The following is a 115,343-nucleotide window of genomic DNA, read 5'->3' on the forward strand; positions in this document are numbered from 1 at the left end:
CGAAGGCGAGGGCCTGCGTCTGGGCGAAGAAGTTGGCCATCAGCAGGTCGTGCTGGGCCCGGAGTTCCTCGCTCAGTTCGGGCAGCGGGCGGGCGAAGCCGATGAAGTCCGCCGGGATGAGCTTGGTGCCCTGGTGGATCAGCTGGTAGTAGGCGTGCTGGCCGTTGGTGCCGGGGGTGCCCCACACGACGGGTCCGGTCTGCCACTCCACCGGCCTGCCGTCACGCTGCACGGACTTGCCGTTGGACTCCATGTCCAGCTGCTGGAGGTAGGCCGTGAACTTCGACAGGTAGTGCGAGTACGGCAGCACCGCGTGGGTCTGGGCGTCGCAGAAGTCGCCGTACCAGATGCCCAGCAGGCCCAGCAGCAGCGGCGCGTTGGCCTCGGCGGGCGCGGTGCGGAAGTGGTCGTCGACGATCCGGAAGCCGTCCAGCATCTCGCGGAAGCGGTCCGGGCCGATGGCGATCATCAGGGACAGGCCGATCGCGGAGTCGTACGAGTACCGGCCGCCGACCCAGTCCCAGAACTCGAACATGTTGTCCGGGTCGATGCCGAACCCGGTGACCTTCTCCGCGTTGGTGGACAGCGCCACGAAGTGCCGGGCGACCGCCTTCTGGTCGCCGTCGAAGGCCTTGAGCAGCCAGGAGCGCGCCGAGGTCGCGTTCGTGATCGTCTCGATCGTGGTGAACGTCTTGGACGCCACGATGAACAGGGTCTCGGCCGGGTCCAGGTCGCGGGTCGCCTCGTGCAGGTCGGAGCCGTCCACGTTCGACACGAACCGGAACGTCAGGTCCCGTGCGCTGTACGGGCGCAGCGCCTCGTAGGCCATCGCGGGGCCGAGGTCGGAGCCGCCGATGCCGATGTTGACGACGTTGCGGATCCGCTTGCCGGTGTGCCCGGTCCACTCGCCCGAGCGGACCCGCTCGGCGAAGCCGGCCATCTTGTCGAGCACGGCGTGCACCTTCGGCACGACGTTCTCGCCGTCGACCTCGACGACCGCGTCCCGTGGGGCGCGCAGCGCGGTGTGCAGGACCGCCCGCCGCTCGGTGACGTTGATCTTCTCGCCGCGGAACATGGCGTCCCGCAGCGCGAACACGTCGGTGGCGGCGGCGAGTTCCTGGAGCAGGGCCAGGGTCTCGTCGGTGATCAGCTGCTTGCTGTAGTCGATGTGCAGGTCGCCGACCCGCACGACGTACCGTTCGGCCCGCCCGGGGTCCGCGGCGAACAGCTCGCGCAGGTGCGGCAGACCCTGGGCGCGGTGGTCGGCGAGGGCCGTCCACTCGGGCCGGTCGGTGAGCTTCGGGAACTCTGCCATGTCAGGCGTTCTCCTTGGTGCCCTCGCCCTGGAGGGCGATGGCGTACATCTCGTCGGCGTCGAGGCGGCGCAGCTCCTCGGCGATGAGTTCGGAGGTGGCGCGGACCTTCAGGGCGAGGGTGCGCGGCGGCTGGCCGGGCAGGGTCAGCGTGGCGAGCGGGCCCTCGGGCCGGTCGACGACGATGTCGCCGCTCGCGGTGCCGAGGCGCACGGTCGTCACGAAGGGGCCGGCGCTGTGCACCCGGTCCACCGGGACCTTCAGGCGGGCCTCCAGCCAGCGGGCGAGGAGCTCGGCGCTGGGGTTGTCGGCCTCGGCCTCGACGGCCGCCGACGTCACCTTCGCGCGGGCCTGGTCCAGGGCCGCGGCCAGCATCGACCGCCACAGGGTCAGCCGGGTCCAGGCGAGGTCGGTGTCGCCGGGCGCGTAGGTGCGGCCGCGGATGTTCAGCACCTCCAGGGGCCGCTCGACGGCGTAGAGGTCGGTGATCCGGCGCTGGGCGAGCGCGCCGAGGGGGTCCTTTGCGGGGGCCTCGGGGGCCTCCACCGGCCACCACACGACCACCGGGGCGTCCGGCAGCAGCAGCGGCAGGACGACCGAGTCGGCGTGGTCGGACACCTCGCCGTAGGTGCGCAGCACCACCGTCTCGCCGGTGCCGGCCTCGGAGCCGACCCGGACCTCGGCGTCGAGCCGCGAGTGGGTGCGGTCGCGCAGGGTGCGGGCGTGCCGCTTGATGACGACCAGGGTGCGCGAGGGGTGCTCGCGCGAGGCGTCCTCGGCGGCCTTGATCGAGTCGTAGGCGTTCTCCTCGTCCGTGACGATGATCATCGTCAGGACCATGCCCACGGCCGGTGTGCCGATGGCGCGGCGGCCCTTCACCAGCGCCTTGTTGATCTTGCTTGCCGTGGTGTCGGTCAGGTCGATCTTCATGGCCTGCGCCAGCTCCGTCCGTCTCGTGCGAGCATCTCGTCGGCTTCCCTCGGTCCCCAGGTGCCGGCCGCGTACTGCGCCGGCCTGCCGTGCGTCGCCCAGTACTCCTCGATCGGGTCGAGGATCTTCCAGGACTCTTCCACTTCCTGGTGACGGGGGAACAAATTGGCGTCGCCGAGCAGTACGTCCAGGATGAGCCGCTCGTACGCCTCCGGGCTCGACTCGGTGAACGACTCGCCGTAGGCGAAGTCCATGGACACGTCCCGGATCTCCATCGAGGTGCCCGGCACCTTCGACCCGAACCGCACCGTCATCCCCTCGTCCGGCTGGACGCGGATGACGATCGCGTTCTGGCCCAGCTCCTCGGTCGCGGTGGCGTCGAACGGCGAGTGCGGGGCCCGCTTGAAGACCACGGCGATCTCGGTGACCCGGCGGCCGAGCCGCTTGCCGGTGCGCAGGTAGAAGGGGACGCCCGCCCAGCGGCGGTTGTCGATGCCCAGCTTGACCGCCGCGTAGGTGTCGGTCTTGGAGCCGGGGTCGATGCCCTCCTCCTCGAGGTAGCCGACGACCTTCTCGCCGCCCTGCCAGCCGGCCGCGTACTGGGCCCGCACGGTGTGGCTGCCGAGGTCCTCGGGGAGCCGTACCGACTTCAGCACCTTGAGCTTCTCGGTGAGCAGCGCCTCGGCGTCGAAGGCGATCGGCTCCTCCATGGCCGTGAGGGCCATCAGCTGGAGCAGGTGGTTCTGGATGACGTCCCGGGCCGACCCGATGCCGTCGTAGTAGCCGGCCCGGCCGCCGATGCCGATGTCCTCCGCCATGGTGATCTGCACGTGGTCGACGTAGGACCGGTTCCAGACCGGCTCGTACATCTGGTTGGCGAAGCGCAGCGCCAGGATGTTCTGGACCGTCTCCTTGCCGAGGTAGTGGTCGATGCGGAACACCTGCTCCGGATCGAACACGTCGTGCACGACCCGGTTCAGGTCCTGCGCCGACTTCAGGTCGTGACCGAACGGCTTTTCGATGACGGCGCGCCGCCAGGAGCCCTGGGGCGGGTTCGCCAGGCCGACCTTCTTCAGCTGCTGCACGACCTTTGGGAAGAACTTCGGCGGCACCGACAGGTAGAAGGCGAAGTTGCCGCCCGTGCCCCGGGAGGCGTCCAGCTCGTCGACGGCGTCCTTCAGCTGCTTGAAGGCGGTGTCGTCGTCGAAGTCGCCGGGGATGAACCGCATGCCCTCGGCGAGCTGCTGCCACACCTCCTCGCGGAACGGGGTGCGCGAGTGCTCGCGGACCGCGTCGTGCACGACCTCGGCGAAGTCCTGGTCCTCCCAGTCCCGGCGGGCGAACCCGACGAGGGAGAAGCCCGGCGGCAGCAGACCGCGGTTGGCCAGGTCGTAGACGGCCGGCATCAGCTTCTTGCGGGACAGGTCACCGGTCACCCCGAAGATGACCAGGCCCGAGGGCCCGGCGATGCGGGGCAGCCGGCGGTCGCGGGGGTCCCGCAGCGGGTTCACCCAGCCGGCGGCCGGGGCCACCGGCACCCGCACCGCCTCCGGTGCGGGTGCCTGGGCGGGGACGTTCTCGGTCATCAGGCGTCAACTCCCTTGTTCCTCAGGGACGTGGCGACGGCGTCCAGCAGGTCCTGCCAGGCCGCCTCGAACTTGGCGACGCCCTCGTCCTCCAGCTGCTGGACGACCTCGTCGTAGGAGATGCCCAGCCGCTCGAGGGCGGCCAGGTCGGCGTGTGCCTGTGCGTAGCCGCCGGTCACCGTGTCGCCGGTGATCTCGCCGTGGTCGGCGACGGCGTTCAGGGTGGCCTCCGGCATGGTGTTGACGGTGCCGGGCGCGACCAGCTCGTCCACGTACAGGGTGTCCTTGTAGGCGGGGTCCTTCACACCGGTGGACGCCCACAGCGGGCGCTGCCTGTTCGCCTTGTCACCGGCGAGCGCGAGCCACCGCCCGGAGGCGAAGACCTCCTCGTACGCCTCGTAGGCGAGACGGGCGTTGGCCAGGGCCGCGCGGCCCTTGAGCGCCAGGGCCTCGTCGGTGCCGAGCGCGGTGAGCCGCTTGTCGATCTCGGAGTCCACACGGGACACGAAGAACGACGCCACGGAGTGGATGCCGGACAGGTCGATCCCGCGCTCGCGGGCCTTCTCCAGACCGGCCAGGTAGGCGGCCATGACCGCCCGGTAGCGCTCCAGGGAGAAGATCAGCGTCACGTTGACGCTGATGCCGAGGCCGATGACCTCGGTGATCGCCGGGAGGCCCGCCTCGGTCGCCGGAATCTTGATCATCACGTTGGGCCGGTCGACCAGCCAGGCCAGCTGCCTGGCCTCGGCGACGGTGGCCTCGGTGGCGTGGGCCAGGCGGGGGTCGACCTCGATGGAGACCCGGCCGTCGCGGCCGCCCGAGGCGTCGTACACCGGGCGCAGGATGTCGGCCGCGTCCCGCACGTCGGCGGTCGTCATCATCCGCACGGCCTCGTCGACCGTGACACCGCGTACGGCGAGGTCGGCGAGCTGCTCCTCGTAACCCTCCCCGGAGCCTATGGCGGCCTGGAAGATGGACGGGTTCGTCGTGACACCGACGGCACTTCCGCTCGCCACCAGCTCGGCGAGGCTGCCCGAGGTGATCCGCTTGCGCGACAGGTCGTCGAGCCAGATCGACACGCCCTCGTCGGCGAGGCGCTTGAGGGCTCCCGGGGTCGCGATTGCTTCGGTCACAGTGATCATTCTTTCTTCTTGCGTCGGTATCGTGCGTCGGTAACGTGCGTCGGGTGGAGCGTCCGTGTCAGGCGCGCGCGGCGGCGAGCGACTCGCGGGCCGCCGCGGCGACGTTCTCGGGGGTGAAGCCGAACTCGGCGAACAGGGTCCCGGCGTCGGCGGAGGCACCGAAGTGTTCGAGCGAGACGATGCGGCCGGCGTCGCCCACGAACCGGTACCAGGTCAGGCCGATGCCGGCCTCCACCGCGACCCGGGCCCGCACGGACGGCGGCAGCACCCGCTCGCGGTACTCGCGGGGCTGCTCCTCGAACCACTCCACGGACGGCATCGACACCACGCGCGTGCCGGTGCCCTCGGCCTCCAGCGCCTCCCGCGCGGCCACGGCCAGGTGCACCTCGGAGCCCGTCGCGATGATGATCACCTCCGGGACCTCCGTCGAGGACTCGCGCAGTACGTAGCCGCCCTTGGCCGCGTCGGCGTTCGGCGCGTAGACCGGCACGCCCTGGCGGGTGAGCGCGAGCCCGTGGGGGGCGGGGTGCGTGGCGTGCCTCTTCAGGATCTCGGCCCAGGCGATCGCGGTCTCGTTGGCGTCCGCCGGGCGGACGACGTTCAGGCCGGGGACGGCGCGCAGCGAGGCCAGGTGCTCGACCGGCTGGTGGGTGGGTCCGTCCTCGCCGAGGCCGATGGAGTCGTGCGTCCACACGTACGTCACCGGCAGCTGCATCAGGGCCGACATCCGCACGGCGTTGCGCATGTAGTCGGAGAAGACGAGGAAGGTGCCGCCGTAGATCCGGGTGTTGCCGTGCAGGGCGATGCCGTTCATCTCCGCGGCCATGGAGAACTCGCGGATCCCGAAGTGCACGGTACGGCCGTACGGGTCGGCTTCGGGCAGCGGGTTGCCCTTCGGCAGGAAGGAGCTGCCCTTGTCGATGGTGGTGTTGTTGGAGCCGGCCAGGTCGGCGGAGCCGCCCCACAGCTCGGGAACGACCGGGCCGAGGGCCTGCAGCACCTTGCCGGAGGCGGCGCGGGTCGCCACCGACCTGCCCTCCTCGAAGACCGGGAGCTTCTCCTCCCACCCCTCGGGCAGCTCGCCCTTGCTGACGCGGTCGAACACCTCGGCCCGCTCCGGCCGGACGGTACGCCACTCGGCGATCCGCTTGTCCCAGGCCGCGTGTGCCTCGGCGCCCCGGTCCAGGGCCCGCCGCGTGTGCTCGATGACCTCGTCGGGGACCTCGAAGGTCTGCCCGGGGTCGAAGCCGAGGAGGCGCTTGGTGGCGGCGATCTCCTCCTCGCCGAGCGCCGAGCCGTGGGACGCCTCGGTGTTGCGCGCGTTCGGTGCGGGCCAGGCGATGATCGTGCGCATCGCGATGATCGACGGCCGCCCGGTCTCGGCCTGGGCGGCCTTCAGCGCCGTGTACAGGGCGGGGACGTCGACGTCGCCGTCGGCGGTGGGCTCGACGCGCTGGGTGTGCCAGCCGTAGGCCTCGTACCGCTTCAGCACGTCCTCGGAGAACGCGGTCGCGGTGTCGCCCTCGATGGAGATGTGGTTGTCGTCGTAGAGGAAGACCAGGTTGCCCAGCTTCTGGTGGCCGGCCATCGAGGACGCCTCTGCGGAGACTCCCTCCTCCAGGTCACCGTCGGAGACGATCGCCCAGATCATGTGGTCGAAGGGGGAGGTGCCCTCGGGGGCCTCCGGGTCGAACAGGCCGCGCTCGTAACGGGCGGCCATCGCCATGCCGACGGCGTTGGCGACGCCCTGGCCGAGCGGGCCGGTGGTGGTCTCCACACCCGCGGTGTGCCCGTACTCGGGGTGGCCCGGCGTCTTCGAGCCGTGCGTGCGGAACGCCTTCAGGTCGTCCAGCTCCAGCTCGTACCCGGCGAGGAAGAGCTGCGTGTAGAGGGTCAGCGAGGTGTGGCCGGGGGAGAGGACGAAGCGGTCCCGGCCGGTCCACTCCGGGTCCGCCGGGTCGTGTCGCATCACCTTCTGAAAGATCGTGTACGCGGCAGGTGCCAGGCTCATCGCGGTACCCGGGTGCCCGTTGCCCACCTTCTGCACCGCGTCGGCCGCCAGAAGTCGGGCGGTGTCCACGGCACGCCGGTCGAGGTCGGTCCACTCGAAGCCGTCGGAAGTCTGCGTGGTCATCTTCAAGAAGTCCTCGTTCAGTGCGGAAAGCTGGCCTGACGCGTTCAAACTTAAAAGTCTGACTTTTTCGGGGAAAGGTCGGGGTGTGTCAGCCTGTGGTGAATCTGGGACAGTGATCACGCGACAGAGACGGCACGAAAAGGACATGACCGACAGAACGCAGCAAGCCGCCGGTGAGGACACCGACGACCGCGCCGCCGACGCCGGTACCGGCGATGACGGCGACGGAAATACGCACGGGAACACGGACCGCGACCGGATCAGAACCTTCCCCTTCCCGGCCGAACTGGCCGTCGGCGGCGTCGGCATGCAGATGGGGCCGATGGGCACCGGCCGCACCTGGCACGCCGACGCCCCTCTGCACCGCGTCCACCGCATCGACTTCCACGTGGTCATGCTCTTCACCGACGGCCCCGTGCGGCACATGGTCGACTTCGCCGAGTACGAGGCCTCCGCCGGTGACGTGCTGTGGATCCGCCCGGGACAGGTCCACCGCTTCTCCCGGGAGTCCGTGTACCGCGGAACCGTCCTCACCATGCAACCCGGCTTCCTGCCCCGCTCCACCGTCGAGGCCACCGGCCTGTACCGCTACGACCTGCCGCCCCTGCTGCACCCCGACCCGGCCCAGCTCGGCGCGCTGCGGTCGGCCCTCGACCAGCTCCACCGCGAGTACGAGGACACCACCACGCTCCCCCTCAGCCTGCACACCGCCGTCCTGCGGCACACGCTGACCGCGTTCCTGCTGCGCCTCGCCCATCTCGCCGCCAGTTCGGCACAGACCTCCCGGCAGCAGACCGACAGCACCTTCACCCGCTTCCGGGACGCCGTCGAGCAGGATTTCGCCACCAACCACAGCGTCAGCGCCTACGCCGACGCCCTCGGCTACTCCCGCCGCACCCTGGTCCGCGCCGTCCGCGCGGCCACCGGCGAGACGCCGAAGGGATTCATCGACAAACGCGTCGTCCTGGAGGCCAAACGCCTCCTCGCCCACACGGATCTGCCGATCGGCCGCGTCGGGGTGGCCGTCGGCTTCCCCGACGCGGCGAACTTCTCCAAGTTCTTCCAGCTGCACACCGGACACACCCCGGTGGCCTTCCGGGCGGAACTGCGCTAGCCGCTCACGATGCGCCTCCGGGCCGTACCCGGATGATCAGCCGTCAGCCGTCAGCCGTCAGCCGTCAGCCGGCCCGGACCCCGGGGAAGCCCTCCGCGTGGCGTCCTCGGCGCGGCCGGTCATCACCAGATCGCCGTCGGGGGTGCGTCGCGCGAGGGCGCCGGTGCGGAAGTAGCCGTCGCCGGTGAAGGAGCGCGCGGTGTGCTCGGGCGCCCGGTAGTAGCCGCGCACCGTGCAGGGGCCACGGACGAGGAGTTCCCCGGTCTCCCCCTCGGGCACCTCCCGGCCGTCGGCGCCGACGACACGGATCTCGTCGTCGGGGAGGAGCGGACGGCCCTGCGCGGTGAGCACCGCCCCGTCCGGACCGGTGGGACGGGTGACGACGAGCAGCCCCTCCGCCCTGTTGAAGACCCGTTGCAGGCGACAGCCCAGCGCGGGGCCCAGCCGTTCGGCGATGGCCCCGGGCACACTCGCGCCGCCGAGCTGCACGAGCCGCAGGCTGCTCAAGTCGGCCCGGACCGTGGGGAGTGCGTCCAGCCAGAGCCGGGCGGCTGCGGGCACCACCGACGCGATGGTGACCCGCTCCCGCTCGACGGCCGCAAGCTGTGCGCCGGGGCCGGGGTCCTCGACCAGCACGACGGTGCCGCCGACGGAGAGGACGCCGATGACGCCGGGGCAGCCGAAGGCGAGGTCCGACTCGGCGGGCGGCGCGGTGAGATACACGTCGTCCCCGGTGAGCGACACCGACTCGGCGGCGGCCCGCACCTGGCAGGCGTAGTCGTCGTGGGTCCGCGCGACGAGCTTGGGCGCCGCCGCGGGGGCGCAGTCGGAGAGCAGGAGGAACGCCACTTGGCCGGCGCCGCGCGCGAGCGGCGCCTCGGGCGGGGCGTCGACGGAGCCCAGCGGGAAGTAGTGGCAGCCCGACGCGTCGGTCGCCAGACCGCCGTACGGGGACGCGGTACCAGGCGGCTCGTAGGTGAACACCCGCCGCAGGAAGGGCCCTTGGGCGGCGATGTCCGCGGCCATGGCCGTGTGGTCGAACCCTTGGTACGCCGAGGGGCCGACATAGCCGACGGCCTCGGTGACCCGCACGAGGGGGGACACCTCGGCGGCGCGGTAGGACAACGGGCAGAACACCGGGACCGCGCCGACCCGTATCAGCGCGAACGCGGTGATGACGCGCTCGGGCACGTTCGGCAGCTGGACGACGACCCGTTGCCCGGGCCGCAGACCGCGCAGCCGGAACCCCGCGGCCACGCGGTCCACGCGCCGGTTCAGGTTCGCGTACGTGAGGCGGGTGCCGCCGTGCACGAGCGCGGTCCGCGCCGCGTACGCCAGGGCCCAGCCGCGCAGCGGGGTGTCCAGCGTGCTGCCACGCCAGTGCCCGGCCGCCCGGTAGCGGTCGGCGAACTCCTGCGGCCAGGGCGTGCAGCCGTCGAGCATGGATGCCATTCGGTTCCTTCGGTACCCGTCTGCGCACCGGGGGCCGGACGCGTCGTGTGCCGGCCATCCAATCCACGGCCCACCCCGCGCACAAGGAGCTGTCCCGACCAGGGACGCGCGGGGACTTCGGCAGAAGCTCCAAGGCGCCCTGCCTGCCTTCCCGGGCCGTGCTCGGTGTCCGCGGCTCAGTGCCCGAAGTCGAACCAGTTCACGTTCACGAAGTCGGCCGGCTGGCCGCTGGTGAAGGTGAGGTAGACGTCGTGGGTGCCGGTCACCGCGCCGATGTTGGCGGGAACCGTCCGCCAGGACTGCCAGCCTCCGGTGTTGCCCACGGCGAAGCTGCCGACGGGCGCGTTGCCCCGGTTGTCCAGACGCACCTCCACCACTCCGCTGACCCCGCCCGCCGCACCGCTCGCCACCCGGGCGTAGAACTGCCGCGCCGCCGTGGACCCGAAGTCCACCCCCCTGTACAGCGCCCAGTCGCCGTTCGCGACGTACCCGATGTCCTGCCCGCCGCCCGTGTCCGTCGTGGTCTCGGTGCCGATCCCGGACTGGCCGTCGTAGGACTCGGCCTGGACGGGGCTGTAGGCGTCCCGGTTGCCGGACGGCGGGGGAGTGGTGCCTCCGCCGGAGGACTGCAGGACCTGTACGTAGTCCACGGCCATCGGGTGGCCCGGCTCGGTCCCGCTGTCCGGGCCGCCGCCGAACGCGGCCGGGAAGCCGCCGCCCATCGCGACGTTGAGGATGAGGAAGTAGCCGTGGTTCGTGGCGTTCGCCCAGGTCGTCGCGTCGACCTGGTTCGCCCGCACGGTGTGGAAGCTGACGCCGTCGAGGTAGAAGCGGATCTCCTCGGGGCTGGTCGAGCGGTCCCACTCCATCGCGTAGGTGTGGAAGCCGGCCTGACAGGTGGCGCCGGTGCAGGCGGTGGAGTTGCCGATGCCGGAGGTCTCGTTGCACGGGCCGCCCGGGTTGGTGCCGCAGTGCATCGTGGCCCAGTCCGTGTTCAGCCCCTGGACGTTCTCCATGATGTCCAGCTCGCCGATGCCCGGCCAGTTCCAGTAGTTGCCGCGGAACGGGGCGCCGAGCATCCAGAACGCCGGCCAGTAGCCCTTGGCGGCGGCGCCGGTGACGTTCGGCATCTGGATCCGGGCCTGCACCCGCAGCTTCCCGCCCGCCGGGGGCTGGAAGTCGGTACGCCTGGTCTCGATCCGGCCCGACGTCCAGTTGCCGGACGCGTCGCGGCGCGGGGTGATGAGCAGGTCGCCGTTCCCGTCCAGGGCGACGTTGGCGGTGCTCGACGTCATGGTCTCCACCTCGCCGGTGCCCCAGTTGGCGGCGCCGCCGGGGTAGGAGGTCCCGGTGTCGTACTGCCAGTCGGACGCGTTGACGCCGGAGCCGGCCGCGCCGTCGAAGTCGTCCGCGAAGACCTGCGTCCAGCCCGAGGGGGGTGCGGGCACGGCGGCGCCGGCGGGCGTGCCGGCGGCCGTGGCGAGGGCCGCGGCCAGGCCGAGCGCGGCGGCGACGGCGACGAGCGCGCGCCGCAGCGGGCGGGGTCTGGAGGTGCCGGAGGATGCGCTCATGGGGGACCTCTCGCTACGGGGATGTGTGCGGGGCCGGGGAGAGCGCTCCCACCGGTGTGAGAGCGCTCTCAACGTGCCGCCAATGTGCTCCCGGCCCCTGCCACCGTCAAGACGTGCAGCAGGGAAAGTCCCTTGCCGCCCGGGGGAGTTCACCCGGTGGAACCGCCGTGCTCCGGTCGGCCCCCAGGGCCACCCCGGGGGCGCGCGGTGCCGGTGTCCCGGCCGCCGTCCGGAGCCGGACCCGGGGCGCGCACAGCTCCGTACCGCGTGGCAGCCCCGGCCGGTCCTCGCCCGCCAGCACGCGCAGCGTCAGCCAGACCTCACCGCCGTCCTGCGGCAGTCGCAGCGGCACCGGCACACCGGATACGGACCGGGTCCGCGGCCTCCCGCCCCGCCCGCTCACCGGAGTCACCGCCGTACGCCCGGCGGCGGCCGGGCCCGGCGACACGGTCGTCGTCCGGCCCCGGGCCCGCGGGGCCGGCCGGTGTTCCGTCGCTCACGCGCCGCACGATTCCGTGGCCGCGGGGCTCCCGGATGAAGCCGCCCTGAAGACCCGGCGTGGAGTCGATGGCCGCCCAGGGGTCCGCGAGCGCGGTGCCGGTCTGCTAGAAGGGTGCGGGAGAGAAGGAAGGTACGGGTGTGAGGCTGACGATTCTGGGCGGCGGCGGTTTCCGGGTGCCGCTGGTGTACGGCGCGCTGCTGGCCGATCGCGCGGAGGGGCGGGTCACCGAGGTCGTACTGCACGATCTGGACGACCGCCGGCTGCGCGCGGTGACCCGGGTGCTGGCCGAGCAGGCCGCGGGGGTCCCCGACGCACCGGAGGTGTCCGCCACGACCGACCTGGACGCGGCCCTGCGCGGCGCCGACTTCGTCTTCTCCGCCATCCGCGTCGGCGGACTCCAGGGCCGGGCGAACGACGAGCGGGTGGCCCTCGCCGAGGGCGTACTCGGCCAGGAGACCGTCGGCGCCGGCGGGATCGCCTACGGCCTGCGCACGGTCCCGGTCGCGGACGACATCGCCCGGCGCGTGGCCCGCCTGGCCCCGGACGCCTGGGTCATCAACTTCACCAACCCGGCGGGCCTGGTCACCGAGGCGATGTCCCGGCACCTGGGCGACCGCGTCATCGGCATCTGCGACTCGCCGGTCGGCCTCGGCCGCCGTATCGCCCGCGTCCTCGGCGCCGACCCGAAGACGGCCTTCGTCGACTACGTCGGCCTCAACCACCTCGGCTGGGTACGCGCGCTGCGTGTCGCCGGACGCGACGAACTGCCCCGCCTGCTCGGAGATCCGGCGCTGCTCGGCTCCTTCGAGGAGGGCCGGCTGTTCGGCGCCGACTGGCTCCGGTCGCTCGGTGCGATCCCCAACGAGTACCTGCACTACTACTACTTCAACCGGGAGACCGTCCGCGCCTACCAGGAGGCCGAGCGGACCCGCGGCGCCTTCCTGCGTGACCAGCAGGCCCGGTTCTACGAGCGGGCGGGCGATCCCGGCGTCTCCGCCCTGCGAGCCTGGGACCGCACGCGCGCGGAGCGCGAGGCGACCTACATGGCCGAGAACCGGGAGAGCGCCGGCGCCGGCGAACGCGAGGCGGACGACCTGTCCGGCGGGTACGAGAAGGTGGCCCTCGCGTTGATGCGGGCCATCGCCCGCGACGAACGCGCCACCCTGATCCTCAACGTCCGCAACCGCTCCACGCTGACCGCCCTCGACGCCGACGCGGTCGTCGAGGTGCCGTGCCTGGTCGACGCGAGCGGTGCCCACCCGCTCGCCGCCGATCCGCTGCCCGGCCATGCCACCGGCCTGGTGTGCTCGGTCAAGGCCGTGGAGCGCGAGGTGCTCGCCGCCGCCGAGTCGGGTTCCCGGGCGGCCGCCGTGACGGCCTTCGCGCTGCATCCGCTGGTCGACTCGGTCACCGTGGCCCGCCGGCTGGTCGAGGGCTACACCGAGGTCCACCCGGGCCTGGCGTACCTGAGATGAGAAACAGAGGCCCGTTCCGCCGACCGGTTCCCCCACCCAGCGGCCCTCGGCTTCGAGCGGTGCTCGGCCCCGAGCGGTGCTTGGCCCCGAGCGGTGCTTGGCCCTGACCGGTGCTTCCACCCAGCGGTGCGCGGCGCCGAGCGGGCCTCCGCCCGGAGCGATGCTCCGCCGAGCGGCCCCCGCCGAGTGGTCCTCCGTCGAGCGGTGGTCCCACCGAGCAGTGCTCCCGCGGAGCGGTCCGACCCCCAGCGGCCCCCGTCGAGCGGTCTTCCGCGTAGCGGCCCCCGGCCGTGTCGGGTCGGTGGTCAGCCGGAGGAGTCGGCCGTGACCGGGCTGAACCGCCGATCGCTCTGGCTGGTCCCGGAGCGGCTGCTCACCACCGCGCCGCCGCCCGCACACGGCTGGTAGCGGTCGACCGCCCGGAAGGCGAGGCCCGCGCTGTGGCGGGAGCCCGGTCGCGGATCCGCGTCCGGACCGCGGGTGTGGCCGCTCCCGGAGGCGGGCTGGAGGGGGAGTTACCTCAGCGGTGGTGGGATCCGCTCCCGGAGGCGGGCTGGAGCGGCAGCAGCCCGGCCGTGGAGGCCGCCTGCGCCGGTGCGGGCACCGCCGGCAGCAGGACCCCGGCCGCCTCCACCCGCTGCCGGGGAAGCACCGCGGGCACCAGCGGGCGCGGCCCCGACACCACCGTGTAGTCCTGGCCCAGGAACGGCGGCTCGATCACTCCCGTGTCCTCGCCCAGCGCCAGCCGCACGGCAGCCCAGGGCGCGTTCACCCCACAGAGCGACAGCTGGTGCAGACCCCCGGCGGGCCTGGTGTTGACGTCCAGCAGCACCGGACGGTCGCCGAGCATCCGGAACTGGATGTTGGACAGGTGGTGCAGCCCGAAGCCCCCCGCGATCAGCCGGGCCGGCGCCAGCCACCGCTCGTCCAGGGTGAAGCCCCGGCGACGGCCGTTCTTGGTGCGGCCCACCGCGAGCCGTACCCGGTTGTCCGGGCCGGTCAGGCAGTCCACGGACACCTCGGGCTGCTCCAGGCGCGGCATCACCAGCCAGTCCACGGGCTCCTCGGTCCGCCGCAGCGCCTCGACGACCAGGTCCAGCTGAACGTGCGGGCCCGGGAAGCCGGTCAGCTGCGTGAGCGAGAAGGGGGCCCGGGTGATCACCCGGAAGCCCACCCCGCCCGCGCCTGCGGCCGGCTTGAAGCAGGCCCGGTGCCCGGCGGCCTCCAACTCCTCGACGGCTTCCACCAGTTCGTCCGCCGTCCGGACCCGCCGCCACGGCGGCACCGGAACGCCCACCGAACGCACCGCCTCGTACGCGGTCGCCTTGTCCTCGAAGACGGCGACCGCCTCGGGCGTCGGCGCCAGCAGCGCCGTACCCGCCGCCGCGAACTCGGCGCGGTGGGCCACGACCGCGGCCTGGTGCAGCCGGGGTACGAACACGTCGATGCCGCGCCGGACGCACTGGTCGAGGGCGTACTCGGCGTACGCCGCAGGGGACAGGCCCTCCGGTTCCAGCTCGGCGGTGTCGGCGGCGGCCAGCACGGGGGAGTCGGGGTCGCCGTGCGTGGCATGGATGTGCACGGCGCGGTCGCTGGGATTTCTCCGCAGCTGATCCATGAAGAACACGTTCTCCGCGTACGTGCGGTTGAGCCAGACGCGTACGCGAGAGGGCATGCAGGGCCGCCTTTCGGGCGTATGCGGGCAGGGCGGAGCGGCCCGTGCCCGGGCAGGAGGGAGGAAGGGTCACCAAACGGCCCTGGGAAAAGGGGAGTCGGGGCGCCGGTGTCGGGGCGATCATACGGCTATCGGGACCCGCTCCGTGCAACGCGGGTGTTACGGATTCCCGTACACCGTGCGCCCGTGGAGGCCGGGTACGCGGCGCTGCGCGGGGCGGCCTGAGAACCCGCCTCCACCGGACACTGACACTCGGCCAGGTGGCTCTTGTCCCGGGCCGGGTGGATGTGTTCTTGTGGTGGCATCGGATGATCGGAAGGGGTGCGCGCGGTGGAGTCGACGGCCGGGGCCGGACAGCTGCTGGCCATCAGCGACCTGCACATCAGCTACCCGGAGAATCGCGCCCTGGTCGAGGGCATGCGCCCGGAGAGCGACGACGACTGGCTGATCGTGGCCGGGGACGTCGCGGAGACCGTCGCCGACATCCGCTGGGCGCTCGGCACGCTCGCGAGCCGCTTCCGCAAGGTGCTGTGGGCACCCGGCAACCACGAGCTGTGGACGCATCCGAGCGATCCGGTCACCCTGCGCGGTGCCGCCCGCTACGAGCACCTGGTCGAGGTGTGCCGGGAGCTGGGCGTCGTCACCCCCGAGGACCCCTACCCGGTGTGGGAGGGAGCCGGCGGCCCGGCCGTCGTCGCCCCCCTCTTCCTGCTGTACGACTACTCGTTCCTGCCGCCCGGCTGCGCCACCAAGGTGGAGGGCCTGGCGTACGCGGAGAGCACGGGCATCGTCTGCAACGACGAGTTCCTGCTGCACCCCGACCCCTATCCGACCCGTGAGGCGTGGTGCCGGGCACGGGTCGCCGAGACCGAGCGCAGGCTCGCCGAGCTGCCCGAGGACCTCCCGACCGTGCTGGCCGGTCACTATCCGCTGGACCGGCACCCCACCGAGATCCTGTGGCACCCTGAGTTCGCCATGTGGTGCGGCACCGGGCTGACCGCCGACTGGCACCGCCGGTTCCGGGTCGCCACGATGGTCTACGGCCATCTGCACATCCCCCGTACCACCTGGCACGACGGAGTCCGCTTCATGGAGGTCTCCGTGGGATACCCGCGCGAGTGGCGCAAGCGTCCGGATGCCCCGGGAAGGCTGCGCCGCATCCTGCCGATGGAGGTCGACGCAGGTGATCGAGGAGCTGCTCCCGGAGTCGGTCGCGGCCGTGGAGGCGCACACTGACGACCCGCTGTGGGACGCCCCGCTCTTTCCGGCGGAGGAAGCGCTGGTCGCGCGCGCGGTGCCCAAGCGGCGCCGCGAGTTCGCCGCCGTCCGCGGGTGTGCCCGGCGCGCCATGGAGAAGCTCGGTGTGCCCCCGCAGGCCGTGATCAGCGGTGAGCGGGGCGCCCCGCAGTGGCCGGCCGGGCTGGTCGGCAGCATGACGCACTGCGCGGGCTACTGCGCCGCCGCGCTGGTCCGCGCCACCGACCTCGTCTCCCTCGGTATCGACGCCGAGCCGCACGGACCGCTTCCGGAGGGCGTCGGCCAGTCCGTCTTCCTGCCCGCCGAGTCCGCGCGCCTGGACCGGCTGGCCGCGCGGTGGCCCACCGTGCACTGGGACCGGCTGCTGTTCAGCGCCAAGGAGTCCGTGTACAAGGCGTGGTTCCCGCTCACCCGCAAGTGGCTGGACTTCTCCGAGGCCGACATCACCCTGCACCCGGACTCCGGCGACGCGTCGCGCGGCACCCTGCGCGCCGGACTCCTCGTGCCCGGCCCCCTGGTAGGGGACCACCGGCTCCAGGTCTTCGAGGGCCGGTGGTCCGTGAGCGACCAAGTGGTGGCAACGTCCGTCGTCATACCGCACACCCCCGCCACCACACCGTTCCCTTGACGGCCCATCCCCACGTTGCCCCCCTGACGGCCGCTCGTCGTGGCGCCGAGTCCTTGACCACCGCCGGCCATGGCGCCGCGTCCCGGTCGGCCCGCCGCCCCGCCGCCGTGCCGATGACGGCGGCGGTGTGGACCCGGCCGGGCCGTTCAGGCGGGCGGGCACCAGTGGTGCAGCAGCCGGAAGAACTCCTCCTCGTTGCCCGCGAGTCCCGCCCGGGCCAGTGCCTGTTCCGCCTCGGCGAGCACGGTGGGCGGGACGACGGCGGGCCGGCCCTCGTCCGGTGGCCCGTCGAAGGCGGCGCGCACCGTGTGCAGCAGCCGCAGGTATGCCTGTACGGCGGTGCGCTCACGGTCGGTCAGTACGGCGGTGGGCATCGGTCGGCTCTCCCCGGGTAGGCGTCACGGTCACGCGCCCTGCGGCGCCGTGCACCGCGTCGTACGGCGCACACCCCCCAGCTTGCCGTCCACCACTGACAACGCCGTCCGGCTCGGTGCCGGTTCGCCCGCTTGGCCGAGACACCGGCGTACCCGGATCCCCTGGTACGGACCGTCCGGTGCGCGGAACAGGGCCCGCTGCCGGGACGGTGCGGGCGGACGGCGGGCCGGTTCAGCCCTGCGGGCCCGGGTAGCCCAGGGACGCCCCGATACGGCCGGCCACGCCCTCCCGCCGCACCGGCGCCCTTCGCGAGGAACAGGCCAGCCACGTCCGGCACTTGCTCGCCAGGAGCAGTCCGAACGCCTCGGCGTCGCGTTCCTCGGCGGGATCGAAGTGGGCACGGGCCGCGACCCGCCGCACCGTCGCCCGCAGCGCAGCCTGGTCGATGACCCCCGGCAGCAGCCGGGTGGCGGCGCCGACTCCGTCCACGGGGAGCCCGCGGTGCCCGGCCCGCACGTGCCACAGTTCGTGGCCGAGGATCACCAACTGGTGGTCGGGGGTGGTGCCTTCCTCCACCACGACGACGTCCCGGTCGACGAGATCCAGCCAGAGGCCGCTGGCCGTGCCGGACGGGAAGGCGGCCGTACGGAAGTGCACCGGACGGCCGCGGCGGCGGCTCATCGCCGCGCACAGTGCCCGGTACAGCTCGTCCGGCGGCGCGGGCACGGGGAGGGTCAGCGCGCCCAGCAGCTCGTTGCACAGCCGGCGCATGTCCCTGCCGGTGCCCACGGCCCTCCCCAGGCTCACGACTCGGGCCGCTTGACGCTCTCCAGGAGCATGTCCAGCCACTCCGCGACCTTGTCCCGGTGCTGGTCGGTGGGCAACTGGGCGGCTCGCCAGGCTATTCCGCGCACGCCGTGGTCCTGCAGCAGCCGCTCCAGCGGATCGTCCGCGCTCTCCACGGCGGCCCGCTCCCGGTCCGCGAGCTTCTGCAGCAGCTCCTGCTCGGTGCGCTGCAGCGCACCCGCCAGCGCCTCGGGGTCCTCCGCGGTGAGGAAGCCGGCGTGCACCCGGAAGAAGCGCTGCAGGGCGTCGCAGTGCTCCATGGTGGGCCGCCGGTCGCCGTTGATGAGGGCGCCGGCCTGCTGCCGGGACATGCCCGCGCCGTCGGCGATCTCCTGCTGGGTGTAACGGCGGCCGCCCGGCTTCAGCCGGGTGCGGCGCAGCAGGTCCAGGCGTTGCAGGAAGCGGGCCTGGACATCCGGCTCGCCCGCCGGCCGGCCGCTGAGCAGGGCCCGGACCACCGGCTCGGGCACACCGCAGGCGGTGGAGAGCCGCCCGACGTCGAAGACCTCGGCATGCGGGACGCCGAGGCGGTCGGCGAGCGCGGTGACGCGGGCGACGACGGCCGGCAGCTGGGCGGTCGCCGAGGCGCCCGGATCCTCGTAGCCATCCGTCACCGACAGAACTCCTACGTCTAGAGAGGGCTTCAGATGTGTCCGTGCTTCTCACGAGCGATCGCCGTGAACTTCCCGGAGAGTAGCCGGTGTCTCGAACCCACATCCAGGTGTCGCCACAACTGTGGCGAATTTCAGCCGTCAACCGGCATGAAATGCCACGATAGTTGACACGACTCTTGCCTGGGCGACAGGATCGCATCGCCGCGTGAAAGGCCGCAGAGGCAAGAGGGGTGACCTCCCGATGGCATATCAGGCAGGAGGGCAGCGGCCGGCACCGCGGCCCGTCCCCGACACTTGCGACACCCAGGCGTACCTCCAGGACTACGGGGCGCTGCTGGAGTACCTGTCCTGCCCGTCCCTGGTCGTGGACCGCCAGTGGAACGTGGTCATGGCGAACCGCGCGTTCGAGGCGCTGTTCTGCGGCGTGCGCCCCCATCCGACGGCCATGCCGGGGGAGAACTTCCTGCGGTTCGTGCTCTTCCACCCCGGCGCGGGGGAGGTCCTCGGCGACCACGAGCCCGGCTGGTGCCTGCCGATGCTGGCCCAGCTCCGGTCCGCGCTGGAGGCCTGCGCGCACGACCAGGAACTCCAGGCGATCCGCCGGGACATCGCCCAGGACCCCCTCATGGAGGCCGCCTACCGGCAGGGCCTGCCGCACTGGATCCGGGCCGTGGGCGAGGCCGCGACCCGCCTCGACGGTGCCGTACGCCTCCTGCACCACCCGGATCCGCGCCGCGGGCGCGTCGAGTGCCGCATCGTCGAGGACTCACCGCAGCCGCTGCGGGAGCTGGGCTACCGGCACCTGACGATGGTGCTGCGTGATCCCCGTCGGCCCGCCGCGGCGGTGCGCCGGCCGCGCCGCTCGCGGGGCGCAAGCTCCCACCTCACGGTCGTCCCGGCGGCCGAGAGCTGACCCGGCACCGTCGGCGTTCAGGTCGCCGACGGCGCCGGGCCGCCCCCCTCCCGCCGGACCCCGTGTCCGCTTATGCAAGTGGCTTGCGTTGATTGCGCTACGCTTGCGGCCATGACGCGACGACTTGCGGAAGTGGCGAAGAAGGTCGGGGTCAGTGAGGCCACGGTCAGCCGGGTGCTCAACGGCAAGCCGGGTGTCTCCGACGCCACCCGGCAGGCGGTCCTGACCGCCCTCGACGTCCTCGGCTACGAGCGCCCCACCCAGCTGCGCGGCGAACGCGCCCGGCTCGTCGGCCTCGTCCTGCCCGAGCTGCAGAACCCCATCTTCCCCGCGTTCGCCGAGGTCATCGGCGGTGCCCTGGCCCAGCTGGGACTGACCCCGGTGCTGTGCACGCAGACCAAGGGCGGGGTGTCGGAGGCGGACTACGTCGAGCTGCTGCTCCATCAGCAGGTCTCCGGTGTCGTCTTCGCCGGCGGCCTGTACGCCCAGACCGACGCGCCGCACGACCACTACCGGCAGCTCGCCGAGCGCAACATCCCGGTCGTGCTGGTCAACGCGGCCATCGAACACCTGGGCTTCCCGGGCGTGTCCTGCGACGACGCCGTCGCCGTCGAGCAGGCCTGGCGGCACCTGGCCTCCCTCGGCCACGAGCGCATCGGCCTGGTCCTCGGCCCCGGCGACCATGTGCCCTCGGCCCGCAAACTGGTGGCCGCCCGGGCCGTCGCCGACGACCTGCCGGAGGAGTTCGTCGCCCGGGCCATGTTCTCCATCGAGGGCGGTCACGCCGCCGCCTCCCGGCTCATCGACCGGGGTGTCACGGGCATCATCTGCGCCTCCGACCCACTGGCGCTGGGCGCGATCCGGGCGGCCCGCCGCAAGGGGTACGACGTCCCGGGCCGGATCTCCGTCGTCGGCTACGACGACTCGGCGTTCATGAACTGCACCGAACCCCCGCTCACCACCGTCCGCCAGCCCATCGAGGCCATGGGACGCGCTGCCGTGGAGCTGCTGAACGCGCAGATCGGCGGCACCGCCGTACCCGCCGAGGAGCTGTTGTTCGAGCCGGAGCTGGTGGTGCGGGGCTCCACCGCGCAAGCCCCGCGCGACTGAACCGCATCGGATACAGCTACCTGTCAAATAATTACAGATTCTGCGCGACATCTTGCGGTCCGATGTCGGCGGTGCTTGAGTGTGCGACGCCCACCGCTCCTGCCATGAGTGCCATGAGGGGTCCACCGATGAGACACACCGGGTACCGCCGTACCGCCGTCGCGATAGGCGTCTGTTCCTCCCTCGCCCTCGCCGTCACCGCCTGCGGGTCCGGTGACGACGGGTCGGCGAGCGGCAAGACGCGTATCACCGTCAACTGCGAGCCGCCCAAGAGCGCCAAGGTCGACCGCAGGTTCTTCGAGGAGGACATCGCCTCCTTCGAGCAGCAGAACCCGGACATCGACGTCGTCGCGCACGACGCTTTCCCCTGCCAGGACCCGAAGACCTTCGACGCCAAGCTCGCCGGCGGCCAGATGGAGGACGTGTTCTACACGTACTTCACGGACGCGAAGCACGTCGTCGACGTCAACCAGGCCGCCGACCTGACGCCGTACCTCAAGGAACTGAAGAGCTACGACACCCTCCAGAAGCAGCTGCGGGACATCTACACCGTGGACGGCAAGGTCTACGGCATCCCGCGCACCGGCTACTCCATGGGGCTGATCTACAACCGCAGCCTCTTCCAGAAGGCCGGCCTGGACCCCGACAAGCCCCCGGCGACCTGGGAGGAGGTCCGCGCGGCCGCCAAGAAGATCGCCGCCCTCGGCGACGGCACGGTCGGCTACGCCGACTACAGCGCGCAGAACCAGGGCGGCTGGCACTTCACCGCCGAGCTGTACTCGCAGGGCGGCGACGTCGTCAGCGCGGACGGCAAGAAGGCCACCATCGACACCCCCGAGGGCCACGCCGTCCTGCAGAACCTGCACGACATGCGGTGGACCGACGACGCGATGGGCAGCAAGCAGCTCCTCGTCATCAACGACGTGCAGCAGCTGATGGGTTCGGGCAAGCTCGGCATGTACCTCAGCGCCCCCGACAACATCCCGATCCTGGTCAAGGAGAAGGGCGGCAACTACAAGGACCTCGCCCTGGCCCCCATGCCGGGCGGCGAGGGCACCCTCATCGGCGGCGACGGTTACATGTTCAACAAGCACGACACGCCCGCCCAGATCCGCGCCGGCCTGAAGTGGCTCGACCACATGTTCCTCACCCCCGGCAAGGGCTTCCTCGGCGACTACGCGCGCGCCAAGAAGAACGACGCCCCCGTCGGCCTGCCCGAGCCGCGCCTGTTCACCGGCGCCGCCGACGCCAAGGACCAGCAGGTCAAGAAGGCAAACGCCAACGTCCCGGTGGAGAACTACCAGGCGTTCCTGGACGGCAACCAGCAGCTGCGGATGAAGATCGAGCCGCCGGACGCGCAGCAGATCTACTCCGTCCTCGACAGCGCCGTCTCCGCCGTCCTCACCAAGAAGGACGCCGACATCGACCAGCTGCTGAAGGACGCGTCCGGAAAGATCGACAGCATTCTGGCCCGGAGCTGACCACGATGACGAAGACGGCCGAGCGGCGGCCCGTGACCGAGGCCGCCGCCCATCCGGTCCCGGCCGCGCCCCCGGCAGGCGACTCCAGACGGCGCCGGCTGGCCGACCAGGCCCGCGCCTACGGCTTCCTCCTCGGCGGCCTGCTCTGCTTCGCCCTGTTCTCCTGGTACCCGGCGATCCGCGCGGTCGTCATCGCCTTCCAGAAGTACACGCCCGGCTCGGACCCGGAGTGGGTCGGCACCGCCAACTTCACCCGGGTCTGGCACGACCCCGAGTTCACCGCCGCCTGGCGCAACACCCTCACCTTCACCCTGCTCGCCCTGCTCATCGGCTTCGCGGTCCCCTTCGTGCTCGCCCTCGTCCTCAACGAGCTGCGGCACGCCAAGGCGTTCTTCCGGGTGGTGGTCTACCTGCCGGTGATGATCCCGCCGGTGGTCAGCGCCCTGCTGTGGAAGTGGTTCTACGACCCGGGGGCCGGCCTCGCCAACGAGGCGCTGCGCTTCCTGCACCTGCCCACGTCCAACTGGTCCAACGGCACCGACACCGCCCTGGTCTCCCTGGTCATCGTCGCCACCTGGGCCAACATGGGCGGCACCGTCCTCATCTACCTCGCCGCGCTCCAGTCCATCCCCGGAGAGCTGTACGAGGCGGCCGAACTGGACGGCGCGAACCTGCTCCAGCGCGTCCGGCACGTCACGGTCCCGCAGACCCGGTTCGTGATCCTGATGCTGATGCTCCTGCAGATCATCGCCACCATGCAGGTGTTCACCGAACCGTTCGTCATCACCGGCGGCGGCCCGGAGAACGCCACCGTCACCGTCCTCTACCTCATCTACAAGTACGCCTTCCTCTACAACGACTTCGGCGGCGCCTGCGCCCTCAGCGTGATGCTCCTGCTCCTGCTCGGCGCCTTCTCCGCGGTCTACCTGCGGCTGACCCGCTCCGAGGGGGACGCATGAGCAGCACCCGCACCCTGGTCTCCCCGGCCGCCCTCGCCCGCCCGCGCGGCAAGGCCGTCTACTGGACGGTGTTCACGGCCGTCGTCGTCCTCTTCACGCTCGCCTTCCTCTTCCCCGTGTACTGGATGGTGACCGGCGCGCTGAAGTCCCCCGACGAGGTGGCCCGGACCCCGCCGACGCTCGTCCCGGAGCACTGGCGCCCCGACGGCTACACCGATGCCTGGGACCTGATGCAGCTCCCGCAGCACCTGGTGAACACGGTCGTCCAGGCGGCCGGCGCCTGGGCCTTCCAGCTGGTCTTCTGCACGGCGGCGGCCTACGCCCTGTCCCGGCTGAAGCCCGCCTTCGGCAAGGTGATCCTCGGCGGCATCCTCGCCACCCTCATGGTCCCGGCCCAGGCACTGGTCGTGCCCAAGTACCTGACCGTCGCCGATCTGCCGCTGATCCACACCAGCCTGCTCAACGACCCCCTCGCCATCTGGCTGCCGGCGGTCGCCAACGCCTTCAACCTCTACCTGCTCAAAAGGTTCTTCGACCAGTTGCCGCGCGATGTGCTGGAGGCCGCCGAGATCGACGGCGCCGGCAAGCTGCGGATCCTGTGGTCCGTCGTCCTGCCCATGTCCCGGCCGGTGCTCGGGGTGGTGTCGATCTTCGCGCTGGTCGCGGTCTGGCAGGACTTCCTGTGGCCGCTGATGGTCTTCTCCGACACCGGGAAACAGCCGATCAGCGTGGCCCTGGTCCAGCTCTCGCAGAACATCCAGCTCACCGTGCTCATCGCCGCGATGGTGATCGCCAGCATCCCGATGGTGGCGCTGTTCCTCGTCTTCCAGCGGCACATCATCGCCGGGATCACCGCGGGCAGCACCAAGGGCTGACGCCGACGCCCCGCCTAGAGAAAGGCAAGCTCCGTGGGACAGCCCACCCCTGCCCAGAAGGACGCCGACTGGTGGCGCTCCGCCGTCATCTACCAGGTGTACGTCCGCAGTTTCGCGGACGGCGACGGCGACGGCACCGGCGACCTCGCGGGCGTCCGCGCCAAGCTGCCGTACCTGGCCGAACTCGGCGTGGACGCCCTGTGGTTCACCCCGTGGTACCTCTCACCGCTGAAGGACGGCGGCTACGACGTCGCCGACTACCGGGCCATCGACCCCGCCTTCGGCACCCTCGCGGAGGCGGAGAAACTCATCGCCGAGGCACGGGAGCTGGGCATCCGCACCATCGTCGACATCGTGCCCAACCACGTCTCCGACCAGCACTCCTGGTTCCGGGCCGCGCTCGCCGCCGGTCCCGGCAGCCCCGAGCGCGAGCTGTTCCACTTCCGGCCCGGACGCGGCCCGGACGGCGGACTCCCGCCGAACGACTGGCCCTCGCAGTTCGTCGGCTCCACCGAACCGGTGTGGACCCGCCTGCCCGACGGCGACTGGTACCTGCACCTGTTCACCCCGGAACAGCCCGACCTCAACTGGGCCCATCCGGCCGTCCGCCAGGAGCACGAGGACATCCTGCGCTTCTGGTTCGAGCGGGGCGTCGCGGGCGTCCGCATCGACTCGGCGGCCCTGCTCGCCAAGGACTCCGCCCTGACCGACCTCGCCGCGCACCCCGAGCCCCACCCGTTCGTCGACCGCGACGAACTGCACGACATCTACCGCGCCTGGCGGCGCGTCGCCGACGAGTACGGCGGTGTCTTCGTCGGCGAGGTCTGGCTCCCCGACGCCGAGCGCTTCGCCCGCTACCTGCGCCCCGACGAACTCCACACCGCCTTCAACTTCTCCTTCCTGACCTGCCCCTGGGACGCCGGCCGGCTGCGCGCCTCGATCGACACCACCCTCGCCGAGCACGCCCCCGTCGGCGCCCCGGCCACCTGGGTGCTGTGCAACCACGACGTCACCCGCACGGTCACCCGGTACGGCCGCGAGGACACCGCCTTCGACTTCGCCACCAAGGCCTTCGGCACCCCGACCGACCTGGCGCTCGGCACCCGCAGGGCCAGGGCCGCCGCCCTGCTGTCACTGGCGCTGCCCGGCGCGGTGTACCTCTACCAGGGGGAGGAACTGGGGCTGCCGGAGGCCGACATCCCGGTCGACCGCATCCAGGACCCGATGTACTTCCGCTCGCAGGGAGCCGACCCCGGCCGCGACGGCTGCCGGGTGCCGCTGCCGTGGGCCGCCGGGCTGCCCCACGCGGGATTCGGCGCCCGGGAGGAACCCTGGCTGCCACAGCCGGCCGGCTGGCCCGCGTACGCCGTCGACCGGCAGCGGCAGGACCCCCACTCCATGCTCACCCTCTACCGCGAGGCCATCGCCCTGCGCCCCGGGTTCGGCGACGGCCCGCTGACCTGGCTGCCCGCCCCCGACGGCGTGCTCGCCTTCTCCCGCGCGGGCGGAGCCCTGTGCGTGGTCAACCTCTCAGCCACCCCCGCCGACCTGCCCGCACACTCCCGGTTCCTGATCGGCAGCGGCCCTCTGGACGAGGCGGGCCGGCTGCCGCGGGACACGGCGGCCTGGCTGCGCGCCTGAGCCGCGCCCGTACGCACCTTGCTGTCCCACGCACCCCCACCACGAAGGGATCAGCACATGCACAGCAGCACCGCCAGACCTGTCAGGCGCATGCCGGCCATCGGGGCGGTCGTCGCCCTCGCCGCCGGCATGCTCGTCACCCTCGCCCCGGCCGCCCACGCGGCGGCGGGTGCCACGCTCCCCTTCACCTCCGTGGAGGCCGAGTCGGCGGCGAGCACCGGGACGCGGATCGGCCCGGACTACACGCAGGGCACCCTCGCCTCGGAGGCGTCCGGCCGGCAGGCCGTCCGGCTGACGTCCGGGCAGCGGGTGGAGTTCACCGTGCCGCGTGCGTCCAACGCCGTGAACGTCTCCTACAGCGTCCCGGACGGCCAGTCCGGTTCGCTCAACGTGTACGTCAACGGCACGAGGATCGCCAGGACCCTCCCGGTGACCTCCAAGTACTCCTACATCGACACCGGCTGGATCGCCGGCGCCAAGACGCACCACTTCTTCGACAACGCCCGGCTGCTGCTCGGTCAGAACGTCCAGGCGGGCGACAAGGTGGCCTTCGAGTCGACGGGCACCCAGGTCACGGTCGACGTCGCGGACTTCGAGCAGGTCGCGGGGGCCGCGGCCCAGCCCGCCGGTTCGGTGTCCGTCGTCTCCAGGGGCGCCGACCCCAGCGGCGGCGGCGACTCCACCCAGGCCTTCCGGGACGCGATCGCCGCGGCCCAGGGCGGCACGGTCTGGATCCCGCCGGGCGACTACCGGATCACCTCCTCCCTGAGCGGCGTGCAGAACGTGACCCTGCGCGGAGCCGGCAGCTGGTACTCGGTCGTGCACACGTCCCGCCTCATCGACCAGTCCGGCTCCGCCGGCAACGTCCACATCCAGGACTTCGCGGTCATCGGCGAGGTCACCGAACGCGTCGACTCCAACCCGGACAACTTCGTCAACGGCTCCCTCGGGCCCGACTCCTCCGTCTCCGGCATGTGGATCCAGCACATGAAGGTCGGCCTGTGGCTCACGGGCAACAACGACAACCTGGTGGTGGAGAACAGCCGGATCCTCGACACCACCGCCGACGGCCTCAACCTCAACGGCACCGCCAAGGGCGTCCGCGTCCGCAACAACTTCCTGCGCAACCAGGGCGACGACTCCCTCGCCATGTGGTCGCTGAACTCGCCCGACACGAACTCCAGCTTCGAGAACAACACCATCTCGCAGCCCAACCTCGCCAACGGCATCGCCATCTACGGCGGCACCGACATCGCCGTGCGGAACAACCTGGTCTCCGACACCAACGCCCTCGGCAGCGGTATCGCCGTCTCCAACCAGAAGTTCCTCGACCCCTTCTCGCCGCTGGCGGGCACCATCACGGTCGACGGCAACACGCTGGTGCGCACCGGCGCGATCAACCCCAACTGGAACCACCCGATGGGCGCCCTGCGCGTCGACTCCTACGACAGTGCCGTCAACGCCACGGTCGACATCACCAACACGACGATCACCGACAGCCCTTACAGCGCCTTCGAGTTCGTCTCCGGCGGCGGTCACGGCTACGCCGTCAGGAACGTGAACGTGACCGGGGCGACCGTGCGGAACACCGGCACGGTGGTGGTCCAGGCCGAGGCGCAGGGCGCGGCGACCTTCCGGAACGTCACCGCCACCCAGGTCGGGGCGTCCGGCGTGTACAACTGCCCCTACCCGGCGAACTCGGGCGCCTTCACCCTCACCGACGGCGGCGGCAACTCCGGCTGGTCCAGTACCTGGCCGGACTGCTCCACCTGGCCCCAGCCCGGCCAGGGCAACCCCGACCCGGACCCCGGCCGCAACCTCGCCAAGGGCCGCCCGGCCACCGCGACCGGCTCCCAGGACGTCTACACGCCGGGCAAGGCGGTCGACGGTGACGCCAACTCCTACTGGGAGTCGTCGAACAACGCCTTCCCGCAGTCCTGGACGGCCGACCTCGGCTCCTCCTACGCCGTGCGCCGCCTGGTGCTGAAACTGCCGCCGTCCTCGGCCTGGGCCGCCCGGACCGAGACCATCACGGTGCTCGGCAGCACCGACGGCTCGAACTACTCCACGGTGGTGGGCCCCCAGGGCTACCGCTTCGACCCGGCGACCGGCAACACCGCGACGGTGTCCCTGCCGGGCGGCACCAACCTGCGTCATCTGCGCCTGACCGTCAGCGCCAACACGGGCTGGCCGGCCGGACAGCTGAGCGAGGTGGAGGCGTACCTGACCCCGTGAGACGGCTTCCCCGTGCCCCGGCCCGGCCGGGCCGGGGCACGGTACCGAAAGCCGTAGGCCGAAATGCTCTGTACATATTTCCAGCAGATCGCCACGATGAGCGACCTCTGTGAAGATTCAGGCGACCATGTCGAGTTTGTCACTCTGCTCCGTCACGCTCGGTAGGCGGTGATCGCGGCGAGCAGCGCATGGAGGCCGAGTTGAGCGAGTCGAACGTGTCCGGTGCGGCTGCGCCGCCGGTCCTCACGGGCTCCGCCCGGGAGATCCCCAAGGCGACCCTGGTGCAGCTGCGGCTTCCCGTGCCGCCGACCGGCCAGGCGCTGATCAAGTCGGCCTACGTCCGTCAGCTCAGACTGCGACCCGACGAGGCGCACGCCGTCCGGGACCACCTCCGGCGCGCCGACCAGGCCGCCACCGAGGTCTCCGACGAACTGATCGATCTGCTCGCCCAGTACGAACAGCAGTCCCAGCCCTCGCTGCTGCCCCCGCCGAGCGCCTTCGTCGACGTTCCGGTCCCGGCACTGAAGGCGTTCGGGGACGCGCTCGTCGAGGTGCGGCGGCAGCGAGCCGTACGGCCGGCGGCCGACCGGGCCGAGGCGACCGCAGGGGCGATGCCGGCGGCCGCGGAGGGACTGGCCCAGCAGGACGTGCGCAGCGCCCTCGTGGCGGTCCGGGGGCTGGCGGCCAACACCCGGGCGACACCGCTCGGCATGCTGAACCTGGAACGCCTGGAGATGGTGCCGGCCGGACTGGAACGGGGCGAGCTGATCGCCACCATTCCCCTGGCCCCGCTGGAGGAGACGGCGGTCAGCCACAAGGAATGGTCGGTCCGCAGCAAGGAGTTCACCTCCATCGTGACCGACTCCCTGGAGACGGTCAGCGAGACCGGGGTGACCGACAACACCGAGCTGTCCCAGTCGACGACGTCGCAGGCGCAGCACTCCAACCAGTTCAATGTCACGGCGACGGTCACCGGCGGAATTCCGGTGATCAACGGCTCGGCCCAGTCGGGTTTCTCCTCGCAGGACGCCAAGTCGCAGTCCGCGACGGACAGCACCAAGCACGCCACCTCGCTGACCAGGAAGGCTTCCTCGCGCGCCAAGCAGGAACACAAGACCACCATCTCCACGACCACGGTCACCGGGAGCGAGGAGACCTCGACCCGCGTGCTGAAGAACCCCAGCCAGGTCTCGGCGATGCGGGTGGACTACTTCAGCCTGATGCGCAAGTGGCGGGTGCGGCTGTACCGGCACGCGCTGCGGCTGACCTACGACCTGGTGATCCCGGAACCCGGCGCCGGGCTGCGCCGGATGCACAAGGAACTCGCCGACCTGAAGGGACAGCTGGGCCCGTTCCAGTTCAGCCTGCCGCACTCGGAGATCACCGACGCGATCCTGCCGGGCGAGGCCCAGCCGCACCACCGCGTGCTCGCCGAACGGTACGGTGCGGTGGTCCCCGACCCGCCGACCGCGCCGTCGGCCCCGCAGTTCAGCGTGGGCGCCCCGCAGCAGGAGGAGGGGTGGCACATCTTCACCCCGGACCCGCTGGAGGTCCCGGAGGGCTACCGCATCAAGAAGCTGAACCTGTGGTTCGCCACCACGAGCAAGAAGGACGTCCTGTTCAGCTTCAAGGTGCTGGGCACCCCGCTGTACATCCAGGACCAGACACAGGGCGAGTACGGTCCGATGGAGCTGACCTCCGGCGCCTACGGAGGCTTCATGCTGTACGCGACCGGCAAGGTCTACATCTCGTTCGAGATGATCAACAACCGCAACACGACGATCAGGGTCGCCTCCGAGATCGAGCCGATTCCCACCCAGCCCGACCCCGACCCGACCAGGCCGGCGCACAGCGACCGCGTCCGGGACAAGTGGCGGTCGGACGTCTGGAACCTGCTGCGGGACGCGGCCCAGACCCAGTACTACGAGCGTCAGCAGGACATCGCCACCAAGGCCGCGGCGCTGCAGGAGCAGATCGAGCAGGTCGACACGCTCACCCTCCGCCGGGAGGAGGGCGAGGAGATCATGAAGGGGGTGCTGCGCTTCCTGCTCGGCCCCGACTTCGCCTTCATGCCCCCGGCGGTCGTCGACGCCTTCGCCAAGGCCGGGGTCGACCTGGAGCACGGCATCGGCTTCGACGAGAACGGCCTCGGTCTGGACGCCACGGCGTGGGCCACCGTGCGCGAGCACGAGGACGTCGTCCGGTTCATCAACCAGGCCATCGAGTGGGAGAACGTCGTCACGTTCCTGTATTCGTACGTCTGGGACGTGCCGCAGAGCTGGAACTTCATCCGCCGGCTCAGGCATCCCGATGCCGGCCGGCAGGCGTTCCTGCGGTCCGGCAGCGCACGTGTCGTCCTGACGGTCCGCAAGGGCTGGGAGGAGGACTGGGTGAGGTTCGCCGAGGGCGGCTTCAAGTCGGCGCCGACGACGCCGGATTCGCAGTACCTCACGATCGCGCGGGAGATCGCCGCGTACGACGACCGCAACTATCCGGGCATCCCGCCCGCCAACCCGGGCCGCAGCGCGGTCCGACTGGAGGAGGCCGTCTACACGACCTCCAGGGACGTCCTGGGCAAGACCGCGGGCCCGGTGAGCATCAAGGTGGATTCCAGCAAGGACTTCCTGGTCGGCGCCCAGGTCGTCATCGACTCCGCCGACAGGACCGACCCCGCCGACGGCAGGGTCGTGCAGGAGAGCCAGATCGTCACCGCGGTCCCGGACGCCACCCGCATCACGGTCGGCCGGCTGGACCGGGCCCACGACGGCTCGGTGACCCCGTTCGCCGTGCTCCAGCCCGGCACCAGGGGCGCGCTGATCGCCGAGTGGAACGAGTACACCCCGTCGTCGGGTACCGACATCGAGATCGGCTCCGACCTGGGCAGCGGGGTCTGACCGGTGGCCGGCGCGACCGAGGCGGAGATCCGCTGGGGCCTGGTCGCCGCGGTGCTCACCGCCTACAAGCACGCGGTGATGCTGGCTCGCGGCATCACCGCGGCGGAACAGGCCGAGATCGACCGGAGCCCGAACAGAGCGGCACTGCTGCGCGAACGGGAGACGCGCACGGTGCCGCGCGAGGACATGGAGGCGGCGCATCTGATCGCCGTCGAGGTCCGGGCGCTGTTCGTGGAGTGGCAGAGCCGGTACTCCACGGTGCGCTGGCCGGGTCACCGCGAGTTCGCTGTCCGTACGACGATGAACGCCGCGTCCGACGCCACCCGGCACCTGGAGGACCAGACCCGCCAGATCCTGGACGGCTCTCCTCCCGGTGCCGGCCAGGTCAGATCGCTACGCGGCGCCTGGCCGCTGGTCTGGCTGCAGTGGCTGTACTCCGCGTTCGAACCGCTCAAGGTCGTCGAAGGCGAACTCCCGCTGGCGGAATCGGCCATCGGCCGGCCCGACGAGGTGCTGCACGACTTCGCCGAATTCGTGCTCAGCATGATGCCGGTGGTCGGTGAGTTCGTGCTGGGACACGAGGTCGTCATGAAACGGCAGCTGGTGGGCGGCCGTGAGCTGTCGGACCCGGAGCGGCTGATGGCCCTCCTGGGCCTCGTCATCCCTCCCGTACTCGGCGCACTGGTCAAACAGGTTCCACGCGTGGGCATCGCTCTGCGGGGTTTTCGTGTCAACGCGGCGCGGCGTATCCCGGGCTCCGTCGCTTCGAGCCTCGACCGCTTCACCGTCGACATGGTGGTCGCTCTGCGTTCGTTTCCGAAGGACTCGTTCGAGAAGTTCCTCCGGATGCTCCGCGTGGTCGGAAAGCTGGGTCCGGAGGAGGAGACGGCCTTCAACTTCTACGTCTCGCGGCTCAACCTCTCCTCACGCCTGGCCCAGTGGCTGAGGATCATCGAGCGGGACCTCGGGAAGGGCTTCACGGACGTACGCGCTCTCAAGCGGCCGCCCAACGTCGTCGTCGCACCGCACGAACGGGCGATGATGGACGAGCTGAGCAAGCTGAGTGGCAAGCGTGTGGTGTCGGTTCCGGAGATGCATCCGCAGGACTACGACGCTTTCGTCCGGGAACTGGCCAAGAATCCGGAGGCCAAGATGCCTCAGGGGAAGGGCATCAAGTATGCCGACACCGTCTGGGGTGACGAATTCGCCGAGCTGTACCGCGTGGAGAGAACCAAAAAGGCCAAGAACGTCCTCAGGAACATCAACGATGTCGGAAAGGGCAAGCAGGCGTCCACGCTCGTGGTGGCGAAGACTCCGAACATCACCTTCGACCTCGTGCCGGTCTTCGGCGAACAGTTCTGGCCCAATCCGCGGTTCCAGTGGATCGACAAGGTCGTCATCCTCCAGGACGGCGGCATGAAAATCCTCGAGCGCCCGGTCCGCTACATCACCATGGACCCTCGCGTCTACGCCACCACTCGTGTCCTCCTCGGCAATCCGGCCCACCTCGTCAGGACGGCCGAGGAAGTCCTGCAGGCCGAGGCGGAGGAGAAGAAACAAGCCACGGTCTCGCGCTGAGCGCCCGGCGCCACACCTCACCACACGGACCGCCGAGTTTCACGGGGGCGCCACCAGACCCTTCCCTGACGTTTGCTGCTCTTGGAACACTCGCTCCGCGCAGATTCCGTCAACTGACGGCATCACGTACGTCAGGACGAGAGGACTCTCACTCATGCCCGAAGTCAACCGGCGGCGCTTCCTCCAGCTCACGGGAGCCACGACGGCGTTCTCAGCGCTGTCCGGCAGCATCCAGCGCGCGGCGGCCCTGCCCGCCCTCTATCGCACCGGATCGGTGGACGATGTCGAGCACATCGTCGTCCTGATGCAGGAGAACCGTTCCTTCGATCACTACTTCGGTTCGCTCCGAGGAGTCCGGGGCTTCGGTGACCCCCGTGCGGTCAGGCAGAACGGCAGGTCCGTCTGGAGTCAGTCCGACGGCACGAAGGACATCCTCCCCTTCCACCCGGACGCCGACGACCTGGGTCTGGCCTTCATCCAGGACCTCCCGCACGGCTGGAGCGACACCCACACCGCCTTCAACAACGGCAAGTACGACAAGTGGGTGCCCGCCAAGGGCTCGACGACGATGGCGTACCTGACGCGCGACGACATCCCCTTCCACTACGCCCTCGCGGACGCCTTCACCGTCTGCGACGCCTACCACTGCTCCTTCATGGGCTCGACCGACCCCAACCGCTACTACATGTGGTCGGGTTACGTCGGCAACGACGGCAAGGGGGGCGGCCCGGTCCTCGGCAACGACGAGAAGGGCTACGGCTGGACGACGTACCCCGAGCGCCTGGAGCAGGCCGGGGTCTCCTGGAAGATCTACCAGGACATCGGCAACGGCCTGGACGCGAGCGGCTCCTGGGGCTGGATCGACGACGCCTACCGCGGCAACTACGGCGACAACTCGCTCCTGTACTTCAACCAGTACCGGGGCGCCAAGCCCGGCGACGCGCTGTACGACAAGGCGCGCACCGGCACCGACGCCCGCAGGGGCGAGGGCTACTTCGACCGGCTGAAGGCGGACGTCCAGGCGGGCACACTGCCCCAGGTCTCCTGGATCGTCGCCCCCGAGGCATTCACCGAGCACCCCAACTGGCCTGCCAACTACGGCGCCTGGTACGTCTCCCAGGTCCTGGACGCGCTCACCTCCAACCCCGAGGTGTGGGGCAGGACGGCCCTGTTCATCACCTACGACGAGAACGACGGCTTCTTCGACCACGTCGTCCCGCCCTACCCGCCGTCCTCCGCCGCCCAGGGCAGGTCGACCGTGGACCCCGCGCCGGACCTGTTCAAGGGCGACAGCGGCCACTCCGCCGGCCCCTACGGACTGGGCCAGCGGGTGCCGATGCTGGTGGTCTCCCCGTGGAGCAAGGGCGGCTACGTCTGCTCCGAGACCCTCGACCACACCTCGATCATCCGCTTCGTCGAGCGTCGCTTCGGCGTCCAGGAGCCCAACATCTCGCCCTGGCGGCGCGCCATATGCGGCGATCTGACCAGCGCCTTCGACTTCTCCCGGCAGGACACCGCCCCGGTCGCGCTGCCGTCGACGGCCGGTTACGCGCCGGCGGACCGCAACCGCCACCCGGACTACGTGCCCAAGCCGCCCGTCAAGGGAGCCCTGCCCAAGCAGGAGTCCGGCAGCCGGCCCACCCGCCCGCTGAAGTATGCCCCGGCGGTGGACGGCTCCGCGGACACCGCGGCCGGCAGGTTCACCCTCACGTTCGCCTCGGGGGCGAACGCGGGCGCGGCCTTCCTCGTCACGTCCGACAGCCGTACCGACGGCCCCTGGACGTACACCACGGCGGCCGGCAAGACGCTCTCGGACACCTGGAACTCGGCCTACTCCGGCGGCAACTACGACCTCGCCGTGCACGGGCCCAACGGCTTCCTGCGCGTCTTCAGGGGCCGCAACAAGGTCGCCGGACCCGAGGTCACCGCCCGGCACACGGGCGACGACGTCCAGCTCACCTTCACCAATAAGGGCTCCGGCACGGTGAACCTGAAGCTGGCCGACGGCTACGGGGGCGCCCCGGTCACGGTGGCCGTGCGGCCGGGCGCGACCGTGCGGCGGACCGTCGCCCTCACGGCGAGCAAGCGCTGGTACGACCTGACCGTGACGTCCGACGCCGATCCGGCCTTCCTGCGCGGCTTCGCCGGGCACGTGGAGAACGGGCAGCCCGGCGTCAGCGACCCGGCGATCGTCACGGGGTGAACGGGCGATGAACACCGCTCCGTGCGGCCTGGTCAGGTACTGGTCACATCAAGGTAGTGTGCCCCGGTGACCACGCAATCGAACACTCCTGCAGGCTGGTACCCGGATCCGCACGGGGCCGCCCAGACGCTCCGCTACTGGGACGGCGTGCAGTGGACCGACCACACCAACCCGGTCCAGCAGCCCGCCGGGCAGGCTCCGCCGCAGCAGGCTCCCGCCCAGCAGGCCGCCTTCCCGCAGCAGCAGGCCGGTGACGCCAAGGTGCAGCGCCAGGTGCAGCGGCAGGCCGGCGTCGCGCCCGGCGGTCCCGGCGGCGGCACCCTCTTCACGGAACCCGTCCTGGTCGTGAACCAGAAGGCCAAGCTGATCGAGCTGACCAATGAGTACAAGGTCATGGATCAGAGCGGCCGGGAGATCGGTTCGGTCACCCAGGTCGGTCAGGGGGTGCTGAGGAAGATCCTGCGTTTCGTCTCCAGCCTCGACCAGTTCCTGACCCACAAGCTGGAGATCCGTGACGCCCACGGCCGGCCGCAGCTGCTGCTGACCCGGCCCGCGAAGTTCTTCAAGTCCCGGGTGATCGTGACCCGGCCGGACGGTTCGCCGGTCGGCGAGATCGTCCAGAAGAACATGATCGGCAAGATCAACTTCGCGATGACGGCGAACGGCCAGCAGGTCGGCGCGATCAAGGCGGAGAACTGGCGGGCCTGGAACTTCGCGATCGTCGACCACGCGGACAACGAGGTCGCCCGGATCACCAAGACCTGGGAAGGCCTCGCCAAGACGCTGTTCACGACGGCGGACAACTACGTCCTGCAGATCCACTACCAGCTGCCCGAGCCGCTGCTGAGCCTTGTGGTGGCGACGGCGCTGACCGTGGACACCGCGCTCAAGCAGGACGCGCGCGGCTGGGGCTGACCGGCCTCTCCGACCCGCACGACGACGGCGGCCGGTGCGCGGACGTCCTCCGCGCACCGGCCGCCGTCGCATGCGGTCGCAGCCGCTGTGGTCGCAGCCGCTGTGGTCACAGCGCCGTGAGGTGGCCCGGCTGCTCCGGCTGCCGCGGCACCAGCACCGGCTCGGCCGTCGCCGTACCGGGCTCCAGGGCCAGCACCGCCGCCACCGGGTGCTCGTCGTGTTCGCCGTGTTCGCCGGGTTCGGCATGCTCCCCGGGCCGTTCCGCTCGCCCGGACGCGGAAGCCGTCCGGGTGAGCAGCAGCACGCCCCGCGCGGCGAGCCCCGCGCCGGCCAGGGCCAGCAGCACTCCGCCGGCCCCGCCCTGGAGCCCCTGGCCCAGCAGGGTGAGGCCGATCACCGCGGCGGCCACCGGGTTGGCGAGGGTGACCACGGCCAGCGGGGCGCCGAGGCCGCCGCGGTAGGCCGTCTGGGACAGCAGCAGCCCGCCGACGGCGAACGCGGCGACGAGCACGGCGACCACGATCACCTCGGTGCTCAGCGCGGGGCCGGAGCGGTCCGTGGCCGCCACGGTCACCGTCTGGGTCAGCGCGGAGGCCACCCCGGAGGCGAAGCCGGACGCGGTCGCGTGCCGGAGGCCCGGCCGGGCACCGGGCCAGGACAGCAGGCCGATCGCGGCAGCGGTCGTACCCGCGACCGCCAGGGCCTCGGTGAGTGACAGCACCCGGGCGGGCGCCGGACCGGAGGCGGTGACCAGCAGTGCGGCCAGTCCGAGCAGGGTGAGCGCCGTACCGCGCCACTCCGCCGCGCTGACCCGCCGCCCGGCCGCCCGCGCGCCCAGCGGCACGGCGGCGACCAGGGTGAGCGCACCCAGGGGCTGTACGGCGGTCAGCGGGCCGTACTTCAGGGCGACGACATGGAGCAGCGCGGCGGCGGCGTTCAGCCCGACCGCCGACCACCAGGCTCCGGTGCCCAGCAGCCGCAGCAGGCCGGTGCCGGCGCTGTGCGCGGCGAGGCGTTCCTGGGCGACGGCGGCCAGCGCGTAGGCGACGGCCGACACCAGGGACAGGCCGAGGGCGGCCAGGACGGCGGCGCTCATCGGCCCGCTCCCACCAGGACGGGCTCGCGCGTGACGGGCCGGCCGACGCCGAGCCCCGCCGTGCCGGCCGTGCGCCGCGGGCGACGGATGAGCGCGAGGGCGAGGGCGAGCATGGCCGTCGCGACGATCGAGTCGAGCCAGTAGTGGTTCGCCGTGCCCACGATCACCAGCAGGGTGATCAGCGGGTGCAGCAGCCACAGCCACCGCCAGTGCGACCGGGTGGCGGCGATCAGGCCGACCGCCACCATCAGCGCCCAGCCGAAGTGCAGGGAGGGCATCGCCGCGAACTGGTTGGAGAGGTGGTCGCTGGACGGCGGCCCGTACACGGACGGGCCGTAGAGCTGCGCCGTGTCCACCAGGCCCGTCCCGGCCAGCATCCGCGGCGGGGCCAGCGGGAAGGTGAACGGCAGGACCAGGGCGGCCGTGGTGACGGCGGCGAGGACCCGGCGGGCCCACACGTAGTGCGCGGGCCGGCGCACGTAGAGCCAGACCAGGAAGGCGAGCGTGGCCGGGAAGTGGACGGTCGCGTAGTAGGTGTTCGCCAGCCGGGCGAGGGTGTCGCCGTGCAGCAGTGCGGACTGCACGGCGTTCTCGTGGGGGAGGTGCACGGCGCGTTCCAGGTGCCACACACGGCGGGCGTTGTGGAAGGCGTCCCCGGTGTGGCCGGTGGCCAGTTGACGGCCCAGTTTGTAGACCAGGAAGAGTCCGGCGACCAGCAGGAACTCACGTATCAGAGGGGGGCGTGCCGGGGTCTCCGGTTCCGCTTCCGCCTCCGCAGGCTCGGTTCGGGCATTCATCCCCCGGCCCCTTCGCTGACGGTGGTGCGTGTGGTGGTGCGTGACGTGGTGCGTGATGTGGTGCGTCTGAGCCTCGGTTGAGACCGGGCCTCATCGATACGTTGTCGTACCGATACGCCAGTGTACCGATACGGCCGAGTACCGGTACACTTGCGTATCGATTGATGTGCGCCACACTGGACGCAGGCACGAGTGAGGAGAAGCACCGCAATGACGTCGCAGGCCGCGGACGGACCCGACACGGTCGTCGCCTCGCGCCGCTCCAAGATCACGCCGGAGCGTGAGCGGGAGTTCTTCGACGCCGTCCTGGAACAGATCCGCGAGTGCGGCTACGACTCCGTCACCATGGAGGGCGTCGCCGCCACCACGCGGTGCAGCAAGTCCACGCTCTACCGGCAGTGGAAGACCAAGCCGCAGTTCGTCGCGGCGGCGCTGCGCGCCAGCCGCCGGGTGCGGTTCGCCGGCATCGACACCGGTTCGCTCGCCCAGGACCTGCGCCAGGCCGCGCGGGCCGCGGGCGACTGGTCCGGCAAGGACACGCGGCTGCTCCAGGCGCTGGGGCACGCGGTGACGTCGGACCAGGAACTGGCCCAGGCACTGCGCGAGGCACTGGTCCACCCGGAGATCGCCGCGCTGGAGGAGATGCTCGACCGGGGCGTCGCCCGGGGCGAGGTGCCCGCGGGCCATCCCGCGCTGGAGTACATCCCCGCCATGATGTTCGGCGTCCTGCGGGTCCGGCCGGTCCTCAACGGCCAGTACGCCGACGCCGACTACCTCGTCCGCTTCGTGGAGGCCGTGGTGCTGCCCGCACTCGGGCTGAGCTGAGACCCAGGCCGCCGTTCACGGGATGACTGAACGGTGACCTGCCGCGCCGCACCGTGGGGACGGGGGCGGCGCGCACCCCCCGGCCGGGTGGGATTCCTCTTGAGCGGAGGGGAATCCCGCCCGGCCGATCCGTGTCTCACACGTCCTGGCCGTTCCCGCCGCCGGACGAGACCTTGATGCCCCTGAGGATCTCGTCGACGACGGACAGCTTCTGCCCGACGTCCACGCCGAAGCGCACCACCACGAACTGCTCGGGGTCGTCGGGCGAGGGGAAGGCGACGGACTCCACATAGCCGTCGGCACCCTTGCTGGTGACCGCCTTCCAGCGCACCAGGTAGCCCTTCTGCCCGGCCACGGTCACCGCCTCGGAGGCCAGTACCCGGTGCGAGGAGATGCTGCCGTAGGTCGTGCCGCCGTACGACTGCCTGGCGTTGGCCGCGATGTCCGCCTTCGCGACCGCCTCCGCCGTGTCGTCCTTGATGCCCAGGACCCGTGCCGGAGCGGTGTAGGCGCCGCCCGCGGTGCAGGTCTTGGCCGAGTTGCCCGGGCACGCGTAGGAGGTGCCGGAGGTCACCTGTGCGCCGACGCTGATCGGCTCTCCGGTCCAGCCCCGCGGCACCGGCAGGCTGATGCCGTTGACCGGGTCGGGCACCGAGCCCCCGCCCCCGACCTTCGGCGCCCCGGACCGGCCCGGGGACGGCGTGCCCCCGCCGGACCCACCGGAGCCCCCGGGGCCACCGGACCCGCCCGAGTCGCCCCCGGGCCCGCCGGACCCGCCCGAGTCGCCCCCGGGCCCGCCGGGCGCGGCGCCCTCGCCGCCGTCGCGTCCACCGCCGGGCCCCTGCCGCGACCCCGCGCGGTCCCCGCTGCCGCCGCCGTCCTTGGAGAGGGCGTACGCGCCGAACCCGATGCTCGCCAGTACCGCGGCCGTCACCGCGACGGCTATGCCCGTGCGCAGCCCGCGCCGGGGCCGGGGCGGAGGCACGGCCGGGAACCCCGGATACCCGGGATGCGCGCCGTACCCCGGGGCAGCCGCGGGATACCGGCCGGGGCCGGGCGGCTGGGGCGCGGTCTGTGCCGGGGAACCCCACGGTGCGGCCGTGCCGGCGGGGCGGGTCCGGTCCGTCCAGACCGAGCCGTCCCACCAGCGCTCGGTGGGCGGACCGTCGTTCGTCTGCCCGGGGTCGGGGTACCACCCGGGGGGAGTCGCCTGCGTCATGCCCCCACCGTATGAGGCGACGGTGAAAGCGGGATGAGAGGATCCCCGGCCCGGTCGTGCGGACCGGGACATTTCGCCAGGGATTTCTCCGGGGCCCGCGTCCCCGGCCGCCGCACGTGCCTCCGGGCCGCTCCGCAGCGCCCGCGCCACCCGCCCCGCGGCCGTCCCGAAGGCTCGGCCGGCCTCGCCGGACAGGCCGGGTTGACGCTCCGTCCGCTGGTCGGGCCGGGGACGGGGTCGCCTGCCCGCACGCTCTTTCACCCGGCCGGGCAACAGCTGCCGCGACCGGCCACCACGGGCCCCGCCGGACGGCTACGCTCGCTGTCTGTACGTCATTCGGGCGACCTGGGGAGGTAACGGGATGACGGAGGGACGGCCCCCGGCGGCCGGCTCGGCTCCCCTGTGGGAGCGGGACGCCGAGATCGCCGCCGTCGCACAGGCACTCGACGTCCTGTGCGCGGACCAGACGTCCGCGGGCAGCCTGCTGGTCCTTCACGGCGAGGCGGGACTGGGCAAGACCGCGCTGCTGGCCGAGACGCGCCGTATCGCCGAACGCCGTGGCTGCGCCGTCTGGTCCGCCCGCGGCGCCGAGACGCTGAAATCCGTCCCGTTCCACGTGGTACGGCAGCTGCTCCAGCCGGCGCTGCTGTCCTTACTGCCCGAGGAGGCCCGCGAGTACCTCGGCGACTGGTACGAGATCGCCGGCCCCGCGCTCGGTATAATCGACCCCCAGGAGGGCAGCGCCGACCCGCAGTACGTCTGTGACGGACTCGTCGCGGCGGTGCGCCGGCTCGCCCGCCGCGAATGGCCCCTGGTGCTGCTCCTCGACGACGCGCACTGGGCCGACCAGGAAACCCTGCGCTGGCTCGCCGCGTTCGCCGAACGCCTGGACGACGTGTCCGTTCTCGTCGTGGTCGCCCGCCGTCCCGGCGACGTGAGCGCGGACAGCACCCGTCTGCTCGACGCGGTGGCCGAGGCCGCGGGCCGCTTCGTCAACAACCTCAGCGCCCTCACCCCGGACGCCACCGCCGGGCTCACCCGCGCCACCCTCGGCCGGCACGCCGACGACGCGTTCTGCCGCGAGGTCTGGGCCGTCACCGGCGGCAACCCCTACGACACCGTCGAACTCCTCGCCAAGGTGCAGGACAGCGAACTCCAGCCCGTCGAGGCGCACGCCGGGGAACTGCGCGCCCTCAACCGCGCGGCCCGCGGCGGCGGACTGGTCGACCGGCTCAAGGGCCTCGGCCTGGAGGCCACCCGGTTCGCCTGGGCCGCCGCCATCCTCGGCACCGGCATCACCGTCGACATGGTCGCCCGCCTCGCCACCATGACCGACGAACTCGCCAGGAACTGCGCCGAACTCCTCTGCAACGCCCGCATCCTCACCGCGCCCGACCCGTCCGTCGGCACCGAACGGGACCCCGACGAGCTGGAGTTCGTCCACCCGCTCATCGCCACCGCCGTCTACAACTCCATCCCGCCCGGCGTGTGCACCGCGATGCACGGCGTCGCCGCGCAGATCATCACCGAGCTGGGCCGCGGCGCCGCCGAGGCCGCGCGGCACCTGCTGAAGGTGCACCCGGACGACGACGAGGAACTCGTCGAGCAGCTGCGGGAAGCCGCCCGCGAACACCTCGCCGTCGGCGCGCCGGACGCGGCCCGCCGCTGTCTGGAACGCGCGCTGCAGGAGCCGCCCCGGCCCGAGGTGCACGCGCACGTCCTGTACGAACTGGGCTGTGCCACCCTCCTGACCAACCCCGCCGGCACCAACGACCAGCTGGAGGAGGCCGTCCGCACGGTCGAGGCCGAAGCCGCCCGGCACGAGGCGGGCCCCGTCCGGATGCGGCTGCAGGCATTCCAGTACATGTGGGAGTGCATCCACGGCGAGACCGTCTCCCCGGCCCGCTCCCGGCGCCTGGCCGAGCTGGCGAGCACCTGTACCGGCCGCGACAACGCCGAACGCGCCCTGCTCATCCTGCGCGGCTTCGACGCCATGACCCACGGCGAGAGCGCCGACGTGGTCATCGACCTGTGCGACCGCGCCCTCGTCAACGGCCGCCTCGCGCCCGGCCTCGGCTGGACCGACCCCGAGTGGGGGATGGAACTGCTGATGATGCTCGGCAGCGCGTACGCCTACGCCGACCGGCTCGACCGAGCGGAGAGCCTGTTCGCCGAGGCCCGCCGTGTCTACACCTCGGCCGGCTGGCGCGGCGGCCACCTCTCGCTGGCCAACGCCTTCCTCGGGCTCGCCTACCGCAGACAGGGCAGACTGCGCGACGCCGAGTCCATCCTGCGCGAAGGCCTGGTCCTCGCCGAACGCGTCGGCCGCCGCCTGCCGCTGTACTGGTCGTCCACCTGCGGGCTGGTCGACACCCTGCTGGCGCGCGGGCGGGTCGAGGAGGCCTGGTCGGTCGCCGAGCAGTACGGTTTCGCGCCGCCGTACCCGTCCACCATCGTGCTGCCCGACATCCGCTCCGTCCGCGGCCGGCTGCTGCTCGCCGTCGGCCGCACCGAGGAGGGCGTGGGCGAACTGGAGGCCGCCGAGAAGACCGCCGCATCCCGTGGCGGCCACAACCCGGTCCTCGCGCCCTGGTCCATCGACCTGGCCAAGGCCCTCGCCGGGCAGGACCCGGCCCGTGCCGCCCAGCTCGCGGCCGACGCCCGCCGGCAGGCCGAGCGGTTCGGCACGGACACCGCCATCGGCGAGGCCCTGCGCTGCGCCGCCGCCCTGGCGAAGGGGCAGGACGCGGTACAGCTCGCCGCCCGGGCCGTCACCTACCTGGAGGCGTCGCCCTGCCAGTACGAACACGCGGCGGCCCGCGTCGAGTACGGCATCGCCGCCCGCTCCGTCGCGGAACTCAACCGGGGCCTCGACCTCGCCCGCGCCTGCGGCGCGGAGGCCCTCGTGGCCCAGGCACGGGAGGTGCTGGAAACGGGACGGGGCCTGTACTGACCCACCCCTCCGGCCGACAGGCGCCGAGTCGCGGCCGCCCGGTGACCGGCGGGAGCGGGCGCCGTACCGGCGGGCCGGACGCAGCGGTGTGCGCCCGAGCCGGCCGGTCCCGTCATAGCGACCACCACCGCCGTACGCCCGGACGCCCGGCGTGACCACGCCCGGCGCCCCGGCGGCGACGGACATCGCACGGCCCGATCCGGCGGCCGGAGCATCAGACACGGGCTGCTCCGGCGGCCAAAGAGCTGGGGCGGGCTGCTCCGGCGGCCGGAGCGCCGGGGACGGGCTAAAGCGCCGGCCGGAGCGCCGGGACGAGTTGCTGCCGGAGGTGGGGCCAACAGGCCCCCGGCAGGCCCTCGTTCGTCAGCCGGCCTGCTCCTCGGCCGGCCCTCTCGTCAGCCGGTCTCCTCCTCGGCGAGGACCCGCTGGGCCGTCGCGAACGCCGCGTTGGCGGCCGGCACCCCGCAGTACACGGCGGTCTGCAGCAGCACCGCGCCGATCTCCTCCGGCGTCAGGCCGTTGCGCCGCGCCGCCCGCACATGCAGCGCCAGCTCCTCGTGGTGGCCGTGCGCGACCAGCGCGGTCAGCGTGATCATGCTGCGCTCGCGGCGGGACAGCGTCGGGTCGGTCCAGATCTCGCCCCAGGCGTAGCGGGAGATGAAGTCCTGGAAGCGGGCGGTGAACGGGGTCTGCCGGGCCTGCGCGCGGTCCACGTGGGCGTCGCCCAGCACCTCCCGGCGCGCCGCCGTCCCGCTCACCGGCGGCCCGTCCAGCTGGGTGCGCAGCGCGGTCAGCACGGCCCGCGGGCACTGCGCCGGCGCCAGATGGGCGGCCCCGGGCAGCTCCAGCAGCGTCGCCGCCGGCACCGCGTCGGCGATCTCCCGCAGATGCGCGGGCGGGGTAGCGGCATCGTGCCGGCCGGCCACGAGGAGCGTCGGGACGCCGATCCCGGCGAGCCGGTCGCGCAGGTCGAACGCGGCGAGCGCGTCGCAGCAGGCGGCGTACGCACCCGGGTCGGCCTCCCGGTGGTCCCGTACCAGCCGCGGCACGCTGAACCCCGCCGTGAACCAGCGCGCGTCGGCGCTCTCCACCAGCCACTCCAGCCCCTCGCGGCGCACCCGCTCCGCCCGCTCCCGCCAGAGTGCCTCCCCGCCGAAGTGGGCGGAGGAGCACAGCACCGCCAGCGAGGACAGCCGCTCCGGGTGGTGGACGGCCAGGTGCAGGCCGACCGCGCCGCCCAGGGACACGCCCGCGTACGCGAACCGGTCGATACCGAGGGTGTCGGCGAGCGCCAGCACCAGCTCGGCGAGGTCGCCGACGGTCGCGCCCGGCCCGATCAGGTCCGCCGCCGAACCCCCGTGCCCGGGCAGGTCCCAGCGCACCACCCGGTGGGCGGCGGACAGCTCCGGGGCGACCTGGTCCCACAGGGCGAGGGAGGTGCCGAGCGAGGGACCGAGCAGCAGGGGCGGCGCCGAGGCCGGGCCTTCTTCCCAGTGGTGGAGGAGTGTCATGGTCAGCGTCGCTCCAGAGCGCGGTCGGTGAGGGTCGCGGCGAACCCGGTGTAGTGGGCGGGGTCGCTCAGGTCGTCCAGGTCGAGGTCCGGCAGATCATCCTGCTCGCCGAGGAGTTCGCGCAGCGGCCGGTCCTCCGCGTGGGCGCGGCGGGCCAGTTCGGTCACCAGCTGCTTGGCGCGCGCACGGCCGAGGACGGGGGAGAGGGCGGCCGACAGCCGCTCGGAGACGATCAGGCCCCGGGTGGCGTCCAGGTTCCGGCGCATGGCGGCGGGGTGCACGCGCAGCCCCTCCGCCAGTCCGGCCGCGTGCCCGGCCGCGCCGCCCGCCAGCCGGAGCAGGTCGCGCAACGGCGTCCACTCGGCATGCCAGGCGCCGGCCGGCCGCTCGTCCTCGGCGACGAGGGAGCCGTACAGCGTGGCGGCGAGCTGGGGGGCGCGCCGGGCGGCTGCCGCCAGCAGTGCGGAGCGCACCGGGTTCGCCTTGTGCGGCATGGCGGATGAGCCGCCGCCGTCGCCCTCGCTCACCTCGCCGATCTCCGTCCGCGACAGCGTCAGGACGTCCGCGGCCAGTTTGCCCAGCGCCCCCGCCGTGAAGGCCAGGCAGCCCGCCAGGTCCGCGATCGGCGTGCGCAGCGTGTGCCAGGGCAACACCGGCGCGGCCAGGCCCGCTTCACGGGCGTACGCGCGGACCAGGGCCGTCGCGTCCTCGGTGCCGTACGCCTGGAAGGCCGCCAGGGTCCCGGCCGCGCCGCCGAGTTGGACGGGCAGCGAGCCCCGTACCCGGGTGACGCGGTCGCGGGCGTCCAGGACCAGCGAGCGCCAGCCGGCCGCCTTCAGCCCGAACGTGGTCGGTACGGCGTGCTGGGTGAGTGTCCGCCCCGGCAGCACCGTGTCCCGGTGCTCGGCGGCGAGGCCGGCCAGGGCCCGCTCGGTGCGGCCGAGGTCGGCCAGGACCGGGCCGAGGGTGCGCACGGCGACCAGCATCGTCGCCGTGTCCATGATGTCCTGGCTGGTGGCGCCCCGGTGGACGTAGGGGCCGTACTCCTCGCCGACCTCCCGGGTCAGGTCGCGGACCAGCGGGATGACCGGGTTGCCGCCGTCCGGGGTGCGCGCGGCCAGGCCGCGGATGCCGAACCGGCCCGGGACGGCGGCCTCGGTCACCGCCGTCGCGGCCTCGGCCGGTACGAGCCCGAGTGCGGCCTGCGCCCGGGTCAACGCGGCCTCGGCGTCGAGCAGCGCCCGCAGATACGCGTGGTCGCCGGTCTCGGACGCGGCGGCCGACAGCCCCCACTCGGGGGCGAGCAGGCCCGTGTCGGCGTACGGAGGGGACGCGGAACCGGTGTGCGGAGGGGGCGCAGATGTCACTGGAACTCCAGGAAGACCGTCTCGCCTTCGCCCTGAAGGCGGATGTCGAAACCGTAGACGCCGGCCCCCTCGTCGCTCGCGATCAGGGTGTCGCGCCGGTCACCCACCCGGGTGAGCAGCGGGTCCGTAGCCAGGGCGGCCGCGTCGCACGGCAGGTAGATGCGGGTGAAGAGGTGGACCAGCAGGCCGCGCGCGAAGACACAGACGCTGAGGTACGGCGCGCTCCCGCCGCGCGCGCCGGGGCGCAGCGTACGCGCGTACCAGTGGCCGTTCGCGGCGGTCTGGACACGCCCCCAGCCGGTGAACTCCACGCCGTTGCGGCCCGCGTAGCCGCCGGTGGCGGGGTCGCGCCGGATGGAGCCGTCCACCCGCGGCACCGATCCGTCGGGGCGCGGGCCCCACAGCTCCACCAGCGCGTCGGGCAGTGGCTCGCCCTCCCCGTCGAGGACGTACCCGTGCACGGTGATCGTGTCCGGGTGGCCGAGCGGGGCGATCTCCTCGCCGCCGCGGAAGGGCAGCGCGTAGCCGTAGAACGGGCCCACCGTGTGGGACGGGGTGGGCGGTACCCGCTCCGGGGCGTTCGTGTCGGCGGTCGTCATGGCGGTCAGCGTCCTTCCTCGGCCGAGGTGGCGGCCGGGCCGTCCAGCACGATGTCCCAGTGGTAGCCGAGGGAGAACTCCGGCACCGACAGGCTGTGGTCGTAGGTGGCGACCAGCCGCTGCCGGGCGGCGTCGTCCGTGACGGACTGCAGGATCGGGTCGTACGGGAAGAGCGGGTCGTTCGGGAAGTACATCTGTGTCACCAGCCGCTGGGCGAACGCCGTGCCGAACACGGAGAAGTGGATGTGGGCGGGGCGCCAGGCGTTGAGGTGGTTGCGCCACGGGTAGGGGCCGGGCTGGATGGTGGTGAAGCGGTAGCGGCCCGCGGCGTCGGTGAGGGTGCGGCCGACGCCGGTGAAGTTCGGGTCCAGCGGGGCGTCGTGCTGTTCCCGCCCGTGGGCGTAGCGGCCGGCGGAGTTGGCCTGCCAGATCTCGATCAGCTGGCCGCGGACCGGGCGTCCGCCGCGGTCCAGCAGCCGCCCGGAGACGGTGATCCGCTCGCCGACCGGCTCACCCCGGTGGTGCCGGGTGAGGTCGTTGTCGATCTCGGTGATGTCGCGCTCGCCGAAGGCGGGGGAGTGCAGCTCCACCAGCTCCGGGTCCTGCGCGGTGTCGATGGCGACCAGGGGCTGCTTGGGGTGGCGGAGCACGGAGGAGCGGTAGGGCGCGTAGTCGCGACGCGGATGGTGCTCGACCGGGGCGCCGTCGGCGACGCGCTTGGCGTACGCGGCCTGTTCGGCGGCGATCTCGAGGTCGATGGCGGCTTGGGTGAGGCTCATGGTGAGTCCTGGAAGTCCGGGGGCCCCGTGGGGGCACGAGGCGGTAGTCGGTGTGCGGCCGCGCCACGTGGGCGCGATCCGCCGCGCGGGCCCGTGGGTGACGTACGGGCCCCAGGGGAACGCGGGGGCCGGCCGGCGCGGTGCTCAGCGTTCGGGGACGAGGGCGAGACCCTGGCCCACGCCGATGCAGAGGGCGGCCACGCCGGTGCCGGAGCCGCGGCGGTCCAGCTGGTGGGCGACCGTGCCGGCGAGCCGGGCACCGGAGGCGCCGAGCGGGTGGCCGAGCGCGATGGCGCCGCCCTGTGGGTCGAGGACCGCCGGGTCGAACAGGTCATCGGGACGAACGGCGGACAGCGCGCCGTTGCAGCGGCCGATCGGGGTGCGTACGGCATCGACGATGTAAACCGGGTTCACAGCAGATTCTCCGCAACGGTCAGTTCCGCGTCGGTCTTGGCGATGACCTCGTCGACGCTCACGCCGGGCGCGGTCTCGGTCAGCATGAGGCCCCCGCCGGTGACGTCCAGGACGGCCAGATCGGTGATGACCCGGTTCACACACGCCTTGCCCGTGAGCGGCAGCGTGCACTCCTTGAGGATCTTCGCCGAGCCGTCCTTCGCGGTGTGCGTCATCACCACGATCACCTGCCGGGCACCGTGCACCAGATCCATCGCGCCCCCGATCCCGGTGACCAGCCTGCCCGGCACGGCCCAGTTGGCCAGGTCGCCGCCGGCGGACACCTGCATCGCGCCGAGCACGGCCACATCGATGTGCCCGCCCCGGATCATCGCGAAGGACAGCGCCGAGTCGAAGAAGGACGCGCCCGGCAGCACGGTCACGGTCTCCTTGCCCGCGTTGATCAGATCGGGGTCGACCTGGTCCTCGGCGGGATACGGGCCCGTGCCCAGGCTGCCGTTCTCCGACTCCAGCACCACCTCGACCCCCGCCGGGAGATGGTTCGGGATCAGGGTCGGCAGACCGATCCCCAGGTTCACGTACTGGCCGTCCCGCAGCTCGCGGGCCGCCCGGGCGGCCATCTCCTCGCGTGTCCAGGCCATCAGCCGCTCACCGTCCGCCGCTCGATGCGCTTGTCCGCCGCCTGCCCGGGGCTGAGTGCCACGACCCGCTGCACGAAGACGCCCGGCACGTGCACCGTGTCCGGATCGATCGCGCCGGGTTCGACCAGCTCCTCCACCTCGGCGATGGTGACCCTCCCGGCCATCGCGGCCGGCGGGTTGAAGTTCCGGGCCGACCGGTTGAACACCAGGTTCCCGTGCCGGTCCCCGAGCGCGGCCCTGACCAGCGCGAAGTCCGTACGGATGCCCCGCTCCAGCACGTACTGCACGCCGTCGAACTCGCGCACCTCCTTCGCCGGCGAGGCCAGCGCGACCCCGCCGGAGCCGTCGTAGCGCCAGGGCAGTCCGCCCTCGGCGACCTGGGTGCCGACACCGGCCGGGGTGTAGAAGGCGGGGACGCCGGCGCCGCCCGCGCGCAGCCGCTCGGCCAGCGTGCCCTGCGGGATCAGCTCCACCTCCAGTTCACCGGCCAGGTACTGGCGGGCGAACTCCCTGTTCGCGCCGATGTAGGAGCCGGTCACCCGGGCGATCCGCCCCGCGGCCAGCAGCACGGCCAACCCGGACTCCATCGCCCCGCAGTTGTTCGACACCACGCTCAGCCCGCCGACACCGCGCTCGTACAGCGCCCGGATCAGCTCGTTCGGCACACCGCTGAGTCCGAACCCGCCGACGGCGACGGACGCGCCGTCCGGCACATCGGCCACCGCTTCCACGGCCGTGGCGACCACCTTGTCCATGCGTGATGCTCCGTCTCTCCGGTTCATCAGTGCACTGATAATCTGAGCACTGAGTATGTGAGCGAGGTGCTGCTCACGCTGCCACCGCAGTCGGTGACCGTCAAGAGCTGTGCTTCGTACGACCATCCAGGCGAGACAGGCGGGTCAGGCGCCGCGTATTGTTCAGTGCACAAACGAAACGACCAGGGGAGCGCACATGGCCGCGGCGGACCTCGCCACCCACCCCGGGCACCTGGCCCGGCGGCTCCAGCAGGCGCACCACCTGCTGTGGAACACGATGGTCTCGGAGGAGATCACCTCGCCGCAGTTCGCGGTCCTGAACGCTCTCGTCGCCGAACCGGGAGTCGACCAGCGGACCGTGGGGGAGCGGGTGGGCCTGGACCGGTCGACCATCGCCGAGGTGATCAGCCGTCTCGACCGGCGCGGGCTGCTGCACAAGGTGCGTGATCCGCGGGACGGCCGGCGCTTCGTGCTCCGCCTCACCGACGAGGGGCTGCGCACCCACCGCAAGCTCGCCGTGCGCACCGCGCGGATGAACCAGGTCTTCCTCGCCCCGCTGTCCGCCGAGGAGCGGACCGTGTTCTTCGACCTGATCCGCAGGGTCGCCGACGCGGCCGAGGGCCTGCGCAACCCGGCCGAGCCGTCGGCCGCCCGGGGCTGACCGCTCCCTTCCGACACCGGCCCTCCAGGCACCGGCCCTCCACGGCACCGGCCCTCCACGGCACCGTCCTCTTCCACGGCGCCGGCACCCTCGCGTTCCACGGCGCCGGCACCCTCGCGTTCCACGGCGCCGGCACCCTCGTGGCACGGGGCCGGGTTCGACGTTGACGGGCACGGGTACCCGGCCGCCACCGCACACGGGACACAGCCGTACGTGAGCAGAGGGAGCGCGATCCATGAAGGCAGTCACCTGGCAGGGCAGGCGGGACGTCCGGGTGGAGGACGTGCCCGATCCGCGGATCGAGGAGCCGACGGACGCCGTCATCCGCGTCACGTCCACCGGGCTGTGCGGGTCCGACCTGCATCTCTACGAGGTGCTCACCCCGTTCATGACCCCGGGTGACATCCTCGGCCACGAACCCATGGGCATCGTGGAGGAGGTCGGCTCGGAGGTGACGAACCTGCGGCCCGGGGACCGTGTCGTGGTGCCGTTCCAGATCGCCTGCGGGCACTGCTTCATGTGCGACACCGGCCTGCCCACCCAGTGCGAGACCACGCAGGTCACCGACGAGGGCATGGGTGCGGCCCTGTTCGGCTACACCCGCCTGTACGGCGCCGTGCCCGGCGGCCAGGCCGAGTATCTGCGCGTCCCGCAGGCCCAGTTCGGCCCCATCAAGGTGCCCGAGGGGCCGCCGGACGACCGGTTCGTCTACCTCTCCGACGTACTGCCCACCGCCTGGCAGGCCGTCGAGTACGCAGCCGTCCCGCCCGGCGGCACCCTGGCCGTCCTCGGGCTCGGCCCCATCGGCGACATGGCCTGCCGGATCGCCAGGGCCCGGGGCGCCGAACGGGTCTTCGGTGTCGACCTGGTCCCGGAGCGGCTGGCCCGGGCGCACCGGCGCGGCGTCGAGACGTTCGACCTCAGGGCCTTCGACGACGAGAAGGCGCTGGTCCAGGCGATCCGGGACGAGACCGGCGGCCGGGGCCCGGACGCCGTGATCGACGCGGTCGGCACCGAGGCCCACGGCAGCAACATCGCCAAGCTCGTCCAGCAGACCGCCGCGATCATGCCCCGCAAGCTCAGCGGCCCGCTCGCCGAGCGCTTCAGCGTCGACCGGATGGGCGCCCTCTACATGGCGGTCGACCTGGTCCGCCGCGGCGGCACGATCTCGCTCAGCGGTGTCTACGGCGGGGTGGCCGATCCGATGCCGATGCTCACCATGTTCGACAAGCAGATCCAGCTCCGCATGGGCCAGGCCAACGTCCGCCGCTGGTCCGACGAGATCATGCCCTATCTGACGGAGCAGGACCCGCTCGGCGTCGAGGACTTCGCCACGCACCGGCTGCCGCTGGCGGAGGCGCCCCACGCGTACGAGATGTTCCAGCGCAAGCAGGACGGCGCCGTCAAGATCCTCATGCAGCCGTAGCCGTAGCCGTAGCCGTAGCGGTAGCCGTGGCCGAGCAGTGGACGTAGCCCTGGAAGGAGCCGCGACCGCGGCCGCACGCGTGGCTCAGTCGCGGTCCTTCTCGCCGAGGATCTCCGCCAGGTCGTAGCGCACCGGCTCCTCCAGTTGGGCGTACGTGCAGCTCTGCGGCGTACGGTCCGGACGCCAGCGGCGGAAGCGGGCCGTGTGCCGGAACCGCTGCCCGTTCTCCATGTGGTCGTACGCCACCTCGGCCACCCGCTCCGGCCGCAACGGCACCCACGACAAGTCCTTCTTGCCGGACCAGCGGCTCGGCGCGCCGGGCAGCCGGGCCGTCTCGTGGGCGGCCTCGTCCGTCCAGGCGGCCCACGGGTGGCCGGACACGTCGTCCATGCGCAACGGTTCCAGCTCCTCGACCAGCTCGGCGCGCCTCTTCATGGGGAAGGCCGCCGACACGCCCACGTGCTGGAGCCGGCCGTCGGCGTCGTACAGACCCAGCAGCAGCGACCCCACCACCGGTCCGCTCTTGTGGAAGCGGTACCCGGCCACGACGACGTCCGCCGTCCGTTCGTGCTTGATCTTGAACATGGCGCGCTCGTCCTGGAGGTAGCGCAGGGTGAGGGGTTTGGCCACGACCCCGTCCAGTCCGGCGCCCTCGAACCGCTCGAACCACTGCCGGGCCACCTCGATGTCGGTCGTCGCCGGCGCCAGGTGCACCGGCGGGGTCGCCTCGGCGAGGGCGCGGTCCAGCAGAGCGCGGCGGTCGGTCAGCTCCACGTCGAGCAGGGCGTGGTCGTCCAGCGCCAGCAGGTCGAAGGCGACGAAGGAGGCCGGGGTCTTCTCGGCCAGCATCCGCACCCGGGAGGCCGCCGGGTGGATCCGCTCGGTCAGCGCGTCGAAGTCCAGTCTTCCGTCCCGCGCGATCACGATCTCCCCGTCCAGCACGCACCGCTCCGGCACACGCTCCTTCAGCGCCTCGACCAGCTCGGGGAAGTACCTGGTCAACGGCTTTCCGGTACGGCTGCCCAGCTCGACCTCGGCGCCGTCCCGGAACACGATCGACCGGAAGCCGTCCCACTTCGCCTCGTAGTGCATGCCTTCTGGGATGGCGTTGACGCTCTTCGCCAGCATCGGCCTGACCGGCGGCATGACCGGTAGATCCATGGCATCTCACCTGCCAAAACTGCGCTGCGTTACTGAGTCCTTCGGTGGCTCCGTCTGTCCCTGCGTCGCCCTGGGTTTCTCCGTGTGGAGTGCCCTGGGATGTGCCCTGGAGGATCGCACCGAGCCCCTGCTCAACGGCGAGACGGGTGGTGCTGTCACTGTTCGGCCACAGGTGGCTGTAGGTGTCCAGCGTGACCGTCGCCGACGAGTGCCCCAGCCGCTTCTGGACGACCTTGACCGACTCGCCGTGCCGGATCAGCAGTGAGGCGTACGTGTGGCGAAGATCGTGCAGGGTGGTTCCCGCCGGGATCTCCTCCTCCCCGTTCTTGGTCAGGATCTCGTTCGCCCCCTTCACGATCTTCCGCCATGTGCGCGACCAGGGCGACCGCTGGACGGACTCGCCGGAATCGGTGGTGAAGATCAGCCGCACCTTGCGCTCTCTCCGTGTGCCGTCGGTCGTGTCGGCAAGGGTCTGGGGACGGGCCGCGGAGCGACCACTCCCTGTGCCGTCCGGACAACTGCCGTGACGCCCGCCGCGAGGATCTGGGCGACGACACCGCCGACGCACCCGGCACGGTCGGTGAGGCCGTCCGCGTGTATGTCGACGCCCTCCGGACGGTGCCTCCGGCGGTCCCCGGGAAGTGCTCGCGCGGCTCGCTGTACGGCTCGCCGAGGCCGCAGATCGAGGCCGCCCCGGTCCCTGGTACCGCGAACGTCTCCCGGGAGCTGAGAGCACTAATTGCGCAGCTCTCGGAGGCCGAAACGGAATGGTCCTACCAGGCCCGTGACGAACTCGTGGCGAGGCGTGCCGAACGCCGTATCGGTCTCATGCTCGATGATTGGGACAAGTCCTGGGCGCGGCGGCAGAACAACTGAACCTGGTGCCGCCCTTTCGCGGGTGCGGGGTGGCACCAACGCAGGGCCCTCGACCGGTAGTTGCCGGACTGGTCGGGGGCGCCCTTGTCTCGTGGCCTACCTGAGACTGTGACGCACGCGGCTGATTACGTGCTGGGCGTCGGTACCGAACTCGGCGCTTTCGTTGAGCGTCGCCCAGACGCGCCGGTACAGGGCGATCGTGTCGGCATCGTCCAGCCACAGTTCGGCATGCCAGTCCTCGGTGATCACCAGCCGGTCATCGAAGATCCAGAACGGGTTCGCGGGCGGAATCCCTAGAGCGGCCTCGTGAGGCACGATCCCGAGACGGACGGTATCCATGCCCACGACGCCCAAGAGGCGGTCCAGTTGGGCCGCCAGGACCGCAGGAGGGCACACCTGAGCCCGTAGCGCTCCCTCCCACATCAGCAGGTGCAGCCGCTTGCCTGGCCGGTAAAGCCACTCCTGCCGCCTCATGCGGGCCCGGACAGCGTCATCCGCGTCCCCGGGAGAGTTCTGGAGTGCCGCGTAGCTCTCGAAGATGTGCCGCGCGTAATCGGCAGTCTGAAGCATGCCGTTGACCGCGTTGTTCTCCCAGACATGCAGAGTGCTGGAATCGTCGACCAGCGTGTTCCAAGTCTCCTGCACCGGCCGGTGACCTGCCGCCAACTGCCGCCGCCATGACCGGATGTGCGACTCGAAGCCCTTCAACCGGCCGTGGAGCTCATCGAACGCCTCCGGCTGGCCCGTGGCCTCCGCCCATCCCCGGAGGTCTTCGGCTGTCGGTGTCTGCCGCCCGTTCTCCAGCTTGCTGATCTTCGACTGAGGCCAGCCAAGCTGCTCGGCTAGACGCGTACCGGTGAGACGGCCGTGCGGGCTCTCGACGCGCAGCTCCCGGAGCCTACGCCCCAAGTCCTCGCGTGCCTTCTGATAGTCCGTGCTCACCGGTACTGCGTTCCGTTCCCTACTCGGCCAGCCCGGCCGCGAAATCCTTGTACGGCACCGCGTGATGCCATGCCGCATCCCGGATGACGGAGTAGCGGACGACCTCAGCCGGCTCCGTGATCAGCTCCACGTCCACGAGCTGGTCGTCGTCATCGAACCGCAAGAGCGCCACGAGTCGGCTGTCGAACAACCAGAAGTCTTCGGCCGGGAGTTGGTAGAGCCGTTCGGCGTCCGCACGCCACAGGTTGCGGATGTCCTCGCCAAGGGCACTGTTCCGCTTCGCGTTGTCGAGCAGGTAGAGCTGTCCGGTGGTCGGCGGCTGGTCCACGATCCGTACCCGCTCCACCCGCTTGCCCTGGGCGGTCTGGGAACGGATCAGTTCGCAGTACGGGTCGTCCGGGTCCCACTGGGCGGCACCGGTTTCGAGGAACTGCCGGTAGGTGTCAGTCGTTTCGTCGCTGGCGTAGCGTTGTCGCATCTCCAGTCGCCAGGCCGTGTGCTTGAACGTCCGGAACAGATCCTCGAACTCGTCCAGTCCGATGATCCTCGCCTGGCGCGTGCCATCCCCCTTCGGCGTCCAGTCGACCAGCAAGTCACGCGGCACGACGACGGCGACCTCCCCCTCGGAGAGGTGCTGAAGCTGGGCGACGTCCTTGGGGTCTGTGAGCGGCGGACCATGAACGATCACCTCTCGGCTGTCCAGGTCTTCGTGCACGGACGGGCATCCTGTGCCTCCGCTGCCCGTGCCGTTGAAGCGCAGTCTGCGTGCCATTGCGGTCACCTCTCGTGTCGCCCTGGAAGCCCGGCCAGACAAGGGTGTCTGCGGCAGCGTGGGAATGTCGAGGCATCTCGGCATGCCGCGTGAGAATAACGGAGAATATCCGGGCCGAGGCCCAACTTCCGCTTCCTACGGTCGTATCCGGAGTCACGGAAAGTTGGGGAGACACGATGCGTCACAAGACCACTCAGGAAAACCCCATCGTCCTGCCGGTGGGGTTCAACGCGTGGCTGCTCGACTGCGCTCCAGCGCCGGGCTGCAAGGTGTGCGCCGCCAACTGGCAACAGCTCACCGCCGCGAAGGACAAGGGCGACATCACGCAGGCTGCCAAGCACGCCGACGAGATTCGCTCCCACGCTGCCGGGACTCACTGATGGACATGCAGACGTACCGGGACAGCCGCGCGAGGGCCGCCGACGCTTCCGAGGCGATCAGGGCTGCGATGGCCTCACTAGGTATCCCGGAAAGCGTCTGGGGAACCATCCGGCCAGTTGTCACACACAGAGGCAGCCCGTACGTGCACTTGGGCATCGTGCGCGCGGACATGGTCGAGAGGATGGCCAAAGCTATGCGTGGCGAGTGATCAGAGCTTGAGAGCGTAGTCCTTGGCAGCTTTGTCGATGCTGGCGGCTAGACGTTGCAGGTCCACCGGAGATGCTTCGTCCCAGTCAGTAATACGGCAGTCGGTCTCGACGACTCCCAGACCGGAGAGTTTCTCCACCTGCCGTCGCAGCTGGGCGACGACCGCGCGGTGTTGACCGTACTTCTCGCGCTCAGCGTTGGCTTCGGCCGCCGTGTGCGGGTAGCTCCGGCTCGTCATCTCCAAGGCGCCAACGAAGATGCTGTTTGTATAGGTTCTAACAGCATCGTTTGCGAGCGGGAGAGTCTTCTTCAGTTCCGAGTGCGCGCGGCGGACCCTCTTGCTTTCCGCTTCCGCTGCGAGAGCGAGTCTCTGCCGTTCTGCCTCCGCAGCTTCAGCGTCTGCTGCCAGTTCCCGATCAAGCCTTGCGTGACGAATGGCCTGTTTCTTCCGCCGCTCGACCTTGCGCACCTTGACCTGATCGCGGAGATCCTCAAGCCACGCCAGAGCAACTCCCTTGGCTACGATGCGCCAGGCTGTTGTCAGTCCGCCGAGAAACCCGACCGCTGCGCCACCGAACAGCTCCACCCACATGGCTGCACCCCCACACTCCCCCGTGTCCGTCTGGGTGCAGAGTGTAGCTAGAGCGATGCCGTGAGAATTCTGGAAGTCGACGATGAGTGTCGAAGCGTGCCGTGCAAGGGGGGCTCAGATCTGACAGCGGCCCCCGTGTCCCATGACGGGGGGGCGCTTGTGTGCCCTGGAAGTGCCCTGGAGATCACCCGATCGGGTTAATCGCGCAGGTTAGATCGACTGTACAGTCACTTCGCCTCGTAGTGCATGCCCGGCGGGATCTTCGCCACCGACTTGGCGAGCATCGGCTTCACGGGCGGCATCACGGGGAGATCCATGCATCCGATTCTGCTCGCATGCATATGGGTTCGCCCGGTATGCGAGCTGTGTGCGGTACGCCTACCGTGGCCGCATGGGTGATGCGGTGGAACTCGAGGTGGGCGGCCGGACCGTACGGCTGTCCAGCCCGGACAAGGTGTTCTTCCCGGAGCGGGGTTTCACCAAGCTGGACCTCGCCCGGTACTACGCCTGCGTCGCCCCCGGCATCCTGCGCGCACTGCGCAACCGCCCCACCACCCTGGAGCGCTACCCGGACGGCGTCGGCGGCGAGTGGTTCTACCAGAAGCGGGCCCCGAAGGGGATGCCCGACTGGATCCCGACCGCCCACATCACCTTCCCCAGCGGGCGCAGCGCCGACGAGATGTGCCCGACCGAGGAGGCGGCCGTCGTGTGGGCCGCCCAGTACGGCACCCTCACCTTCCACCCCTGGCCCGTGCGCGCCACCGATGTCGACCACCCCGACGAACTCCGCATCGATCTCGACCCGCAGCCGGGCACCGACTACGACGACGCGGCTCGCGCCGCCGGTGAACTGCGAGCGGTGCTGGACGAGTTCGGCGGACTGCGTGGCTGGCCGAAGACCTCGGGGGGCCGGGGCCTGCACGTCTTCGTGCCCATCGAACCGCGCTGGACCTTCACCCAGGTGCGACGCGCGGCGATCGCGGTCGGCCGGGAGATGGAACGCCGGATGCCCGAGCAGGTGACCATCAAGTGGTGGAAGGAGGAGCGCGGGGAACGCATCTTCCTGGACTACAACCAGACCGCCCGCGACCGCACCATCGCCTCCGCCTACTCCGTACGCCCCCGCCCCAACGCCCCCGTCTCGGCGCCGCTGCGCTGGGAGGAGGTCGGTGTCGCCCACCCCCAGGACTTCGACCTCGCCACCATGCCGAGCCGGTTCGCCGACGTCGGCGACGTGCACGCCGACATGGACGACCACGCCTACTCCCTGGACGCCCTGCTCGAACTGGCCCGCCGCGACGAACACGACCACGGCCTGGGCGACCTGCCGTACCCGCCGGAGTACCCGAAGATGCCCGGCGAACCCAAACGCGTCCAGCCGAGCCGCGCTCGCCGCGAGCCATCACCCTGACGGGGGCGGGGGACCGGGGATCCCGGCTGCCGCCTGGCTCCGCTCCTCGCCTGCCGGGTCGCCTGCCGGGTCCTGCACCGGGTCGCCTGCCGGGAGGCGGAGCGTCGGGAGGTGCGCGGGTGGCGGGCCGAGCCGTCCGACTGCGGCCCGTTCCCACTCCGCCCGTTCTCACTCCGCCCGTTCCCACTCCGCCCGTTCCGACTCCGGCGTGTTTCCGACTCCGGCCCGTTCCGGGACCGGCCGGTCCGGCACCCCGCGGCTATCCTGATCGCCAGCCGCCGATGAGGAGTCCCGAAGTGCCCGAGGCAGTGTCGCGTCCCACCCTGGAGGCCGTGGCCGCACGGGCCGGCGTGTCCCGGGCCACCGTGTCCCGGGTGGTCAACGGCGGCGACGGGGTCCGCGAGCCCCTGGCCGAACGGGTCCGGCGGGCCGTGGAGGAGCTGGGCTACGTCCCCAACCAGGCGGCGCGCAGCCTCGTCACCCGGCGCCACGACGCCGTCGCGGTCGTCATCGCCGAGCCCGAGAGCCGGGTCTTCGCCGACCCGTTCTTCGCCCTCCAACTGCGCGGCATCAGCAAGGAGCTGACCGCGCACGACAACCAACTGGTGCTGCTGCTCACCGAGGGCCGGCCCGACCACGCGCGCGTGGCGCGTTATCTCGCCGGCGGCCATGTCGACGGCGCGCTCGTCTTCTCCCTGCACCTGGACGACCCGCTGCCCGGTCTCATCCGTGACGCCGGTGTGCCCACGGTGTTCGGCGGGCGCCCGCACTGGAGCGAGGACACCCGGGACGCTGGCCCGGGACGCGCGGGGGAGGGAGCGGACCGGGGCGTGGTGTACGTCGACTGCGACAACCGGGGCGGGGCGCACACGGCGGTACGGCACCTCGTGGACCTCGGCCGCCGGCGTGTCGCGCACATCGCCGGTGCGCTGGACCAGACGTCGGCGGTCGACCGGCTCGACGGCTACCGGGACGTCATGGCCGACGTCCTCGGGGAGAGCGACCCCCGGCTGGTCGTGGAGAGCGACTTCACCCCGGCGGGCGGTGAACGCGCCATGCGTGAACTCCTGGACCGCTGCCCGGACATCGACGCCGTGTTCGCCGCCAACGACCTCACCGCGCTCGGCGCCCTGCGGGTGCTGCGCGAGAGCGGCCGGCGCGTGCCCGAGGACGTGGCCGTGGTCGGCTTCGACGACATGGTGCCGGTCGCCGAGCAGACCGAGCCGCCGCTCACGACGGTCCGCCAGGACATCGAGGAAATGGGCCGGCTGATGGCGCGTCTGCTGCTGCGGGGGCTGTCCGAGGGCCGGGACGGGGAGCATCCGGCCGCCGGTGCCCAGGGCGCACCGGGGAGGGGTGTGATCCTGCCGACCAGCCTGATACGCCGTGCCTCCGCATGACCGAGGCTCAGCCCTGGGGCGACTCGCTTCTGATCACGGCGAAACGGGCCCCGTAGGGGTCGGCGAGCCTGGCCGTGCGGCCCACGCCCGCCACGGTCGTCGCGGGCATCCGCACCGCGCCGCCGAGGCGCTGTGCCTGTTCGACCACGGCGTCGGTGTCCGCCACCTCGAAGTACGGCAGCCAGTGCGGACCGCCCGCGGCCTCGTCGGGTGCGTCGGCCAGCGGCACCATCCCGCCGAACATCGCGTCGTCCCCGGCACCCCCGGGATTGACACAGGTGTACGTCCCACCCGGGAAGGGCACGCCGGAGGTCTCCAGGCCGAGCACCTGGTGGTAGAACGCGGCGGCCGCCGCGATGTCCGGCGTGTACAGCTCGACCCAGCACAGCGAGCCCGGCTCACCCGCCACGTCCACGCCGCTGGTCCGCCCCGGCTGCCAGATCCCGAACGGGGCGCCCGCCCGGTCACCGAGGACCGCCATGTGCCCCTGGCCCATCACGTCCGTCGGCGGCACCAGCACGCTGCCGTGGGCGTGTTCGGCAGCCTCGGCGGTGGCCCGGGCGTCCTCGCTGCGGAAGTACACCGTCCAGGCCGGCGGTCCCTGCCCGGGGCCGGCCGGCATGCCACCCGCCACGGTCCGCCCGTCCAGCTGGAAGAAGCCGTAACCGCCGGCGTCCGGGCCCGCGGAACGAAACCGCCAGCCGAAGAGCGCGCCGTAGAAGGCGGCGGCGCCGTCGATGTCGGGGCCGGCGACGTCGATCCAGTTGGGGGCGCCGTCGACGAAACGGGTGGTGAGCATCTCGGCCCTCCTCGAAAGGGTCCGGTCCTGTGCACTGCCGAGTCTGGCACCGCCCACTGACAACCGCCGCCGGGACCACCGCGACGCGCCGCACTCAGCCGGTGTGACGGCGCGCGTCCTCCCGGTTTTCCCACCGCCCCGCGCGCCGCCGTGCGCGCGCCGGTCCCCGGGGAGCATCATCGGGGCGGTCCGACGCTCCTGGTCCGCCGTTGATCCGGCGTTGATCGAACGTTTTTCGGCGTGCGGCAGGCTCCTGGGCATGCACATCGACACCATCACCCCGGCCGACGACACCTGGCGGACGCAGGCCCTGTGTGCGCAGACCGGGCCGGACTTCTTCTTCCCCGAGCCCGGCAGCTCGGTGCGCGACGCGAAGCGCATCTGCGCCATGTGCGAGCTGCGGCCGGCCTGTCTGGATTACGCGCTGGCCAACGACGAACGGTTCGGTGTCTGGGGCGGCCTGTCGGAGAAGGAGCGGCTCGCCCTGCGGCGTACCGCCCCCTGACGACCCCCGGCCGGCTCCGTCCGCCCACACCGCCGGCTCCGTCCGCCCACGCGACGGGCTCCGGCCCCGTACGGCGCCGGCCCCGCCCCGGGCCGGCCACCCGGCCCGCGCGCGCGGGGCAAGGCCATCCGGCCCGCGCGCGGGGCACGACGGCCCGGCTCTCGCGCGGGGCAAGGCCATCCGGCCCTCGCGCGGGGCACGATCGCCCGGCCCTCGCGCGGGGCACGATCGCCCGGCCCTCGCGCGGGCGTCAGCCCCCGGCGCGCGCCGCCATCCGGGCCTTGCGCGCGGCCAGCTTCTCGTCGAACTTCGAGGCCTCCGCGTCCAGCCCGCCCAGGAACAGGCCGAGTTCCTGCTGCGCCTGGCGTCCCTCGGGACCGAGACCGTCGATCTCCAGGACCTTCAGGAAGCGCAGCACCGGCTGGATCACGTCGTCGTGGTGGATGCGCAGGTTGTAGACCTCGCCGATCGCCATCTGCGCGGCGGCCCGCTCGAAGCCGGGGATACCGTGGCCGGGCATGCGGAAGTTCACCACGACGTCCCGGACCGCCTGCATGGTCAGGTCGGGGGCGAGCTCGAAGGCGGCCTTGAGCAGGTTGCGGTAGAACACCATGTGGAGGTTCTCGTCGGTCGCGATGCGGGCCAGCATGCGGTCGCAGACCGGATCCCCGGACTGGTGGCCGGTGTTGCGGTGCGAGATGCGGGTGGCCAGCTCCTGGAAGGCGACGTAGGCGATCGAGTGCAGCATCGAGTGCCGGTTGTCGGACTCGAAGCCCTCGCTCATGTGCGCCATGCGGAACTGCTCAAGCTGGTCCGGGTCCACCGCGCGCGAGGCCAGCAGGTAGTCGCGCATCACGATGCCGTGCCGGCCCTCCTCGGCCGTCCAGCGGTGCACCCAGGTGCCCCAGGCGCCGTCGCGCCCGAAGAGCGTGGCGATCTCGTGGTGGTAGCTCGGGAGGTTGTCCTCGGTCAGCAGGTTGACGACGAGGGCGATCCGGCCGATCTCCGTCACCTTGGACTGGTCCTTGGCCCAGGACTCCCCGTCCTCGAAGAAGCCGGGGAAGTTGCGGGCGTCGCTCCACGGCACGTACTCGTGCGGCATCCAGTCCTTGGCGACCTGCAGGTGCCGGTTCAGTTCTTTCTCGACCACTTCCTCCAGCGCGTACAGCAGCCGCGCGTCGGTCCAGACGGACGGGCTGCCGAGGTGAGGGGAGGTGATCGTCACAGGAACTCCAGGGGGACGCGGAACAGGGGGAGGGGACGGTCCGGCGAGCGGTGCCGGAAACCTACGTGATCGTAGGCTACGAACCCGTAGGTTACGAAGCCGTAGGTTAAGGTGACCGTAAAGAAACCGCTGATCAACCCACCCGGACGAGCCCTCCGCGGCGCGCGGTCAGCCCCGGGACCCACAGGTCGGAAGGCTGTCGGCGTGACGGAATCACCCGGTCAGGTGTACAGCTCCCGCAGGCGGACGGAGAGGCACGTCACACACCCCTCCAGCTTCTCGAACTCGCTGATGTCGACCGTCACCACGTCATGGCCGAGATCGGTCAGCAGTTCCGCCGTCTTCGGGGCGCTCGCCGCCATCAGCAGCTTGCCGCCGCCCAGCAGTACCACGTGCGCGCCGGACTCCTCGGGGACCGACAGGAAGCCCGGGAACAGCGAGGGCCGGTCCACCTTGGGTATGTGCCCGATCACCGTGCCGTCCGGCAGCGCGGTCACCGCCGACTTCAGGTGCAGCACCTTGCTCACCGGCACGGCCACCACGCGGGCGCCCAGCGGCTCGAAGGCCGCCCGCAGCTGCTGCACTCCGGCCGCGTTCGTCCGCCCGCCACGGCCGACGTACACGGTGTCGCCGACCTTCAGGACGTCACCGCCGTCCAGGGTGGCCGGCTCCCATATCCAGTTCACCGAGCAGCCGAGGCGGGCCACCGCCTCCTCCACCCCGGCGGTCTCCTCGCGCCGGGACTCCGCACCCGGCCGAGTGATCAACGCCACGTTCCGGTACATGACCACGGTGTCCTCGACGAACACCGCGTCCGGGCAGTCGTCGGCCGGCTCGACCTCGATCGTCTCCCAGCCGTGCGTGCGCAGGGCCTCCACGTAGGCCTGCCACTGCTCGCCGGCGAGCGCGGCATCGACCTTCTCCCGCTCGATGTGCGTCACCAGGCCGTCGGCGAGGCGGGGACCGGGGCGGCGGACAAGGGCCTTCTTGCTGGGCACGAGGGGCCTTTCGAATCGGTCGGTGCGGTGGCGCGGTGTCCGGCGCCTTGCACAAGGCGCCGGTCCGTCATCATGCAGGGCGCTCCGGTCAGGGCAAAACCCGTCGTTGTCAGGCTGTGCCCGTCCTGAGACCACCGTGCCCGGTCAGTCCCGGTCCGTCAGCTCTTCGAGTGTCGTCCCGGTCAGCTCCCCTCCCTCCATCAGCAGCCACCGCGTGATCCCGACCGACTCCAGGAACGGCAGGTCGTGGCTGGCGATGACGAGCGCGCCCTCGTACGACTCCAGGGCCGTGGTCAGCTGCCGGACGCTGGCCATGTCGAGGTTGTTGGTCGGCTCGTCGAGCAGCAGCAGCTGGGGTGCGGGCTCGGCGAGCATCAGTGCGGCCAGGGCCGCCCGGAAACGCTCACCGCCCGACAGGGTGGCCGCTTTCTGGTCGGCGCGCGCGCCCCGGAACAGGAAGCGGGCGAGACGGGCCCGGATCCGGTTGTTGGTCGCGCCCGGCGCGAACCGGGCGACGTTCTCGGCGACCGACAGACCGTCGTCGAGCACGTCCAGCCGCTGGGGCAGGAACCGCAGCGGGACGTGGGCCGTCGCCGTTCCGCTCACCGGTGCCAGCTCTCCGGCGACCGTCCGCAGCAGCGTCGTCTTGCCGGCGCCGTTGCGGCCGACGAGCGCGATCCGCTCCGGGCCGCGCAGCTCGAAAACGCCCTCCACGCGCGCGTGGTAGGCCATGTGCAGGTTCTCCAGGGTGAGCACCTGCCGGCCGGGCGGTACGGCCGTGTACGGCAGGTCGACGCGGATCTCGTCGTCGTCCCGTACGGCCTCCGCCGCCTCGTCCAGCCGTTCCCTGGCCTCGGCGAGCCGTTCCTCGTGCATGACGCGGTGCTTGCCCGCGGACTCCTGGGCGGCGCGTTTGCGGTTGCCCATGACGATCTTCGGCTCGCGCTTCTGCTCGTACATCTTCTGCCCGTACCGCTTGCGGCGGGCCAGCTTGACCTGGGCGTCGGCCAGTTCGCGCTTCTGCTTGCGCAGGTCGGCCTCGGCGACCCGCACCATCCGTTCGGCCGCGTCCTGCTCCACGGCGAGGGCCTCCTCGTAGGCCGAGAAGTTGCCGCCGTACCAGGTGACCTCCCCGGAGCGCAGCTCCGCGATCTGGTCGACCAGGTCGAGCAGTTCCCGGTCGTGACTGACCACGATCAGGACGCCCGGCCAGGTGGCGACGGCCTGGTAGAGCCGCCGGCGCGCGTACAGGTCGAGGTTGTTGGTGGGTTCGTCGAGCAGCAGGATGTCGGGGCGGCGCAGCAGCAGCGCGGCGAGCCGCAGCAGCACCGACTCGCCGCCGGACACCTCGCCGACGGTCCGGTCCAGACCGATGTGGCCGAGGCCGAGTTCGCCGAGGGTGACCAGGGCGCGCTCCTCCACGTCCCAGTCGTCGCCGACGGTCTCGAAGTGCTCCTCGGCGACGTCACCCGCCTCGATGGCGTGCAGGGCGGCCCGCCGCTCGGCGATGCCGAGCGCCTGGTCGACACGGAGGGCGGTGTCGAGCGTGACGTTCTGCGGGAGGTGGCCGATCTCGCCGGCCGCCTTGACCGTGCCGTCGGCCGGGGTGAGTTCCCCGGCCAGCAGTTTGAGCAGGGTGGACTTGCCCGATCCGTTGACGCCGACGAGCCCGGTTCGGCCGGGGCCGAAGGCGATGTCCAGGCCGTCGAAGACGGCGGTGCCGTCGGCCCAGGTGAAGGACAGGGACGTACAGGTGAGGGAAGCAGACATGGGCGCCTCGCAGGAAAGATGCGGTCGGGTTGACGCGTGTCGAGACACCGCGAGGCGGAAACCGAAGGGCCTGGGCACGCAGGCGCCAAAAGAAAAAGGGCCTGTGCCGAAGGACGGCTCGGACGCCGAGGTCGTACGCCGCGCACACCTCACCGGTGCGACGCGGTGCCTCAGGACCTCAGACGAGCAACGTCCTTCTCCGATCGACGGCAACAGAACCGCTGTACACCGTACGAGGGGGCGGGAGGGCTGTCAACGCTATTTCCGCCGGGGAGGCGGCGGCGGACGCGTCCCTCACGCGCGCGTGACGCTCAGCAGGCGTCCCGCATCAGCTCCGCGAGGTCGTGGTCGAGGTCGAGCTGCAGGTGTTCCAGGCCGACGGGGACCAGTTCACCGGCCGCCTCCAGGAACCGCCGTATCTCACCCGAGCGCACATGCACGACCGCGGTCCCTTCCGGGGCGTGGAACTCCAGCACCGTGCGGTCGTACCCGTACGGCCGGACGCGGACGTCACCGTGGCCCTCGGCCCCCTGCAGCCCGGCCGCCAGCAGTTCGCGGGAGAAGGTCCAGCACACCTCGACACCCTCCAGGGTGGCCGGCGCCGGGAACGTCATGCGGACCGCGAACGGGTCGCGCCGGTCGTAGCGCAGCGTGGCGGGAATGCTCGGCATGCGCGGGGCGGCGGCGACGAGACGCGCCTCTACGGGCTGCTCGATGACGGTGGACAACGCCTTGCTCCCTCGTGACGGCTGGACTACGTGCGGGTGTGACACCTGGCACTGGAAGAGACGTCGGAAACGGCCGATGCGTGCACACGCGGAACGAGTGACCTCGGTCACCGCCTTCATGCGCGGGCGGCGCACGGCCGTCCCGGTTCGCTCCGTGCGGCGTCTCCGGCTCGGGTGGCCCTCTGGACGGGGCCGGGGCACTGCACTAGCTTCGCCCGCCATGAGGCGCTTGGGGAGCACGCGACGCAGGGGACGGGCGAACCGGCTGATGGCCGCGGGGGTGGCGACCGCGGCGGCGCTGGCCGTCCTGACGGCCCCGGCGGCGGGCGCCCGGCCGCTCGGAACGGAAGGCACCGGCCGGGCGGGCGTGGCGCAGCCGGACGGGAGGCGGCCGGACTTGGACCGGGGAAGCGTGGAGCGGACGGGGCGGACGGGTTCCGGCCGGGAGGACGCGCACTGGGCGGTGAAGGACACCGGCGCGCCAGGGATCCGGTTCCGCGGCCTCGCGGCCGTCGACCGGCACACCGCCTGGCTGGCCGGTACGGGCGGCACGGTGCTGCGTACCACCGACGGCGGCGCGAGCTGGCGGAACGTCTCACCGCCCGCAGCGGCCGGCCTGGAGTTCCGGGACGTGACGGCGTCCGGCGCGCGGGGCGCGGTCGTGCTGGCCGTCGGCGAGGGCGAGGCGTCCCGCGTCTACCGCACCGACGACGGCGGCACGACCTGGACGGAGTCCTTCCGCAACGCCGACCCGCGGGCCTTCTACGACTGCCTCGCCTTCTTCGACCGCCGCCACGGCCTCGCCGTGAGCGACCCGGTGGACGGGAGGTTCCGCATCCTGTCCACCGCCGACGGCGGACGCTCCTGGCACGTACTGCCCGCGGACGGCATGCCGCCCGCGCTGGACGGCGAGGCCGGGTTCGCCGCGAGCGGCCAGTGCCTGGTCACCTCCGGCCCCGGGGACGTCTGGCTGGCCACCGGCGGCGGCGCCCACGCGCGCGTGCTGCACTCCGCCGACCGGGGACTGACCTGGACGGCCGCCGGCACACCCGTGCCGGCGGGCGATCCGGCGAAGGGCGTCTTCGCGCTCGCGTTCCGCGACCGCACCCACGGCATCGCGGTCGGCGGCGACTACCGCCCCGGCATGCCCTCGCCGGAAGCCGCCGCGGTCACGGCCGACGGCGGCCGAACCTGGCGGCCCGCCACCACCGCTCCGCCCGCGTACCGTTCCGCGGTCGCCTGGCTTGCGCACAGCCGCGCCGCCGCGCTGGCCGTCGGCCCGACCGGCACCGACCTCAGCACCGACGGCGGTCGCAGCTGGCGGACGGTCGACACCGGCTCGTACGACACCGTGACCTGCGCCCCCGACCACAGCTGCTGGGCGGCCGGCGAACAGGGGCGGGCGGCGCGGCTGGAGAGATGAGACAGGGCCGGAAACGGTGAGCGGTGAGATAGGTGTCGTGGAACGCGGGTACCCGTTCCCTGCCGCAAAGGAAGGGAGCAATCATGCCTGCCGGTTCCAGCCCCAAGCGCGAGCGTCAGTACGAGCACATCAAGGAGAGCGCCCAGGACCGGGGCGAGAGCGCCGGACGCGCCAAGGAGATCGCCGCGCGGACCGTGAACAAGGAACGCGCCCGTTCCGGCGAGTCCAAGACGGCCAGCCGCAGCTCCACGCAGGACATGTCGTCCGGCCGGCGCGGCGGTCAGCGGTCGGGCAACCGGACGGGCCCGCAGGGCCCGACCCGCGACCAGCTGTACAACGAGGCCAAGCAGCGCGGCATCGAAGGCCGTTCGCACATGAACAAGGACGAGCTGCAGCGCGCGCTGAACCGCAAGAAGGGCTGATCCGCCGGGTGCGAGGCGGTTGCCGCAGACCCCGTACAGTCCCCGGCATGACGATCGTCGCCGTACCCGCGGGCTGGCCCGCGACCGAGGAAGAGGCCCGCGCCGTACAGGACGAGCTGCGCGGCCGCGTGGTGCTGGACGAGCCCGGACCGCGTCCCGGTTCGGGCCACGTCACGGGGGTCGACGTCGCCTACGACGACGGACTCGACCTGGTCGCGGCGGCGGCCGTCGTACTGGACGCGGCCACCCTGGACGTCGTCGCGCAGGCGACGGCCGTCGGCCGGGTCTCGTTCCCCTACGTGCCCGGGCTCCTGGCCTTCCGCGAACTGCCGACCGTCCGGGCCGCCCTGGACCGGCTGCCGTGCCCGCCCGGCCTGGTCGTGTGCGACGGCTACGGTCTGGCCCACCCGCGCCGCTTCGGCCTGGCGAGTCACCTGGGCGTCCTCACGGACCTGCCGACCATCGGCGTCGCCAAGAACCCCTTCACGTTCACGTACGACGACCCGGAGCCGGCCCGCGGCGGCTGCGCGCCGCTGCTCGCCGGGGCCGAGGAGGTCGGGCGTGCCCTGCGCACCCGGGACGGCGTCAAGCCCGTCTTCGTCTCCGTCGGCCACCGGGTGGGCCTCGCCGGTGCGGTGGCGCACACCCTGGCGCTGACCCCGCGGTTCCGGTTGCCGGAGACCACCCGCCGGGCGGACGCACTGTGCCGGCAGGCCCTGCGGCAGGCGACGGCCGCCCTGGCCGGCGGCCCGGCCCAGGGCTCCACGCGCCGGGCCCCGGCCCCTGACGGCGGAGCCGGCGTCCCGGCACACGGGTCGGCCTCCTGACTCGGCCCCGGCAGCCGCCGGTCAGCGTCGCGCCGCCACCCGGAAGGTGATCCCGGCCGCGCGCAGCCTCTCGGTCAGGGCGTCCCCCATGGCCTCGGCCGTGGTGACCTGCCCGGCCGTGGGCGGGAGGTCGTCGAAGGCCAGGCACAGCGCGGCCTCGGCGAACATCTTCGCCGTCTCGTCGTATCCGGGGTCGCCGCCCGCGACCTCGGTGAACACGCGCCGCCCGCCTCCCTCGCCGACGAACCGCACCGTGAACCAGCTCTTCGCCCGCCTCTCGGCGCTCGGCCCGTCACCCGGCCGGAGCCGGTCCGACAGCCGGCGCCGCACGGGCGGCAGCTGGGCCGCGGCCGCCATGGTGCCGAGGGCGGCCACCCCGCCGAGGGCGACCGGCAGGTGCTTCACGGCGGCGTAGTGCCGGTAGCGGAAGTCAGGGCCGTACCGCTCCAGCGCCCGCGCGGAACGGCGCACGATCTGCGGGTCGAGGGTGGGCAGTGGGAGCGCCCACGCGCCGACCTCCGCGGCGAACCGCGGCGCGCCCGTCGGCGCCGTCACCCGGCGGCCCGGCAGCCGCGGTTCGTGGCGTGCCCGCTCGCGCGCGGCCGACAGCATCTGCCGCCCGCGCGCCAGCTGGTTCAGCGCCGAGGCCAGAGTGCCGCCGGAAAAGGCCGCGTCCACGGTCACATAGCCGTCCACGGTCAGCGGCACGCCCTCGGGCAGCTGCCGGACGGTGAAGTACGCGCCCAGGTCGTGCGGCACCGAGTCGAAACCGCAGGCGTGCACCAGCCGCGCGCCCGTCTCCCGCGCGCGTGCGTCGTGCCGGACGTACATCAGGTCCACGAACTCCGGCTCGCCGGTGAGGTCCAGGTAGTCGGTTCCCGAGTCGGCGCAGGCCGCGACGAGTTCCCCGCCGTGCAGCAGGTACGGCCCCACGGTCGTGGCGACCACGCGCGCGTGCCCGGCGAGGGCGCGCACGGTGGCCGGTTCTCCCACGTCGGCCCGCAGCACACCGATGTCCGCGCCGCCGGGCAGGCTCTCTCGCAGCCGCTGCAGCTTCCGCTCGTCACGGCCCGCGACCGCCCAGCGCAGGTCCCGCGGCGCGTGCGCGGCGAGATGGCGGGCCGTGAGCGCGCCCACGAAGCCGGTGGCTCCGAAGAGCACGAGGTCGTAGGGACGGTCCGCTCTGCTCATCCTGCTCATGACACCCCTTGTCTCGTGCCCCGCCGCGCAGCACGCGCCGCTGTCGGTGGCCGAGGCTAGCGTGAGAGGTGCCCAGTGCGAAGACCAGCCCGGAGGCAGCGGTGGCCCCTAGCCAGCAGTACCCGGAAGAAGCGGGAGACGGCGCCAGGGTGCCCGCCGGGGCGGCCGGCCGGCAACCGTGCGGCGAGGCCGTGTCCGAGATGAACCGGAAGGCTCCGGCCCGTCACGGTGGACCGGGTGCTCCCGGAGACCGTGCGGGGCCCGCTCACTCTCCCGGGTGAAGGTCCCCGCGTCGGTCCTGTGCCGGGCACTTGGCTAAGCGCTTGCTCGTTCAGGTCTTGTGTCCGGTGGAACGCGTTCTTAGCATCACCGGTGTTACATCAGTTGTGTCACACACGCTTGGGGGCAGGACGCATGACAACGGCAGGGACACCGCCGGCGCCGGGCACCGGTCCGCTCTCCGGTGTGCGCGTGGTGGAGCTGGCCGGCATCGGGCCGGCCCCCTTCGCCGCCATGCTGCTGGCCGACCTGGGCGCCGACGTGGTCCGGGTGGACCGTCCGGGCGGTGCGGGTCTCGCCATCGACCCGGCCAGTGACGTCACCAACCGCAACAAACGCTCGACGGTGGTCGACCTGAAGGCGCCGGACGGCGCCGCGCGCGTCCTGGACCTGGCCGAGCGGGCCGACATCCTCGTCGAGGGCTACCGGCCGGGCGTCGCCGAGCGGCTCGGCGTCGGCCCCAGGGACTGCCACGCCCGCAACCCCCGCCTGGTCTACGGCCGCATGACCGGCTGGGGCCAGGACGGCCCCCTCGCCCACCGCGCCGGGCACGACGTCGCGTACATCGCGCTCACCGGCACGCTCGGCCTGATCGGCCGCCCGGACGAGCCCCCCGCGGTACCCGCCAACCTCCTCGGGGACTACGCGGGCGGCTCCCTCTACCTGGTCGTCGGCGTCCTCGCCGCCCTGCACCACGCGCGTGCGACCGGTACCGGCCAGGTGGTCGACGCGGCCATCGTCGACGGTACGGCCCACCTGTCCGCGATGATCCACGGCATGCTCGCCGCCGGCGCCTGGCAGGACCGGCGCGCCGCCAACCTCCTGGACGGCGGCTGCCCCTACTACGGCACCTACGAGACCGCCGACGGCGGGTACATGGCGGTCGGCGCCCTGGAGGCCAAGTTCTACGAGGAGTTCCTGTGCCTGCTCGGCCTGTGCGACCTGGCGTCCGCCCACAGTGACTGGAGCCGCTGGGGCGAGCTGCGCGAACGGATCACGGCCGCCTTCAAGTCCCGTACCCGGGCCGAGTGGACCGCCGTCTTCGACGGCTCCGACGCCTGCGTGGCCCCCGTCCTGAGCCTGCGCGAGGCCCCCTCCCACCCGCACCTCGCCGCCCGCGGCACCTTCACCGACCACGGCGGCATCACCCAGCCCGCCCCCGCCCCCCGCTTCTCCGCGACCCCCGCCACCCTGCGCACCGGCCCCGCCCGGCCCGGCGCGGACACGGCGGCGGTGCTGCGCGACTGGGGGATACCGGCACACCCCACCGACGACCCCGACGACCTGGTCACCGACGGCGGCTGACCCCGCCACCCGCTCGGCCCACCCTCCCGAAAGGCACACCAGTGAGCACCGAAGCGTACGTGTACGACGCGATCCGCACCCCGCGCGGCCGCGGCAAGGCGAGCGGCGCCCTGCACGGCACGAAGCCCATCGACCTGGTCGTCGGCCTCATCCACGAGATCCGCGACCGCTTCCCCGGCCTGGACCCGGCCGCGATCGACGACATCGTGCTCGGTGTCGTCGGTCCCGTCGGCGACCAGGGCTCCGACATCGCCCGCATCGCCGCGATCGCCGCCGGGCTGCCGGACACGGTCGCGGGCGTGCAGGAGAACCGCTTCTGTGCCTCCGGCCTGGAGGCCGTCAACCTGGCCGCCGCCAAGGTCCGCGCGGGCTGGGAGGACCTGGTCCTGGCCGGAGGCGTCGAATCCATGTCCCGGGTCCCGATGGCCTCGGACGGCGGCGCCTGGTTCAACGACCCGATGACCAACCTCGCCGTCGACTTCGTGCCGCAGGGCATCGGTGCCGACCTGATCGCCACCATCGAGGGCTTCTCCCGCCGTGACGTGGACGAGTACGCGGCCCTGTCCCAGGAGCGCGCCGCCACCGCCTGGAAGGAGGGCCGCTTCGACCGCTCGGTGGTCCCCGTCAAGGACCGCAGCGGCCTGGTCGTCCTCGACCACGACGAGCACCCGCGCCCCGGCACCACCGCGGACTCCCTGGCCAAGCTCAAGCCGTCGTTCGCGGACATCGGCGACCTGGGCGGCTTCGACGCGGTCGCGCTGCAGAAGTACCACTGGGTGGAGAAGATCGACCACGTCCACCACGCGGGCAACTCCTCCGGCATCGTGGACGGCGCCTCGCTCGTCGCGATCGGTTCCCGGGAGATCGGCGAGCGCTACGGTCTCACCCCGCGCGCGCGGATCGTCTCCGCGGCCGTCTCCGGCTCCGAGCCGACCATCATGCTCACCGGCCCCGCCCCGGCCACCCGCAAGGCCCTGGCCAAGGCCGGCCTCACCATCGACGACATCGACCTGGTGGAGATCAACGAGGCGTTCGCCGCGGTCGTGCTGCGCTTCGTGAAGGACATGGGCCTGTCCCTGGACAAGGTCAACGTCAACGGCGGCGCCATCGCCCTCGGCCACCCGCTCGGCGCGACCGGCGCCATGATCCTCGGCTCGCTCGTCGACGAACTGGAGCGCCAGGACAAGCGGTACGGCCTGGCCACCCTGTGCGTCGGCGGTGGCATGGGCATCGCCACCATCGTCGAGCGCATCTGAACTCCCCGCGGAACCAAGCGACTTCAACGGAGACGACTGTCATGACCGAGAGCACCACCATCCGCTGGGAGCAGGACGACACCGGTGTCGTCACCCTCGTCCTGGACGACCCGAACCAGTCCGCGAACACCATGAACCAGGCGTTCCGCGACTCCCTCGCGGCGATCACCGACCGGCTGGAGGCCGAGCGGGAGTCCATTCGCGGCATCATCTTCACCTCGGCGAAGAAGACCTTCTTCGCCGGCGGCGACCTGCGCGACCTCATCCGGGTCACGCCCGGGACCGCACAGGAACTGTTCGACGGCGGCCTCGCCATCAAGCGCAACCTGCGCCGCATCGAGACCCTCGGCAAGCCGGTCGTCGCGGCGATCAACGGAGCGGCCCTCGGCGGCGGCTACGAACTGGCCCTCGCCTGCCACCACCGGATCGCCCTCGACACCCCCGGTACGAAGATCGGCTGCCCCGAGGTCACCCTCGGCCTGCTCCCCGGCGGCGGCGGAGTCGTCCGCACCGTACGGCTGCTGGGCATCGCGGACGCCCTGCTGAAGGTGCTCCTCCAGGGCACCCAGTACAACGCCCGCCGCGCCCAGGAGAACGGCCTGGTCCACGAGGTGGCCCAGAGCCCGGAGGAACTGCTCGCCAAGGCCCGCGCCTTCATCGACGCCCACCCCGACTCCCAGCAGCCCTGGGACAGGCCGGGCTACCGGATCCCGGGCGGCACCCCGGCCAACCCCAAGTTCGCCGCCAACCTGCCCGCCTTCCCGGCCAACCTGCGCAAGCAGACGGGCGGCGCCCCCTACCCCGCCCCGCGGAGCATCCTCGCCGCGGCCGTCGAGGGCTCCCAGGTGGACTTCGAGACCGCCCAGGTGATCGAGGCCCGCTACTTCGTGGAGCTGGCCGCCGGGCAGACCTCGAAGAACATGATCCAGGCGTTCTTCTTCGACCTCCAGGCGGTCAACTCCGGCGCCAACCGCCCCCGGGGCATCGAGCCCCGCCAGGTCCGCAAGGCCGCCGTCCTCGGCGCCGGCATGATGGGCGCCGGCATCGCCTACGCGTGCGCCCGCGCGGGCATCGACGTCGTCCTGAAGGACGTCTCCCTGGAGTCGGCCGTCAAGGGCAAGGGCTACTCGGAGAAGCTGTGCGCCAAGGCCGTCGCCAAGGGCCGTACCAGCCAGGAGAAGGCGGACGCGCTGCTCGCCCGGATCACCCCCACCGCCGACGTGGCCGACCTGGCGGGCTGTGACGCGGTCATCGAGGCCGTGTTCGAGGACACCGCCCTCAAGCACAAGGTGTTCCAGGAGATCGAGTCGGTCGTCGCCCCCGACGCGCTGCTGTGCTCCAACACCTCCACGCTGCCGATCACCACGCTCGCCGAGGGCGTGGAGCGGCAGACGGACTTCATCGGGCTGCACTTCTTCTCGCCGGTCGACAAGATGCCGCTGGTCGAGATCATCAGGGGCGAGCGCACCGGCGACGAGGCGCTCGCGCGCGCGTTCGACCTGGTCCGGCAGATCAACAAGACGCCGATCGTCGTCAACGACTCGCGCGGCTTCTTCACCTCCCGGGTGATCGGCCACTTCATCAACGAGGGCGTCGCCATGGTCGGCGAGGGCGTCGAGCCCGCCTCCGTGGAGCAGGCCGCCGCCCAGGCCGGCTACCCGGCCAAGGTGCTGTCCCTCATGGACGAGCTGACCCTCACCCTGCCGCGCAAGATCCGCAACGAGACGAAGCGGGCCGTGGAGGAGGCGGGCGGCACCTGGACGGCGCACCCGGCGGAGGCGGTCATCGACCGCATGGTCGACGAGTTCGGCCGCCCCGGCCGCAGCGGCGGCGCCGGCTTCTACGACTACTCCGAGGACGGCAGGCGCACCGGACTCTGGCCGGGCCTGCGCGAGCACTTCACCGACCCCGGACACCGGATCCCCTTCCGCGACATGCAGGAGCGCATGCTCTTCGCCGAGGCGCTCGACACCGTCCGCCTCCTGGAGGAGGGCGTCCTCACCTCGGTCGCCGACGCCAACATCGGCTCGATCCTCGGTATCGGCTTCCCGGGCTGGACCGGCGGCGTCCTGCAGTACATCAACGGCTACGAAGGGGGCCTGCCCGGATTCGTGGCCCGCGCGCGTGAGCTGGCCGAGCACTACGGCGAGCGGTTCACCCCGCCCGCGCTGCTCGTGCGGAAGGCCGAGAAGGGCGAGCCGTTCAGCGACTCAGTCCGCCCCTGAATCCGCCCCTGACTCCGGTCCTGAGTCCGCTCCCGAACCGGTGACCCACTCCCTCAGCTCTTCCCGCAGCGAGCGCTGGAACGTCGTCAGCAGCGCCTGCACCACCAAGGGGTGCATGTGTGCGGACAGGGACTTCACGTCCCGGGCGTCACGCTCCGCGACCTCCCCGCGGAAGAGCTGGGAGAGTGCGTGGGCCGCGGCGCGTGAGTGCTCGATGAGCACCTTGCGCGCCGCGAGGATCACCTCGTGCGCGAGCGGTACGTCGAGGAGCTGCACACCGAGCCGGAGCAGCCCGGAGTCGACGCGGAAGGTGTCGCCGTCCGCCGCACCGTCCGCCGCCACGATGACGTTCATCGCCGCCAGCCGTTCCACGTCCTCGGCGGTGAGCGGCCGTCCCGCCCGCCGCTCCAGCTCCCCGCGCGACACCGTGTCCACCGACTCAGGCGCCCAGGAGGCGACCACTGCCCGGTGAATGGCCAGGTCGTGGGGGGTGAGGTCGTCAGGGAGCTGCTTCAGGTACCGATCGATCGCCGACAGGGTCATGCCCTGCTGGCGCAGCTCCTCGATGAGGGCCAGCCGGGCCACATGGTCCGGCCCGTAGTGCCCCACCCGGCGCGGGCCGATCACCGGCGACGGCAGCAGCCCCTTGCTGCCGTAGAAGCGGACGGTGCGGACCGTGACGGCCGCCCGGGCTGCCAGCTCGTCGATGGTGAGGGGAGCCTCGTCCCCGGCCTCGGTCGTCATACGGAACAGTATTGCTGTCTCACCAGAGGTGTGAAACCTCTGGTGAACGGTGTGTGGCCCCGGAGTGGATCGTGTGAGAAGCAACGCTCTGTGACATGGCTCACCGCGTGTCGGCGGATCCCTCTGGGAAGCTGCTGTCCTGGTCTGTACCGCGACACGAGGGTGGTGCGGGCCAAGACCTGCACGAACCCCGGGTCCATGAGGTCCGGGCGCACCAGGAATGGAACCACCCGTGAGCAAGGAAGCCGTGGAATCGGCACAGGCCACCACCCACCCCCAGGTGGCCCGGACGCCCTCGGACGCGGGCGACGCCGGCTACAGCAAGGACCTCAAGGCGCGCCACGTCAACATGATCGCCATCGGCGGCGCCATCGGAACCGGACTCCTCCTGGGTGCCGGCGGACGTCTGCACAACGCGGGCCCGGCACTCGCCCTGGCATACCTGGTCTGCGGCGTCTTCGCCTTCTTCGTCGTGCGGGCCCTCGGCGAGCTGGTCCTGTACCGCCCGTCCTCCGGGTCCTTCGTGTCCTACGCGCGCGAGTTCCTCGGTGAGAAGGGCGCCTACGTCGCCGGCTGGATGTACTTCCTGAACTGGTCGACCACCGGCATCGCCGACATCACCGCGATCGCGCTCTACACGCACTACTGGAGCCTTTTCACCTCCGTACCGCAGTGGGTGCTGGCGCTGATCGCCCTCGCGGTGGTCCTCGCCGTGAACCTGATCTCGGTGAAGATCTTCGGTGAGATGGAGTTCTGGTTCGCGATCATCAAGGTCGCGACCATCGTCGGCTTCATGCTGATCAGCATTTTCCTGCTGGCCACCCAGCACAAGGTCGGCGGCCACACCCCGGGCCTCAGCGTCATCACCGACCACGGCGGCGTCTTCCCGCACGGCGTGATGCCGGTCGTCCTGGTCATGCAGGGCGTGATCTTCGCCTATGCCGCCCTCGAACTGGTCGGCGTGGCCGCCGGTGAGACCGCCGAGCCCGAGAAGGTCGTCCCGCGCGCGGTGAACTCGATCATGTGGCGCGTGGGCCTGTTCTACGTCGGCTCGGTCGTGCTGCTCGCGGTGCTCCTGCCCGGTTCGGTCTACTCCGCCGACCAGAGCCCGTTCGTGACCGTGCTGTCCAAGATCGGCGTTCCGGCGGCCGGCGACGTGATGAACCTGGTCGTGCTGACCGCCGCCATGTCCTCGCTGAACTCCGGCCTGTACTCCACCGGCCGCATCCTGCGCTCCATGGCCATGGCCGGTTCCGCGCCGAAGTTCACCGCCCGCATGAACCGCAGCCAGGTGCCCTACGGCGGCATCCTGCTGACCTGCGCGGTCTGCGTGCTCGGCGTCGGCCTGAACTACCTGGTGCCCAGCCAGGCCTTCGAGATCGTGCTGAACGTCGCGTCCCTCGGCATCATCAGCACCTGGGTGATCATCATGCTCTGCCACATGATCTTCGTCCGCCGCGCCCGGGCGGGGCTGGTGACGCGACCGCACTTCCAGCTGAAGTTCAGCCCGGTCACGGAGGTCGCCACGATCGTCTTCCTGCTGGTCTGCCTCGGCATGATGTGGAACGACCACGAGGTCGGCCGCAAGACCCTCCTGCTCATCCCGCTGCTCGCCGTCATGCTGGTCGCCGGCTGGTTCGGCGTCCGCCGCCGGGTGGCCCAGAACGCCGGCCGGCAGCTGACCGACCTCACGAAGTAGCGGCCCGGCGGCACACCCCGGATCGCCCGGGCACCCCCGAGCGCTCGTCGACGAGCGCTCGGGGGTCCCCCGGCCGACGCGCCGCGCGGCGTCAGTGCCCGTGCACGTCGTTCGTCGCCTCGATCTTCTTCCACGACCTCGGCTGCGCCACCGCCGTACCGGACCGCACCAGCGCGCGGGCCGACGGCGCGGCCGGCTTCGACGGCTGGAACAGCCAGGTGTCGAACAGCGCGGCCAGCGGCTTGCCCGACACCTGCTCGGCGTACTTCCGGAAGTCGGCCACCGAGGCGTTGCCGTAGGCGTGCTTCTTCGGCCAGCCCTTCAGGATCCTGAAGAACGCGTCGTCGCCGATCGCGTTGCGCAGCGCCTGGATGGCGAGGGCGCCGCGGTCGTAGACGGCGATGTCGAACTGGTTGTCCGCGCCCGGGTCACCGGGCGCCACCTTCCAGAACGCGTCGTCGGCCGGGTGCGAGGCGTACACGTAGTCGGCGAGTTCCTGCGCGGTGCCCTCGCCCTCGTGCTCGGACCACAGCCACTGCGCGTACCGGGCGAAGCCCTCGTTGATCCAGATGTCCTTCCAGCGCTTCAGCGACACGTCGTCGCCGTACCACTGGTGGGCCAGCTCGTGCACGACCACGGACGTGTTGGAGCCGTTCGCGAACTGCTTGGGGCTGTAGTAGACGCGGGTCTGCGTCTCCAGCGCGTACCCGGTCGTGGTGTTCGGCACGTAGCCGCCCGCCGAGCTGAACGGATACGGCCCGAAGTAGCCGCTCAGCCAGTCCACGACCTCTCCGGTGCGCTCCACGCTGGCCCGCGCGGCCCCGTCGTTGCCGCCGAGGTCCTTGCTGTAGGCGTTGATCACGGGCACCCCGCCGTCGGAGGTGCCGGTGGTGATGTCGAACTTCCCGAGCGCGAGCGTGGCCAGATAGGTGGCCTGCGGCTTGTCCTGCCGCCAGTTGTAGCGGGTCCAGCCCAGCTTCGAAGCGGTCGACTGGAGGGTGCCGTTGGAGATGGCCTGGGTGCCGTCGGGCACGGCCACCGACACGTCGTAGGTCGCCTTGTCGCTCGGGTGGTCGTTGCTCGGGAACCACCACCAGGCCGCCTCGGGCTCGTCCGCGGCCACCGCGCCGTCCGGCGTGCGGTGCCAGGTGGAGAAGCCGTAGGCGCTCTTCGTGGACGGCACCCCGCTGTAGCGGACCACGACCGTGACCGGCGTGCCCTTGGCCAGCGGCGTCCTGGGGGTGACGACCAGTTCGTGCTGGCCGGACGCCGTGAAGGAGGCCTTGGCGCCGTTGACCCGCACCTCACTCACGTCCAGCAGGAAGTCCAGGTCGAAGCTGGACAGGTCCTGCGTGGTCTTCGCCAGGATGGTCGCCGTGCCCTGCAACTCGTCCGTCTTCGGCTGGTACTGGAGTCTCAGGTCGTAGTGGGAGACGTCGTAGCCGCCGTTGCCGTAGTTCGGGTAGTAGGGGTCGCCGATGCCCGGTGCGCCGGGGGAGTGGCTCGCGGCCGATGCCGGGATCGCCAGCAGGAGGGAGGCCGCCGCCAGTGCGCCCGGGGCGATGATTCTGCGGTGCACGTCAGCTCCAAGTCGTCAGGACTGCAAATCCGTTCGTCAGAAGTCTGTTCGGAGCCTATTCAGTCCCTGTGGCCTCCGGCCTGTCCATGGCACCCCCTGTCACACGATCGCCATTCAGCCGTCACGAGTACCCGAAAGCCCCCTTCTGCACGAGAGTTGCCCGGAGTACCGTCCGCGCATGCCGAAACGCACGCGCACGACGATCTGGAGAACGGCGACGACCACCTTCGTCGTCACCCTCATGGCGGTGTTCCTCGCCCCGGCCGCCGCCCGGGCCGCCGCACCCCGGGAGAGCCGGCCCGTCTACTCCTACGCCCAGGCCATCCGCGAATCCGTGTGGGTGGACACCGGGCTGGACGAGGACGGTGACGGCAGGAGCGACCGCGTCGCCGCCGATGTCGTCCGGCCCGCCGAACCGGCCCGCCAGGGCCGCAGGGTGCCGGTCATCATGGACGCCAGCCCGTACTACTCCTGCTGCGGGCGCGGCAACGAGAGCCAGCTCAAGACGTACGACGAGCACGGCCATGTCGTCCAGATGCCGCTGTTCTACGACAACTACTTCGTGCCCCGCGGCTACGCCTTCGTCGGCGTCGACCTCGCCGGCACCAACCGCTCCGACGGCTGCGTCGACGTCGGCGGCCGTTCCGACATCCTCTCCGCGAAGGCCGTGGTCGACTGGCTGAACGGCCGCGCCAGGGCGTACACCAGCCGCTCGGGCGGTACCCCGGTGAAGGCCGGATGGACCAACGGCCGAACTGGCATGATCGGCAAGAGCTGGGACGGCACCATCGCCAACGGCGTCGCCGCCACGGGTGTCAAGGGCCTGAGGACGATCGTCCCGATCAGCGCCATCTCCTCCTGGTACGACTACTACTTCGCCCAGGGCGCCCCGCTCTACGACGGCGGCCCGGACGAGCTGGCCGACCTGGTCGAGAGCGGCGGCGCGCGGGCCCACTGCGCGGCCGTGCAGCGCAGGCTGGCCGACGGCAGCCCGCGCAGCGGCGACCGGACCCCGCTGTGGACCGAACGGGACTACGTCAAGGACGCGGCCAAGGTACGCGCCAGCGTGTTCCTGGTGCACGGCATGCAGGACCTCAACGTCCGCACCAAGCACCTCGGCCAGTGGTGGGACGCCCTGGCCCGGCACGGCGTCGAGCGCAAGATCTGGCTGTCGCAGACCGGTCACGTGGACCCCTTCGACTACCGGCGCGGTGCCTGGGTCGACACCCTGCACCGCTGGTTCGACCATGAACTCCTCGGCTACGACAACGGCGTCGACCGCGAGCCGATGGCCGACATCGAACGCCACCCCGACCAGTGGGCCACCTCCACCACCTGGCCCCCGCGCGGCACCCGCACCGCCGTCCTGCACCCGGCCGCCGGCGGCCAGGCCGGCGTCGGCACCCTCGGCCTGCGCCGCGCCGCCGGCACCGAGACCTTCACGGACGACCCGGGGCTGGGCGAGACCGACTGGGCCGCGCACCTCACCGCCTCCACCCCCGAGAAGGCGGGCTTCCTCACCGCGCCCCTCACCCGCGACCTGCGCCTGGCCGGCTCCGCACAGGTGACGGTCACCGCGACCCCGACCACCGCCTCCGCCCACCTGTCCGCCGTGCTGGTCGACGTCGGCCCCGACACCATCCGTGACTACGCCGCCGCCGGCGAGGGCATCAGCACCCTCCCCGGCCGCACCTGCTGGGGCGAGAGCACGGCCGGGGACAGCGCCTGCTTCAAGGAGACCAGGGCGAAGACCGCCGCCGTCGACTACACCGTGGTCAGCCGCGGCTGGGCCGACCTCGGCCACCACGCCTCGGCGACCAGGGGGGTCCCGCTCACGCCGGGCAGGCCCTACTCCATGACGCTCCGCCTCGCGGCCACCGACCACGTCGTACCGGCGGGGCACCGCCTGGCGCTGATCGTCGCCGGCACGGACAAGGACCTCATCGACCCTCCGTCCACCAGGCCGACGCTCACCGTCGACCTGTCCCGGACGACGGCGAACGTACCGCTGGTGGGCGGTGCGGCGGAGTTCGCCCGGGCCACGGGCGGCAGGGCCCGGGTCCCCGCCCCGGCGGTCCTGGACGGCGTCCGCGCACCCCGCGCCACCCGGCACATCCCGGCCGGCTGACGCACTGCGGCCGGTGAGGTGACGCCGGTCGCAGTGGGGGCGCCCAGGTGCCCGGGGAGTACGCCGCCCCCCCCTTCCCGGCCGGTCGCTCAGGCCGCCGGGAACGCCAGGGCGGCCGTCTCCCGTGCGCATCCCCAGGCGACCGTGACGCCGGCGCCGCCGTGGCCGTAGTTGTGCACCAGCGCACGTCCGTCCGGGAGGGGCTGACGCTCCAGCCGTACCGCCTCCCGGGCGGGCCGCAGCCCCACCCGGTGCGCGAGCACCCGGGCACCGGCGATCTCCGGCCGGACGGCCGCGCACCGGGTGACGATCGCCGCGGCGGTATCCGGATCCGGCTCCAGGGACCAGTCGTCCTCCTCGGCCGTGCCGCCCAGGAGCAGCCGGCCCGGCTGCGGAATGAAGTAGGTGGAGGCGGCCGAGGAGTGGTCGACGCGGGTGAACCAGTCGGTGACGCCCGGGTTCTCCACCACGACCAGCTGCCCGCGCACGGGACGCACTGCCGGGTCCGGCACCAGCGAACGGGCCCCCAGCCCGGCGCAGTTGACCACCACGGCGGCGGGCACGGCGGTCAGGTCGGTCACCTCACGCACCTCCACCGTGCCCCCCGCCCGCACCAGCCGCCGGCGCAGCCACGCCAGATGCACCGGCATGTCGATCACCGGCAGCCGCGCCGCCAGCCCCCCGGCGACCGCCCGCAGCCCCGGCACCCGGGCCGCCCAGGAGCCCAGCTCCGCCGGCCGGATCCCCTGGTGCACGCCCTCGACCAGCCGTACACCCGTCTCCGCCGGTCGCGCCGCCAGCTCCCGGTACACACCGAGGGACTCCAGCGCCCAGGCCCCGGCCAGCGGCCCGGGCTCGATGCGGTACGGCCACCACAGGCCCCCGGCGACCGCCGAGGTCGTCCGCTCGGCCGTCTCCCGCGCCCACACCCGCACCCGCCGCCCGGACTCGGCCAGCACCACGGCGGTCGTCAGCCCGGCGACCCCGCCACCCACCACGACCACTTCGTCACCCGGCGCTGTGTCCATGCCAGGACGATAGGCCCCGCGCGGCCGGTCCCGTCAGACCGGGCGGCTGCGGCATGCGGCGGCGGACCTGGCCGGGACGCGTGCGTGCCGCCATTAAAATCGCTTCCTGATGACTGCCACCCTCGTTGCCAAGAACCTCGCCGCCGGGCACGGCGACCGCTCCCTGTTCTCCGGGCTCGACCTGGTCGTCGCGCCCGGCGATGTGATCGGGCTGGTCGGCGCCAACGGCGCGGGCAAGTCGACCCTGCTGCGGATGCTCGCCGGACTCGTCCCGCCCGAGCGGGGCGAACTCCGGCTGTCCCCGCCGACCGCGACCGTCGGTCACCTGCCGCAGGAGCCGGAGCGGCGGCCGGGAGAGACCGTCCGGGACTTCCTGGCCCGCCGCACCGGCGTCGCCGAGGCACAGCGGATCATGGACGAGGCCACCCAGGCGCTGGTGGACGGCGCGCCCGGCGCCGACGACGCCTACGCGACCGCCCTGGAGCGCTGGCTGGGTCTCGGCGGCGCCGACCTGGAGGACCGCGCGGAGGAGGTCGCCGACTCCCTCGGCCTGGCCGTGGACCTGGACCAGCCGATGACCTCCCTCTCCGGCGGCCAGGCGGCCCGCGCCGGCCTCGCCTCCCTGCTCCTGTCCCGCTACGACGTCTTCCTCCTGGACGAGCCCACCAACGACCTGGATCTGGACGGCCTGGAGCGTCTGGAACGGTTCGTCACCGGCCTGCGCGCGGGCACGGTCGTCGTCAGCCACGACCGCGAGTTCCTCACCCGCACCGTCACCAAGGTCCTCGAACTCGACCTCGCCCAGCAGCGGATCAACCTCTACGGCGGCGGCTACGCGGCCTACCTCGAGGAGCGGGAGGTGGCCCGCCGGCACGCCCGCGAGGAGTACGAGGAGTACGCCGACAGGAAGGGCGCCCTCCAGGACCGCGCGCAGATGCAGCGGGCCTGGATGGACAAGGGCGTGAAGAACGCCCGGCGCAAGGCGGGCGGCGACAACGACAAGCTCGGCCGCAAGTTCCGCAGCGAGGCCAGCGAGAAGCAGGCCGCCAAGGCCCGGCAGACCCAGCGCATGATCGAACGCCTCGACGTCGTCGAGGAGCCGCGCAAGGAGTGGGAGCTGCGCATGGAGATCGCGTCCGCCCCGCGTTCGGGCGCGGTCGTGGCGACGCTGCGGGACGCCGAGATCCGCCGTGGCGACTTCTCCTTCGGCCCGGTGTCGCTGCAGGTCGACTGGGCGGACCGGATCGCGGTGACGGGGGCCAACGGCGCCGGGAAGTCGACCCTGCTCGGCGCGCTGCTGGGCCGGATCCCGCTGGACCGCGGTCATGCGGCCCTCGGTTCCGGCGTCCTGGTCGGCGAGGTCGACCAGGCCCGGGGGCTGTTCCACGGCCCCGAGACCCTGCTCGACGCCTTCTGCACGGCCGTCCCGGACACCGAACCGGCCGAGGTCCGCACCCTGCTGGCCAAGTTCGGCCTGAAGTCGGACCACGTCCTGCGCCCCGCCGAGTCCCTGTCCCCGGGCGAACGCACGCGTGCCGCACTGGGCCTGCTCCAGGGCCGGGGTGTCAATCTCCTCGTCCTGGACGAGCCGACGAACCACCTGGACCTGCCGGCCATCGAGCAGCTGGAATCGGCCCTCGACGCCTACGAGGGCACCCTGCTGCTGGTCACCCACGACCGGCGCATGCTGGACGCGGTCCGGGTGACCCGGCGCCTGGAGGTGTCGGGCGGCAAGGTGACGGAGCGCTAGGGTCTTTCGCCCGGATCAGGCTGGATCAGGCTGGATCAGGGCGGCTCCGGGCCCACTGCCGTGGCGGCGGGCCCGGACCGCGGTGATCAGCGCTTCTTCGGGTCCAGCAGCCCCGCGCGGCGCAGTGCGTCCGCCATCGCGCTGTTGGCCGGCGGCGGGGCCTGCCGTCCGCCACGGTCGCCGCCGCCACGGCCCTGCCGCTGGCCGCCGCCCTGCCGCTGACCGCCTTCGCCGTGCCGCTGGCCGCCCCCGCCCTGCCGCTGGCCGCCGCCCTGCCGCTGCTGGGGCGGACGGGCACCGCCGCCGCGCTGCTGACGGCCGCCGCCGCCCTGTCCCTGCGACGCGTCCGCGGCCTCGTCGTCCAGCCGCAGGGTCAGGGCGATGCGCTTGCGCGGGATGTCCACGTCCAGGACCTTCACCTTGACGATGTCGCCGGGCTTGGCGACATCCCGCGGGTCCTTGACGAACGTCTTCGACATCGCCGAGACGTGCACCAGGCCGTCCTGGTGGACACCGATGTCCACGAACGCGCCGAAGGCGGCCACGTTGGTGACCACGCCCTCCAGGACCATCCCCGCCGACAGGTCGGAGATCTTCTCCACGCCCTCCTTGAAGGTGGCCGTCTTGAAGGCGGGCCGCGGGTCCCGGCCCGGCTTCTCCAGCTCCCTGAGGATGTCGGTGACGGTCGGCAGACCGAAGGTGTCGTCCACGAAGTCGGCCGGCCGCAGGGAGCGCAGCACGCCCGTGTTGCCGATGAGGGACGCCACCTCCTGGCCCGCGGTCTTCACCATGCGGCGCACCACCGGGTACGCCTCGGGGTGCACGCTGGAGGAGTCCAGCGGGTCGCCGCCGCGGATCTGCAGGAAGCCCGCGCACTGCTCGTACGCCTTCGGGCCGAGCCGCGCCACCTTCTTCAGCTCGGAGCGCGAGGTGAACGGCCCGTTCGCGTCCCGGTGCGCCACGATGTTCTCGGCGAGACCCGAGGAGATGCCGGACACCCGTGAGAGCAGCGGCACGGACGCGGTGTTGACGTCCACGCCGACGCCGTTCACACAGTCCTCGACGACCGCGTCCAGCGAGCGGGACAGCTTCACCTCGGACAGGTCGTGCTGGTACTGGCCGACGCCGATCGACTTCGGGTCGATCTTCACCAGCTCGGCCAGCGGGTCCTGCAGCCGGCGTGCGATGGAGACCGCGCCCCGCAGCGACACGTCCATGTCCGGCAGCTCCCGCGAGGCGTACTGCGACGCCGAGTACACCGACGCGCCCGCCTCGGACACCATCACCTTGGTGAGCTTCAGCTCGGGGTGCCTGGCGATCAGTTCGCCGGCGAGCTTGTCGGTCTCGCGGGACGCCGTGCCGTTGCCGATCGCGACCAGCTCGACCGCGTGCTCCTCGGCCAGCCGCGCCAGCTTGGCGAGCGCCTCGTCCCACTTGTTGGCCGGGACGTGCGGGTAGATCACGTCCGTGGCGACGACCTTGCCGGTGGCGTCGACCACGGCGACCTTCACGCCCGTACGGAAACCGGGGTCCAGGCCGAGGGTGGAGCGGGTGCCGGCCGGGGCGGCGAGCAGCAGGTCCCGCAGGTTCGCCGCGAACACGTTCACCGCCTCGTCCTCGGCGGCCGTACGCAGCCGCAGCCGCAGGTCGATGCCGAGGTGGACCAGGATGCGGGTGCGCCAGGCCCAGCGGACCGTGTCCGTCAGCCACTTGTCGGCCGGGCGGCCCCGGTCGGCGATCCCGAACCGCGCGGCGACGACGCCCTCGTACGACGACGGGCCCTCGGTGGCCTCCTCCGGCTCCAGGACGAGGTCCAGGACCTCCTCCTTCTCACCGCGCAGCATCGCCAGCACACGGTGCGAGGGCAGCTCGGTGAACGGCTCGGCGAAGTCGAAGTAGTCGGCGAACTTGGCGCCCGCCTCCTCCTTGCCCTCCCGCACCTTCGCGGTCAGCCGGCCGCGCACCCACATGCGCTCGCGCAGCTCGCCGATCAGGTCGGCGTCCTCGGAGAACCGCTCGGTGAGGATCGCCCGCGCGCCGTCCAGCGCCGCCTGCGGGTCGGCCACGCCCTTGTCGGCGTCCACGAACGCGGCGGCCGCCGCCGTCGGTTCCACCGTCGGGTCGCTCAACAGCCCCTCCGCGAGCGGCTCCAGGCCCGCCTCGCGCGCGATCTGCGCCTTCGTACGCCGCTTGGGCTTGTAGGGGAGGTAGACGTCCTCCAGCCGCGCTTTGGTCTCGGCGCCGCGGATCCGCGCCTCCAGCTCCTCCGTGAGCTTGCCCTGCTCCCGCACCGACTCCAGGATCGCGGTCCGCCGCTCCTCCAGCTCCCGCAGATACCGCAGCCGCTCCTCGAGCGTGCGCAGCTGCGCGTCGTCGAGCATCTCGGTCGCTTCCTTGCGGTAGCGAGCGATGAAGGGCACCGTCGAACCGCTGTCGAGCAGCTCCACCGCGGCCTTCACCTGCCGCTCCCGGACGCCGAGCTCCTCGGCGATCCTGCCTTCGATGGACCCTGCTGCGAGGGACCCGGGTGTCGTCACGATGCCGTACCGCCTTCTCCACTGGGTTGCGCGGCAATTGTGGCAGGTGACACGGACATCCGGGGATCAGGGCGCACCTGGCGGGGCGCCGGGCCGGGTGCCGGGCGGTGACGACGGTTGACGGTGACCGGAGACCTGGCCGTGGTTCCGTGCTGTCGCAGGCCCCGGCCCGCCCGGTGAGACCGCATGGCAGAAAAGGTGGGAAGGACGTCATTGCGGCCACGGTCGGGGCCGCGAAGAATCGGGGGATGGCGCAGCGAACCCTCCTCTTCGTCCTCTTCGACGGTGTCCAGAGCCTCGACGTCACCGGCCCGCTGGAGGTGTTCGCCGGCGCCGAGAAGCACACGCCGGGCACCTACCGGGTCCGTACGGCCTCCCTGGACGGCGGCCCGGTGCGCACCTCCTGCGGCCTGACCCTCGTACCGGACGAGGCGCTCGACGCGGCAGCCGACCCGCACACCCTGCTGGTCCCCGGCGGCGAGGGCACCCGCGTCCCCGACCCGAGGCTGACCGAGTGGCTGCGCACCCACGGCCCGCGCGCCCCACGCCTGGTCTCCGTCTGCACGGGCGCCGTCCTGCTCGCCGCCGCCGGACTCCTCGACGGCCGCCGGGTGACGACGCACTGGGCGTACTGCGGCACACTCGCCCGCGACCACCCGGCCGTCCTGGTGGACCCGGAGCCCATCTACGTCCGGGACGGGCACGTCGCCACCTCGGCCGGAGTGACCTCCGGCATCGATCTGGCCCTCGCCCTGGTCGAGGAGGACCTGGACCGGGACGTCGCCCTGACGGTCGCCCGGCATCTGGTGGTCTTCCTGCGCCGGCCCGGCAACCAGGCGCAGTTCAGCGCCCAGCTCGCCGCCCAGACCGCGCAGCGGGCACCGCTGCGCGAGGTCCAGAGCTGGATCACCGAGCACCCGGCCGGCGACCTCACGGTCGAGTCGCTCGCCGCCAGGGCCCGGCTGTCACCGCGGCACTTCGCCCGCGCCTTCCGGGAGGAGACCGGCATGACCCCCGGCCGCTATGTCGACCGGGTCCGCCTGGAACACGCCCGCCGTCAGCTGGAGGACACCCCCGACGGCATCGAGGAGGTCGCCCGCGCCAGCGGCTACGGCACCCCGGAGGCCATGCGCCGCGCCTTCGTCAAGGCGCTCGGCACGGCTCCGGCCGAATACCGGCGCCGGTTCAGGCCGGCACCCGCCCACTGAAAGGAAGCCGATGCAGATCGCCCTGGTCGTCTACGACCGCTTCACCGCCCTGGACGTCGTGGGACCCTACGAGATCCTCAGCCGGCTGCCGGACGCGCGACTCGCCTTCGTCGCCGAGCGGCCCGGCCCCGTACGCACGGACACCGGTTTCCTCGCCGTCACCGCCGACAGGGCCCTGGACGAGGTGCCCGGCCCCGACCTCGTGGTGGTCTCCGGCGGGCCCGGCACCATGGCCCAGATGGAGAACCCGGCTCTGCTGGAGTGGCTGCGCGCGGCCGACGCGACGAGCACCTGGACGACGTCGGTCTGCTCCGGCTCGCTGCTGCTGGCTGCCGCCGGACTGCTGCGCGGCCGCCGCGCGACCAGCCACTTCACCGCCCTGGACCTGCTGGGGACGTTCGGTGCCGAGCCGACGGGGGAGCGGGTCGTGACCGACGGCAAGTACGTCACCGCCGCCGGGGTCTCCGCCGGCATCGACATGGCGCTCACCCTGGCCGGCCGGATCGCGGGCGACGAACACGCCCAGGCCGTCCAGCTCTTGACCGAGTACGATCCCCAGCCGCCCTACGACGCCGGTTCCCCGCACAAGGCGCCCGCGCACCTGGTCGAGGAACTGCGCGCGGGACGGCGTTTCAGCCTGACGTAGAAACGCTCCAGGTGAAGCGCGGCTGCCGGCGCTCCAGGAACGCGGCGACTCCCTCCGCGGTGTCGCCGCTGCCGCGTGCCTGCGCGGTCCAGTGGGCCTCCCGGCCGGTGCGGCCGTCGGCGAACTCCTTGGCGGCGGCCTGGGTGAGCTGCGAGCGGGACACCAGGACCCGGGTCAGGTCCGCGACCCGCTTGTCCAGTTCCCCCTCGGGCAGCACCTCGTCCACCAGACCGGTGCGCAGCGCCCGCCCGGCGTCGATCAACTCGCCCGTGAACAGCAGGTACTTGGCCGTCGCCGGACCGACCAGCGACACCAGCCGACGGGTGGAGGAGGCCAGGTAGACGACGCCGAGCTTCGCCGGCGTCACCCCGAACAGCGCCCCCTCCTCGGCCAGCCGCAGATCACAGGCCACCGCGAGCTGCGCCCCGCCGCCCACGCAGTGCCCGCGCACCGCGGCCAGGGTCGGCTTGGGGAACGCGGCCAGGGCCTCCTCGGCCGCGGCCGAGAGGGACTGCGCCTCCTCCGGCGAGCCCTTCAGCGTGGAGATGTCGGCGCCCGCGCAGAAGGTGCCGCCCTCACCGGTCAGCACCAGGGCCCGTACGCCGGGATCGCGGGCCAGCCCGTCCAGCAGCGGGGGGAGAGCACGCCACATCGCCGTCGTCATGGCGTTGCGCTTGGCGGCATGACGGATCACCACGGTGGCCACTGAGTCGGCGACCTGGTGGGACAGCTGGGGCTCCATGCGGCGGATCGTATCGGAGGGCGATCCGCCGGCGGCAGACGGAACCCGTACAACCCGACTAGTTCGGGAACCGGCGTCCGAGGAGCAGGAAAACAGTCCCACCCGGGACCCGCTCATACGCAGTCGGTCAGAAAGCGTTCGATACCCGCTGACTTGTGTTCAGGCAGCCGGGCCGGAGCGCGTCGTTACCAACACTCGACGTGTGGTGACAATCGAGCGCGAGGGTGGCGACCGGACGATGGACAACCACGGGCGCGGGGACGGCCCGCGCCCCGCGGGAGGCGGCGAACGCCCACCGGATCCACTGCCCTACGAAGGTGTCTGGCGGTTCACCGCAGCGGCGGTGGACGCCTCGGTCCCGCAGGCCCGGCACGCGGTACGGGACCTGCTGCTGCGCCAGGGCGTGCCGGTCTCCGACGACCTGGTGCACGGGCTGCTGCTGATCGTCTCCGAGCTGGTCACCAACGCGGTCCGGCACGCGGCGCTGCTGTCGCCGGTGCTGGCCGTGGAGGTGGCCGTGGGAGCCGAGTGGGTGCGGGTGTCCGTGGAGGACAACCACCCCTATCGGCCGACCGCCCTGGAGGCCGACCACGGACAGACCGGCGGCCGGGGGCTGCTCCTGGTCCGCGAGGTGGCCCGGGAGGCGGGCGGGGTGGTCGACGTGGAGCACACCGCGAGTGGCGGCAAGGTCATCTGGGCCGCTCTGCCGCTCAAGCCCGCGGCGCTCCCGTAGGGACCGGCGGGGTCACCAGCCCGCGGACGGGCCCGTCAGCTCCCTGATCGCCGGGCGGGCCGCGTCCAGCACGGTCATGAACCAGGCCGAGAACGGCTGCTCGGCGTGGCGCGCGGCCAGCTCGGCCGCCGTCACGAAGGCGGTCGAGGCGACCTCCTCCGGGTCCGGCGCGAGCGGCGCCTGCACCAGGCCGACGAACAGGTGGTTGAACTCCTGCTCCACCAGGCCCGAGGCGGGGTCCGGGTGGTTGTAACGGACCGTTCCGGCCTCCGCGAGCAGCGACGGCGACCCGCCCAGCTCCTCGTACGTGCGCCGGGCCGCCGCCGCGAACGGCGCCTCGCCCGGGTAGGGGTGACCGCAACAGGTGTTGGACCACACGCCGGGGGAGTGGTATTTGCTGAGCGCCCGCTGCTGGAGCAGCAGCCGGCCCTGCTCGTCGAAGAGGAACACCGAGAACGCCCGGTGCAACTGCCCCGGCGGCTGATGCGCGGCGAGCTTCTCCGCGGTGCCGATCGTCACGCCCTTCTCGTCGACCAGTTCCAGCAAAATCGCCTCTGCGGTGCCGTTCGACGAGCTGTGCGTCGCGGTGGCAGGTGTGATCGGCATACCCATCCTTCGCTTCGGTCCTAGCACCCCAAGTCTGCCGTACGAATCCGGCACTCCCGGCACGTCGGCCTGTCAGCGCGGCGCGGCACCGGGAGCCGGGTCCGGTAGATCATCGTGCCCGGCGTCCGCGGCCGGGAACCGTCCGGGGGTGCGCCGAACGGGAGTCCGTACGGTCAGTGGCACAGCCGTGCCTCGTGCTCCGCGTGCCCGCCCGGCTCCAACTGGAAGGTGCAGTGCTCGACGTCGAAGTGGTGGCCCAGGCAGCCCTGCAGCTCGTGCAGCATCTTCTCGTGCCCGATGGCGTTCAGCACCTCGGAGCTGACCACCACGTGCACGGACAGCACCGGCAGGCCCGAGGTGATCGTCCAGGCGTGCAGATCGTGGACGTCCTCCACGCCGTCCAGCTCCAGGATGTGCGCCCGGACCTCCGCCATGTCGACCCCCTTGGGGGCCGCCTCCAGCAGCACGTCCAGCGTCTCCCGCAGCAGCTTCACCGTCCGCGGCACGATCATCAGCCCGATGACCAGCGAGGCGACCGGGTCGGCGGCCTGCCACCCGGTGGTCAGGATCACCGCCGCCGAGATCAGCACCGCCACCGAGCCCAGCGCGTCCGCGGCCACCTCCAGGAAGGCGCCGCGCACGTTCAGGCTCTCCTTCTGCCCCCGCATCAGCAGGACCAGGGAGACGGAGTTCGCGACCAGGCCGACCAGGCCGAACACGATCATCAGGCCGCCCCGCGTCCCGGCGGGCTCGACGAACCGCTGCACCGCCTCGTACAGGACGTATCCGCCGACCCCGAGCAGCAGCAGACAGTTGGCCAGGGCCGCGAGGATCTCCGCGCGGGCGTAGCCGAAGGTGCGGTTGGTGCTCGGCGGGCGGGCGGCGAAGTGGATCGCCAGCAGTGACATGCCGAGGCCCACCGCGTCGGTCGCCATGTGCGCCGCGTCCGCGATCAGCGCGAGCGAGTCCGCGAACAGGCCGCCGATGATCTCGACCACCATGATCGACAGGGTGATGCCCAGCGCGATGCGCAGTCGGCCCCGGTACGCGGCCGTGGCCGTACCCGGAGCCGGCGCGTGGGAGTGCGCGTGCCCGTGGTCGTGCCCTGCGCCCATGACCCGCCGCCTTCCGTGTGCCTGCCCGGACGCCCAGTGAACTACGGGTGGGGGGTATCTGGCAACGCGGCACTGAACACCGTTGTCATATCCTCTGACCTGCGGAAACGTTCCGCAGGTCAGAGCGGCACGGGCTCACCGGGCGTACGGCGCGGGCTGGGACCGGGGGCGGGGCTCAGCCGCCGTGGCGGAGTCGCCAGCCCGTCCACGCCGACTCGATCATCTCCCGTACCCCGCGGCGCGCCCGCCAGTCCAGGGTCTCGGCGGCCCGCTCGGCCGAGGCCACCGCGCGCGGCGCGTCGCCCGGGCGGCGGTCCTCCACCAGCGGCGCCCGGCGGTCACCGGTGACCTCGCCGATGACGGTGATCAGCTCGCGCACCGAGACCCCCTCGCCCCGGCCGATGTTCAGCGTCAGATCGCCGGTGAGGTCCCCGGCGGCCAGCCGGCGCGCCGCCGCCAGGTGGGCCTCCGCGAGGTCGGCGACGTGGATGTAGTCCCGTACGCAGGTGCCGTCCGGTGTCGGGTAGTCGTCGCCGAAGATCCGCGGCGCCTCGCCGCGGGTCAGCCGGTCGAAGACCATGGGCACGATGTTGGACACGCCGGTGTCCGCCAGCTCCGGGGCCGCCGCGCCCGCCACGTTGAAATAGCGCAGACAGACCGTGGAGATTCCGTGGGCCCGCCCGGCCGCCCGGACCAGCCACTCCCCGGCCAGCTTGGTCTCGCCGTACGGGTTCACCGGGGCGCACGGGGTGTCCTCGGTGATCAGGTCCACGTCCGGGTTGCCGTACACCGCCGCCGACGAGGAGAACAGCAGCCGGCCGACCCCGGCCTCCGCGACCGCGTCCAGCAGTGTGGCCAGACCGCCCACGTTCTCCCGGTAGTAGCGGGTGGGCCGGGCCACCGACTCGGCGACTTGCTTGCGCGCCGCGAGATGGACGACGCCCGTCACGCCGTACTCCGCGAGGACCCGCTTCAGCAGCGGCCCGTCCAGCGTCGAGCCGCGCACGAGCGGAACCTCCGCCGGCAGCCGTTCGGGCACGGCGGCCGACAGGTCGTCCAGCGCCACGACGCTCTCCCCGGCGCCTGCCATGGCCCGTGCCACATGCGCCCCGATGTATCCGGCTCCGCCGGTGATCAGCCACGTCATGGTCGCCCAGCCTATGCCGGGCCGCCCCGTGTCCCGGTTGCCCGGGTCTGCCCCATGGGTTTGTGGGCCGGGCCCCGGATCACCGATGATGATCGCGGCAAAGGCCGGGTAGCCCCTGAGGGCCGGGCCGTGAACGGCCGGTGAACACGGACTCCGGCGCATCGGATAGCCTCTGCCGACATGCCGCCCGGGTGCCGCAGGCAGGGGCGCCCCACCACGCAGAAGACCGGCGCCCGCGCGCCGGCACCCAGGGAGTGAGTTCGGTTGCCGACCGCCATCGTCACCGGTCAGCCGGTCCCCGGATCGTCACTGGAGGGCGATCTGCGGTCCCTCGGCTTCGACGTGCGCGTGGCCGCCGACGCCGCCGGGACGCAGGCCCAGCTGGCGGCCGTGCCGGCCGACCGGCGCGTGGCCCTGGTCGACGCCCGCTTCGTCGGCCACACGCACGCGCTGCGCCTCGGCCTGACCGACCCGCGCTTCCCGCTCGCCGCCGTCCCGGGCGCCGTCACCGCCCAGCCGGCCGCCCGGCAGCAGCTCACCCGGGTCTTGGCCCGGGAGACCCCGGCGTACGACGCCCAGCCCACCGAGGGCCAGGCCCCGCTCGCGGCGGGCGGCGCCCCCGCGCTCGCCGTGGACAGCCTCGCCGACCGCGTCGCGACCGCCCTCGACGCCGACGGTGCCGCGGTGCACCGGCCCGAGCTGGGCAGCCTGGTCGCCGCCGTGCCGGCCGACCCGCAGGCCCGCAACGAGGCCCGGCAGGCCGTCGCCGCCGTCGACGACGAGGCCGTACGCCTGAAGTCGGCCGTGAAGTCCCGGGACGGCTTCTTCACCACCTTCTTCATCAGCCCCTACTCGCGCTACCTCGCCCGCTGGTGCGCCCGTCGCGGTCTGACCCCGAACCAGGTCACCACGGCCTCGCTGCTCACCGCGCTCATCGCGGCCGGCTGCGCGGCGACCGGCACCCGCGGCGGCTTCGTCGCGGCCGGCGTGCTGCTGATCGCCTCCTTCGTGCTGGACTGCACCGACGGCCAGCTCGCCCGCTACGCGCTGAAGTACTCCACCCTCGGCGCCTGGCTCGACGCCACCTTCGACCGGGCCAAGGAGTACGCCTACTACGCCGGCCTCGCCCTCGGCGCGGCCCGCGGCGGTGACGACGTGTGGGCCCTCGCCCTCGGCGCGATGGTCCTGCAGACCTGCCGGCACGTGGTCGACTTCTCCTTCAACGAGGCCAACCACGACGCCACCGCCAACACCAGCCCCACCGCCGCCCTCTCCGACAGGCTCGACAGCGTCGGCTGGACAGTCTGGCTGCGCCGCATGATCGTGCTGCCGATCGGCGAGCGCTGGGCGATGATCGCGGTCCTCACCGCGGCCACGACCCCGCGGATCACCTTCTACGTCCTGCTCGCCGGCTGCGCCTTCGCGGCGGCCTACACCACGGCGGGCCGCGTGCTGCGCTCGGTGACCCGCAAGGCCCGGCGCACCGACCGGGCCGCGCAGGCACTGGCCGACCTCGCCGACTCGGGGCCGCTCGCGCAGGCGGTGGGGCGCGTGGCCGGGCGCGGCCTGCCCGGTCTCGCCGTGCCCGTCGTCGCCCTGCTCGGCGGCGCCGCGGTGGTCGCCTGCTCGGCGCTGACCGGCTTCGGCGGGGCACTCCCGGTCGCCGGGGCCGCCGTCTACGTCCTCACCTCGGCCCTCGCCGTCGCCCGCCCCCTCAAGGGCGCCCTCGACTGGCTGGTCCCGCCCTTCTTCCGGGCCGCCGAGTACGGCACCGTGCTCGCCCTCGCGGGAAAAGCCGGGGTGAACGGTGCCCTCCCCGCGGCTTTCGGCCTGGTGGCCGCCGTCGCCTACCATCACTACGACACGGTGTACCGCATCCGCGGTGACGCCGGGGCGCCCCCGGCCTGGCTGGTGCGCGCCATCGGGGGGCACGAGGGGCGGACGCTGCTCGTCACCGTCCTGGCCGCGGTGCTCACCGCCTCGCAGTTCACGGTCGCGCTCACGGTCCTCGCCGTGTCCGTGGCCCTGCTGGTGCTCGTCGAGAGCATCCGCTTCTGGGTGTCCGCTGGGGCGCCCGCCGTACACGACGAAGGAGAACCCGCATGATCGGCCTCGTGCTGGCGGCCGGCGCCGGACGGCGTCTGCGCCCCTACACCGACACCCTGCCCAAGGCGCTGGTGCCGGTGGGGCCCGCGGGCATAGAGGACTCCATCACGGTCCTCGACCTCACGCTCGGCAACTTCGCCGAGATCGGGCTGACCGAGGTCGCGGTGATCGTCGGTTACCGCAAGGAGGCCGTCTACGAGCGCAAGGCGGCCCTGGAGCGCAAGTACGGCATCAAGCTCACCCTGATCGACAACGACAAGGCCGAGGAGTGGAACAACGCCTACTCCCTGTGGTGCGGCCGTGACGCACTCAAGGACGGCGTGATCCTCGCCAACGGCGACACCGTCCACCCGGTCTCCGTCGAGAAGACGCTGCTCGCCGCGCGCGGCGAGGGCAAGCGGATCATCCTCGCGCTGGACACGGTGAAGGACCTCGCCGACGAGGAGATGAAGGTCGTCGTCGACCCCGAGCGGGGCATGACGAAGATCACCAAGCTGATGGACCCGGCCGAGGCCACCGGCGAGTACATCGGCGTCACCCTGATCGAGGGCGACGCCGCGCCGGAGCTGGCCGACGCGCTGAAGACGGTCTGGGAGACCGACCCGCAGCAGTTCTACGAGCACGGCTACCAGGAACTGGTCAACCGGGGCTTCCGGATCGACGTGGCGCCGATCGGCGACGTCAAGTGGGTCGAGATCGACAACCACGACGACCTCGCCCGCGGACGGGAGATCGCGTGCCAGTACTGACCCGGCTGATCCCCTCGCCGGTCGTCGTGGACATCCGCCCGGGCGCCCTGGACGACCTGGCGTGCGTGCTGGCCGACGAGCGCATCTCGCAGTCGGGCAAGCTCGCCGTCGCCGTCAGCGGCGGCTCGGGCGCCCGGCTGCGCGAGCGGATCGCTCCCTCGCTGCCCGGCGCCACCTGGTTCGAGGTGGACGGCGGCACCATCGACGACGCGGTCCGGCTGGCGAGCGACATGAGGGGCGGCCACTACGACGCGGTCGTCGGCCTCGGCGGCGGGAAGATCATCGACTGCGCCAAGTTCGCGGCGGCCCGGGTCGGCCTGCCGCTGGTCGCCGTCGCCACCAACCTCGCGCACGACGGCCTGTGCTCGCCGGTCGCCACCCTCGACAACGACGCGGGCCGCGGCTCGTACGGCGTGCCGAACCCGATCGCGGTGGTCATCGACCTGAACGTGATCCGTGAGGCCCCCGTCCGGTTCGTGCGCTCCGGCATCGGCGACGCCATCTCCAACATCTCCGCGGTCGCGGACTGGGAGCTGGCCAACCGGGTCAACGGCGAGAAGATCGACGGCCTGGCCGCCGCCATGGCCCGGCAGGCGGGCGAGGCGGTGCTCCGGCACCCGGGCGGAGTCGGCGACGACGGCTTCCTCCAGGTGCTGGCCGAGGCGCTGGTCCTGACCGGTATCGCCATGTCCGTGTCGGGCGACTCCCGCCCCTCCTCCGGCGCCTGCCACGAGATCAACCACGCCTTCGACCTGCTCTACCCCAAGCGGGCCGCCGCCCACGGCGAGCAGTGCGGCCTCGGCGCCGCCTTCGCGATGTACCTGCGCGGCGCCCACGAGGAGTCGGCGTACATGGCCGAGGTGCTGCGCCGGCACGGACTCCCGGTGCTGCCGGAGGAGATCGGCTTCACGGTGGACGAGTTCGTCCGCGCGGTGGAGTTCGCTCCGCAGACCCGGCCCGGCCGCTACACGATCCTCGAACACCTCGACCTCAAGACGAACCAGATCAAGGACACCTACGCCGACTATGTCAAGGCCATCGGTAGCTGAACTCCGTCCGGTCGTCCACCCCGCGGGGGTGAAGGACCGGCGCAGCGGTGAGCACTGGGCGGGACGCCTCTACATGCGCGAGGTGTCCCTGCGCGTCGACCGCTACCTGGTGAACACCAGGGTCACGCCCAACCAGCTCACGTACCTGATGACCGTCTGCGGCGTGCTCGCGGCCCCGGCCCTGCTGGTGCCGGGGATCGCGGGCGCCGTCCTCGGCGTCGTCGCCACCCAGCTGTACCTGCTGCTGGACTGCGTCGACGGCGAGATAGCCCGCTGGAAGAAGCAGTACTCGCTCAGCGGGGTCTACCTGGACCGCGTCGGCGCCTACCTCACCGACGCCGCCGTGCTGGTCGGCCTCGGGCTGCGCGCCGCCGACCTGTGGGGCAGCGGCCGTATCGACTGGCTCTGGGCGTTCCTCGGCACCCTCGCCGCGCTCGGCGCCATCCTCATCAAGGCCGAGACCGACCTGGTCGGCGTCGCCCGCCACCAGGCCGGGATGCCGCCGGTGAAGGACGCCGCCGGCGTCGCCGAGCCGCGCTCCGCCAAGATGGCGCTGGCCCGCCGGGCCGCCGCGGCGCTGAAGTTCCATCGGCTGATCCTCGGCATCGAGGCCTCGCTGCTCATCCTGGTCCTCGCGATCGTGGACCAGGTCCGCGGCGACCTGTTCTTCACGCGCCTCGGTACGGCCGTCCTCGCGGGCATCGCCGTGCTCCAGACGCTGCTGCACCTGGTGTCCATCCTCGCCTCCAGCAGGCTGCGGTGAGTGCGGCCATGAAGGTCGGCGCGGTCGTCATCACGATGGGCAACCGGCCCGACGAGCTGCGGGCCCTGCTCGACTCGGTCGCCAAGCAGGACGGCGAGCCGGTCGAGGTGGTCGTCGTCGGCAACGGCTCTCCCGTTCCCGACGTGCCCGAGGGTGTGCGCACCGTGGAACTGCCCGAGAACCTGGGCATCCCCGGCGGGCGCAACGTCGGCATAGAGGCGTTCGGGCCCAGCGGCCGCGATGTCGACATATTGCTCTTCCTCGACGACGACGGCCTGCTCGCCCGCCACGACACCGCCGAGCTGTGCCGCGAGGCCTTCGCCGCGGACCCCCGGCTCGGCATCATCAGCTTCCGCATCGCCGACCCCGACACCGGTGAGACCCAGCGCCGCCATGTGCCCCGGCTGCGCGCCTCCGACCCGATGCGCTCCTCCCGGGTCACCACCTTCCTCGGCGGCGCCAACGCCGTCCGCACCCGTGTCTTCGCGGAAGTCGGCGGGCTCCCGGACGCATTCTTCTACGCGCACGAGGAAACCGACCTGGCATGGCGGGCCCTCGACGCGGACTGGATGATCGACTACCGGTCCGACATGGTGCTGTACCACCCGACGACCGCGCCCTCCCGGCACGCGGTCTACCACCGCATGGTCGCCCGCAACCGCGTCTGGCTGGCCCGCCGCAACCTCCCCGCCCCTCTGGTCCCGGTCTACCTCGGGGTCTGGCTGCTGCTCACCCTGCTGCGCCGCCCCTCGCGGCCGGCCCTGCGGGCCTGGCTCGGCGGCTTCCGGGAGGGCTGGGCCACACCGTGCGGCCCCCGCCGTCCCATGCGGTGGCGTACGGTGTGGCGACTCACCCGACTGGGCCGTCCCCCGGTGATCTGAGAAGCTCGACCCTGAGCGGTCGCGCCCGCCGGACAGCTCGGAACACGTGCCCGCCGGCGAGGCGGGGCGCGGCAGACGAACCCGAAGACGAAAGTTTCCCCCTGTGAGTGAGACCACGCACGACGCCACGGTCGCGGTGACCGCGGCCCCGTCGTCCGACGCGGGACTGACGGCGGCCGAGCTGGCCGAGAAGTACGGGCTCGCCGTGAGCGGCGCCCGGCCCTCGCTCGTGGAGTACATCCGTCAGCTGTGGGGGCGCCGTCACTTCATCCTCGCCTTCTCCCAGGCGAAGCTGACCGCCCAGTACAGCCAGGCCAAGCTCGGCCAGCTCTGGCAGGTGGCCACGCCGCTGCTGAACGCGGCCGTGTACTTCTTCATCTTCGGGCTGATCCTGCACGCCAGCCGCGGCATGTCCCAGGACGTGTACATCCCGTTCCTGGTCACCGGCGTGTTCGTGTTCACCTTCACCCAGAGCTCGGTGATGTCGGGCGTCCGCGCCATCTCCGGCAACCTCGGCCTGGTGCGCGCCCTGCACTTCCCGCGCGCCTCCCTGCCGATCTCGTTCTCGCTCCAGCAGCTCCAGCAGCTGCTGTTCTCGATGATCGTCATGTTCATCGTGGCGATCGGCTTCGGCAGCTACCCGGGTCCGTCCTGGCTGCTGATCGTGCCGGCGCTGGTGCTGCAGTTCCTGTTCAACACGGGCCTCGCGCTGATCGTGGCCCGCCTGGGCGCCAAGACGCCCGACCTCGCTCAGCTGATGCCGTTCATCCTGCGGACCTGGATGTACACCTCCGGCGTCATGTTCTCCATCAACCACATGCTGCAGGGGCGGTCCGAGTGGGCCGTCCGGCTGCTGCAGGTCAACCCGGCCGCGGTCTACATGGACCTGATGCGGTTCGCCCTGATCGACGGCTACGGTTCCTCGAACCTGCCGCCGCACGTGTGGGCCATCGCCCTGTTCTGGGCGGTGGCCGTCTTCGCCGGCGGCTTCGTGTACTTCTGGAAGGCGGAGGAGCGGTACGGCCGTGGCTGAGCAGAACATCCAGGACCCGCGTCCGACGGTCATCGCGGACGAGCTGCACATCGTCTACCGGGTCAACGGCGCCAGGACCGGCAAGGGCAGTGCGACGGCCGCCCTGAGCCGGATACTCAGGCGGGGCTCCGACGACGCGGCGCGGGGCGTGCGCAAGGTGCACGCCGTGCGCGGGGTGTCCTTCGTCGCCTACCGCGGCGAGGCCATCGGCCTGATCGGCTCCAACGGCTCCGGGAAGTCCACCCTGCTGCGCGCCATCGCCGGGCTGCTGCCCGCGGAGAAGGGCAAGGTCTACACCGACGGCCAGCCCTCCCTGCTGGGCGTGAACGCGGCCCTGATGAACGACCTCACGGGTGAGCGGAACGTCATTCTGGGCGGTCTCGCCATGGGCATGGCCCGGGAGCAGGTCAAGGAGCGCTACCAGGACATCGTCGACTTCTCCGGCATCAACGAGAAGGGCGATTTCATCACCCTGCCGATGCGGACGTACTCCTCCGGCATGGCGGCCCGGCTGCGCTTCTCCATCGCCGCGGCCAAGGACCACGACGTCCTCATGATCGACGAGGCGCTGGCCACCGGAGACCGCAAGTTCCAGAAGCGCTCGGAGGAACGCATCCGGGAACTGCGTAAAGAGGCCGGAACGGTCTTTCTGGTCAGCCACAACAACAAGTCGATCCGCGACACCTGTAACCGCGTGCTGTGGCTGGAGCGCGGTGAACTGCGGATGGACGGACCCACCGACGAGGTCCTGAAGGAGTACGAGAAGTTCACGGCCAGGTGAGCGGTTTCGGCCAGGGCCCCGCCGGAATTTTCCGGCGGGGCCCTTCGCCTGCAAAGGAAGCGTCAACTCGCTTCGCCGTAAGGAATCTTGGAGCCAATCGGTGTGTTGTTGTGATGTGCAGGACACCCCGAGGGTCCGCGCTGCGTTGTACAACGTAAGCTGTACCGGTGCCGGAAAGCGGCAAGTAGGGCGATAATGCACGGCGCCCTCCCTGGGGTGACCCTGTGCATTGCGGGGCGGCGTGTCCGAAATAGTGTGTATTAGGTCGGCAGTGTAGAACGGGAGATGTGACGGCAATGGCTACGGAAACTCCCCAGCTCAGCGCAGCATGTGCCGTCCCCGCCCCGGGCAGCGCCCGATGACGGGCACCGCCACGGCGCCCGACCTGGAACGCGCCACGCTGGACAAGGCCGCGAGCGAGAACTTTCCCGTGGCCCCCTTCTTCCTGCCCCGGGCCTGGCGCGACGACCTCATGGCCGTCTACGGCTTCGCCCGCCTCGTCGACGACATCGGCGACGGCGACCTCGCCCCCGGCGGCGCCGACGCCCGGACGCTCGGCGTGTCGGCCGCCGACGCCACTGACCGGCTGGTCCTGCTCGACGCCTTCGAGGCCGACCTGCGCCGCGTCTTCGACGGCACCCCCGGCCATCCGCTGCTGCGCCGCCTGCAGGCCACCGTCCGCCGCCGCGCCCTCACCCCAGAGCCCTTCCTCGGACTGATCGCCGCAAACCGCCAGGACCAGCTCGTCACCCGGTACGAGACCTACGACGACCTCCTGGCCTACTGCGAACTGTCCGCCAACCCCGTCGGCCGCCTCGTCCTCGCCGTCACCGGCACCTCGACCCCCGAACGGATCCGGCTGTCCGACGCGATCTGCACCGCCCTGCAGATCGTGGAGCACCTCCAGGACGTCGCCGAGGACCTCGGCCGCGACCGGATCTATCTCCCCGCCGAGGACATGAAACGTTTCCACGTCGGGGAAACCGACCTCGCCGCGAAAACCGCGGGCGCATCGGTGCGCGCCCTGGTTGCATACGAAGCGCAACGCGCCCGCGGTCTGCTGAATGAAGGCGCCCCCCTCGTGGGTAGCGTCCACGGCAGGCTGAAGCTGCTGCTCGCGGGGTTCGTGGCGGGGGGAAGGGCGGCGGTCAGGGCGATCGCCGCCGCCGAATACGACGTACTTCCCGGCCCGCCCAGACCCGGCAAGGTCCAGTTGCTGCGTGAGGCGGGCGTGATCCTGCGAGGAGAGGGGTGATCCGGGTCGTGGATTCCGCGCCGCACGTGTCCGCACCGGTACTCGCCGCCTACAGCTACTGCGAGGCCGTGACCGGGCAGCAGGCCCGTAACTTCGCCTACGGCATCCGGCTGCTGCCGACGGCCAAGCGCCGCGCCATGTCGGCGCTGTACGCGTTCTCCCGGCGCGTGGACGACATCGGCGACGGCGACCTCGCCGACGAGGTCAAGCTGGCACGCCTGGAGGACACCCGGGCGCTGCTCACCCGGATCCGCGAGGACGAGGTCGAGGAGGACGACACCGACCCGGTGGCCGTAGCCCTCGGCCACGCCGCACGGGCCTTCCCGATCCCGCTCGCCGGCCTCGACGAGCTGATCGACGGCGTCCAGATGGACGTACGCGGGGAGACCTACGAGACCTGGGACGACCTCAAGGCCTACTGCCGGTGTGTCGCCGGTGCCATCGGCCGCCTCTCGCTCGGCGTGTTCGGCACCGAACCGGGCGCGCGCGGCGCCGAGCGCGCCGCCGAGTACGCCGACACGCTGGGGCTCGCGCTCCAGCTCACCAACATCCTCCGCGACGTCCGCGAGGACGCGGAGGGCGGCCGTACCTACCTGCCCGCCGACGACCTCGCCAAGTTCGGCTGCTCGGCCGGGTTCCGCGCGCCGACCCCGCCGGAAGGATCCGACTTCGCCGGCCTCGTCCACTTCGAAGTGCGGCGCGCCCGCGCCCTGTTCGCCGAGGGCTACCGGCTGCTGCCCATGCTCGACCGGCGCAGCGGTGCCTGTGTGGCAGCGATGGCCGGCATCTACCGCCGGCTGCTGGACCGCATCGAACGCGACCCGGAGGCCGTGCTGCGCGGCCGGGTCTCGCTCCCGGGGCACGAGAAGGCCTACGTCGCCGTACGCGGCCTGTCCGGGCTCGACACCCGGCATGTGACCCGCCATGTCTCCCGGCGCTCCGTCAGGAGGCGCGCTTGATGGGCCGGACCGGAGCGGACGGCGTGGGGCGGGCAACCTTCCGCTGCGGCGTGGCGTCCCTGACTGCGACGGCCGGGCGTGCACCGTTCAACCAGCACGCCCGGCACGCACGGAAGGACGCACGATGAGCGACGGCTCACCCCCGGCACAGGCACGGGCCGGCGACCCGCGGACGGCGGGCCGCAGCGCGGTCGTGGTCGGCGGCGGCCTCGCCGGTGTCACCGCGGCGCTCGCCCTCGCCGACGCCGGCGTCCGGGTCACCCTGCTCGAAGGCAGACCCAGGCTGGGCGGCCTCGCCTTCTCCTTCCGGCGCGGCGAACTGACCGTCGACAACGGCCAGCACGTGTACCTGCGTTGCTGCACCGCCTACCGCTGGTTTCTCGACCGGATCGAGGGCACGGCGCTGGCACCGCTGCAGGACCGCCTGGACGTGCCCGTCGTCGACGTCGCCAAGCCCGAGGGACGGCGGCTCGGCAGACTGCGGCGCGACCCGCTGCCCGTCCCCCTGCACCTGGGGCGCAGCTTGGCCGGCTATCCGCACCTCTCGCTCGCCGAGCGCGCCGCCGTCGGGCGTGCCGCGCTCGCGCTGAAGGGGCTCGACCCCACCGATCCGGCCCTGGACGCCCAGGACTTCGGCAGCTGGCTGGCCGCGCACGGCCAGTCGGCACGTGCCGTCGAGGCCCTGTGGGACCTGGTCGGGGTCGCCACCCTCAACGCGGTCGCGGGCGACGCCTCGCTGGGGCTCGCCGCGATGGTGTTCAAGACCGGTCTGCTGTCCGAACCGGGCGCGGCCGACATCGGCTGGGCCCGCGTCCCGCTGGGCGAACTGCACGACCGGCTGGCCCGCAGGGCTCTCGACTCCGCGGGCGTGCGTACCGAGGTCCGTACACGCGTCACCTCCGTCTCCTACAACGAGAACGGGGCCTGGAGCGTTCAGGTTCCCGGCGAGACGCTCTCCGCGGACGCCGTCGTCCTCGCCGTACCCCAGCGCGAGACCCACGAGCTGCTGCCGCCCGGCGCCCTCGACGCCCCCGGACAGCTGCTGGAGATCGGCACCGCGCCGATCCTCAACGTGCATGTCGTCTACGACCGCGAGGTGCTCGCGCGGCCCTTCTTCACGGCCCTCGGCACCCCCGTGCAGTGGGTGTTCGACCGCACCCACGCCTCCGGGCTGCGTGCGGGCCAGTACCTCGCACTGTCCCAGTCGGCCGCCCAGGACGAGATCGACACGCCGGTCGCCGAGCTGCGCGAGCGCTATCTGCCCGAGCTGGAGCGGCTGATCCCCGGCACGCGCGCGGCCGTGGTGAAGGACTTCTTCGTGACCCGGGAGCGCACGGCCACGTTCGCCCCCACCCCCGGCGTCGGGCGGCTGCGGCCCGGCGCCCGGACCAAGGCCCCCGGCCTGTACCTGGCCGGAGCGTGGACCGCCACCGGGTGGCCCGCGACCATGGAGAGTGCGGTCCGCAGCGGCGTGAGCGCGGCCGACGCCGCCCTCAGCGCCCTCGGCCGCCCCCGCCCCCGCCACCTCTTCGAGTTCGAGGAGGCGGCCTGATGCCCGACCGGCAGGCGGCAGGCCCCCGCACCCCCGGTACCGCAACAAGAGGAGAGACTGTGCCCCCTGTGCCCCCGGCCGCGACGCCCGCTCGGAGGCCCGCGGTGGACGTGCCCGCGCTCCTGGAGCGCGGCCGGACCCTGGCCACACCGGTGCTGCGCACGGCCGTCGACCGCCTGGCGCCGCCCATGGACACCGTCGCCGCCTACCACTTCGGCTGGATCGACGCCGCCGGCAATCCCGCCGACGGTGACGGCGGCAAGGCCGTGCGGCCCGCGCTCGCCGTGCTCTCCGCCGAGGTCACCGGCGCCGCGCCCGAGGCGGGCGTCCCGGGTGCGGTCGCCGTCGAACTCGTGCACAACTTCTCGCTGCTGCACGACGACCTGATGGACGGCGACGAGCAGCGCCGGCACCGCGACACCGTGTGGAAGGTGCACGGCCCCGCCCAGGCCATCCTGGTCGGCGACGCCCTGTTCGCCCTCGCCAACGAGGTCCTGCTGGAGCTCGGCACCGTCGAGGCGGGCCGCGCCACCCGCCGGCTGACCACCGCGACCCGCGCCCTGATCGACGGCCAGGCCCAGGACATCTCCTACGAGCACCGCGACCGCGTCAGCGTCGAGGAGTGCCTGGAGATGGAGGGCAACAAGACCGGCGCCCTGCTCGCCTGCGCCTGCTCCATCGGCGCGGTCCTCGGCGGCGCGGACGACGCCACCGCCGACGCGCTGGAACGGTACGGCTACCACCTCGGCCTCGCGTTCCAGGCCGTGGACGACCTGCTCGGCATCTGGGGCGATCCGGAGGCCACCGGCAAGCAGACCTGGAGCGACCTGCGTCAGCGCAAGAAGTCCCTGCCCGTCGTCGCCGCCCTCGCGGCCGGCGGCCCCGCCTCCGAGCGGCTCGGCGAGATCCTCGCCGCCGACGCCAAGAGCAGCGACTTCGAGAACTTCTCCGAGGAGGAGTTCGCCGCCCGCGCCGCCCTCATCGAGGAGGCCGGCGGCCGGGACTGGACGGCCGAGGAGGCGCGCCGTCAGCACACCATCGCCATCGAAGCCCTCGACGCCGTCGACATGCCCGACCGGGTACGGGAGTCGTTCACGGCGCTCGCCGACTTCGTCGTCGTACGAAAGAGATGATCACTATCGGCCCGACACGCCTCGCGTAGTCGCCGGCCGGTGCCGCAGGATGTGCGGAACCGGCCGACGGCGGACCCACAGCAGCACGACTCGCACGACTGCACGAAGGGGAAGCCATGACAGCGACGACCGACGGAAGCACCGGGGCGACCCTGCCGCCCCGCGCTGCCGCGGCCAGCGACACCACCCTCACCGCCCCCGAGACGGCCGGGGTACCAGAAGCCGCCGCCCGCGCCGCACGACGCGCCACCGACTTCCTGCTCGCCACGCAGGACACCCAGGGCTGGTGGAAGGGCGACCTGGAGACCAACGTCACCATGGACGCCGAGGACCTGCTGCTCCGTCAGTTCCTGGGCATCCTCGACGAAGACACCGCTCAGGCCGCCGCGAAGTTCATCCGCGGCGAGCAGCGCGAGGACGGCACCTGGGCCACCTTCTACGGCGGCCCCGGCGAACTGTCCACCACCATCGAGGCGTACGTCGCCCTGCGCCTGGCCGGCGACGCGCCGGGCGCCCCGCACATGGCGCAGGCCGCCGCCTGGATCCGCGAGCGCGGCGGCATCGCCGCCGCCCGGGTCTTCACCCGGATCTGGCTCGCCCTGTTCGGCTGGTGGAAGTGGGAGGACCTGCCCGAACTCCCGCCGGAACTCATCTACTTCCCCACCTGGTTCCCGCTCAACATCTACAACTTCGGCTGCTGGGCGCGGCAGACCATCGTGCCGCTCACCATCGTCTCCGCCAAGCGCCCGGTGCGCCCGGCGCCCTTCCCGCTGGACGAACTGCACACCGACCCGGCGAACCCGAATCCGCCGCAGCCGCTCGCCCCGGTGGCCAGCTGGGACGGAGTCTTCCAGCGGCTCGACAAGGTTGTCCGCGGCTACCGCAAGGTCGCCGTGCGCCGGCTCCGCAAGGCCGCGATGAACACGGCGGCCCGCTGGATCATCGAACGCCAGGAGAACGACGGCTGCTGGGGCGGCATCCAGCCCCCGGCGGTGTACTCGGTCATCGCCCTGCACCTGCTCGGTTACGACCTGGAGCACCCGGTGCTGCGCGAGGGCCTCGCCTCGCTGGACCGGTTCGCCGTCTGGCGCGAGGACGGCGCCCGGATGATCGAGGCCTGCCAGTCCCCGGTGTGGGACACCTGTCTGGCCGCGATCGCCCTGGTGGACGCCGGACTGCCGGTGGACCATCCGCAACTGGTCAGGGCGGCCGACTGGATGCTCGGCGAGGAGATCGTCCGGCCCGGCGACTGGGCCGTACGCCGTCCCCAACTCCCTCCGGGCGGATGGGCCTTCGAGTTCCACAACGACAACTACCCCGACATCGACGACACCGCCGAGGTCGCCCTGGCGCTGCGCCGGATCCGGCACCACGACCCCGAGCGCGTGGACCGGTCGATCGGGCGGGCCGTCCGCTGGAACCTGGGCATGCAGTCGAAGAACGGCGCCTGGGGCGCCTTCGACGTCGACAACACCAGCCCGTTCCCGAACCGGCTGCCGTTCTGCGACTTCGGCGAGGTCATCGACCCGCCGTCCGCCGACGTCACCGCGCACGTCGTGGAGATGCTCGCCGCCGAGGGCCTGGCCCACGACCCGCGCACCCGGCGCGGCATCGACTGGCTGCTCGCCGAACAGGAGGCGAACGGCTCGTGGTTCGGCCGCTGGGGCGTCAACTACATCTACGGGACCGGCTCGGTCGTCCCCGCGCTCACCGCGGCCGGACTGCCCGGCTCGCACCCGGCGATCCGGCGGGCGGTGGCCTGGCTGGAGAGCGTCCAGAACGACGACGGGGGCTGGGGCGAGGACCTGCGCTCCTACAAGTACTCCAAGGAGTGGAGCGGCCGGGGTGCCTCCACCGCCTCACAGACCGCGTGGGCGCTGATGGCGCTGCTCGCGGCGGGGGAGAAGGACTCCAAGGCCGTCGAGCACGGCATCCGGTGGCTGGCCGACACCCAGCGGGAGGACGGCACCTGGGACGAGCCGTACTTCACCGGCACCGGCTTCCCCTGGGACTTCTCGATCAACTACCACCTGTACCGGCAGGTGTTCCCGCTCACCGCGCTCGGCCGGTACCTGCACGGAGACCCTTTCGAGCGCAAGCTGCTCGCCCGGGCCGAAAAGGCGCCGGCCCGGGCCGAGGGGGACTGAATTGAGCAACCAGCCCGCTCCCACCCCGCTGCTGATCGCCTGCGCGCTCGGCATCGAGCACCTCGCCCTGCGCACCGGTGACAGGAGCGGGGCGGACGGGCCGGTGGCCTTCGTCCGTACGGGCATGGGGCCCCGTGCGGCGGAACGCTCCGTCACCCGGCTCCTCGCCGGCCCGGCGCCGGCCGACACGGCGGTGCTGGCCACCGGCTTCTGCGCCGGGCTGGCCCCAGGTATGCATCCCGGCGACCTGGTCGTCGCCGAGGAGACCCGGGACCCGCGCAGGACCGTTTCCTGCGTGGGTACCGAACTGCTCGTCAAGGAACTCGTGCGCCTGCTGCCCGGACGCACCGTCCACACCGGCCCGCTCACCGGCTCCGACCACGTGGTCCGGGGCCCCGAGCGGTCCGATCTGCTCGCCACCGGCGCGATCGCGGTGGACATGGAGTCGGCGGCCACGCTCCTGGCCGCCGTCCGCGCGGGCGAACGCCCGGTCGCGGCCGTCCGGGTGGTCGTGGACGCTCCCGAACACGAACTCGTCCGGATCGGTACGGTGCGCGGTGGGATAACAGCCTTTCGCGTTCTCCGTTCCATCCTTCCTGCTTTTTTCGAATGGCACCGTTCTTTGCTGCTCCCCCGGAGGTGAGCCAGATGGCCATGCCGTTGCGTCAGTCCATCAAGGTCGCTACATACCTGGCTGAACAGAAGCTTCGCAAGCGGGACAAGTTTCCGCTCATCGTCGAACTGGAACCGCTGTTCGCCTGCAATCTGAAGTGCGAGGGCTGCGGCAAGATCCAGCACCCGGCGGGTGTGCTCAAGCAGCGCATGCCGGTGGCCCAGGCCGTGGGCGCGGTGCTGGAGTCCGGCGCGCCGATGGTGTCGATCGCCGGCGGCGAGCCCCTGATGCACCCGCAGATCGACGAGATCGTGCGGCAGTTGGTGGCGAAGCGGAAATACGTCTTCCTGTGCACCAACGCGATGCTGCTGCGCAAGAAGATGGACAAGTTCAAGCCCTCTCCCTACTTCGCCTTCGCCGTGCACATCGACGGCCTGCGGGAGCGGCACGACGAGTCCGTCGCGAAGGAGGGCGTCTTCGACGAGGCGGTGGAGGCCATCAAGGAGGCCAAGAGCCGCGGCTTCCGTGTGACCACCAACTCCACCTTCTTCAACACCGACACCCCGCAGACCATCGTCGAGGTGCTCAACTTCCTCAACGACGACCTCAAGGTCGACGAGATGATGATCTCGCCCGCCTACGCGTACGAGAAGGCGCCCGACCAGGAGCACTTCCTCGGCGTGGAGCAGACCCGCGAGCTGTTCAAGAAGGCCTTCGCGGGCGGCAACCGCAAGAAGTGGCGCCTGAACCACTCCCCGCTCTTCCTGGACTTCCTGGAGGGCAAGGTCGACTTCCCGTGCACCGCGTGGGCGATCCCGAACTACTCGCTCTTCGGCTGGCAGCGCCCCTGCTACCTGATGAGCGACGGGTACGTGCCGACGTACCGCGAACTCATCGAGAAGACCGACTGGGACAAGTACGGCCGCGGCAAGGACCCGCGCTGCGCCAACTGCATGGCGCACTGCGGCTACGAGCCGACCGCCGTCCTCGCCACCATGGGTTCGCTGAAGGAGTCGCTGCGGGCGATGCGCGAGACCGTCTCCGGGAACCGGGAGTGAGGCGGTGAACGCCGTTTCCCTGGGCGTTCCCGAGGTGCCGGCCCGTCCGGTCGCGCCGCGACGCCACTCGCGGCAGATCCACGTCGGGCCGGTGGCCGTCGGGGGCGGGGCCCCGGTGTCGGTGCAGTCGATGACGACGACCCGTACGTCCGACATCGGCGCCACCCTCCAGCAGATCGCGGAACTCACCGCGTCCGGCTGCCAGATCGTCCGCGTCGCCTGCCCCACGCAGGACGACGCGGACGCCCTCGCGACCATCGCCCGCAAGTCCCGGATCCCGGTGATCGCCGACATCCACTTCCAGCCGAAGTACGTCTTCGCGGCGATCGAGGCCGGCTGCGCGGCGGTCCGTGTGAACCCGGGCAACATCAAGCAGTTCGACGACAAGGTCAAGGAGATCGCCAAGGCCGCCAAGGACCACGGCACCCCGATCCGCATCGGCGTCAACGCCGGCTCCCTGGACCGGCGCCTGCTCCGGAAGTACGGCAAGGCCACCCCCGAGGCCCTGGTCGAGTCCGCCCTGTGGGAGGCGTCCCTCTTCGAGGAGCACGGCTTCCGCGACATCAAGATCTCGGTGAAGCACAACGACCCGGTCGTGATGATCGAGGCGTACCGGCAGCTCGCCGCGCAGTGCGACTACCCCCTCCATCTCGGCGTCACGGAGGCCGGCCCGGCCTTCCAGGGGACGATCAAGTCGGCGGTGGCCTTCGGGGCGTTGCTGTCGCGGGGCATCGGGGACACGATCCGTGTGTCGCTGAGCGCGCCGCCGGCTGAGGAGGTCAAGGTCGGCATCCAGATCCTGCAGTCCCTGGGGCTGCGGCAGCGGAGCCTGGAGATCGTCTCCTGTCCGTCCTGCGGCCGGGCCCAGGTGGACGTGTACAAGCTCGCGGACGAGGTCACGGCGGGTCTGGACGGCATGGAGGTGCCGCTCCGGGTCGCGGTGATGGGGTGCGTGGTGAACGGTCCGGGGGAGGCCCGGGAGGCCGACCTCGGGGTTGCCTCGGGCAACGGGAAGGGGCAGATCTTCGTCAAGGGCGAGGTCGTCAAGACCGTCCCCGAGTCCAAGATCGTGGAGACCCTCATCGAGGAGGCCATGAAGCTCGCCGAGCGGACGAGCCCCGCGGAACAGATGAGTTGAGGCAAGGCACGGATCGAGAGGGGGCCCGAGCGTGACCATTCTGGAGAGCATCCGGGGACCACGCGACCTGAAGGCGCTGTCCGAGGCGGAACTCGGCGAACTGTCAGACGAAATACGGGCGTTCCTGGTGAACGCGGTGTCCAGGACCGGCGGACACCTCGGACCCAACCTGGGTGTGGTGGAGCTCTCCGTCGCGCTCCACCGGGTCTTCGACTCACCGGTCGACCGCATCCTGTGGGACACCGGCCACCAGAGCTACGTCCACAAGCTGCTGACGGGACGTCAGGACTTCTCCAAGCTGCGCGGCAAGGGCGGCCTGTCCGGCTATCCCTCGCGCGAGGAGTCCGAACACGACGTCATCGAGAACAGCCACGCCTCCACCGCGCTCGGCTGGGCCGACGGCCTCGCCAAGGCCCGTCAGGTACGGGGGGAGGAGGGCCATGTGGTCGCGGTGATCGGCGACGGCGCGCTGACCGGCGGCATGGCCTGGGAGGCGCTGAACAACATCGCCGCGGCCCGGGACCGGCCGCTGATCATCGTCGTCAACGACAACGAGCGCTCCTACGCCCCCACCATCGGGGGCCTCGCCAACCATCTGGCCACCCTGCGCACCACCGACGGCTACGAGAGGTTCCTCGCCTGGGGCAAGGAGGTGCTCCAGCGCGCCCCGGTCGTCGGCGGCACGCTCTACGAGTCCCTGCACGGCGCGAAGAAGGGCTTCAAGGACGCCTTCGCCCCGCAGGGCATGTTCGAGGACCTGGGCCTGAAGTACCTCGGCCCGATCGACGGCCACGACATCAAGGCCGTCGAGTCGGCGCTGCGCCGCGCGAAACGCTTCCACGGTCCCGTCCTGGTCCACTGCCTCACCGTCAAGGGCCGCGGCTACGAGCCCGCCCTCGCGCACGAGGAGGACCACTTCCACGCCGTCGGCGTGATGGACCCGCTGACCTGCGCGCCGCTGACGCCGCCCGCCGGCCCCTCCTGGACCTCGGTGTTCGGCGAGGAGATGGTGCGGATCGGCGAGGAGCGGGAGGACGTCGTCGCCATCACGGCGGCCATGCTGCGCCCCGTCGGACTCGGCAGGTTCGCCGAGCGCTTCCCGGACCGGGTGTGGGACGTGGGCATCGCCGAGCAGCACGCGGCCGTCTCCGCGGCCGGCCTGGCGACCGGCGGACTGCATCCGGTCGTCGCCGTGTACGCCACCTTCCTCAACCGCGCCTTCGACCAGCTGCTGATGGATGTCGCCCTGCACCGCTGCGGGGTGACCTTCGTGCTGGACCGGGCCGGTGTCACCGGTACCGACGGCGCCTCCCACAACGGTATGTGGGACCTGTCCGTCCTCCAGGTCGTCCCCGGCCTCCGGATCGCCGCGCCGCGCGACGCCGACCAGCTGCGGGCCCAGCTGCGCGAGGCGGTCGCCGTGGCCGACGCGCCCACCCTGGTGCGCTTCCCGAAGGAGTCCGTGGGCCCGTGCGTCCCCGCGGTCGGCCACGTCGGCGGCATGGACGTCCTGCACCGCGCCGAACACCCCGAGGTGCTGCTGGTGGCCGTCGGTGTGATGGCGCCGGTGTGCCTGCAGGCCGCCGAGCTGCTGGAGGCCCGCGGCATCGGCTGCACGGTCGTGGACCCACGCTGGGTCAAGCCCGTCGACCCGGCACTGCCCGGACTGGCGTCCGCGCACCGGCTGGTGGCCGTCGTCGAGGACAACAGCCGTGCCGGAGGCGTCGGTTCCGCCGTGGCGCTGGCCCTCGGCGACGCCGACGTGGACGTGCCCGTCCGCCGGTTCGGCATCCCGGAGCAGTTCCTGGCGCACGCCAAACGCAGCGAGGTGCTGGCCGACATCGGTCTCACGCCCGTCGAGATCGCCGGGCGGATCGGCGCGAGCCTCGCGGCAGGGGACACCGGGCGCGCGGACGCGGGCGCCCGGCGGCGCGCGGACGCGGGCGCCGGGAAAGGCCCTGGCGGGTCCGCGGCGCCGTCGGGGCCGGTCGCTTCCCCGCGTTCCCGTCCCCGCTCGAACCCGGGGGGGACCTCCACCGCGGCGGCAGCCGCATCCCGGACTGGGTCCGTGCCCCCGCGGGGCGCCGACAAGGAGAGTGAATGAGCACGGAGTTCGACCTCGGCGCACTGATCGCCGAGCGCGGAGCCGAACGCTACGAGCTGCACGCCAAGCACCTCAACCCGCAGCTGCCGCGCATGCTGCACACCATCGGCTTCGACAAGGTCTACGAGCACGCCGAGGGAGCGCACTTCTTCGACGCCGACGGCAACGACTACCTGGACATGCTCGCCGGGTTCGGGGTGATGGGCCTCGGCCGCCATCACCCGGTCGTCCGCAAGGCGCTGCACGACGTCCTGGACCTGGACCTCGCCGACCTCACCCGGTTCGACTGCCAGCCGCTGCCCGGCCTGCTGGCCGAACGGCTCCTCACGCACAGCCCGCACCTGGACCGGGTGTTCTTCGGCAACAGCGGTACCGAAGCGGTCGAGACAGCCCTGAAGTTCGCCCGGTACGCCACCGGTAAGCCCCGCGTCCTCTACTGCGACCACGCCTTCCACGGTCTGACCACCGGTTCCCTCTCGGTCAACGGCGAGAGCGGCTTCCGCGACGGATTCGCGCCGCTCCTGCCCGACACCGCCGTACCGCTCGGCGATCTGGACGCGCTGGCCCGGGAGCTGGCCAAGGGCGACGTGGCGGCCCTGATCGTGGAGCCGATCCAGGGCAAGGGCGTGCACGAGGCGCCGCCCGGCTACCTGCGGGCAGCGCAGGAGCTGCTGCACAAGCACAAGGCGCTGCTCATCGCCGACGAGGTGCAGACCGGGCTCGGCCGCACCGGTGACTTCTACGCCTACCAGCACGAGGACGGCGTCGAACCGGACCTGGTGTGCGTGGCCAAGGCCCTGTCCGGCGGCTATGTGCCGGTCGGCGCGACCCTCGGCAAGGAGTGGATCTTCAAGAAGGTCTACTCGTCCATGGACCGGGTGCTGGTGCACTCGGCGAGCTTCGGCGCCAACGCCCAGGCGATGGCGTGCGGCCTCGCCGTGCTGTCGGTCATGGAGAACGAGCAGATCGTCGCCGGTGTGCGCAAGGCGGGCGACCTGCTCAAGTCCCGGCTCACCGCACTGATCGACACCTACGAGCTGCTCGCCGACGTCCGCGGCCGGGGTCTGATGATCGGCATCGAGTTCGGCAGGCCCTCCTCACTGAAGCTGCGCAGCCGCTGGACCATGCTCCAGGCGGCCCGCAAGGGCCTGTTCGCGCAGATGGTCGTCGTCCCGCTGCTGCAGAAGCACCGGATCCTCACCCAGGTCTCCGGCGACCACCTGGAGGTGATCAAGCTGATTCCGCCGCTGGTCGTCGACGAGGCCGACGTCGAGCGGTTCGTGGACGCCTTCACCGCGGTGATGGACGACGCGCACAGCGGCGGCGGCCTGATGTGGGACTTCGGCAAGACCCTGATCAAGCAGGCGGTGGCGAACCGCTGACCCCGGGGTCGCACAGGCGGGAGGGGCCCGGGTCCACCACCGGGCTCTTTGCCTGAGAGGCAACAAAATTGCCGCTGAGGCAATCATCCGGCTCAATGGAGGTATGAACGCCTCAGACGCCGCGCCGCCGCCGGCCGCGGACGACGGCCTGCCCGCCGTCGCCCCGCAGCTGCGGGCTCTGCGCCGGCGCGCCGGCCTCACGCTGGAGGCCGCGGCCCGCGCCGCCGGCCTCTCACCGGCCCATCTCTCCCGCCTGGAGACCGGACAGCGCCAGCCGTCGCTGCCGATGCTGCTCGCGCTCGCACGCATCTACGGTACGACCGTCTCCGGACTGCTCGGCGAGACGGTCGCCGACCGGGACGCGATCGTGCGCGCCGCCGACATGGAACCGACCCGGGCGGGCGGCTGGACGTACGTCCAGGCCGGATCGCCCGGCCGCGGCATGCAGGCCCTGCGGGTGCGGGTGCCCTACGGCTCGCAGGGCGACATCGTGCGCGTCCACCCCGGCGAGGAGTGGCTCTACGTCCTCAAGGGGCGCCTGCGGCTGCGGCTGGGGGACACCGCGCACCTGCTCGCGCCCGGTGACAGCGCGCACTTCGACTCACTCACCCCGCACCGCCTCGCCGCCGAGGACCACGACGGCGTGGAACTGCTGTTCGTCCACACCCTGCTGCAGAGCCCCACGGCAACGCTGTGCCTGGGCCCGCTGACCGGAGAGCTGCCATGACCGACCTGGAGACCAAGTTCCCCCGTGCCCTGTGGGTCCGGCTGATCATCTACATCGCCCTCGGGCACGTCCTGGCCGCGTTCCTCTACCTGCTCTTCGCGGTGGGCGCCAAGGGCTGACACGCCCCCGTACGGCGGGCCGGCCGTGCCGTCCGTCGTCAGTCCAGCAGGCGTTCGCGCAGCCGCTCGCGGGTCTCGGGGCCGAGGCCGAGGCCCTGTGCCAGATAGGTCTCGACGTCGCCCCAGGTCTCCTCGATGCTCGCGAAGGCCGCCTGGAGGTACTCGGCGCGGGCGTCGAAGAGCGGGCTGATCAGGTCCATCACCTCGGGGGTGTACGCGGAGTCCGCGCTGCCGCTGCGGCGGACCTTGTAGCGGCGGTGCTTGGCGTTGGACTCCAGGTAGTCGGCGACGATCGCGTCGCGCTCGACACCCAGGGCGAGGAGGGTGACGGCGATGGAGATGCCCGCGCGGTCCTTGCCGGCAGCGCAGTGCATGAGCGCGGGGACGCTGTCGTCGGCGAGCGCCCGCACCACCCGGGAGTGCTCGGCGGTGCGCTCCTTGACGATCTTGCGGTAGGAGGCGGTCATCCTGGCCGCGGCCTTGCCGTCGTCGAGGATCGCGCGCAGCTGGTCGAGATCGCCGTCGCGGACCATCTTCCAGAACTCGGCGCCGTCGGCCGGGTCGCTCAGCGGCAGGTTCACGTTCCGCACGCCGGGCAGCTCGACGTCGGGCCCCTCCAGCTTCTGGTCGGCCGCGTTGCGGAAGTCGAAGATCGTGTGCAGGCCCAGGGAGGCGAGGAAGGCCGCGTCCTCGGCCGTCGCGTGCGCGAGATGGCCGCTGCGGAACAGCACTCCGTGGCGCACCCGCCGCCCGTCCACGGTGGGCAGCCCGCCCACGTCACGGAAATTGCGGACTCCGGCCAGCTCCGGCTCGGTCGACGGGACCTGCTGCGTCACGGGGGCTCCTCCCGGTCGGCCCCGCCGGCGCGGCTCGTCGGCGGGCACTCCGTCGACCATACGACATCGATTTCCTCGGGCAATGAGTTGTCCACAGGCATTGTCAGGCAGGCCGGCGGCCCTTGATGATGTTGGCACTTGAGTGCATCTGTTGACACCTGTGAGGTTTCGATGGTGGACATCGCCGGAGACGGCCGTACCTGGCTCCTGTCGGGCCCCGGCAGCAGTTATGCCCTGCATCTCAGCGCCGCGGACGAGCTGCTCCACCTGCACTGGGGGCCACGGCTCGCCCTCGCCGACGCCGAGGCGCTCGCGGCGCGCCCGCTGCCCGGCTACTGGCCCTTCGAGTCCCCGCTCGACGGCCGCGAGGAGTACCCCGTCGAGGGCGGCCCCCGGTTCGTCCGCCCCGCCCTGTCCGTACGCACCGAGGAGCGGCGCGGCACCGAATGGCGCTTCGTGTCGTACGAGACGGAAGGAGAGGAGCTGCGGCTGCGCTTCGACGACGACGGCCTGGCGGTCGTCCTGCACTACCGGATGCGCGGTGACGTCGTCGAGCGCCGGGTGACCGTCGAGAACGGCTCCCGCGCGCGCGTGGAGCTGCTGCGCGCCGACGCGGCCACCTGGACCCTGCCCGACCGCGAAGGCTGGCGGCTGTCCCAGCTGCACGGCCGCTGGGCCGCCGAGTCCCGGCTCACCACCGCCCCCCTCACCTACGGCGAGAAGATCATCGGAAGCCGCCGCGGGCACACGGGCCACCAGCACCTGCCCTGGCTCGCCCTCGACACCGACGCCACCGAGGAGCACGGTGAGGTCTACGGCTGCGCGCTCGGCTGGTCCGGCTCCTGGCGCATCGCGGTGGCCCAACTCCCCGACGCGCGGGTGCAGATCACCGGCGGCGCCGGCTACGACGACTCGGGCCTGCTGCTCCTGGAACCCGGGGAGTCGTACACCACCCCGGTCTTCGCGGGCCTGTGGAGCGACGGCGGCTTCGGCGGCGCGAGCCGCACCTGGCACGCCTACCAGCGCGCCCACGTCATCCCGGACGCCGAGCGGGACCGGCCCGTGCTGTTCAACTCCTGGGAGGCCACGAACTTCGACATCTCCGAGGAGCAGCAGGCCGCCCTCGCGCGCCGGGCCGCGGAGATCGGCGTCGAGCTGTTCGTGGTGGACGACGGCTGGTTCGGCGCCCGCACCAGCGACCGCGCCGGACTCGGCGACTGGACGCCCAACCCCGGCCGCTTCCCGCACGGCCTCAAGCCCCTCGCCGACCGGGTGCACGGCCTGGGCATGCGGTTCGGCATCTGGGTCGAGCCCGAGATGGTCAACCCGGACAGCGAGCTGTACCGCGCCCACCCCGACTGGGTGCAGCACCAGCCGGGACGGAAACGGACGGAACTGCGCCACCAGCTCGTGCTCAACCTCGCGCGCGAGGACGTGCGGGAGTACCTGTGGGAACGGCTGGACGCCCTGCTGGGCAGCGCCCCGATCGACTACGTGAAGTGGGACTTCAACCGCTGCTTCACCGACGCCGGCTGGCCCGGGGAGGCGTACCCGCAGCGCCTGTGGGTGGACCACGTCCACGCCCTGTACGCCCTGCTGGACCGGCTGCGGGCGGCGCATCCCGGGGTCGCCTTCGAGTCCTGCTCGGGCGGTGGGGGCCGCATCGATCTCGGCGTGCTGAGCCGCACCGACCAGGTGTGGACCTCCGACAACACCGACCCGCTGGACCGGCTCGCCATCCAGCACGGCTTCACCCAGATCCATCCCGCGCGCGTGATGGCCGCCTGGGTCACCGACAGCCCCAACACCCAGCTCAACGGGCGGGTCAGCTCGCTGCGCTTCCGGTTCGTCAGCGCCATGGCGGGCGTGCTCGGGGTCGGCGGCGATCTGACGGAGTGGAGCACGCGGGAACTGTCCGAGGCGCGGCGATGGGTGGAGCTGTACAAGGAGATCCGCCCGGTCGTCCAGCACGGCGAGCTGTACCGGCTGCGGCCCCCGACGGGCGGTCTGAGCGCGGTGCAGTACGTCCTGGGGGAGGAGGCGGTCGTCCTCGCCTGGCTCCAGGCGCAGAGCTACGGCGAGCCGGTGCCGGCGGTGCGGCTGCGCGGACTCGATCCGGCAGCCTCGTACG

At 72.0% G+C, this 115,343-nt stretch carries 96 protein-coding genes and 3 pseudogenes (1 of these 99 running past the window's edge); 57 read left to right on the plus strand and 42 right to left on the minus strand.

All coding sequences use genetic code 11. The features are described 5' to 3' along the window. The 5 genes from pgi to tkt form a co-directional block, all read right to left on the minus strand. Window positions 1-1,315 (minus strand): glucose-6-phosphate isomerase (gene pgi, locus AB0B40_RS17495; protein ID WP_362264343.1); only part of this gene is annotated, 1,315 nt, incomplete at its 3' end. Between the two features lies 1 nt (window position 1,316). Next, window positions 1,317-2,243 (minus strand): glucose-6-phosphate dehydrogenase assembly protein OpcA, encoded by a 927-nt coding sequence (opcA, locus tag AB0B40_RS17500; RefSeq protein ID WP_345047265.1) that lies wholly within the window; start codon window positions 2,241-2,243, stop codon window positions 1,317-1,319. After that, window positions 2,240-3,829 carry a glucose-6-phosphate dehydrogenase gene (zwf, locus tag AB0B40_RS17505; RefSeq protein ID WP_362264345.1) on the minus strand — a complete coding sequence of 530 codons (1,590 nt, stop codon included), beginning with the start codon at window positions 3,827-3,829 and terminating at the stop codon, window positions 2,240-2,242. The genes opcA and zwf overlap by 4 nt, the downstream gene beginning before the upstream one ends. Beyond that, complete coding sequence (gene tal, locus AB0B40_RS17510) at window positions 3,829-4,971, minus strand: transaldolase (protein ID WP_362264347.1); 1,143 nt, start codon at window positions 4,969-4,971, stop codon at window positions 3,829-3,831. Before tal ends, zwf begins: the two co-directional genes overlap by 1 nt. Before the next feature lie 58 nt (window positions 4,972-5,029). Further along, the gene (gene tkt / locus AB0B40_RS17515) at window positions 5,030-7,105 is read right to left on the minus strand and encodes a transketolase (protein ID WP_362264349.1); all 2,076 of its coding nucleotides are present in this window, start codon (window positions 7,103-7,105) and stop codon (window positions 5,030-5,032) included. 145 nt (window positions 7,106-7,250) lie between these two features. Between tkt and AB0B40_RS17520 the strand changes: the two genes are divergently transcribed. Further along, window positions 7,251-8,219 (plus strand): AraC family transcriptional regulator, encoded by a 969-nt coding sequence (locus tag AB0B40_RS17520; protein ID WP_345047271.1) that lies wholly within the window; start codon window positions 7,251-7,253, stop codon window positions 8,217-8,219. A 57-nt stretch (window positions 8,220-8,276) separates the two neighbouring features. Here AB0B40_RS17520 and AB0B40_RS17525 read toward each other — a convergent pair whose 3' ends face one another. The 3 genes and pseudogenes from AB0B40_RS17525 to AB0B40_RS17535 form a co-directional block, all read right to left on the minus strand. After that, window positions 8,277-9,671 carry an AMP-binding protein gene (locus tag AB0B40_RS17525; RefSeq protein WP_362264351.1) on the minus strand — a complete coding sequence of 465 codons (1,395 nt, stop codon included), beginning with the start codon at window positions 9,669-9,671 and terminating at the stop codon, window positions 8,277-8,279. 176 nt (window positions 9,672-9,847) lie between these two features. Further along, entirely contained in the window at window positions 9,848-11,242 is a 1,395-nt protein-coding gene (locus tag AB0B40_RS17530) for a glycoside hydrolase family 16 protein (protein ID WP_362264353.1), read from the minus strand. Between the two features lie 223 nt (window positions 11,243-11,465). After that, window positions 11,466-11,841, minus strand: a pseudogene (locus tag AB0B40_RS17535) (beta-galactosidase); the annotation flags it as partial. A 40-nt stretch (window positions 11,842-11,881) separates the two neighbouring features. Between AB0B40_RS17535 and AB0B40_RS17540 the strand changes: the two are divergent. Beyond that, window positions 11,882-13,219, plus strand: coding sequence for a 6-phospho-beta-glucosidase (locus tag AB0B40_RS17540; RefSeq protein ID WP_345053789.1), 1,338 nt, complete (start codon window positions 11,882-11,884; stop codon window positions 13,217-13,219). Window positions 13,220-13,739: 520 nt separating this feature from the next. Here AB0B40_RS17540 and AB0B40_RS17545 read toward each other — a convergent pair. Beyond that, entirely contained in the window at window positions 13,740-14,894 is a 1,155-nt protein-coding gene (locus AB0B40_RS17545) for an ATP-grasp domain-containing protein (RefSeq protein WP_362264355.1), read from the minus strand. A gap of 330 nt (window positions 14,895-15,224) precedes the next feature. Between AB0B40_RS17545 and AB0B40_RS17550 the strand changes: the two genes are divergently transcribed. After that, on the plus strand, window positions 15,225-16,130 hold the full coding sequence (locus tag AB0B40_RS17550; protein ID WP_345053795.1) for a metallophosphoesterase: 906 nt from the start codon (window positions 15,225-15,227) through the stop codon (window positions 16,128-16,130). Next, window positions 16,078-16,779, plus strand: a complete 702-nt coding sequence (locus AB0B40_RS17555; RefSeq protein WP_345053797.1) for a 4'-phosphopantetheinyl transferase superfamily protein — start codon at window positions 16,078-16,080, stop codon at window positions 16,777-16,779. The genes AB0B40_RS17550 and AB0B40_RS17555 overlap by 53 nt, the downstream gene beginning before the upstream one ends. A gap of 146 nt (window positions 16,780-16,925) precedes the next feature. Here AB0B40_RS17555 and AB0B40_RS17560 read toward each other — a convergent pair whose 3' ends face one another. The 3 genes from AB0B40_RS17560 to AB0B40_RS17570 all read right to left on the minus strand — a co-directional run bounded on the left by AB0B40_RS17560 (window position 16,926) and on the right by AB0B40_RS17570 (window position 18,614). Continuing rightward, window positions 16,926-17,153: a hypothetical protein gene (locus AB0B40_RS17560; protein ID WP_345053799.1), complete on the minus strand. Its 228-nt coding sequence runs from the start codon at window positions 17,151-17,153 to the stop codon at window positions 16,926-16,928. A 232-nt stretch (window positions 17,154-17,385) separates the two neighbouring features. Then, window positions 17,386-17,943, minus strand: a complete 558-nt coding sequence (locus tag AB0B40_RS17565) for a toxin-antitoxin system, toxin component (RefSeq protein WP_345053802.1) — start codon at window positions 17,941-17,943, stop codon at window positions 17,386-17,388. 14 nt (window positions 17,944-17,957) lie between these two features. Then, entirely contained in the window at window positions 17,958-18,614 is a 657-nt protein-coding gene (locus AB0B40_RS17570) for a helix-turn-helix transcriptional regulator (RefSeq protein ID WP_345053804.1), read from the minus strand. A 241-nt stretch (window positions 18,615-18,855) separates the two neighbouring features. Here AB0B40_RS17570 and AB0B40_RS17575 point away from each other — a divergent pair, with 241 nt between their 5' ends. From AB0B40_RS17575 to AB0B40_RS17625, 11 genes are all read left to right on the plus strand, one after another. After that, window positions 18,856-19,527 (plus strand): hypothetical protein, encoded by a 672-nt coding sequence (locus tag AB0B40_RS17575; RefSeq protein WP_345053807.1) that lies wholly within the window; start codon window positions 18,856-18,858, stop codon window positions 19,525-19,527. A 111-nt stretch (window positions 19,528-19,638) separates the two neighbouring features. Further along, the gene (locus AB0B40_RS17580) at window positions 19,639-20,637 is read left to right on the plus strand and encodes a LacI family DNA-binding transcriptional regulator (protein ID WP_345053810.1); all 999 of its coding nucleotides are present in this window, start codon (window positions 19,639-19,641) and stop codon (window positions 20,635-20,637) included. A 128-nt stretch (window positions 20,638-20,765) separates the two neighbouring features. Continuing rightward, on the plus strand, window positions 20,766-22,118 hold the full coding sequence (locus AB0B40_RS17585) for a sugar ABC transporter substrate-binding protein (RefSeq protein ID WP_345053812.1): 1,353 nt from the start codon (window positions 20,766-20,768) through the stop codon (window positions 22,116-22,118). Between the two features lie 5 nt (window positions 22,119-22,123). Next, a complete protein-coding gene (locus AB0B40_RS17590) occupies window positions 22,124-23,077 on the plus strand; it encodes a sugar ABC transporter permease (protein WP_345053815.1) in 954 nt (317 codons plus the stop codon). Further along, the gene (locus AB0B40_RS17595) at window positions 23,074-23,952 is read left to right on the plus strand and encodes a carbohydrate ABC transporter permease (protein ID WP_362264359.1); all 879 of its coding nucleotides are present in this window, start codon (window positions 23,074-23,076) and stop codon (window positions 23,950-23,952) included. The genes AB0B40_RS17590 and AB0B40_RS17595 overlap by 4 nt, the downstream gene beginning before the upstream one ends. 33 nt (window positions 23,953-23,985) lie before the next feature. Next, window positions 23,986-25,593: an alpha-amylase family glycosyl hydrolase gene (locus AB0B40_RS17600; RefSeq protein ID WP_362264361.1), complete on the plus strand. Its 1,608-nt coding sequence runs from the start codon at window positions 23,986-23,988 to the stop codon at window positions 25,591-25,593. 57 nt (window positions 25,594-25,650) lie between these two features. Then, window positions 25,651-27,828, plus strand: coding sequence for a discoidin domain-containing protein (locus AB0B40_RS17605; protein ID WP_362264363.1), 2,178 nt, complete (start codon window positions 25,651-25,653; stop codon window positions 27,826-27,828). 200 nt (window positions 27,829-28,028) lie between these two features. Then, window positions 28,029-30,722 (plus strand): hypothetical protein, encoded by a 2,694-nt coding sequence (locus AB0B40_RS17610; RefSeq protein WP_362264365.1) that lies wholly within the window; start codon window positions 28,029-28,031, stop codon window positions 30,720-30,722. Window positions 30,723-30,725: 3 nt separating this feature from the next. Further along, entirely contained in the window at window positions 30,726-32,300 is a 1,575-nt protein-coding gene (locus AB0B40_RS17615; protein ID WP_345053829.1) for a hypothetical protein, read from the plus strand. A 154-nt stretch (window positions 32,301-32,454) separates the two neighbouring features. Further along, window positions 32,455-34,503, plus strand: a complete 2,049-nt coding sequence (locus AB0B40_RS17620) for a phosphocholine-specific phospholipase C (RefSeq protein ID WP_345053832.1) — start codon at window positions 32,455-32,457, stop codon at window positions 34,501-34,503. A 66-nt stretch (window positions 34,504-34,569) separates the two neighbouring features. Beyond that, the gene (locus AB0B40_RS17625; RefSeq protein ID WP_345053835.1) at window positions 34,570-35,418 is read left to right on the plus strand and encodes a phospholipid scramblase-related protein; all 849 of its coding nucleotides are present in this window, start codon (window positions 34,570-34,572) and stop codon (window positions 35,416-35,418) included. Between the two features lie 106 nt (window positions 35,419-35,524). On the opposite strand, the gene AB0B40_RS17630 is transcribed toward AB0B40_RS17625, so the two are convergent. Further along, entirely contained in the window at window positions 35,525-36,514 is a 990-nt protein-coding gene (locus AB0B40_RS17630; protein ID WP_362264368.1) for a hypothetical protein, read from the minus strand. After that, window positions 36,511-37,311 carry a phosphatase PAP2 family protein gene (locus tag AB0B40_RS17635; RefSeq protein WP_362264369.1) on the minus strand — a complete coding sequence of 267 codons (801 nt, stop codon included), beginning with the start codon at window positions 37,309-37,311 and terminating at the stop codon, window positions 36,511-36,513. The genes AB0B40_RS17630 and AB0B40_RS17635 overlap by 4 nt, the downstream gene beginning before the upstream one ends. Window positions 37,312-37,521: 210 nt before the next feature. Here AB0B40_RS17635 and AB0B40_RS17640 point away from each other — a divergent pair, with 210 nt between their 5' ends. After that, window positions 37,522-38,136 carry a TetR/AcrR family transcriptional regulator C-terminal ligand-binding domain-containing protein gene (locus AB0B40_RS17640; protein WP_345053843.1) on the plus strand — a complete coding sequence of 205 codons (615 nt, stop codon included), beginning with the start codon at window positions 37,522-37,524 and terminating at the stop codon, window positions 38,134-38,136. Window positions 38,137-38,272: 136 nt separating this feature from the next. Here AB0B40_RS17640 and AB0B40_RS17645 read toward each other — a convergent pair whose 3' ends face one another. Next, window positions 38,273-39,355, minus strand: a complete 1,083-nt coding sequence (locus tag AB0B40_RS17645) for a DUF2510 domain-containing protein (RefSeq protein WP_362264371.1) — start codon at window positions 39,353-39,355, stop codon at window positions 38,273-38,275. Between the two features lie 361 nt (window positions 39,356-39,716). Between AB0B40_RS17645 and AB0B40_RS17650 the strand changes: the two genes are divergently transcribed. After that, entirely contained in the window at window positions 39,717-42,308 is a 2,592-nt protein-coding gene (locus AB0B40_RS17650; RefSeq protein WP_362264373.1) for an AAA family ATPase, read from the plus strand. Window positions 42,309-42,703: 395 nt separating this feature from the next. On the opposite strand, the gene pcaD is transcribed toward AB0B40_RS17650, so the two are convergent. From pcaD to AB0B40_RS17685, 7 genes and pseudogenes are all read right to left on the minus strand, one after another. Next, on the minus strand, window positions 42,704-43,825 hold the full coding sequence (pcaD, locus tag AB0B40_RS17655; protein WP_362264451.1) for a 3-oxoadipate enol-lactonase: 1,122 nt from the start codon (window positions 43,823-43,825) through the stop codon (window positions 42,704-42,706). Next, the gene (gene pcaB, locus AB0B40_RS17660) at window positions 43,822-45,186 is read right to left on the minus strand and encodes a 3-carboxy-cis,cis-muconate cycloisomerase (RefSeq protein ID WP_345053850.1); all 1,365 of its coding nucleotides are present in this window, start codon (window positions 45,184-45,186) and stop codon (window positions 43,822-43,824) included. The genes pcaD and pcaB overlap by 4 nt, the downstream gene beginning before the upstream one ends. After that, on the minus strand, window positions 45,183-45,785 hold the full coding sequence (pcaG, locus tag AB0B40_RS17665; protein ID WP_345053853.1) for a protocatechuate 3,4-dioxygenase subunit alpha: 603 nt from the start codon (window positions 45,783-45,785) through the stop codon (window positions 45,183-45,185). The genes pcaB and pcaG overlap by 4 nt, the downstream gene beginning before the upstream one ends. 5 nt (window positions 45,786-45,790) lie before the next feature. After that, complete coding sequence (gene pcaH / locus AB0B40_RS17670) at window positions 45,791-46,564, minus strand: protocatechuate 3,4-dioxygenase subunit beta (RefSeq protein ID WP_345053856.1); 774 nt, start codon at window positions 46,562-46,564, stop codon at window positions 45,791-45,793. A gap of 144 nt (window positions 46,565-46,708) precedes the next feature. Next, window positions 46,709-46,891, minus strand: a pseudogene (locus tag AB0B40_RS17675) (3-oxoadipyl-CoA thiolase); the annotation flags it as partial. Window positions 46,892-46,974: 83 nt separating this feature from the next. Then, window positions 46,975-47,619, minus strand: a complete 645-nt coding sequence (locus AB0B40_RS17680) for a CoA transferase subunit B (protein ID WP_362264376.1) — start codon at window positions 47,617-47,619, stop codon at window positions 46,975-46,977. Then, window positions 47,619-48,374, minus strand: a complete 756-nt coding sequence (locus tag AB0B40_RS17685; RefSeq protein WP_362264378.1) for a CoA transferase subunit A — start codon at window positions 48,372-48,374, stop codon at window positions 47,619-47,621. Before AB0B40_RS17685 ends, AB0B40_RS17680 begins: the two co-directional genes overlap by 1 nt. A 196-nt stretch (window positions 48,375-48,570) precedes the next feature. On the opposite strand from AB0B40_RS17685, the gene AB0B40_RS17690 reads away from it, so the two are divergent. Together AB0B40_RS17690 and AB0B40_RS17695 are read left to right on the plus strand one after the other, a co-directional pair. Then, window positions 48,571-49,035, plus strand: a complete 465-nt coding sequence (locus AB0B40_RS17690) for a MarR family transcriptional regulator (protein WP_345053863.1) — start codon at window positions 48,571-48,573, stop codon at window positions 49,033-49,035. A gap of 235 nt (window positions 49,036-49,270) precedes the next feature. Continuing rightward, window positions 49,271-50,461, plus strand: a complete 1,191-nt coding sequence (locus AB0B40_RS17695) for a zinc-dependent alcohol dehydrogenase (RefSeq protein ID WP_345053865.1) — start codon at window positions 49,271-49,273, stop codon at window positions 50,459-50,461. Between the two features lie 84 nt (window positions 50,462-50,545). On the opposite strand, the gene AB0B40_RS17700 is transcribed toward AB0B40_RS17695, so the two are convergent. Next, window positions 50,546-51,622: an ATP-dependent DNA ligase gene (locus tag AB0B40_RS17700; RefSeq protein ID WP_362264380.1), complete on the minus strand. Its 1,077-nt coding sequence runs from the start codon at window positions 51,620-51,622 to the stop codon at window positions 50,546-50,548. A 229-nt stretch (window positions 51,623-51,851) separates the two neighbouring features. Continuing rightward, window positions 51,852-52,358: pseudogene (locus AB0B40_RS17705) on the minus strand (hypothetical protein); the annotation flags it as partial. Here AB0B40_RS17705 and AB0B40_RS17710 point away from each other — a divergent pair. Continuing rightward, complete coding sequence (locus AB0B40_RS17710) at window positions 52,241-52,498, plus strand: hypothetical protein (protein WP_362264382.1); 258 nt, start codon at window positions 52,241-52,243, stop codon at window positions 52,496-52,498. The pseudogene AB0B40_RS17705 and the gene AB0B40_RS17710 sit on opposite strands and share 118 nt — an antisense overlap. 96 nt (window positions 52,499-52,594) lie before the next feature. Here the strand turns inward: AB0B40_RS17710 and AB0B40_RS17715 are convergent, their stop codons facing one another. Then, window positions 52,595-53,440: a helix-turn-helix transcriptional regulator gene (locus AB0B40_RS17715; protein ID WP_345053874.1), complete on the minus strand. Its 846-nt coding sequence runs from the start codon at window positions 53,438-53,440 to the stop codon at window positions 52,595-52,597. Window positions 53,441-53,459: 19 nt separating this feature from the next. Next, entirely contained in the window at window positions 53,460-54,212 is a 753-nt protein-coding gene (locus tag AB0B40_RS17720) for a DUF6879 family protein (RefSeq protein WP_345053877.1), read from the minus strand. A gap of 176 nt (window positions 54,213-54,388) precedes the next feature. Here AB0B40_RS17720 and AB0B40_RS17725 point away from each other — a divergent pair, with 176 nt between their 5' ends. Next, a complete protein-coding gene (locus AB0B40_RS17725; protein ID WP_345053879.1) occupies window positions 54,389-54,592 on the plus strand; it encodes a hypothetical protein in 204 nt (67 codons plus the stop codon). 209 nt (window positions 54,593-54,801) lie between these two features. Here the strand turns inward: AB0B40_RS17725 and AB0B40_RS17730 are convergent, their stop codons facing one another. After that, the gene (locus tag AB0B40_RS17730; protein ID WP_362264385.1) at window positions 54,802-55,392 is read right to left on the minus strand and encodes a hypothetical protein; all 591 of its coding nucleotides are present in this window, start codon (window positions 55,390-55,392) and stop codon (window positions 54,802-54,804) included. 391 nt (window positions 55,393-55,783) lie between these two features. On the opposite strand from AB0B40_RS17730, the gene ligD reads away from it, so the two are divergent. Both ligD and AB0B40_RS17740 read left to right on the plus strand, forming a co-directional pair. Next, entirely contained in the window at window positions 55,784-56,803 is a 1,020-nt protein-coding gene (gene ligD / locus AB0B40_RS17735; RefSeq protein ID WP_345053884.1) for a non-homologous end-joining DNA ligase, read from the plus strand. Window positions 56,804-57,084: 281 nt separating this feature from the next. Then, the gene (locus AB0B40_RS17740; RefSeq protein ID WP_362264387.1) at window positions 57,085-58,203 is read left to right on the plus strand and encodes a LacI family DNA-binding transcriptional regulator; all 1,119 of its coding nucleotides are present in this window, start codon (window positions 57,085-57,087) and stop codon (window positions 58,201-58,203) included. A 7-nt stretch (window positions 58,204-58,210) separates the two neighbouring features. On the opposite strand, the gene AB0B40_RS17745 is transcribed toward AB0B40_RS17740, so the two are convergent. After that, window positions 58,211-59,002, minus strand: a complete 792-nt coding sequence (locus AB0B40_RS17745) for a VOC family protein (protein WP_362264389.1) — start codon at window positions 59,000-59,002, stop codon at window positions 58,211-58,213. A 259-nt stretch (window positions 59,003-59,261) separates the two neighbouring features. Here AB0B40_RS17745 and AB0B40_RS17750 point away from each other — a divergent pair, with 259 nt between their 5' ends. After that, window positions 59,262-59,507 carry a WhiB family transcriptional regulator gene (locus tag AB0B40_RS17750; protein ID WP_345053892.1) on the plus strand — a complete coding sequence of 82 codons (246 nt, stop codon included), beginning with the start codon at window positions 59,262-59,264 and terminating at the stop codon, window positions 59,505-59,507. Between the two features lie 250 nt (window positions 59,508-59,757). Here the strand turns inward: AB0B40_RS17750 and AB0B40_RS17755 are convergent, their stop codons facing one another. The 4 genes from AB0B40_RS17755 to AB0B40_RS17770 form a co-directional block, all read right to left on the minus strand. Next, a complete protein-coding gene (locus AB0B40_RS17755) occupies window positions 59,758-60,732 on the minus strand; it encodes an acyl-ACP desaturase (RefSeq protein ID WP_362264391.1) in 975 nt (324 codons plus the stop codon). 221 nt (window positions 60,733-60,953) lie between these two features. Then, window positions 60,954-61,730, minus strand: a complete 777-nt coding sequence (gene ddaH / locus AB0B40_RS17760) for a dimethylargininase (RefSeq protein WP_345054961.1) — start codon at window positions 61,728-61,730, stop codon at window positions 60,954-60,956. Window positions 61,731-61,874: 144 nt separating this feature from the next. Further along, window positions 61,875-63,500 (minus strand): ABC-F family ATP-binding cassette domain-containing protein, encoded by a 1,626-nt coding sequence (locus AB0B40_RS17765; protein WP_345054959.1) that lies wholly within the window; start codon window positions 63,498-63,500, stop codon window positions 61,875-61,877. A 311-nt stretch (window positions 63,501-63,811) separates the two neighbouring features. Beyond that, complete coding sequence (locus tag AB0B40_RS17770; RefSeq protein WP_345054957.1) at window positions 63,812-64,228, minus strand: SsgA family sporulation/cell division regulator; 417 nt, start codon at window positions 64,226-64,228, stop codon at window positions 63,812-63,814. A gap of 220 nt (window positions 64,229-64,448) precedes the next feature. Here AB0B40_RS17770 and AB0B40_RS17775 point away from each other — a divergent pair, with 220 nt between their 5' ends. The 3 genes from AB0B40_RS17775 (at window position 64,449) to AB0B40_RS17785 (ending at window position 66,900) form a co-directional block, all read left to right on the plus strand. After that, window positions 64,449-65,651 (plus strand): oxidoreductase, encoded by a 1,203-nt coding sequence (locus tag AB0B40_RS17775; protein WP_362264393.1) that lies wholly within the window; start codon window positions 64,449-64,451, stop codon window positions 65,649-65,651. Between the two features lie 83 nt (window positions 65,652-65,734). Beyond that, the gene (locus tag AB0B40_RS17780; protein WP_345054952.1) at window positions 65,735-66,073 is read left to right on the plus strand and encodes a plasmid stabilization protein; all 339 of its coding nucleotides are present in this window, start codon (window positions 65,735-65,737) and stop codon (window positions 66,071-66,073) included. Between the two features lie 47 nt (window positions 66,074-66,120). Continuing rightward, a complete protein-coding gene (locus AB0B40_RS17785; protein ID WP_345054950.1) occupies window positions 66,121-66,900 on the plus strand; it encodes an endonuclease V in 780 nt (259 codons plus the stop codon). A 21-nt stretch (window positions 66,901-66,921) separates the two neighbouring features. Here AB0B40_RS17785 and AB0B40_RS17790 read toward each other — a convergent pair whose 3' ends face one another. Continuing rightward, window positions 66,922-68,100, minus strand: coding sequence for a saccharopine dehydrogenase NADP-binding domain-containing protein (locus AB0B40_RS17790; RefSeq protein ID WP_362264396.1), 1,179 nt, complete (start codon window positions 68,098-68,100; stop codon window positions 66,922-66,924). A 414-nt stretch (window positions 68,101-68,514) separates the two neighbouring features. Here AB0B40_RS17790 and AB0B40_RS17795 point away from each other — a divergent pair, with 414 nt between their 5' ends. The 3 genes from AB0B40_RS17795 to AB0B40_RS17805 are packed head-to-tail and all read left to right on the plus strand — an operon-like array spanning window position 68,515 to window position 73,165. After that, complete coding sequence (locus AB0B40_RS17795; protein WP_362264398.1) at window positions 68,515-69,684, plus strand: CaiB/BaiF CoA-transferase family protein; 1,170 nt, start codon at window positions 68,515-68,517, stop codon at window positions 69,682-69,684. 41 nt (window positions 69,685-69,725) lie between these two features. Beyond that, window positions 69,726-70,940 carry an acetyl-CoA C-acetyltransferase gene (locus AB0B40_RS17800; protein ID WP_362264400.1) on the plus strand — a complete coding sequence of 405 codons (1,215 nt, stop codon included), beginning with the start codon at window positions 69,726-69,728 and terminating at the stop codon, window positions 70,938-70,940. A 41-nt stretch (window positions 70,941-70,981) separates the two neighbouring features. Next, window positions 70,982-73,165 (plus strand): 3-hydroxyacyl-CoA dehydrogenase NAD-binding domain-containing protein, encoded by a 2,184-nt coding sequence (locus AB0B40_RS17805; RefSeq protein ID WP_345054943.1) that lies wholly within the window; start codon window positions 70,982-70,984, stop codon window positions 73,163-73,165. Here AB0B40_RS17805 and AB0B40_RS17810 read toward each other — a convergent pair. Continuing rightward, entirely contained in the window at window positions 73,151-73,909 is a 759-nt protein-coding gene (locus AB0B40_RS17810) for a MerR family transcriptional regulator (protein WP_345054940.1), read from the minus strand. The two genes, AB0B40_RS17805 and AB0B40_RS17810, sit on opposite strands and share 15 nt — an antisense overlap. 232 nt (window positions 73,910-74,141) lie before the next feature. Here AB0B40_RS17810 and AB0B40_RS17815 point away from each other — a divergent pair, with 232 nt between their 5' ends. Then, a complete protein-coding gene (locus AB0B40_RS17815) occupies window positions 74,142-75,608 on the plus strand; it encodes an amino acid permease (RefSeq protein WP_345054938.1) in 1,467 nt (488 codons plus the stop codon). Between the two features lie 91 nt (window positions 75,609-75,699). On the opposite strand, the gene AB0B40_RS17820 is transcribed toward AB0B40_RS17815, so the two are convergent. After that, the gene (locus AB0B40_RS17820) at window positions 75,700-77,187 is read right to left on the minus strand and encodes a M1 family metallopeptidase (RefSeq protein ID WP_345054935.1); all 1,488 of its coding nucleotides are present in this window, start codon (window positions 77,185-77,187) and stop codon (window positions 75,700-75,702) included. A gap of 178 nt (window positions 77,188-77,365) precedes the next feature. On the opposite strand from AB0B40_RS17820, the gene AB0B40_RS17825 reads away from it, so the two are divergent. Next, window positions 77,366-79,315: a Xaa-Pro dipeptidyl-peptidase gene (locus tag AB0B40_RS17825; RefSeq protein ID WP_362264404.1), complete on the plus strand. Its 1,950-nt coding sequence runs from the start codon at window positions 77,366-77,368 to the stop codon at window positions 79,313-79,315. An 89-nt stretch (window positions 79,316-79,404) separates the two neighbouring features. On the opposite strand, the gene AB0B40_RS17830 is transcribed toward AB0B40_RS17825, so the two are convergent. Further along, on the minus strand, window positions 79,405-80,343 hold the full coding sequence (locus AB0B40_RS17830) for an FAD-dependent oxidoreductase (protein WP_362264406.1): 939 nt from the start codon (window positions 80,341-80,343) through the stop codon (window positions 79,405-79,407). Between the two features lie 109 nt (window positions 80,344-80,452). Here AB0B40_RS17830 and AB0B40_RS17835 point away from each other — a divergent pair, with 109 nt between their 5' ends. Then, the gene (locus tag AB0B40_RS17835; RefSeq protein ID WP_362264408.1) at window positions 80,453-82,093 is read left to right on the plus strand and encodes an ABC-F family ATP-binding cassette domain-containing protein; all 1,641 of its coding nucleotides are present in this window, start codon (window positions 80,453-80,455) and stop codon (window positions 82,091-82,093) included. A gap of 86 nt (window positions 82,094-82,179) precedes the next feature. Here the strand turns inward: AB0B40_RS17835 and AB0B40_RS17840 are convergent, their stop codons facing one another. Beyond that, entirely contained in the window at window positions 82,180-84,630 is a 2,451-nt protein-coding gene (locus AB0B40_RS17840; protein ID WP_362264410.1) for a Tex family protein, read from the minus strand. Window positions 84,631-84,878: 248 nt separating this feature from the next. On the opposite strand from AB0B40_RS17840, the gene AB0B40_RS17845 reads away from it, so the two are divergent. Both AB0B40_RS17845 and AB0B40_RS17850 read left to right on the plus strand, forming a co-directional pair. Further along, a complete protein-coding gene (locus AB0B40_RS17845; RefSeq protein ID WP_345054927.1) occupies window positions 84,879-85,838 on the plus strand; it encodes a GlxA family transcriptional regulator in 960 nt (319 codons plus the stop codon). Window positions 85,839-85,848: 10 nt separating this feature from the next. After that, entirely contained in the window at window positions 85,849-86,484 is a 636-nt protein-coding gene (locus tag AB0B40_RS17850) for a DJ-1/PfpI family protein (protein WP_345054926.1), read from the plus strand. On the opposite strand, the gene AB0B40_RS17855 is transcribed toward AB0B40_RS17850, so the two are convergent. Further along, the gene (locus tag AB0B40_RS17855; protein ID WP_345054924.1) at window positions 86,471-87,226 is read right to left on the minus strand and encodes an enoyl-CoA hydratase/isomerase family protein; all 756 of its coding nucleotides are present in this window, start codon (window positions 87,224-87,226) and stop codon (window positions 86,471-86,473) included. The genes AB0B40_RS17850 and AB0B40_RS17855 overlap by 14 nt on opposite strands. Before the next feature lie 238 nt (window positions 87,227-87,464). Here AB0B40_RS17855 and AB0B40_RS17860 point away from each other — a divergent pair, with 238 nt between their 5' ends. Further along, window positions 87,465-87,959: an ATP-binding protein gene (locus tag AB0B40_RS17860; protein WP_345054974.1), complete on the plus strand. Its 495-nt coding sequence runs from the start codon at window positions 87,465-87,467 to the stop codon at window positions 87,957-87,959. 12 nt (window positions 87,960-87,971) lie between these two features. Here AB0B40_RS17860 and idi read toward each other — a convergent pair whose 3' ends face one another. From idi to galE, 3 genes are all read right to left on the minus strand, one after another. Next, window positions 87,972-88,565: an isopentenyl-diphosphate Delta-isomerase gene (gene idi, locus AB0B40_RS17865; protein ID WP_362264413.1), complete on the minus strand. Its 594-nt coding sequence runs from the start codon at window positions 88,563-88,565 to the stop codon at window positions 87,972-87,974. Window positions 88,566-88,738: 173 nt separating this feature from the next. Then, window positions 88,739-89,680, minus strand: coding sequence for a cation diffusion facilitator family transporter (locus AB0B40_RS17870; RefSeq protein WP_345054919.1), 942 nt, complete (start codon window positions 89,678-89,680; stop codon window positions 88,739-88,741). A 175-nt stretch (window positions 89,681-89,855) separates the two neighbouring features. Continuing rightward, on the minus strand, window positions 89,856-90,827 hold the full coding sequence (gene galE / locus AB0B40_RS17875; RefSeq protein WP_345054917.1) for a UDP-glucose 4-epimerase GalE: 972 nt from the start codon (window positions 90,825-90,827) through the stop codon (window positions 89,856-89,858). Between the two features lie 264 nt (window positions 90,828-91,091). Between galE and AB0B40_RS17880 the strand changes: the two genes are divergently transcribed. The 20 genes from AB0B40_RS17880 (at window position 91,092) to AB0B40_RS17975 (ending at window position 112,376) form a co-directional block, all read left to right on the plus strand. Further along, window positions 91,092-92,933 carry a DUF5941 domain-containing protein gene (locus tag AB0B40_RS17880; RefSeq protein ID WP_362264415.1) on the plus strand — a complete coding sequence of 614 codons (1,842 nt, stop codon included), beginning with the start codon at window positions 91,092-91,094 and terminating at the stop codon, window positions 92,931-92,933. After that, a complete protein-coding gene (locus AB0B40_RS17885) occupies window positions 92,930-93,682 on the plus strand; it encodes a phosphocholine cytidylyltransferase family protein (RefSeq protein WP_345054912.1) in 753 nt (250 codons plus the stop codon). Before AB0B40_RS17880 ends, AB0B40_RS17885 begins: the two co-directional genes overlap by 4 nt. Then, complete coding sequence (locus AB0B40_RS17890) at window positions 93,670-94,731, plus strand: iron-containing alcohol dehydrogenase family protein (protein WP_362264417.1); 1,062 nt, start codon at window positions 93,670-93,672, stop codon at window positions 94,729-94,731. Before AB0B40_RS17885 ends, AB0B40_RS17890 begins: the two co-directional genes overlap by 13 nt. Next, complete coding sequence (locus AB0B40_RS17895) at window positions 94,709-95,494, plus strand: CDP-alcohol phosphatidyltransferase family protein (protein ID WP_345054906.1); 786 nt, start codon at window positions 94,709-94,711, stop codon at window positions 95,492-95,494. Before AB0B40_RS17890 ends, AB0B40_RS17895 begins: the two co-directional genes overlap by 23 nt. An 8-nt stretch (window positions 95,495-95,502) precedes the next feature. Continuing rightward, window positions 95,503-96,375: a glycosyltransferase gene (locus AB0B40_RS17900; protein ID WP_345054972.1), complete on the plus strand. Its 873-nt coding sequence runs from the start codon at window positions 95,503-95,505 to the stop codon at window positions 96,373-96,375. A 103-nt stretch (window positions 96,376-96,478) separates the two neighbouring features. Next, window positions 96,479-97,408, plus strand: a complete 930-nt coding sequence (locus AB0B40_RS17905) for an ABC transporter permease (protein ID WP_345054904.1) — start codon at window positions 96,479-96,481, stop codon at window positions 97,406-97,408. Then, window positions 97,401-98,189 carry an ABC transporter ATP-binding protein gene (locus AB0B40_RS17910; protein WP_345054901.1) on the plus strand — a complete coding sequence of 263 codons (789 nt, stop codon included), beginning with the start codon at window positions 97,401-97,403 and terminating at the stop codon, window positions 98,187-98,189. The genes AB0B40_RS17905 and AB0B40_RS17910 overlap by 8 nt, the downstream gene beginning before the upstream one ends. 358 nt (window positions 98,190-98,547) lie before the next feature. After that, window positions 98,548-99,444, plus strand: a complete 897-nt coding sequence (gene hpnC, locus AB0B40_RS17915; RefSeq protein WP_345054898.1) for a squalene synthase HpnC — start codon at window positions 98,548-98,550, stop codon at window positions 99,442-99,444. Continuing rightward, on the plus strand, window positions 99,441-100,403 hold the full coding sequence (hpnD, locus tag AB0B40_RS17920) for a presqualene diphosphate synthase HpnD (RefSeq protein WP_345054895.1): 963 nt from the start codon (window positions 99,441-99,443) through the stop codon (window positions 100,401-100,403). Before hpnC ends, hpnD begins: the two co-directional genes overlap by 4 nt. Next, window positions 100,403-100,531, plus strand: a complete 129-nt coding sequence (locus AB0B40_RS17925) for a DUF6380 family protein (RefSeq protein ID WP_362264420.1) — start codon at window positions 100,403-100,405, stop codon at window positions 100,529-100,531. Before hpnD ends, AB0B40_RS17925 begins: the two co-directional genes overlap by 1 nt. Further along, window positions 100,528-101,955, plus strand: a complete 1,428-nt coding sequence (gene hpnE, locus AB0B40_RS17930) for a hydroxysqualene dehydroxylase HpnE (RefSeq protein ID WP_362264422.1) — start codon at window positions 100,528-100,530, stop codon at window positions 101,953-101,955. Before AB0B40_RS17925 ends, hpnE begins: the two co-directional genes overlap by 4 nt. After that, a complete protein-coding gene (locus AB0B40_RS17935) occupies window positions 101,955-103,088 on the plus strand; it encodes a polyprenyl synthetase family protein (protein WP_345054890.1) in 1,134 nt (377 codons plus the stop codon). Before hpnE ends, AB0B40_RS17935 begins: the two co-directional genes overlap by 1 nt. A 116-nt stretch (window positions 103,089-103,204) precedes the next feature. Then, window positions 103,205-105,235 (plus strand): squalene--hopene cyclase, encoded by a 2,031-nt coding sequence (gene shc, locus AB0B40_RS17940; protein ID WP_362264424.1) that lies wholly within the window; start codon window positions 103,205-103,207, stop codon window positions 105,233-105,235. 1 nt (window position 105,236) lies between these two features. Next, window positions 105,237-105,878, plus strand: coding sequence for a 1-hydroxy-2-methyl-2-butenyl 4-diphosphate reductase (locus AB0B40_RS17945; protein ID WP_345054885.1), 642 nt, complete (start codon window positions 105,237-105,239; stop codon window positions 105,876-105,878). 5 nt (window positions 105,879-105,883) lie between these two features. Then, window positions 105,884-106,906: an adenosyl-hopene transferase HpnH gene (gene hpnH / locus AB0B40_RS17950; protein WP_345054883.1), complete on the plus strand. Its 1,023-nt coding sequence runs from the start codon at window positions 105,884-105,886 to the stop codon at window positions 106,904-106,906. 4 nt (window positions 106,907-106,910) lie between these two features. Beyond that, window positions 106,911-108,044 carry a flavodoxin-dependent (E)-4-hydroxy-3-methylbut-2-enyl-diphosphate synthase gene (gene ispG, locus AB0B40_RS17955; protein ID WP_362264426.1) on the plus strand — a complete coding sequence of 378 codons (1,134 nt, stop codon included), beginning with the start codon at window positions 106,911-106,913 and terminating at the stop codon, window positions 108,042-108,044. Between the two features lie 31 nt (window positions 108,045-108,075). After that, window positions 108,076-110,148, plus strand: coding sequence for a 1-deoxy-D-xylulose-5-phosphate synthase (gene dxs, locus AB0B40_RS17960; RefSeq protein ID WP_362264428.1), 2,073 nt, complete (start codon window positions 108,076-108,078; stop codon window positions 110,146-110,148). Next, the gene (locus AB0B40_RS17965) at window positions 110,145-111,530 is read left to right on the plus strand and encodes an aspartate aminotransferase family protein (RefSeq protein ID WP_362264430.1); all 1,386 of its coding nucleotides are present in this window, start codon (window positions 110,145-110,147) and stop codon (window positions 111,528-111,530) included. Before dxs ends, AB0B40_RS17965 begins: the two co-directional genes overlap by 4 nt. A gap of 103 nt (window positions 111,531-111,633) precedes the next feature. Continuing rightward, on the plus strand, window positions 111,634-112,257 hold the full coding sequence (locus AB0B40_RS17970) for an XRE family transcriptional regulator (RefSeq protein ID WP_362264432.1): 624 nt from the start codon (window positions 111,634-111,636) through the stop codon (window positions 112,255-112,257). Further along, window positions 112,254-112,376: a DUF6126 family protein gene (locus AB0B40_RS17975; protein WP_345054869.1), complete on the plus strand. Its 123-nt coding sequence runs from the start codon at window positions 112,254-112,256 to the stop codon at window positions 112,374-112,376. The genes AB0B40_RS17970 and AB0B40_RS17975 overlap by 4 nt, the downstream gene beginning before the upstream one ends. Before the next feature lie 38 nt (window positions 112,377-112,414). Here the strand turns inward: AB0B40_RS17975 and AB0B40_RS17980 are convergent, their stop codons facing one another. Beyond that, complete coding sequence (locus AB0B40_RS17980) at window positions 112,415-113,212, minus strand: tyrosine-protein phosphatase (RefSeq protein WP_345054867.1); 798 nt, start codon at window positions 113,210-113,212, stop codon at window positions 112,415-112,417. A gap of 171 nt (window positions 113,213-113,383) precedes the next feature. Here AB0B40_RS17980 and AB0B40_RS17985 point away from each other — a divergent pair, with 171 nt between their 5' ends. Next, window positions 113,384-115,343: the 5' portion of an alpha-galactosidase gene (locus AB0B40_RS17985; RefSeq protein WP_362264434.1), read on the plus strand. Its footprint extends 113 nt past the window's final position; the window shows 1,960 of its 2,073 coding nt (coding positions 1-1,960); it begins with the start codon at window positions 113,384-113,386; its stop codon lies off the right edge, out of view.

Origin of the sequence: Streptomyces sp. NPDC042638 (assembly GCF_040647235.1) — a bacterium.
GTDB lineage: Bacteria > Actinomycetota > Actinomycetes > Streptomycetales > Streptomycetaceae > Streptomyces > Streptomyces rameus.

Excerpts from the sequence above, each read along its gene's own strand:
- AB0B40_RS17645 (WP_362264371.1), bottom strand. The coding sequence starts at position 39,355 with ATGACGCAGGCGACTCCCCCCGGGTGGTACCCCGACCCCGGGCAGACG.
- AB0B40_RS17685 (WP_362264378.1), bottom strand. The coding sequence starts at position 48,374 with ATGGACAAGGTGGTCGCCACGGCCGTGGAAGCGGTGGCCGATGTGCCG.
- AB0B40_RS17595 (WP_362264359.1), top strand. The coding sequence starts at position 23,074 with ATGAGCAGCACCCGCACCCTGGTCTCCCCGGCCGCCCTCGCCCGCCCG.
- AB0B40_RS17790 (WP_362264396.1), bottom strand. The coding sequence starts at position 68,100 with ATGAGCAGGATGAGCAGAGCGGACCGTCCCTACGACCTCGTGCTCTTC.
- AB0B40_RS17845 (WP_345054927.1), top strand. The coding sequence starts at position 84,879 with ATGGCGCAGCGAACCCTCCTCTTCGTCCTCTTCGACGGTGTCCAGAGC.
- AB0B40_RS17700 (WP_362264380.1), bottom strand. The coding sequence starts at position 51,622 with ATGGATCTACCGGTCATGCCGCCGGTCAGGCCGATGCTGGCGAAGAGC.
- AB0B40_RS17590 (WP_345053815.1), top strand. The coding sequence starts at position 22,124 with ATGACGAAGACGGCCGAGCGGCGGCCCGTGACCGAGGCCGCCGCCCAT.
- zwf (WP_362264345.1), bottom strand. The coding sequence starts at position 3,829 with ATGACCGAGAACGTCCCCGCCCAGGCACCCGCACCGGAGGCGGTGCGG.
- AB0B40_RS17585 (WP_345053812.1), top strand. The coding sequence starts at position 20,766 with ATGAGACACACCGGGTACCGCCGTACCGCCGTCGCGATAGGCGTCTGT.
- AB0B40_RS17935 (WP_345054890.1), top strand. The coding sequence starts at position 101,955 with ATGCCCGACCGGCAGGCGGCAGGCCCCCGCACCCCCGGTACCGCAACA.
- pcaG (WP_345053853.1), bottom strand. The coding sequence starts at position 45,785 with ATGACGACCGCCGACACGAACGCCCCGGAGCGGGTACCGCCCACCCCG.
- AB0B40_RS17835 (WP_362264408.1), top strand. The coding sequence starts at position 80,453 with ATGACTGCCACCCTCGTTGCCAAGAACCTCGCCGCCGGGCACGGCGAC.
- ligD (WP_345053884.1), top strand. The coding sequence starts at position 55,784 with ATGGGTGATGCGGTGGAACTCGAGGTGGGCGGCCGGACCGTACGGCTG.
- AB0B40_RS17690 (WP_345053863.1), top strand. The coding sequence starts at position 48,571 with ATGGCCGCGGCGGACCTCGCCACCCACCCCGGGCACCTGGCCCGGCGG.
- AB0B40_RS17640 (WP_345053843.1), top strand. The coding sequence starts at position 37,522 with ATGACGTCGCAGGCCGCGGACGGACCCGACACGGTCGTCGCCTCGCGC.
- AB0B40_RS17765 (WP_345054959.1), bottom strand. The coding sequence starts at position 63,500 with ATGTCTGCTTCCCTCACCTGTACGTCCCTGTCCTTCACCTGGGCCGAC.
- AB0B40_RS17630 (WP_362264368.1), bottom strand. The coding sequence starts at position 36,514 with ATGAGCGCCGCCGTCCTGGCCGCCCTCGGCCTGTCCCTGGTGTCGGCC.
- shc (WP_362264424.1), top strand. The coding sequence starts at position 103,205 with ATGACAGCGACGACCGACGGAAGCACCGGGGCGACCCTGCCGCCCCGC.
- AB0B40_RS17605 (WP_362264363.1), top strand. The coding sequence starts at position 25,651 with ATGCACAGCAGCACCGCCAGACCTGTCAGGCGCATGCCGGCCATCGGG.
- galE (WP_345054917.1), bottom strand. The coding sequence starts at position 90,827 with ATGACGTGGCTGATCACCGGCGGAGCCGGATACATCGGGGCGCATGTG.
- AB0B40_RS17575 (WP_345053807.1), top strand. The coding sequence starts at position 18,856 with ATGGCATATCAGGCAGGAGGGCAGCGGCCGGCACCGCGGCCCGTCCCC.
- opcA (WP_345047265.1), bottom strand. The coding sequence starts at position 2,243 with ATGAAGATCGACCTGACCGACACCACGGCAAGCAAGATCAACAAGGCG.
- AB0B40_RS17650 (WP_362264373.1), top strand. The coding sequence starts at position 39,717 with ATGACGGAGGGACGGCCCCCGGCGGCCGGCTCGGCTCCCCTGTGGGAG.
- AB0B40_RS17860 (WP_345054974.1), top strand. The coding sequence starts at position 87,465 with ATGGACAACCACGGGCGCGGGGACGGCCCGCGCCCCGCGGGAGGCGGC.
- AB0B40_RS17560 (WP_345053799.1), bottom strand. The coding sequence starts at position 17,153 with ATGCCCACCGCCGTACTGACCGACCGTGAGCGCACCGCCGTACAGGCA.
- hpnE (WP_362264422.1), top strand. The coding sequence starts at position 100,528 with ATGAGCGACGGCTCACCCCCGGCACAGGCACGGGCCGGCGACCCGCGG.
- AB0B40_RS17745 (WP_362264389.1), bottom strand. The coding sequence starts at position 59,002 with ATGCTCACCACCCGTTTCGTCGACGGCGCCCCCAACTGGATCGACGTC.
- AB0B40_RS17825 (WP_362264404.1), top strand. The coding sequence starts at position 77,366 with ATGCCGAAACGCACGCGCACGACGATCTGGAGAACGGCGACGACCACC.
- AB0B40_RS17525 (WP_362264351.1), bottom strand. The coding sequence starts at position 9,671 with ATGGCATCCATGCTCGACGGCTGCACGCCCTGGCCGCAGGAGTTCGCC.
- hpnH (WP_345054883.1), top strand. The coding sequence starts at position 105,884 with ATGGCCATGCCGTTGCGTCAGTCCATCAAGGTCGCTACATACCTGGCT.
- AB0B40_RS17750 (WP_345053892.1), top strand. The coding sequence starts at position 59,262 with ATGCACATCGACACCATCACCCCGGCCGACGACACCTGGCGGACGCAG.
- AB0B40_RS17975 (WP_345054869.1), top strand. The coding sequence starts at position 112,254 with ATGACCGACCTGGAGACCAAGTTCCCCCGTGCCCTGTGGGTCCGGCTG.
- AB0B40_RS17855 (WP_345054924.1), bottom strand. The coding sequence starts at position 87,226 with ATGGAGCCCCAGCTGTCCCACCAGGTCGCCGACTCAGTGGCCACCGTG.
- AB0B40_RS17545 (WP_362264355.1), bottom strand. The coding sequence starts at position 14,894 with ATGCCCTCTCGCGTACGCGTCTGGCTCAACCGCACGTACGCGGAGAAC.
- AB0B40_RS17970 (WP_362264432.1), top strand. The coding sequence starts at position 111,634 with ATGAACGCCTCAGACGCCGCGCCGCCGCCGGCCGCGGACGACGGCCTG.
- AB0B40_RS17900 (WP_345054972.1), top strand. The coding sequence starts at position 95,503 with ATGAAGGTCGGCGCGGTCGTCATCACGATGGGCAACCGGCCCGACGAG.
- AB0B40_RS17780 (WP_345054952.1), top strand. The coding sequence starts at position 65,735 with ATGCCTGCCGGTTCCAGCCCCAAGCGCGAGCGTCAGTACGAGCACATC.
- AB0B40_RS17775 (WP_362264393.1), top strand. The coding sequence starts at position 64,449 with ATGAGGCGCTTGGGGAGCACGCGACGCAGGGGACGGGCGAACCGGCTG.
- AB0B40_RS17810 (WP_345054940.1), bottom strand. The coding sequence starts at position 73,909 with ATGACGACCGAGGCCGGGGACGAGGCTCCCCTCACCATCGACGAGCTG.
- AB0B40_RS17620 (WP_345053832.1), top strand. The coding sequence starts at position 32,455 with ATGCCCGAAGTCAACCGGCGGCGCTTCCTCCAGCTCACGGGAGCCACG.
- AB0B40_RS17805 (WP_345054943.1), top strand. The coding sequence starts at position 70,982 with ATGACCGAGAGCACCACCATCCGCTGGGAGCAGGACGACACCGGTGTC.
- AB0B40_RS17730 (WP_362264385.1), bottom strand. The coding sequence starts at position 55,392 with ATGTGGGTGGAGCTGTTCGGTGGCGCAGCGGTCGGGTTTCTCGGCGGA.
- AB0B40_RS17870 (WP_345054919.1), bottom strand. The coding sequence starts at position 89,680 with ATGGGCGCAGGGCACGACCACGGGCACGCGCACTCCCACGCGCCGGCT.
- AB0B40_RS17795 (WP_362264398.1), top strand. The coding sequence starts at position 68,515 with ATGACAACGGCAGGGACACCGCCGGCGCCGGGCACCGGTCCGCTCTCC.
- AB0B40_RS17965 (WP_362264430.1), top strand. The coding sequence starts at position 110,145 with ATGAGCACGGAGTTCGACCTCGGCGCACTGATCGCCGAGCGCGGAGCC.
- AB0B40_RS17695 (WP_345053865.1), top strand. The coding sequence starts at position 49,271 with ATGAAGGCAGTCACCTGGCAGGGCAGGCGGGACGTCCGGGTGGAGGAC.
- AB0B40_RS17885 (WP_345054912.1), top strand. The coding sequence starts at position 92,930 with ATGATCGGCCTCGTGCTGGCGGCCGGCGCCGGACGGCGTCTGCGCCCC.
- idi (WP_362264413.1), bottom strand. The coding sequence starts at position 88,565 with ATGCCGATCACACCTGCCACCGCGACGCACAGCTCGTCGAACGGCACC.
- AB0B40_RS17725 (WP_345053879.1), top strand. The coding sequence starts at position 54,389 with ATGCGTCACAAGACCACTCAGGAAAACCCCATCGTCCTGCCGGTGGGG.
- AB0B40_RS17720 (WP_345053877.1), bottom strand. The coding sequence starts at position 54,212 with ATGGCACGCAGACTGCGCTTCAACGGCACGGGCAGCGGAGGCACAGGA.
- AB0B40_RS17895 (WP_345054906.1), top strand. The coding sequence starts at position 94,709 with ATGTCAAGGCCATCGGTAGCTGAACTCCGTCCGGTCGTCCACCCCGCG.
- hpnC (WP_345054898.1), top strand. The coding sequence starts at position 98,548 with ATGACGGGCACCGCCACGGCGCCCGACCTGGAACGCGCCACGCTGGAC.
- tkt (WP_362264349.1), bottom strand. The coding sequence starts at position 7,105 with ATGACCACGCAGACTTCCGACGGCTTCGAGTGGACCGACCTCGACCGG.
- AB0B40_RS17925 (WP_362264420.1), top strand. The coding sequence starts at position 100,403 with ATGGGCCGGACCGGAGCGGACGGCGTGGGGCGGGCAACCTTCCGCTGC.
- AB0B40_RS17530 (WP_362264353.1), bottom strand. The coding sequence starts at position 11,242 with ATGAGCGCATCCTCCGGCACCTCCAGACCCCGCCCGCTGCGGCGCGCG.
- AB0B40_RS17785 (WP_345054950.1), top strand. The coding sequence starts at position 66,121 with ATGACGATCGTCGCCGTACCCGCGGGCTGGCCCGCGACCGAGGAAGAG.
- AB0B40_RS17580 (WP_345053810.1), top strand. The coding sequence starts at position 19,639 with ATGACGCGACGACTTGCGGAAGTGGCGAAGAAGGTCGGGGTCAGTGAG.
- pcaH (WP_345053856.1), bottom strand. The coding sequence starts at position 46,564 with ATGAGCCTCACCCAAGCCGCCATCGACCTCGAGATCGCCGCCGAACAG.
- AB0B40_RS17830 (WP_362264406.1), bottom strand. The coding sequence starts at position 80,343 with ATGGACACAGCGCCGGGTGACGAAGTGGTCGTGGTGGGTGGCGGGGTC.
- tal (WP_362264347.1), bottom strand. The coding sequence starts at position 4,971 with ATGATCACTGTGACCGAAGCAATCGCGACCCCGGGAGCCCTCAAGCGC.
- AB0B40_RS17635 (WP_362264369.1), bottom strand. The coding sequence starts at position 37,311 with ATGAATGCCCGAACCGAGCCTGCGGAGGCGGAAGCGGAACCGGAGACC.
- AB0B40_RS17740 (WP_362264387.1), top strand. The coding sequence starts at position 57,085 with ATGAGGAGTCCCGAAGTGCCCGAGGCAGTGTCGCGTCCCACCCTGGAG.
- AB0B40_RS17850 (WP_345054926.1), top strand. The coding sequence starts at position 85,849 with ATGCAGATCGCCCTGGTCGTCTACGACCGCTTCACCGCCCTGGACGTC.
- AB0B40_RS17680 (WP_362264376.1), bottom strand. The coding sequence starts at position 47,619 with ATGGCCTGGACACGCGAGGAGATGGCCGCCCGGGCGGCCCGCGAGCTG.
- AB0B40_RS17520 (WP_345047271.1), top strand. The coding sequence starts at position 7,251 with ATGACCGACAGAACGCAGCAAGCCGCCGGTGAGGACACCGACGACCGC.